Below are 115,343 nucleotides of genomic sequence, written 5' to 3'. Positions count from 1 at the left end.
GACAATAATACCGTCTCCTTATATCTTTAAGTACAGTTACACGATACACATTACAAATGCCTCATAAATTATTTATTTTCCACAAGTTATTTATTCTTCACAAGACATTAAAATTCCTTCAAAAATTATTTTTTTTTTATTAATTTCTATTAAACTTACATGAATTAATGTATAAATTGTAGAAAGCATAGTAGAAAGCATAAAAATATTTAATCTTTTTCCTTCATAAAGTGTATTTTATACTCTCCATTATAAGCTGGTATTTTTATATTATCTGACTTCTGCACATTTACTATTATTCTCCTAGTCATCATTATCTTTAAATAATTTTCATTTGATATCATATAATCATACAGTACATCTTTATTTCCTATGGCATCAATTAAAAAAGGTGATGCAATTTTCACTCCATTTACCCTTAGAAAAGGTCCACTACAATATACTTCGGAACTATCCACTATTCTATGACCATTTATAGAAATTGCTTCTGCTCCTGCATTTTTTAAATCATTTATCACCTGTATAATATCAGTATTATGAACAAGTCCCATTTGATATTCAAATACATCCAGTCCACTTTCCATTGCAGCATCATCTAAATATATGCTTATTCCCTGCCCCTCCAGAGCTACCTTCCCAAGTAATATATTATTTTCATTTAGTTCTTCATTCATAGTAGCTACAACCTGTGTTTCATCTTGTTCACTATCCATATATTTTTTAAGTTTATTGTAATTATCATTATACTGCCCTGCTAATGCCAATATTTCATTGTAAAGCTGATTTTTATAAGTATATGCATCCTGATATTCTTTTGCACTTAAAAATACTGTCTTTGTAGTTTTTTCCTTGTAAAGGCTAATATTCATAGATATAAGTACACCTATAATTATAGAAGCTATAAAAACAAAAATATTTGCTTCGGTGGCTTTCATTTACTTCACCTCATTGATGTAACTTAGTTTTTTCCAGCAACAGCCTTCTTATAATTGCAAAATTATCAAATATTCTACCACCAAAAACTATAACTGCTGCCAGATATATAGGTACTCCTAGCTTATCTCCTAAATAAGCAAGTGCTGCTGCCAGTACTGCATTGCCAAAAAAACCAGATATAAAAATATCTACTCGAAATTTTTTTGATAAATTAGCTCTTAGGGCACCAAACACTGAATCTAAACAAGCTAAAATTGCTACAGACATATAAGGGGAAAATTTATCTGGAATATTTACATTCCAAATTATACCTATAATTATTCCCAATATAAGACCAATAAAACCTATCATTTTTTATCACACCCTACTATTCTTTTACAGGTTTTGCATACTCAAATTTGTATGTTCCATTATATTTCTTTATACTTATACTATCTGACTTTTCAAACTTAACCTCACATATAGTTTTGAAATCTGTAAATACCTCTGGAAAACTCATAGCACTATAAAGCAGGTTTTTATCTCCTATGGCCTTTATTACTATTCTACTGGAAGGAGATATTTTTTCATCATTTATAAGTATATAATTGCCTGCAGTTCTTATGCCTGTCCTCAGAACAATCCTTATATCATTTATAGATATAGCTTCAGCTCCTGCAAATCTAAGTTCATTTACTAAATAAACTAAATCCTTATCAGTTATATGATCTCCAATACTATTATTTCCAAAAAGCTTACTATCCGGTGTAAGATATATTATTATACCTTCTCCTTTTACATCTACTTCTCCTGTAAGTATTCTATTATTTTCTATCTCTGCCAAAAGATTTTTTGTAGAATCACTTTTACTTGCCATAGAATCTTCATAATTCTTTATTTTATTCTCAAGTTCAGTTACTTTTGTCTCTAAAGTAGCCTTTTCTTTTTTATACTGCTCTATTTCTACTGTAATATCTGCACTATTCTCACTATTTAAATTAAAGGTATTTTCCTGTTTCATAAGTACTTTAAATTGGTAAGCAAGCATAAATCCAAGTATACCACACACCAGAGCCACACTAATTTGCGAGGTTAATTTGCGCATTTTATTTCTTCCTCCTAATTTTCAATAAAAAATACAGGATTGCTATCAAATCTTACATCTATATATCCTTTAGCGCTACTTAAATTTGCATTTAATAATATATTTACTGCTCTATTAATTTTTTTATTTATATCATCTACACTTCCCAATTTTACACACATATTATTAAAATAAACTTTAATATCTATAGGATCACTTACATTTAAATTAGTTACCGTAAAAGGCAAATTATTATTCTCAACCATACTTCCTAAAGCAGTTATGGCTTTGATTTTCCTTTGATCTTTATTTTCAACAGTTTTACCTATGTCTTTTTTATTGTAATCCATGCCTTCTAATTTCACTAAATGCATGTTATTTATGTCATTTCTTTCTTCAAGTAAAATACCTGATTTATCTATAACAAAATATGTTTTACCGCTTTCACAATAAAATATAGAGGATCTTTCTTTAATATTTATGTTTATGATATCCGGAAGTGTCCTACTTATTGTAACATCTCCTATATAAGGATTACTTAATATATTGTTATCTGCCTCACCTAAGTCAATATAAAATATATTATTTCCCTCACATATTTTAGAATCATCAATAATTTCACTACTTGAAATACTTTTATTACCATATACTTTAATATGGTGTATATTAAAGTATGGTAGTTTAAAACAAAGTATAAAAAACAATGATATAAGAAACACCATGCCTATACATGCCTTTTTTATTCTTATTTTTTTTCGTCTTTTTAAAATCAACTCATTATCTATCTTTCCCGAACCCTTTACCATACCCTACCAACTCACTTTATTATCATAAATAAAATAATAAACTTAAAATACATATACATATTAACACTTAATAAAATTAATTTCATTAAAAATATCAATTAATTTTTTATATATTTTTTATTACAAAAATATTAATTATATAACATAAATATGATCTATTGTATACATTATACAAATATAAGCATTACAAGTTTTGTAATGCTTATATTTCTAACCGTATCTACCTTGCCGTGATATATTCAAAAGTATTCCCATTGCTACCATATTGATTACAAGCGAAGATCCACCATAACTTATAAATGGTAATGGTACACCTGTTACCGGCATAGCCCCTGTTACAACTGCAATATTTATTATAGCCTGCACTGCAATAACTGAAGTTATTCCAGTAGCTAATAAAGTTCCATAGGTATCTTTGGCTTTTATTGCAACTACAATACCCCTCCATACAAGTACAATAAATAAAGCCACAATAATTGTACAACCTATAAGTCCAAGTTCTTCACCTATAATAGAAAATATAAAGTCAGTATGAGGTTCTGGTATGTAATAACATTTTTGTCTTGATCTCCCAAGGCCCATTCCCCATATGCCTCCAGATCCCAAAGCTAACAGAGATTGTATTAATTGATATCCGCTTCCTTTGGGATCCGCCCAAGGATTTAAGAAGCTGGTAAATCTGGCCATTCTATAAGGCTCAAATATTATACCGCCTATTCCTCCAAGTCCCACCAGTCCAACAACTCCAGCCATGTGAACAATTCTAGCTCCTGAAACATATAGAATTATAAGGGTAACTATCATTATTACAGCTGCTATACTTAAATTTTTTTCTGCAAACACAAGTCCTGCATAAAATGCTGAAACTAAAAGATAGGGAATCACTCCATAAGCCAGTGTTTCTATTTTTCTTCCGCCTTTAACTTCTATACTCCTGGCCATATATAAGACCACAATATATTTAGCCAATTCTGAAGGTTGAAAACCAACTGAGCCTACCTTTATCCATCTTTGAGCACCATTTACAGATTCAAAAGCAAATACCAAAAGCAAAAATATCACAGACAGTATCATAAGCAATTTTGTATATTTTTTTAATTTTATATAATTAATTTTAATTGTGAAAAACATAAGGAATGTTCCTATTATTGCCCACAGCCCTTGTTTTTTTAGAAAAAACATACTATCTCTTGTACTTTTATCAAAAAATGCCTTGTAAGAACTTGCACTATAAACCATCACTACTCCAATAGCTGTTAATAGCATTATGGTTGAAAACAACGCAAAGTCTATAGAACCCATTTTAGCATTTGATTTATCAATTTTCATAAAAATCCTCCTAAATTATTACTGTACAGGGTCCACAAAAATATGTAAAAGTCTTATATATTAAACTTTATATCATATTTCAAATTTATAAGGACAGAAATCCCAAAAGACATAATATTACTGTAACTATACAAAATATAGAAACTACTTTAGTCTCATGCCAACCTGAAAGTTCAAAATGGTGATGTATAGGAGCCATTTTAAATATTCTTTTACCTGTAAGTTTAAAAGAAACTACCTGTAATATAACAGATAATGCCTCTACTACATATATTCCTCCAATTATTATAACCAGTAGTGGAAGCTTTAGTATCATAGCTACTGCACCTACAGCGCCTCCAAGTGCCAGAGAACCTGTATCTCCCATGAAGACTTGTGCCGGAAAAGCATTATACCTTAAAAATCCTAAAAGTGCCCCTGCTAAAACAGCACAAAAAATAGATAAAGTAATATGTCCCATAGCAAAACTTACTAAAGCCAGAAAAGTCATTACTAGTAATGTAACAGATGTTGCCAGCCCATCAAGTCCATCTGTTAAATTTACTGCATTTGTAGTAGCTGCAAAATATACTATTATAAATGGAATATAAAATATCCCTAGCTCCAAAGTATCATGTCTAAATGGAATTATTACAGAAGTTCCTATATCTGAATTATTGGCAGAATACCATGCAAATATTCCAGATATAATTAATAACAATAACATTTTTTGATAAGCTCTAAGTCCTAAATTTTTTCTTCTTACTATTTTTAAAACATCATCAATGGCTCCAATTGTTCCAAAACCTATAAAAGCATATAATGCAATCATAGCCTCATCAGAGGGTTTTCTTACTATTATTGCCATGGTTATAAAAGCCGCCAATATAAATATTATTCCCCCCATAGTTGGAGTACCTGCTTTTTTAAGATGAGTTCTTGGACCGTCTTCCCTTATACTCTGACCAAATTTAAACTTATGTAGAAGTGGAATTAAAATAGGTCCCTCTAAAATAGATATAAAAAATGCTATTAATACAGAATAGATAAGTTTATACATATAATACCCTAAATAAAAAGGGTCTTCACCTCCTAATAACTGCTGCTTTTCTTTAGTGATTCTGTTATAATTTCAAACTTCATAAGTCTAGAAGCTTTTACAAGTATAGTATCTCCTGCTGTAATATTCTTCGAAATAAAATCTATGAGATCTTCATATTTATTAAAACTCATAAATTTTCCTTTTTTATTAGTTGATTGAAATCCTCTTCTAAAATCTTTTTCATATTCTCCAAAGCCTATTAAAAGATCTATATCTTTTTCTCCTGCGTATCTGCCAACTTCTTCGTGCATTTTATAAGCTTCATCACCTAACTCTCCCATAGTACCAATCACAGCTATTTTTCTACTGGATTTAAAATCTTTTAGAACATCAAGTGCAGCTTTCATAGATTCTGGATTTGCATTATAACAGTCGTTTATTATGGTAAAATTTTTTCCCCTAAGTATTTCCATTCTCATAGAAGTAAGTTCTATATTTTCAATTCCTTTTCTTATTTCATCATAATCCATATTTAAAACTCTTCCGCATGCAATAGCTAAGAGAGAATTCACTATATTATATTTTCCAGGTAGATTTATTACAAATTTTTCACCTGTTTTAAAATTATTTTCACATACTTTAAATTCAACTGACTCTTCTTCTATCACTATATCATAAGCTGAAATATCTGTATTTCCTTCTAGTCCTACTCTATTTAAAATAAATTTTTCTTCCTTTAAAGTACTCAATAAATCATTATCTGAATTCACAATTAAAATATTATCACTTGAGAAAAAATCTGTTATTTCAAGTTTTGCCTCTAATATATTCTTTCTACTGCCTAAAATTCCTATATGTGCCCTTAATACATTAGTTATTACAGCTATATCTGGTCTTGCGGCCTTAGCCATATTATGTATTTCACCTCTGCGGTTCATGCCCATTTCAAGTACTGCCACTTCATAGCTGTTATCTAACTTAAATAACATATGAGGCAGTCCTATTTGATTATTAAAATTTCCTTCTGTCTTAAATACTTTGAATTTAGCACCAATTACAGATGCAATTATATCCTTAGTAGTGGTTTTACCTACAGAACCTGTAATAGCTATTACCTTCACATTAAGTTTGCTCTTATAAAATTCTGCTAGTTTAAGTAATGCTATATTTCCGTCTTCTACCAAAACTATAGTAGTAAACTCATTTATTTCCTCTTTAATAAATCTAACTTCATCTACAATACATATAGAGGCACCTTTTTTACTGGCTGTATTTACATATTCATTTCCATTAAACTTTTCTCCTTTAAGGGCAATAAATATATCTCCTTGTTGTAATTTCCTGCTATCTGTACTTATATTTTTGTAACCGTCATATTTTCCCTTTAATATTATCTTACCTGATACGGCATTTACTATACTGTCAAAACTCATATACTCCAAAACAATATCCTCCCCTTTTCTAATGCACAATTCACAGTTTACAATTTACAATTATTAACTATCAATTGTGAATTGTGCATTATCAATTGTCAATTATCAGCTCTCCATTGTCAATTCTCCAATAATCTCTGCTACTATTTCCCTTTCGTCAAAATGTATAGTTTTGTCCTTTAAAACTTGATAATCTTCATGGCCTTTTCCTGCAATAACTACCACGTCTCCCACACTAGCCATTTCCATAGCCTTTTTTATGGCCTCTCTTCTATTTTCAATTACACTATAATTACTTTTTTCAATGCCTTCCAGTATATTTTTTATTATAGCCATAGGTTCCTCTCCTCTAGGATTATCTGAAGTTATTACTGCAAAATCTGATAATTCTGTACCTATCCTTCCCATTATAGGCCTTTTAGTGCTGTCTCTATCTCCACCGCAGCCAAATACAGTAATAAGTTTTCCTTTTGTAAATTCTCTGGCAGACTTTAATATATTTTCAAGTCCATCTGGAGTATGGGCATAATCTACTACAACTTCATATCCTAGGTTATATGATTTGGTCACTATTTCACATCTCCCTGGAACGGATAATATGGCCTCTAATCCTTTTTTTACAGTATCTAAATCTATTCCTTCAGCCAGACAAGCTCCTGCACTTCCCAGAGCATTCATTACATTATATTTTCCTGGTATATTTAAATTTATATGCCCCGTTTTTCCCCTATATGATATATTAAAATCCACTCCTCTTGAATGAATTTTTAAATTATCTGCTTTTATATCTGCTTCTTTATCTATGGCATAGGTTAATTTTGTACCACAGGCATCTTTATATACCTTTTCTCCGTATTTGTCTTCTATATTTACTACAGAATTAAAAGTGTTTTTAAAAAGTATAATTTTAGCCTTATAGTATTCTTCAAAGGTCTTATGAAAGTCCAAGTGATCCTGCGTCAAATTGGTAAATATGGCCTGGGAAAACTTCACCCCGTATACCCTATCTAAATATAATGAATGGGAAGATACCTCCATGACACAATAATCTGCGCCTTCATCTACCATTTCTCTAAATAACTTTTGAAGTTCTAAAGATTCTGGTGTAGTTCTATGAGAAGGTACCTTTTTATTTCCTATATAATTTGCTATAGTACCCACAAGTCCTACCTTATAACCTGCAGCTTCCAATATAGACTTTAGCATAAACGTAGATGTGGTTTTTCCGTTAGTACCTGTTATACCTATTACTTTCATATTTTCAGCAGGATTGTTATAATAATTTGATGCCATAAGTGCCAGTGCTTTTCTGGTATCTTCTACTTCTATTACAGTACAATCAGGAACATAATCAAGTTTTTCACTTATCACAATTACCCTAGCCCCATTTTTACAGGCACTTTTTATATATTTATGTCCGTCAGTAACATACCCTAAAATACAAACAAATACATCTCCAGTTTTAACTTTCCTTGAATCATATTGAATTTCTTCTATATCTAAATTATCATCTCCCTTGATAATTTTATATTTCACTCCCCCTAATATATTTTTTAAATTCATAATTATCATCTCCTGATTATTTTGACATACCTGAAATATATAATATTTACACATAGTATTGGCATGCAACACTTATATATCTGTAAAGGTATTGCATGCCTTAAACTAATTTCTATTGAACCTTTCCACTATTTTATTATAATTTTCTTAAAGCTGGCTGTAAAGAATAAGTTTAATCATCTTGCTTTACATTAACATTTTGATTTGTAGTACTACTTCCATCTGCATTATTACTTTTAGGTACCGAATCCCCTTTTATGGCAAGGTAGTTAAATATATCTGTAAATAACTGTTTCGCCGTAGGGGCCGCTGTCTGGGCTGCATAATAATTATACGGATCTGGTTCATCTATAGATACTAACACGGTTATTCTAGGATCACTTGAAGGAGCCATTCCTGCAAAAGATGATACATATTTTCCTGCCTGATATCCCCCAACTCCAGCTTTTTGTGCAGTACCAGTTTTTCCTGCTATGTGATAGCCTTCTACAAACGCATTTTTACCTCCGCCTTCTGAAACTACTGTCTCCAAATACCCCCTAAGCTGTGCAGCCTTGTTTGAATCTAATATTTTCTCACTGTTGCCTTTAATATCATACTGCTTATCAACCACTTCCCTGCCGCTGCTTTCGTCATAATGTTGTATTTCCTTCATAACATGGGGAGTAATTAAAGTTCCTCCATTTGCTACGGCATTAAAAGCCCTCAAATACTGAACCATAGATACGGTATTCGCCTGACCAAAGGAAATAGTGGCCAAATCTATATCACTTATATTCTCTGTTTTTTTCACTATTCCTTTAGCTTCTCCTGGTAAATCTATTCCGGTTTTTTGTCCAAAACCGAACTTTTTTATATAATCATTCAATTTTTCTTTTCCTATCTTTTTTCCCAATTCAGCAAACCCTACGTTACAGGAATTTTTCAATATATCTTGAAAAGTTTGTATACCATGACCTGAAGTATTCCAGCAGTGTATAGTTCTGTTGCCTATAGTTATGCTTCCATCACATGAAAAGGTATCATTAGGTCCCACTGAATTTGTCTCAAGAGCTGTCTGTGCAGTTACTACTTTAAATATAGAACCCGGTTCAAAAGTATCGCTTACTGCCCTGTTTCTCCATACTTTTTGCAATTCATCATAAGATTTGTTTTCTACCCATGGATCATTTGGATTATAATCCGGCTTGTTGGCCATAGCAAGTATTTCACCTGTTTTGGGATCCATAACCACTATAGAAACTGCCTTAGCCTTGTAATCATTTAGTGCCTGTTCCGCAGATTTTTCTGCAAAATGCTGAATCATTTCATCTATAGTAAGCACTATATCCTTTCCATCTACAGGTTTTGTAAATTCTGATATGGTATAAGGAAGTTCTTCACTCTTTCTATCTAACTCCGCAATCCTCCTACCAGGAGTTCCTGCCAATTCCTTATTATAATATAGTTCTACTCCAGTAAGTCCTACTCCATCTGAATTAGTATGTCCTAATACCTGTGCCAAGAAGTTATTGTTAGGATAATACCTCTTAGTATCTGCAGATACTAAGACCCCATTTAAATTTAAGCTTGTAACTTTGTCCGCTGCATCTTTCTCAATTCTTCTCTTTAAAGTTGCAGAAGCGATAGGTAGGCCTCCTGGAAGAGTTTTATTTAATATTTTAGATACCTCACTTTTTTCCATGGACAGGGCACTTGCAAGCTCCCCAGCTACTTTATCCTGGGATATATTCTTTTCCTGCATGGTACTCCTTAAAGTATTCATATCCAAGTCTACTCTATAAACATTTGCACTAACCGCTAACTCATTTCCACTCCTATCTAAAATTCTTCCCCTCTTTGCATCAATTTTTACATCACTTGTCCATTGAGCTATTGCCATAGATTTAAGTTTAGGTGAATTATATATCATAACATAACACATTCTAATTATCAATGAAAAGAAAGCCATAAATAGAAAGCTAAAGACAACTATCATTCTTTTTCTGATAATTACCCTATCTCTATATTCCCTTGTAGACAAAATTATTTACCTCCATATTAATTGCTTCAACTTATTTAAAATTCCTTTTTGTGTTTTTATTTCATCTATATCTTCCTGTGTTTTTATAGTTTGTTTATCTAAATTTACATAAGCTGCATTTGCCTGATTAGGTACTACCATGTGAAGTTTATTTATGGCACTATTTTCTATGTACTGTAAATTATTATATTTCACCAAGTCTACCTTTAAGTTTTCATTTTGCCTGTTAACTTCACTTATATTAACCTCCACAGAGTTTAATTCAGTTTGCATATCATATATTATAGAATATCTATATACTAGAATTAATCCCACTGTAAAGGCTAATCCTATATTTCTTATAACTTGCAGTTTTTTCTTTACCTTTATGTTCCTTTTTTTATCTTTTCCTGTCTTTTTATGTCTGTATTTTTTTTCTTCAGTTTCTTTATAGGGCTTGTACTCTGGCTGCAGCACTGTATTACCATTTATCATATCTTTTTCATTTATTACTATCACTTTATTCACCTCACCTAAACTTTAGAACTAAATTCTTTCAGCTACTCTTAATTTAGAACTTTTACTTCTTGGATTTGTCAATTTTTCTTCTTCTGTGGGAATTATAGGTTTTTTATTTATAATCTTTATAATAGGCTTTTTACCACACACACAAATAGGGAAATCTGGTAGACAAGTACAAGGATTTTGCATCATTTTAAATCTGGATTTTACTATTCTGTCTTCTAAAGAATGAAAAGTTATAATTGATATCTTTCCTCCTGAATTCAGTCTTACTACACTGTCTTCTACTGCCTTATCCAGTATTTTAAGTTCTCCATTTACTTCTATGCGTATAGCTTGAAATGTTCTCTTGGCCGGATGACCATCTCTTTGAAATTTTACAGGTATGGCCTTTTTTATTATATCTACTAGCTGTAATGTAGTACTTATGGCATTTTTTTCTCTTTCTCTTACTATAGATTTTGCTATTCTTGCGGAAAAATTTTCTTCGCCATAATCCCTTATAATTCTACAAAGTTCTTCTTCACTATATTCATTTACTACTTTATGGGCATGCAAATAACTGCTCCTATCCATTCTCATATCTAAGGGAGCATCTTTCATGTAACTAAATCCCCTTTCTGATTCATCCAATTGATAGGAAGAAACCCCTAAATCCATAACCACTCCATCTACAGCTTCTATTTTTAGTTCTTTTAAAATCTCTTCTATATTATAAAAGTTATCATGAATATAAGTAACATTCTTAAATTCTTTTAATCTTCTACTGGCCGAATTAATGGCAGAAATATCTCTGTCAATTCCTATTAGTCTTCCTTTTTCTGATAGTCTCTTCAGTATCTCATAAGAATGGCCGCCTCCACCCAAAGTGCAATCTACATAGATTCCATTTTGTTTGATTTCCAGACTATCTATAGTTTCCTTTAACAATACAGGCACATGTTTAAATTCCATAAAATATGTCCTCCAATTTTGCTATTTACAAACCAAATCATCTCTGCTAACATTATATACTTTTCTCTATTTTAACTATCTAAATCACTAAAAGTAAGTATTCTATATTAATGTGAAAATTCCTCTTTTTTTTACTAGTTTTTAATATTTTTTTTAAATCTATTAAAGCTACTTAATTGCTGCCATACTTTTATTGAAATAATATTCTTTGTAGAGTATAATTTTAAATGAATTTTACACTAGTTTATACTAATTTGAGAAAGGAATGTACATAGATGAAACTTGGAATTGTAGGGTTGCCAAATGTAGGAAAAAGCACTTTGTTCAATGCCATAACGAAGGCGGGAGCAGAATCTGCCAACTATCCTTTTTGTACTATAGAACCTAATGTAGGAGTGGTTAGTGTTCCAGATAAAAGACTGGATGTACTTGAGAGAATGTACAGTTCGAAAAAAAAGATACATACTGCTATTGAATTCTATGATATAGCTGGTTTGGTTAAAGGTGCCAGCAGAGGAGAGGGCCTAGGGAATAAATTTCTGTCCCATATAAGGGAAGTAGAATCCATAGTTCATGTAGTAAGATGTTTTCAAGATGAAAATATAGTCCATGTAGATGGAAGTATAGATCCTATTCGGGATATTGAGACTATAAACCTAGAACTTATATTTTCGGACATAGAAGTAATGGACAGAAGAATAGAAAGAATACACAAGCTAGCTAAGAGTGGAAATAAAGATGCAAAACTCCAACATGATATTATGTTAAAAGTGAAAAACCATTTGGAAAAGGGAATGCCAGTAAGAACTTTAGAATTGACAAAAGAGGAAAATGAGTTTGTTAAAGAGTTCTTTTTACTGACAACTAAGCCTGTACTTTATGTAGCTAACATTTCTGAAGATGATTTAATTTCTGGAAACCTAGAAAATGCGTTTGTTAAAAAAGTTGAAAAATATGCTGAAAATGAAAATTCTCAGGTGGTGGTTATCTCTGCCAAAATAGAAGAAGAACTTTCCTCTTTAGAGGAGGAAGAAAAGCTAGAAATGCTAAAGGAATATGGACTACAGGAAGCGGGACTTGATAAATTAATAAATGCAAGCTATGAATTATTGGGCCTTATGAGCTTTTTAACCGCAGGAGTTCCTGAGGTAAGAGCATGGACAATAAAACAAGGGACAAAAGCTCCAGAGGCTGCGGGTAAAATACACACTGACATACAAAAAGGTTTTATAAGGGCAGAAATTATATCTTATGACAGACTTATAGAATGTGGCTCGGAGTCAGTTGCAAAAGAAAAAGGATATTATAGACTTGAAGGTAAAGACTATATAATGCAAGATGGAGATGTAGTTCACTTTAGATTTAATGTTTAATGATCAATAATTGACAATGAACATATGTACATTGTCAATTATATTGTAACATATAGATTTATATTTTATCTGTTTGAAGAATACTTCTTAAGCTCTCTTTTAGCTATATGAATTACAGTATCATAATCTCTTTCCATAAGAACTTCCACTGCATCTCTTAAATTGGACATAGAATAAACGTGAAAATTCCCCTTTGCTATTTCATTTTCCACTTCACTTTTCAGGGCCAAACTCCTAATATTAGAATTTGGAATGAGAACTCCTTTCCCCTGCACTTTATCTACTATTTTGCATACTTTAAAGAAACCCTCTATTTTTTCATTTACTCCACCTATAGGTTGTATTTCTCCAAATTGATTTATAGATCCTGTTACTGCTATATTTTGTTTTATTCCTACTTTAGTAAGTGAAGATATAATACTTATTATCTCCGCCACAGAAGCACTATCTCCATCTATTTGTCCATATATCTGTTCAAAGCTCAAATAAAAATCTGCAGAAACTTTATCATATCCTCCAGTTAATCCTCTTATATATCCTTTGAGAATATTTATGGCTTTATTGTGAATTTTACCACTTAAATCACTTTCTTTTTGCACATCTATAATATCACCATTACCCTTTAAACAGGTACACGTTATTTTTACAGGTTTTCCAAAACTAAAATATCCCGTATTAATAATAGATAGACCATTTATCTGTCCTACTACTTTTCCTTTTACATTTATAAATATTTGTCCTTCACTATACATATCTATAATTCGTTTCTCTATTAATTCTTCCCCATAAGCTGTATTTATAATATCTTTTCCAGTTATAACTTTTCTTCCTTCTTTTGAAACCATATTGTCTGAAATCATTAGAATTCTTTCCAATTCGTAATCATTCATAAACAATTTATCTCTATCTTCAGCTTTTCTAGATAAAAATTTTGCCAGCTCCTTTACGCCTTCTTCATCTACATCATGCAATTCATTGTTTCTACATATAGAAAATATCTTCCCTAGAAAAGCTATTTTTGTGTCCTTATTGATATTTAAAAGTGCATTGTATTGTACCCTGATTTTAAATATTTTTTTAAAATCCTCATCGTAACCATATAATAAATCATAGGTATTATAATCTCCTATAAGTATTATTTTCTCGTCAAACTTTACAGGTTCTGGTTTTAGTCCACTTAAAGATAGTAATTCCAAATATCCCCTATCATAGTTTAAGTCAACTTTGCCACTTATAATGGATTTTTTAAAATAGTAATAAGCTCCCTTATTATTTAAAAGGCTGCTTACTCTAAGTATTAAACATCCGCCATTTGCCTTTAAAAAAGACCCTGGCCTAATAAGATTTACACCTGTAGTATAGGTTCCATTTATATTTTCATATTCTACACTTCCAAGTAGGTTATTTATGGTTGGATCTTCTTCAAACACTATAGGTGGTTCCTTGTTTTCACTATTATCCACCAATACATTTACAGAATATCTATAAATTATCTTTGATATATTTTCTTTATCATTTTCATAATTTATAGAATATATCTGTTTTAACTCTTCTTCTATATTACTACATACCTGGTTTAAAAATTCTAAAGCTCCATTGTCTTCTTTAAACAATTCTAAATACTCTTCTTTTAGTTTCTTTGTTTCCTTTTTATAATAACTATCTATAATAAGTTTAATTTTTTCAATTTCACCAAGTTCAATATTTTTTAACTCTTCTAGTATTTTTTCTGCGCTGCTTTTTAGTATATTTACCTTATTCCCTATATCCTCTTTTTCTCCCATACTCAATAATTCATATTCATTTTCGTTCATCATTTCTCCGTCCTGTTTTAAAGGAATAAAATTAAAGCCATCTTCAGTAACCTTTAATGCAAATCCTTCCTTTTCAGACATCTCCAAAACTTTATTTATTAATTGAGTTTTCTTCTTCTGGAGGTTTTCTAGCAGTATCTCTTTTTGTTCATCAGAAGAACCATTATAAAATTCATAGGCAAATTTAACATATTCTTTCTGTATTTTTTTTAATACGGATTTTAATTCATTACCTTTACCTGCATTTAAGAATAATGCTTTAGGCTTTCTTATATCTTTAATTACTGCATAGCATATATCTTGTATGCTCCTTTTATTTTCTATGGTACTTTTTATGAACTCCGTAATATTTTTAAGTTTCTCTGTTGAGAAATCATCTATAAGATAGATATTATATCCTTCCTTATTTATTTTTAATCCCATATTAATCTTCTCATATACTTCTTTATATTCAGGTATAAATTTAATGGTTTTGTTTAAGCCATCTTTATTATCATAAGCAAAATCAACATCATATAACTTAAAGTTATATATAACTTTCTCTTTAGACAACTCCCTATACATATCTCTTCCCCCTTTTTAACTACTTAAGTATCTGAAAATAAATAACAAATCACTGTCTAGTTTATTTATTTGAAGACGCCTTAATATAATAATATTCTTAAAAGCCTATTTAGGAACGGAAATGAAAAATAAGTATATATAAAACTAATATGGAAACTATAATTAGAATAAGCAGTTATATTTTAAAAATATACATAACTATGGTATAATATAATAAAATTTTGTCTGTTATTTCCGTTGAATATTCGGCCTTAATATAAAAATAAAGTAATAAAGGGGTTAACATTATATGAGTTTTAAAGAAAAAATTGCGCAATACTATACAAAATCTTATTTAAAAAAATATGGAGACAGACTAACTCAGGTACAGGGTACTGTAGTATCTGTCAAAATAACCAGAAAAACTATATTATGGATATTTAATAAATTGACAGTAACTCTTTTAGTAAGACCTGAAAGAAGTAAAAATATAGTAAAGTGTTCTTATATCAGAAAAAAATGGTTCAAAAAACCTGAGTTTATATCTATAAACCAGGGAAACTTGGTATTAGTTCAAGGTCTTAAAGGAAAAAGAGGAAAAGAAAACAGAGAAAGTTTAGACCTTATAAACATACGGAATATAACTGCTAAAAAGGATTTAATACCTATAGAAGGTAAAATGCCTAAAGTACAGAAAATAAAGAGATTCAAATAAAAATAGGAATTGCCAAAAACAATTCCTATTTTTATTTGAAGATGCCTTATTTAAAATATAAATATATGCCATTAATAAATGCAATTATACTTGAGAAAAATACTACTATAGCCCATTGTGAAATGCCTAAAGGTGAGGTATGAAATACTCCTTGTAAAAATGGCATATAAATTATACATAAAAGCATAGTTATGGATGTAGCAACTGCACCTAAAAGATATATGTTAGTAAATAAACTTATCTCAAACAAAGAGTGATTTTCTGATCTACATTCGAATACATGTATAAGTTGAGATATTATAAGGGTACAGAGCGCCATAGTTCTTGAAGTCTTAAGTCCAAATCTTAAATAAAGACCTATTACGAAAGCAAGCACCGTACAAACTCCAATTAACGCCCCCCTTACAATGATTTTTTCACTAAGTCCTCTGGCAAATATACTTTCATCTTTAGGCCTTGGTTTATCTTTCATTATATCTCCTTGTGGAGGATCTACTCCAAGGGCTATAGCTGGAAGTCCATCAGTGGCCAAATTTATCATTAATATTTGTATAGGAAGCAGCGGAGTATTTAAATTAAACAAAGAAGTTAAAAACATAGTTAAAACTTCCCCTAGATTGCAGGACAGCAAATATCTTATAAACTTTCTTATATTAGTATAGATTACTCTTCCCTCTTCTACAGCAGATACTATAGTTGTAAAATTATCATCTAATAGTATCATAGAAGATGCCTCTTTAGTTACATCTGTCCCTGAGATGCCCATACAAATCCCTATATCTGCTTCTTTCACAGCAGGAGCATCATTTACCCCATCTCCTGTCATAGCAACAATATTGTTTTTAGATTTAAAAGCTTTAACTATTCTTAATTTATGGCCTGGATTAACTCTTGCAAATATAGATGTATTATTTATTTTACCAGCAAGCTGCTTATCGCTCAGCTTGTCTAATTCCTCTCCTGTTATAACTTCAGATTGATCTTTACATATATTTAACTCTTTACCTATAGCAAATGCTGTATTTTTATGATCTCCTGTTATCATAACTGGCCTTATACCTGCCAGCTTACACTTCAATACTGCATCTTTTGCTTCGCTTCTAGGAGGGTCTATAATTCCAGCTACACCTATGAAGATCAAATTACTTTCAAGAGATCTATTTGCATAGACTTCTTCGTCCTTATATGCACATGCTATACACCTTAAAGCATCAAAAGACATATTTTCCACTGACTTTAAAGCTCTACTTTTTTCAACTGAAGTAAAAAGCTTTACTTCTCCCCCATGCAGTATATAATTACACTTGTTTATTACCTTTTCCGGAGCACCCTTTACATAACATGCCCTTTTTAGACCTTCCTGCATTATAACAGACATCATTTTTCTATCTGAGTCAAAGGGGATGTCATAAATTCTTTTAGCCTTATCCAAAAAATTTTTTAACACTTTACCCTCTTTAAAAAAAGCTTTTATAAGGGCTGTTTCTGTAGGATCTCCCATGAGAGCCTCTGAAATATCCTTCTTTTTCAGGTCAAAATTACAATCGTTGCAATATGTAAAGGCTTTTTTCATAAAAACATTTTCGGGTAAACTATCTTTTTCTAATTTGTGTATTTTTTTATTAAAATATAGAGCTTTCACAGTCATTCTATTTTCAGTAAGAGTACCTGTTTTATCACTGCAAATTACAGAAGTACACCCTAAAGTTTCCACTGCAGGCAGTTTTCTTATTAAAGCATTTCTCTTTAGCATCCTGGATACTCCAAGTGCAAGTGCCACTGTAACTATAGCTGCGAGTCCCTCTGGAATTGCTGCTACAGCCAGACTAACTCCCACCAGGAACATCTGATACTTGTCCTGTCCTCTCCAAATACCGGTTAAAGTTACTACAACACATATACCAATACACAGCATAACCAATACTTTTCCCAAAGATGAGAGTTTTTCTTTAAGGGGTGATTTTTCCTTTTCAATATCCTGAAGCATCCCTGCTATTTTTCCCATCTCTGTATCCATACCTGTTGCTATTACCTTTGTTTTTGCTTTTCCCTTAACTACTATGGTGCCCATATATACAGAATTATTTTTATCCAAAATGCTTTTTTCTACTCCCAGAGATTCCCCTGTTAGAATAGATTCATCCACCATAAAATTTCCCTTAGACAGTAAAATGCAATCTGCCGATACTCTATCTCCTGCTTCCAAGAGTATTACATCTCCTATGACCAATTCCCGTGCATTTATAACTCTTAATTTCCCATCCCTAATTACTTTTGATGTAGGAGAGGCCAGTTCTTTTAATGCCTCCAAAGATTTTTCCGTTTTAAATTCCTGCATAAAACCTAATACAGCATTCATAATTACAATAATAAGTATAGTTATTGCATCTGCCTTCTCTCCTATAATTCCCGATATTATAGTAGCTACTATAAGAATCCAGGTTATAAAATCATTAAACTGGGAAAGAAATATTTTTATGGGAGATATTTTCTTTTTCCTTTTTAGTACATTGGCACCATATTTTTTTAGTCTCCTCTCTGCTTCAATTTGTGTTAATCCACTTTCTAATTCTCTCTCATTTACCAATTTTATCCCTCCAGGGCATTTATTTTATATAACTAATTAAATATATGCCTTTTTCATCTCATATTATGCCAGAATATAGATTTGAAATTGATCTTTATACCATACATTGCAGCATATTATATTGTATGTAGATAATTGGTTAAACTTTTGCTATAATATTATTGTTTATATATTAATTTACAATATTACTTTTTATATTATAGATAAATATATCATTTTGTTTATTGATATTTTAGGAGGAAAAATTCATGAATGACGTTGTATACATTACGGGACATAACAATCCGGATACAGATTCTATATGTTCTTCAATAGCCTATGCAGAATTTAAAAATAAAACAGGTGCAAATGCAATTCCCATAAGATTAGGGGATATAAATAAAGAAACTCAATTTGTGCTGGATTACTTTAAAGTTAAACCCCAGCGTTTATTGACAAATATTAAAGCACAAATTTCCGATTTAGATATTGACAGTGTAAATCCTATATCGCCACAAACATCCCTTAAAACGGCCTGGTCAATGATAAGTAAAACCAACGTAAAAACTCTTCCTGTAGTGGATTCAGATGATAGATTAATAGGCATCGCATCTCAATCTAATATAACTTCTTATTATATGGACATATGGAATGCCAATATAATAGGAAAAAGCGGTACTACTCTTGAAAATATACTTGATACTCTTTCAGCCAAATGCATCAATAATTGTGATGAAAATCCTACATTTAATGGAAAAATCATAGTTGCTGCAATGCAGCCTGAAAGCATAGCTGCCATGATAGAAGAAGGGGACATAGTAATATGCGGTGATAGACTAGATGCTCAGGATGTAATATTAAATTCTAAAGCCTCACTTATGATAATAACAGGCAACCATACAGTAAGCGAGGATATAATAAAAAGAGCAGATGAACTGAAGTGTTCAATTATAGTTACTCCTTTTGATACCTTTACAACTTCCAGACTAATACCACAGAGTATTCCTGTGGGATATGTTATGAAAAAGAATGACATAATATCTTTTAAAACTTATGACTTTATAGATAATGTAAGAGAAGTCATGTTAAAGACCAGATTCAGAAGTTATCCTGTAGTAGATTCTGAAAATAGGGTTATAGGAAATATTTCCAGATATCATTTAATATCACAAAATAAGAAAAAGATAATCCTGGTAGACCATAATGAAAAAGCTCAATCTGTTCATGGTCTAGAAGATGCAGAAATACTCGAAATAATAGACCACCACAAAATAGGTGATGTCAAAACTGGTTCCCCTATATACTTTAGAAATGAACCTGTAGGTTGTACAGCAACTATAGTAGCCTCAAGATTTTTTGAAAATGGAATAAGACCTTCTGAAAAAACTGCAGGACTTCTTTGTGCTGCCATAATTTCAGATACTTTATTATTTAAATCTCCTACATCTACAGATATAGATAAAATGATTCTAAAGAGACTGTCATCTATAGCGGCTATAGACCCTGAAGATTTCGCAAAAGAAATGTTTAAGGCTGCTTCTTCTCTTGAGGGAAAAACCCCAGAGGAAATATTAAATGAAGACTTTAAGACTTTTAATATTTCCGATATTAAGGTAGGGGTTGCACAGGTTTCAATTATGGATGCCGAAGAATTTAAATGCATACGAAAAGATGTTTTAGACTCTATGGAAATAAAGTGTTCTGAGGAACAATTTGGACTTATAATACTTATGGTAACGGATATATTAAAAGAAGGTTCTGAACTAATTGCTGCTGGAACACACAAAGATATTGTTTCTAAAGCATTTGGCATAACTTTAGCGGATAGCGGTGCATATGTGCCAGGTATTTTATCAAGGAAAAAACAAGTCATACCACCACTTACCGCCGCAATGTCTTCTTAAAAACAAGATAAAAAAACCTGAAGTATTAATAAAATGGAACCTATATAATACCTTCAGGTTTTTTTATACCTATTTATATTACTAAATACATAACAGATTTATTTTTTAAAATCTAATTCCATTTTGCTCCTTTTTTCATATGTTCTCTCATTATTTGAAATAATGATCTTATTATTTTTTCTCTGCTCATCTTATCCAGCTCTATAAAAGACACACCACATATTAATTTACCCGTATCTTTATTTTCATCAACTCTAATCAGCTTTCCTTTTACATCTAGCCTGTCATTTCCAACAGGAATTGTTATAACAATTTTATTTCCGGGTTTTAACTTATCTTTTAAACTGCCCTCTACAACTATTTTCATTCCTCCTCCACTCATATCTACAGAACATGCCTTAAATACTTCTATCTGGTTATCTAAATTATTTGGACTTTTCTCTGCAGGAAGTAGTGCACATAGTATATCTAAAATCACGGGTACCCTTACAAAGTTTCTCCTTTGAAAAAGTTCTACTTTCTCTGGTTTTTTTAACACTATTATAAGTATTTGCTCTATTTTACGTCCAATAACTACCGTATGAAACTTATATATGTTTTTTCCTTCATAGTATACCCCTTCCACCCTATCTCCCTGTCGAAGGGACATATACTTATGCCTACATGTAGGCACACTTATACCTATATAATCCTTTGAAACATCCTGAATATTACTTTTATATATCTCTCCCCCATCATCTATTTCGATTCTTTTATTAACCACAAACTCAATATTACATTTCATTCTACTTCTTCTCCTTATTCAAATTGCCAAAAGCATTAAAAATTTTCTTAATAATTATATATAATTGTAACCTAACTGTTTGTACACATTTATTATATATCTGTATTATTATTTTTTACAATAGAATTTATTGATAATAAAAGACCTGAAAGTAAAAATACACTTCTCAGGTCTTTTATAATTAATCTAAAATATCTGACATATCTATAGTTCTCATCTTCACGTCACAATCTTTATTATATGGAAACATTTCTTCCTCTAAGTACTCTAAATCATCTTTTTGAACTTTTTCTTCTAAATTTTCTTCTTCTAAATTTTCTTTATTTGAATTTTCTTCCTCTAAATTTTCTTCTTCTAAATTTTCTTCTTCTTTTAGGTCATTCCTGTAATAAGGAACATTATACTCTGGTTCACCGTAGTAGCGGTATGCTGGCGGCACTGGCGGCATGTAATTTGCCGGATACATATATCCCATATATGGATTCATGTTACCTAAAATCATAGGATGCATTCTATAAAAAGCAGGTTCATACATATACTGCATGTCATCATCATACATAGGATAGTAATAGTCATCCTCCATATCATACATATCATCATTTTCATCCATATATTCATCTGGTCCCATAACTGGCCATCTGTACATTATAACTCCTCCTGAAAATATTACATCCTTATATTATATGTCTATATAACATATATGTTTACATAAAATTATTTTAGACTTATGTAATGTTTTAAAAAGAGTTCTAACCTTTTAGTTATTTTTTCATACTGTTTATAAGTCCCCACATTTCATCAGCAGTAGTAAGTCCCTTTGATGCAAGTGAGAAAGCTCTCTGTGTCAATATCATATCCGTAATTTCACTGCTTAAATCCACATTAGATTGTTCTAAATACCCCTGAAGTACGCCAGCACCTCTATTTTGATTCATTTGCACATTATTTGCCGGTTGATATAAATTATTTCCAATAGGAATCATAGAATCCTGTCCCACCGCGCTATAAATATTTATCTTTCCATATAGTACACTTTGGCCATTTACATTCATATATACCTGTCCTTGCTTATCTACTGTAAAGTTATTATCTTTAAGTAGCACTCCCGAATTAAAGAGGTTTGTACCTTCTCCTGTAAGATTTACTTCCAATCTATTCCCATTTGCATCAACTAAATATCCACCTGAATCTACATTGAAATTTCCCGACCTTTCATAAGCTTCAGTGCCATTTTGAAGGGTTACCCTAAAAAATCCTTCCCCGTCTATTGCCATATCTGTCTTTAACCCTGTTTCTTCAAGACTGCCTTGTGAGTTGTCTCTAAGCCATTCTGTGGTTCTTACTCCTGTACCATTAATTGTATTTTTTCCCTGTGCACTAACTGGATATCCCTTTCTATTCAAAGTCTCATATACCAAATCCTGAAAATCTACAACTTCTTTTTTATATCCAATAGTATTTGAATTTGCTATATTATTAGATATACTATTGAGTTTTTCTTGTTCGGCATTCATGGCACTTGCACTGTTCCATATGGCTCTAAGCATAAAAACCCTCCTTAATAAAAAATATAAGATACATTGGATTTGTCATTTAATTTTAAAACACCTTATACTTTTCCCACTTCATTTACTAATTTGTCCAAGGTTTCATCTATTGACTGTACTGCCTTCTGATTAGTTTCAAAAGTTCTCATGGTAGTTATCAAATCAGACATTACACTTACTAAGTTTACATTTGATTTTTCCAAGGATTTTTGTGTCACTACTGCATTTGTTTCCACCGCATTTTGCCCGGTGTATAAATTATCTCCCACTTTAGTAAGAGTATTATAATTATTAAAATCTACTGTATAGAACTTATATTTTTGTGTTCCGTTGATACTTATATTTCCATAGGGATCTGAAGTTATATCTCCATTTCCTACGTTTATTGTACCCAAAGCTCCCGTTTGAGTGTTCCTTCCTATAACATCATTTCCCTGATCATCTACCAATAATCCAGCTGTATTTACATGAAAATGCCCATCCCGAGTGTAAAACTCACTTCCGTCTTGTCTCCGAACTGTAAAAAATCCCTTCCCATCAATAGCGAAATCTGTAGGTACTCCAGTGGATTCTATAGTCCCTTGAGTAAACCCCGTATTAACTGAATCTATCTTACTTCCGAAACTTATAGATCCTATTACATTTTTCACATTCTTGCCATTTACTATTTTATCATAATTTTGTAAAAGCACATCATCAAATGTAGTAGTTTTTAGATTATCCTGTTTAAATCCAACAGTATTTACATTAGCTAAATTATTAGTTATTACATCCTGTTTTGCCTCTTGAACCACCATACCAGATACAGCTGTATAAAAACTTCTAATCATTTGTTCCCCTCCCCATTATCTATAACTTTCATTTCATCTGGATATTTCATCCCCATAGATCTAGCTTTATCTTCAACTTGACTTTTACTCATTTGATATTGAACTTTTACACCACCCATAACAAAGGTAGTTATTAAAATTCCTATGCCTATCCCTATTAATATCTTTCTATCACTAAAAAAATTAAAAATTATCCTTATTCTGTATATAACTCCTTTATTAATAGAACCTCCCCCTTATCAATGCCTGTTTCTTCAGATATTTCATCTATAGACATACCCTGCTTAAGCAATTCTCTTATCTTATGAATTTTAATATTATTACTATTTTCAATATGTTGATCTTTAATTTGATTTTCTGCGATCTTCACTAAAATATCTTTTTCATTATTATCATTTAAACTGACATTTTCAGTGATTTTTTTGCCCTTGCCATTATATAACATAATTCCAGTACTTTGGTCTTTTGTTCCACATTTCAAATCTTCAATTTCTTTCTGCAGTCTAAATATTGTCTCTGAAAATTCTTTTCTTACTTTACTAATTTCAAGCTTATAATCTTCCATACTACTTTGTTTTAGGTCTAATTGATATTGAAAAGTTTTTTTCTCCTTAAGCACTGCACTAAAATTTAGTGCTATAAGAAGTATCCCCGTAACAATTAATATAACTACTACAATTACACTCATAATACTTCTCCTCTTAAAGTCCCCATGATCATCCTATACAATAAAGAAATTTCAACAGATTTTAGGAATTATATGTATTTTAATTTCATCATAGCTTTCCTTAAATGCAACATTGCCCTACCGTGAAGTTGACATACTCTTGATTCAGATACATTTAAAATATGTCCTATTTCTTTTAAGGTTAATTCCTCATAATAATATAAAGTAAGTACCAAATTATCTTTTTCATTTAAAAGTTCTAAAGCTTTGGCCAAATATTCTAATTTTTCCTTTTCCTCCAGGCTCTTTTCAGGGCTAGGACTCTTAGTATCTTCTATAGTACCCATGATAGGAATATTATCCTCATCTGAAAATATCAAATCTTCTAAAGACACCATGGATATATAATTTATATGATTCTCAATTTCCATCATTTCTTTTAAAGATATTCCTAACTTATTAGATATTTCAATACTACTAGGTTCTCTTCCCAACTCTCCCTGAAGAGATTCTACTGCTGCATTATACCTATTAAGTTTATCCATAGCCCCTTTGGAAATAGGGCTATTTCTTCTTAACTCATCTATCATAGAACCTTTTATTCTTATAGAGGCATAAGTAGAAAACTTCATTCCCCTATCTTTATCAAACTTATTTATTGCATCCATTAGTCCTAACATTCCATAGCTAACTAAATCTTCATATTCAATATATTTAGTTTTTCCTATTATGACTCTAGAAGCAATATATTTTACCAGTGGAAGATACTTTTTAACTAATTCTTCTTTTATACTTAACTCATTTGCCAAAGCCATAATCTTAGTCCCCCTTCGCTCCTTTTTTATATGCTGCTTTATAATATCTTTTATCAAGTGATTCTTAGGTTCAGGTGGAGTTTGCTATAGAGAAATACTTATTCCATCTGAACCTTAGAAGAACTTATCCAGGCGCGTAGCAGTGCTTATCTCCCACTTTAAAGAAGGTGGGAGTATTAGCAATGGTAGCGTTCGGATAAAAATTATGAAAAAATATCAAAAATCTTCTTGAATAAACCTTGAATGCTAACTTTTGTTTCAGGTTCCTTAATTCCTGCCAACTTATTTGCTATAAAATTTATATCCCTTGACGCCTCTGACTGTGGATAATTTATTAAAAATGGAATTTGATTTCTAACAGCTTGTATAATCTTTCTATCATCGGATACAAAGCCTAAGTATTGAAGTTCCATATTTAAAAACTTACTTACTACACTATTAAATTTATTAAACGTCCTTTCCCCTTCTCTAGCATCTATACTTCTATTTACAATAACCTTAGCCCTGTCCTTTAGTTTAAAATGATTCACAACTTTCACCAAACTGTATGCATCTGTAAGAGATGTAGGTTCTGGTGTAGTAATTACAATAAATTCCTGGCAGCAAGTTATAAAACCTAGCACATCTCTGTTTATACCCGCTCCTGTATCCAGTACTATATAATCTAAATCATTTAATAAAGATAATTTTTCTATAAAACCCTCTCGTTGAGCTTTTGTTATTCCTTCCATTTTTAAAATTCCAGTTCCTCCTGGAAGCAATTTTACTCCAAACGGTCCTTTGATAATCACCTCTTCTACGGTTTTATCTCCAAAAATTATGTCATACACATTATATTTGGGTAAAAACCCCATAAGTACATCATCATTGCCCATACCCATATCTCCATCAAATATTAAAACTTTTTTATTCATCTTTTGCAGTGCTATAGATACATTTACTACAAAATTACTTTTTCCAACTCCCCCTTTACCAGAAGCAACTGCTATTATTACAGGTCTTGTATTATATACTGTATCTACTTTTAACTGTTTGTCTACTTGAGCTAATTTTCTCAACTGTTCAGCCTGATCTAGCATACAATATCCTCTCCCAATACAAGGTTTACTAATTCTTCAGAATTCATAATCTTTATGTCCTCTGGAACATTTTGCCCTGTGGTAACGAAGCTTATAGGTTTTTTAGCTGACTGTACTATATTCAATATAGAACCATAACTACATGTTTCATCTAATTTGGTTATTATTATATCATTGTAATTTAGCTGTTTATATCCATTTATTATTACATCTATATCCTTATTCTTAGTAGTACAGCTTATTACTAAATGTACACTGTTGGTTTCAATCTTGTCTATAAAAGCTCTCAATTCTGATATTTGCATTTCATTTCTACTGCTTCTGCCTGTGGTATCTATTAAAACAATGTCACAATTACACATACTTTCCATAGCCCGTGTTATGTCTTTCATTGAAAATACTACTTGAAAAGGTATATTCATTATATCTGCATAAGTTCTGAGCTGCTCTACTGCCCCTATCCTATATGTATCTACAGTTATAAGGCCTACCTTTTTCTTCTCAACAAGTGCAAATTTACCTGCAAGTTTGGCAATGGTAGTAGTTTTACCTACCCCTGTAGGGCCTACTAGTACAGCTGTACGTTCAAGATTTTTATCATCTACCTTTATCATACTTTTTACTACTTCTTTTAATTTTTCCTCATCTTTTCTATCGTCCTTTATTGCATTTACGCTATCTAATATTTTTCTTACTACACTACTATTAAAATCACTGTTTTCAAGCTTTATTTGTAGTTTACTTTTTCCTATATTTTTATAGGGACCATTCATCATTTCATTTAACATATACTTCATCTGCTGCATTTCTTTTATAAGGACATCATTATTTTTATTTATTATACTGTCCTCATAAAAACTTCTAGATATATTAGAATCTTTCACACTGCCTTCATTTACAGCTTTGCTATCTAAATTTGTGTCCTTCATTTTGCTGTTTACTATTTTTTTTATAGCCTCAACACTGTGCTTCATATCATCTTTATTACTATACTGCCCATTTTTATTTTCTTCTTTTTTATTGTCTACAGCTGCAGTAACTTCTAAAATTTTTCTAGAAAAGAAACCCAATATACCACCTTTTCTGATTTTTCTCTGACTTATAATTATAGCTTCATTTCCTAATTCATATCTAATCCTAGTAATGGCTTCATTCATATTATTGGCTTTATATCTTTTAATGATCATTATATTGAAATCACTCCTTCAGTCTTTATCTCCACATCATTTGGTATTTCATTTAATGATAGTATATTTACCGACGGAAATACCATTTCAATTAATCTTCTAAAAGGTGCCCTTATTTTAGGTGAAACCAGTATTACAGGTTGGTTTTCATAGAAGTAAACCGAGTCCAATACTTTTTTTATGGAATTTAATATTTTACTTGTAGTATCAGGATCTACAGATGGAAAAGAACCCTGCATAGATTTTTGAATATTACCACCTACCAAACTCTCCAATTCTTGTGATAAAGTGACCACTACCATAGCTCCATTTTCATCTATAAAAGAATTGCATATACTTCTTCCTAAAGAAAATCTTACATACTCTGTCAAAAGCTCTATATCTTTTGTGCTTCTGGAGTTATCCGCTAGAGATTCTAATATAGTTACCATATCCTTTATAGATACCCTTTCTCTTAAGAGATTCTGAAGTACTTTTTGGACCTCACCTATTGTAAGCAAATCCGGTATAAGTTCTTCTACTACAGTAGGATATTTTTCTTTTACAGAATCTACTATTATCTTAACTTCTTGTCTTCCAAGTAATTCATAAGAGTGATTCTTAATGGTTTCTGTTAAATGGGTTACCATAACAGTAGTGGGGTCTACTACTGTTAATCCTTTAATTTCTGCTTCTTCTCTTTGATCCTTATTAATCCATGCAGCGGGCAGTCCAAAAGAAGGTTCTACTGTACTTATACCCTGAATAGCAACATTGGAATTAGTAGGATCCATACATAACAGCATATTTGGAATAAGCTCTCCTCTTGCCATTACCGTACCCCTTATTTTTATAACATAATCGTTGGTCTTCAGCTGCAAATTATCTCTAATCCTAATAGGCTGTACTATTATTCCCATTTCAATGGCACACTGCCTTCTAACTGAAGTTATTCTTTGAAGCAAATCACCCCCTGAACCCTCATCTGCAAGTGGTATCAAGCCGTAACCTATTTCTACTTCCATAGGCTCTACAGATATAAGATTCATCACATTTTCTGGTTCCCTATTTTCTATTTCAGTCATCTCTTGATTTTCCATTTCAACTTGCTGTATGCTCTGTTCCTTTTCATCCTTATATAAAAGATACGCTGCTATTCCACAAGCTGCTGCCAATATAAAAAACGCCACATGTGGAAGTCCGGGTATAATTGCTAAAAAGAAAAGAACTGCCCCGGCCATTGCTATTACTTTTGGAAACCCTGTAAGCTGTTTCATAGCCAGTGTACCAAAATTCTCACTGCTTCCAGAACGTGTAACAAGTATACCAGAGGCTGTAGATATTAAAAGAGCCGGAACTTGAGTTACTAGTCCATCACCTATAGTAAGTTTAGTATAAGTCTGGGCTGATGTAGAAATATCCATTCCCTTTATTACAACCCCAATTATTATTCCTGCTATTATATTTACAACCATAATTATAAGTCCAGCTATAGCATCACCTTTTACAAATTTAGAAGCACCATCCATAGCTCCATAAAAATCCGCTTCCATCTGGAGCTTAGTTCTTCTGGCTCTGGCTCCATTTTCATCGATTAATCCTGAATTTAAATCTGCATCAATACTCATCTGTTTTCCAGGCATGGAGTCTAATGTAAATCTGGCAGAAACCTCTGATACTCTGCCAGCACCATTGGTTATTACTATAAATTGTATAATTACTATAATCAAAAATATAATTATTCCCACAATGTAATTTCCACCTACAACAAAATTTCCGAAAGAATTTATAACTTCTCCTGCATAGCCATCTTTTAATATAAGTCTTGTAGAAGATACATTAAGTGCTAATCTAAACAAAGTAGTAATCAAAAGCAAAGTAGGAAATATAGAAAATTGAAGTACCTCCGTGGTAAACATAGTTAAAAGTATAATTATTACAGATAATGTTATATTAAAAGACATAAAAACGTCCAAAACTCCCGGCGGCATAGGTATTATAATCATAAACACTATCATAATAACTACCAGAGCCATTATTATATCTACATTGTCTTTTAAACTAAATCTCCTTTTGCTTCCTTCCAAAAATATCACCTCATCTTATAAACCAAAGCCAGTATCTCTGCTACTGCTTGATACATTTCCATAGGAATCTCCTTATCAATATCCACCTCTTTGTATATAAGTCTTGCAAGAGGTGGATTTTCAATTATGGGGACATCATTATCTTTAGCCATTTTTTTTATTCTGAGAGCTACTAAATCCTGTCCCTTTGCCGAAACTACAGGTGCATTTTGATTTTCTTCATATTTAAGTGCTACAGCTACATGAGTAGGGTTTGTTACTACCACAGTAGCTTTCGGAACTTCTTGCATCATCCTTCTCATTGCCATTTCTCTTTGTTTCTGCTTTATTTTACTTTTAATCTGTGGATCTCCTTCATCCTGCTTATACTCTTCTTTAACTTCTTGCTTGGACATTTTTAAATCTTTATTATATTGAAAGATTTGAAATATGTAATCTATAATAGCTATAAATATCATTATCATAGCTACTCTAAAAAATATGTCTACCGTAAGTTTTGAAATAGCACTTGCTACACTTTCAAAATTTAAATCGCTGAGAGTCATTATATATAAATAGTTATCTTTTACAAATTTAAATCCTATTATGCCAACTACAGTTATTATAGATAGACTTTTTAGAAGTTCCATTATAGCCCTCATGGAAAACATTCTCTTAAATCCATTTATGGGATTTAGCTTTGATAAATCTGGCTTCAGTGGCTGGGAAGTTACAAGCCCTCTTGTCTGGAAAAAATTCGCAAGTATCCCCATAATAAGTATAGGAACAGCTACAGGCAAGAATATAATTGCTAATCTCCATATAGTTATAAAAGCTATTTTTTGAACACTTGCATAATCTAAAGACATAGTCAGATAATTATTTATAAATGCTATCATAGTAGATTTTACCTGAGAACCTACATATCCTCCCAAGGCAAGTATGACTAATGTAGAAGCTAAAAGTGTTAAGGCCAGGGCTATTTCTTTACTTTTTGGAATTTGTCCTTTTTTTCTGGCATCACTTTTTTTTCTGGGAGTAGCCTCTTCTGTTTTATCATCAGATGCAAATATTATAAGTAGAGGTAGTGTATTATAAAAACCCTTTATAGAATCAGGTATGGCCTGAAAAGAATTTTCCATAATCCTCAAAAATATTGGAAGTGCAAAACAGAAGGAACCCAGTCCTATTAATATTTTAATAGGAAGTCCAAGTATCATTATATTAAGCTGAGGAACGGTTCTTGCAATAAGAGACATGGTCAAATCTGCTATAAAAATTATAAGTAGTATTGGTATTGCTATTTTTAAAGCTAAGGAAAAATACATTATAAATGCTTTTATTACAACATTGATAGAGTCTTGAGCTAAGAAAAAACTACCCAGCTTTATAGCTTTATAACTGTCCATTAGAGATTTTATCAACATATGGTGTCCATCTACCGCAAGAAAAACTACCATACTAAACCAGTACATGAGGCGTTCTAAAAGAGTAGTGGAACTATTGGAATTTGGATCAAACATACTCATCATGGAAAGCCCTATCTGCAGGTCCATATAGCTTCCTGCAATTCTAAAAGCTGTAAAACACAAACTTACCAAAAAACCTAAAGTCAACCCTGCTGCAGCTTCATTTATACAGTTGTATACAAATGGTATAGTACTACTTATAGTATTTATAGTAGAATAATCTATTCCTGGCAAAAGTATATATGACATAACTAAAGTTAAGCCTACTTTTACTATACTTGGAGTTCCACTAGGAAAAAATATGGGAACCATTGTAAAAAAACAAAACATCCTCACTGTTACAAGTATTAAAGCTGTAAAATACAAAGTATCTATCAAATTTACTCCACTCCACACAACTCATTTTAGATTTTCTGCAGTTTTAACGGAAGAAAGCCATCCAAAACTTTTAACTCTTAATTATTAACTCTTAATTGTCTCCTCACTGAGTTATATTAGCTATATATGTAAAAATTCTTTCAGTAAAGCTTACTATCTGGTGAAGCATCCAGCTTCCTGTAAGGAGTCCCACCACTGCTATAGCTATCAACTTAGGTACAAAAGTAAGGGTCTGTTCCTGTATCTGGGTAGTTGCCTGAAATATACTTATTATAAGACCTACTAATATTGAAATTATTAAAATAGGTGCCGAAATTAAAAGTCCTGTTTGTATGGCATCTTTTATAATACCCATTATCATATTTTCACTCATAAAATTCACCTCATGAAAAACTCGTAATCAAAGATTTTACCAACAGGTACCATCCATCTGTCATTACAAATAAAAGCAGCTTAAATGGAAGTGATACCATTACAGGCGGAAGCATAAACATTCCCATAGACATAAGTACACTTCCCACCACCAGATCTATTATCATAAAAGGTATGTAAAGCAAAAATCCAATTTGAAACGCAGTCTTCAATTCGCTTATCATATAAGCAGGAACTACTACATAAAGTGGCGCATTATCTTTTGTAACTTTATAATTCAATTTAGCTTCATCCACAAACAATTTAAGATCTTTTTGTCTTGTCTGCCTTAACATAAATTCCCTGAGAGGTTTTGCTCCCTCCTCTATGGCCTGCTCTTGAGTTATCTTATTCTGTAGATAGGGTTGTACAGCTTGAGAATTTATTTTCCCATAAACAGGTGACATAATAAATACTGTAAGAAAAAGGGCAAGTCCAACTAATACCTGATTAGGAGGAGACTGCTGTGTTCCCATAGCAGTTCTCAAAAATCCGAAAACCACTACAATTCTTACAAAGCTTGTCATCATCATTATAAAAGATGGAAGCAGTGTAAGTATTGTAAGCATTATAAGTAAGTTTATATTATCTACATACTGCTGGGGTGTGGTAGCATTATTTGCAGAAATATTTATATTGGGTATAGGAAAATCTGTTGGTGCACCATGAACTTTGGAAGCTGTTGAGATAATAAAACACATCATTAAAACTGAAATAGTTATAATATTTTTATTAAATTTACACTTCATCTTTATCTTCCTTTTTAAACCTGAGTTTTTTAATCAAAAAATTTTCATTGGTTTTCTTTAATATATTTTTTAATCCTATTTTATTGTATAAATCCTTTAGATCCCTGTATTCATATATACTTTTTACATTTTCTATTTCTGATATTTCTGTATTACTCAACTCACATACTATTTCAATTTTACTATTAGTGGATGAAATTACATATGCCCTACTTCCAATTTTTACTACCAACAGACTGTTTTCTTTCGAAAGCTGAGTTCTCTCAATTACTTTTACATACCTACCATTTTGAATGCTTTGAAGCTTACTCCCCCCATATTTTGCAGAAACATATATTAGACAGAGTACAAAACCTAAAGATATAATTATTTTAAAAATCATCCACCATAATTGAAAATCCATATAAATTTCTCCACTTTAAACTAAATTTATAGAAATCATCTACATATTTTACTGTGTTAATATATCACTAAAATATATATTATTTATTTTCCCTTTTTCCAGCATAGGGTTTATTCTTTGAATAATTTGCATCTTTATATTGTCCATATTTTTAGAATTTATATCCGCTACCTTTTTAGTTCTTAAAATCTCTATAATTGCATCTCTTATAATTGGTGTTTTATCCGTTAACTCTGTATCTAGCTTTTTGTCATCATAACCAAGATATACATTCACTTTTAAATAATTTTTTCCGCCTTCATCTGCTAAATTTATCGTAAAATCCTTCAAATCAAAGGTTTTTGCTGAAACTACTTGCTGAAGATAGGCTGAACCTTGGCCATTCTGACCTTGGGCCTGTACTGAAGTGGAAGCATTCTTGTTAGAATCTGAATTTGTGCTTTTCAAAAATTTACTATATCCAAAATAAACTCCTATACCCACTGCTGCTACAAGAAAAAACACTATTAAAATTACCTTTAAGCCTATTCCACCTTTTTTTTTCTCCTTATTTTCCACGGTGCTTTCTCCTTTCAAAATATTATGTACGAATATTATATAAAATTGTAAATTTATTTCTTTAAAGTTATCTAAATATATATTTTTCTCTTATATTCTATAACTTTTTTAATTATTTCATCATTAGATTCCTTAACTATATATTTGTTTCCATTTATAAGGGTAATTACACTTTGTGGAGTTTCTATTAATTTCTCTATATGATCTGAATTTATAACAAATTCTTTGTCATCCAGTCCTGTAAGTTTTATCATAAAATGCCTCCTTAAAATATTTAACATCTTCAAAGCCTTTTATCAAGTGATTCTTAGGTTCAGGTGGAGTTTGCTATAGAGAAATGCTTTTCTCCATCTGAACCTTAGAAGAACTTATCCAGGTGTGTAGCAGTGCTTATCTCCCACTTTGATAGAAAAGCAGAGAACCAAAATTTTTAATTTTGTGTGAATCGCTTTCACAGAGTGCGATGGGAGTATTAGCAATGGTAGCGTTCGGATAAATTTTAACACCTCCGGGCATTGGATTCAATGTAAAATTTATAAATCAAATCACTAATATGTGTAATTTATCGCAAATTATCGAAAATATATATGCATTATTAATGAATTAATACAAACTATAATTTCAATTAAATTTTGAAAATATATTGACAATCTACAGGGTCACTTACCTACATTTATTAAGTCAATATATTTTCAAATTAAAATTTAATTATCTCTTCAAGTTTATTAAATCTTGAAGTATGTCATCATCTGTAGTTATTATCTTTCCATTTGCCTGAAAAGCTCTGCTTGCTATTATCATATCTGTAAACTGTTGGGCCAGATCCACATTTGACATTTCAAGCATTCCCTGGGACATGTCTCCATAACCTCCACTGTTATCAGCAATGGTAGTATCCCCTTTTCCGGTTCTTACTATAGGCTGACCTGAGTTTGAAGATGCAGTATACAAATTCGACCCTTGTTTTAAGAGGCCACTTTCATTTTGAAAGGACACCATAGCTATCTGTCCTAGGGCAGCTGTTGTTCCATCTGCCAGCTGTGCTGTTATGTAACCATCTGACCCCACAGAAAAAGTTTTAACTTTTACCTCCCCAGTACTTTTAGTTACAGAATCCGGAATAGATAAGGGTACCAATTGACCTGTAACTGCTGTTACAGTACCACTACCATCTGCAAAAGCTATAGTATTCTGTGAACTTTTATTATATGTTATAGTGGCGGCATTAGTGCCATCCGTTACCTGATATCCCATAACCCTATGGCCATCTGCCGTCACAAGATTACCATATTCATCCAGAGAAAAGGCTCCGTCTCTTGTGTAATAGGGAGTTACTGTATCTGTGGGTGCAGTTGCCCCACTCCCATTTAATATATTATCAGAAGTGTCAATTCCAACTCCTGTTGTAGTAGAATCTGTTCCTAATGCCCCCGTACCCACTACAAAATATCCAGTACCATCTATGGCAAAATCCAAATTTCTATTTGTAGTTTCCATACTTCCTGTGGTAAAATCTGTACTTATACCTCCTATCTTCACCCCAAGACCGCTCTGTTTTCCATTAACTCCCCCAATGCTGTTGCTGGGAGCACTTGGATCTGAAAGATTTTGGCTTATCATATCCTGAAAATTCATACTCTGCGTTTTAAATCCCGTGGTAGATGAATTGGCTATATTATTTCCGATTATATTTAATTTTTGTTGATTAGCCCTAAGTCCACTAATTCCTGAATACAATGATGGTAACATATATATTTCCCTCCAATTTTAAATTTAATAGTTTTGTTCCGCTTCAATCTCTCCACGAAACCTGGCTTCCCTAAGGTCCAGCCATTTAATAATCAATTACACTATCACCATACTATCTATATTAGTAAATACATTATCACTGCTAGAATTCTTATCCACAGCTGTAATCACAGTTCTGTTTTTTATAGAAGTAATAAATACTGTATCTTTATAAAGCAGTGCAGATTCCCTACATCCTTTATTTTCCGCCCTATTTATAGCAGAATTTATATTTTTCATATCATTTTTACTTAAATTTACATTTCTACTTTTAAGTCTTTCCGCAGCATGCTTTGATATGGTAAAACTATTTGCTTTATCCATTTCACTGTTGAAAGTATCTTTAAAAGATACTTTATTCGAAGTATTTTTTATATAATTTTGTTTATTACATACTTGAGGTAAGTCCCCGACAAAGTGCAATTTACCATTAATAATTCTATATGCCATGGATATCACACTCACTTTTTATGAATTTTCCACTTTTGAAATCTGATCAAAGTAAAAATCTTTAGTTTCACTGTCAGAAATTTTTACTTTTACAGTTATGCCATCTGTTCCCTTAGATACAGATTGAACAACTCCACTGTAATAATTTCCGCTGTCATCTGTCTGGCTTGTCTCAACTTGTTTACCTATAAGAGAAGTAGCACTTAAAAGCATAGTATCACTTGCAGTTGTATTATATGCATTAGAATCATCTACCTGAGTCAAATCATCTATATTAAAGTTCTCAGTTGTATAGGATGTACTTCCAGCAGAGTCTGTCTCTGTGCCTGTCACTACCTTAAGTTCTACATTATCTCCATCCTTCACTACACCAACTACTTTTCCTGTAATATAATTTCCTTGGGAGTCTGTATCGCTTAAAGTTACACTTTTATCTATAAGTGAATTTGCCGTACTAATCTTATTTGTACTGTTCAAATTAGTCATCTGCTGAAGACCAGAAAATTGTGCCAGCTGACTTATATATTCCGTTGAGCTTTGAGAACTGCTGTCAGTTGGATCCTGGTTGGAAAGTTCCGCAGACAATATTTTCAAAAACATATTTTCATCTATGTCCTGACCGCTTTTTACTATTTTAGTTCCATTTGCAGTAGTACTTGAATTTGTAGATGAAACAGAATAATATTTAGCACTATCATCAGAAGTATTAGTATTTACTGATGTTGACATTTTTTACCTCCTTTATAATTTCAAGCTAAGCCAATATATTTACATTATTATTGTCATAATAATTATTTTGCACTATTTCTCTATCTTCTGATATATTGTTTAAAGTTGAATTTTTATTTTGCCCACTATTATCTTTATACTGTTCTTTTCCACTTTCATCTCTGAAAAAAGTAGCATCTTCATTGTATATATTTAAAGACAATCCTTGAATTTTTATATCATTAGTTTGAATTTTATTAGATATATCCTGTAAATTGGCATTTAAAAGATTATAGGCCTCTTTGTTTGAAGCTGTTAACACTGCCTTTAATTTCCCCTCCTGCATAGTAAGATTTATAGTAATTTCCCCCAGTTCTTTAGGATTTATCTTTACGGTTAATTCTTTAACATTATTCACATCCATATATTTTAAAGTTTTTATTATGTCTGAATCGAAAGAATTCTTATTTATAACTATATCTTGTAAATTTTGTATAGAATTATCTGTGTTTAAACTTTTAAACTGAGACATGAAATTAATAGCTTTAGAAATCCTATCTCCTGTATCTCCCTCTATGATCTTTTTCAATACATCTTCTTCACTGCTGGATGTTCTACTTCCTGTGAATGATTCATTATTTCCTGCTGAAGAATTATTAGAACCCTTCTTAGAAATATTTTCACTGGATTCCTCTTTTGCTGATGTAAATAAATTAGCTGTATTTATATTCACCTGGTTAGAAGTATCCTGATTTTGTATTTTAAATCCATATAGGTTCCCAATTGACCCTTCCTGCAGCGTATTTAAGTTCAATTCTTTTGACAATGCAGCATTGACTTCACTTTTAACCTTATCAGATACATTCCCTTCCTGAGCTAACTTAGACAAAATATTACTGCTTAATTTTTCCATAAGCTTTTTATCGAATTCTTTGGATGTTCCAAATTGCTCTAAAATATCACAAAGATCATTTAAATTTTCTTTCACCACTTTTGATACTATATCTTCACTAGAAAAACCTGTATTTTGTTCTTTGTTATCTGCAGTAATATAATTTAAATTCTGCGAAATTTCACTGCTTATTTTATTGCTTATTTCATCTGTAAAATCACTGCTATTTCCCTGTAGATTCAAGTTATCATCATTTTTAAGCAGCACATTAATTAAGTACATTAAACTATTTTCACTTATACTTCCTTGAGATAACTTTTCCTCCAATTCCTTTATATCTTCATCACTAAAACCAGCTTTCTTTAAATCACCTTTCAATTTTTCACTTAACTCCACTTTCTTACTACTGCCATCTTTGTTAACGGATTTTATGTCTTTTGAAGTATCATTTGAATCTTCAGTGATTTCATCTGCTGATTTACTGTCAGACACATCTTGGACTTTCGAAGTCCTATTTTGAGAATTATCTGAAGATTTTTTCAATGTGGTATTAAAATCTTGTGAAGTATCACTGGATGATTTACTACTAGCAGAGGCTAAACCTTTAGTACTGGAATCAATACTGGCTAACTGTACACAATTTAAGCTTATCATTTATCTTTCACCTCCTTTCACTAATTATCATCTCCTTAAACTCCTAATAAATCCATAAAGGGCAAATTCATCATTCAAATTTTGTTCAATTCTATTTTGTTCCTTTTTAAAAGTGTCTATATCTTTATCCTTTAATATTTCTACAGTTTTTCTATCCATTTGCCTTTGCTTTAATTCTTCTCTTTTACTTTCTACAATTTTTTCTTTTTCTTGTAGTTCTTCAATGGTTTCATTTATATTGTAAGTTAAGTTCTTAATATAAATATGTCTTATCTTTTGTTCTATAATAGATCCACTTGAAATATTATTATACTTTTTATAGGTTTCTTCCATTTGTATAAGTTTTTCTTTTGTCTTCAAGCTTTCATTTTGAGCCTGTTGAAATTGTATCTTACTTTCTTCCTCTTTATCCACCCTCATATCAAGAAGTTTTTGAAGCCTAAACCTATATCCTTTCAAATTACCCCTCCTTGTTTAAGTAAAAACATTAATCTCAATTACCCCCTAAATTAAACATGCCGTTCAATCTACTTACACTATTGTTAAATGAGGAGTATTCATCCATTCTCTGCTTTAAATAATTTATTATACTGTCATAATAATTTATTGCCATATCAATATTAGTGTTGTTTCCCCTAATGTAAGCTCCTATATTTATTAAGTCCTCAGAATTTTTATATATAGACAGCATGTCTCTTGCAAAAGAAGCACTTTTCTTATGTGCATCTTGGGTTATTTCCGACATAAGCCTGCTTATGCTGGCCAATACATCTATGGCTGGATAATGATTTTTATTAGCCAAGGAGCGGGACAGCACTATGTGTCCATCTAGTATACCTCTAACGGCATCTGCAATAGGTTCATTTAAATCATCTCCATCTACAAGAACTGTATAAAAGGCAGTGATAGAACCTTTATCTGACATTCCTGCTCTTTCCATAAGTCTTGGAAGTTTTGCAAAAACAGAAGGAGTATATCCTTTGGTAGCAGGAGGTTCCCCAACTGCAAGGCCAATTTCTCTTTGAGCCATAGCGAATCTGGTAACTGAATCCATCATAAGTATTACTTTTTTGCCCTTATCTCTAAAATACTCTGCAATAGCTGTAGCTGTAAAAGCCCCCTTTAGCCTAACTAATGCTGGCTTATCTGAAGTAGCACATACTATAATAGATTTTTTCAATCCTTCTTCTCCCAGGTCTTTTTCTATAAAATCTCTAACTTCTCTTCCTCTTTCACCTATAAGTGCTATTACATTTACATCCGCCTCCGCATATCTGGCAATCATGCCGAGGGTTGTACTTTTTCCTACACCGCTTCCTGCAAATATACCAATTCTCTGGCCTTCTCCACAGGTTAAAAATCCATCTATAGCTCGTATTCCTGTAGAAATTACCTGCTTAATTCTCTTTCTCTTTAGTGGATCTGGCGGATCTGTATCTAATTCATATAAAACGCCAGATGAAATTGTATCTTGTTCAAGTGGATTACCAAGTCCGTCTAAAACCTTCCCGAATAACTTTTCTGAACATTTTACACTTAAAGGTCTTCTGCCAGGTACAACTCTACATCCTGGAGAAATTCCAGTAAGTTCTCCTAGCGGCATTAATATTACATCTTTTTCCTTAAATCCAACTACTTCACAAGCTATACTGCCATTATCCTCGTTATATACATTACATACCTCTCCCACAAAAGCCCTTATACCTTCCACCTCTATAGTTAATCCTATAACCTTTTTTACAACTCCTTCTTGATAGGTAAAACTAGCTACCTTTACTTTCCTGTTTAATTCATAAAAGTTTATCACTTAACCATCACCTTAAATTAAAGACATATATTATTCTACACTTTTAAATATCTCTCTTATTTTTTTCATGGCTATATCTATGGAAAAAACACTTTTGCCATTATTTTTTTCTATAACTACAGTACCTTCTTCTACAGTTTCATCCGGTATTATAAAAATATCTCCTTTAAATGGAAGCCTTTCTCTCCATATGTCAATTTCCTTTTTAAACTCATCACAATATTTCTTTCTGCTTTTTATTATAAAAGTCTCAGTATTTCTAACCTGTAAAAGTTCATTAAATACTATATTATTTAAGCTGTCATTATTCTTAATCTCTTGCTTTAAAATATTTTCTATTACATTTATTATGAATTTTTTAATTTCTTCTTCTTTTTCCTTTAAATATCTATTTTTTTCCTCTACAGAAGCTTTTAAGATTAAACTTGCTTTATTTTTTATATCTTCTCCCTCGATTCTAGCCTTTTCTATATTTTTAGCATATCCTTCCTGGTAAGCTTTTTTAAATGCCTCTTCATATCCCTTTTCGCACCCATCCTTATATCCTCTTTCACTTGCACTTTTATAAGCTTCTTCTTCAATTTTTCCGGCCTCTTCATAGGCTTTAGAAAGTATTTTTTCTCTTTTTCTCCTAGCATCTTCTATCATAGATTGTATTATTTTTTCATAACTATTGATAATTGAATTAGTTCCATTTTCTTCAATATTTTTTTCAAATATTGTAACTATATTTTTGATGCCATTTCCACTTATAATGTCACCTTTTATGATTCTATATGATGATCGCATCCTCTCCACCTCTTGCCAGAACTATTTCACCAGCTTCGTCCAATCTTCTTATAACATTTACAATTCTCTGCTGTGACTTTTCCACATCCATAAGCCTAACAGGCCCTAAAAATTCTATATCTTCTTTTAATGCAGCAGCAGCTCTTTTAGACTGATTTCTAAATATAGTCTCTGACACTTCTTCAGAACATCCTTTAAGTGCCAATGAAAGTTCTTTTGTATCAACTTCCCTAAGTACTCTTTGAATAGATACGTCGTCCAGTGTAATAATATCTTCAAACACAAACATGGATTCCTTGATTTTTTCTGCCAATTCAGCATCCTGTTTTTCCAAGCTCTCTGTAATATTTTTTTCTGTAGTCCTATCTACTTGATTCAATATATCCACAATTGTTTCCACACCACCAATTACTTTTATATCCGATTTAACTACAGAAGACAGTTTAGCATCCAGTACCTTTTCTATTTCTTTTACTACCATATGTGAGATATTACTCATTGTAGCTATTCTATACGCAACCTCAGCTTGCATATTTTCAGGAAGTGCAGACAGTATCTGCCCAGACTTATCTGACTGAAGATAACAAAGTATAAGCGCTATAGTCTGGGGATGTTCATCCGCTATTATATTTAAAAGTTGATGGGCATCTGCTTTTCTAGCTATAGAAAAAGGCCTGAATTGCTGAGTTGCTTCTATAACTTTATCCAATATTTCCAGAGCCCTCTGACTGCCAAGTGCTTTTGATAAAAGGTTCCTGGCATATTCTACTCCTCCCTCTAGCAAATAATCCTTAGCTTTATTCATTTGCATAAATTCTTGAAGTATATCCTTCTTTTGTTCTGATTTTACCGAGTTAATATTGGCTATTTCATAAGTTATCTTTTGTATCTCAGCCTCTGGCAATTTCTTCAGTATTCCTGCGGCAGCTTCCGGTCCAAGAGTTATAAACAATATGGCTGCTTTCTGTACACCAGTTAACTTTTGATTGTCTCTGGCCATTTTTATCACCTCTCATCTTCAGCTAACCATGATTTTATTATATCCGCAACCTGTTCAGGTTTATCCTTTGCATATTTTTTTATTTCTTTTTCAATATGAGTATCTTCAGTATCTTGTTCAAATTCTAAAGGCTTAAATTTAATTTTTTCATTAACCTGAGTATCTTCATCACCCACAACTACATCTATACCCTCTCTAATGTCACCTTCCAATAATTCATCTTCTTCATGTTTTCTTCTCCAAAGTACAACTCCAACTACTATGGCAATTATTACTGCCGCTATGCCCCCTATAATAGCAAATAGCCTGTTTCTGCTTGCCTGTTGTTCGGCTTTTTGCATATCCTGCATATCTTTTTTTGCGTTGTCCTGTGCAGTTGTATCAAAAGGTATTCCCTCCACACTTATAGTATCACCTCTATTACCATCATAGCCTATGGCAGAAACCGCCAGATTTCTTATAGATGTCTTTGTGGCATCATCTACATTTCCATCCAGTGCAATTGATGCTGTAAGTCGTTTTACACTACCCGGTGCTTTTACAGTTTTTTGCTCTACCGTAGGTACATCATAATTTCTAGTAACCTCGTTATGAGTTGAATTTCCATTATTTATATTATTAGTAGTTGTATTGCTCATATTGTTATCTACAGGACTACTTGCTGCATTATTTGTACTTCCTGTATTTGTATCATTTATTGTATGCTCACTTACTACAACACTTTTTTGATCATAAGTTGTAGAATCCTGCTGTACAGCATCAAAGTCTAAATCTGCATTTACTTTTACCTGAACTTTATCCTTTCCATATACAGCTTCTAACATACTTAAAAGATTTTTCTCTAAACTTTTCTCATACTCCTGTTTAAGCTGCTGCTGCTTTTCAGCAGGTATAGTACTGTCAGCACTATTACCTTCATTATCAAATAAATTTTTAGACAATAAAGTCATATTATCATCTATAACTTGTACATTTTCTTTAGGTAAATTTTTCACACTACCAGATACTAAAGAAACTAATGCTCTTACTTGGTCCTGACTTAATTGTTGTCCCGGTTTCAATTTTAAAGTTACCGATGCACTCCCGGGACTTGTATCTTTCACAAATTCAGTATCATCCGGTAATACAAGATGTACCCTGGCATTTTCTACTGCCGGAAGGGATTTTATGGTTCTTTCCAGTTCTCCCTGGAGAGCCCTTTGATAATTTATCTTAATTTCAGCATCTGTGCTTCCCAGACTGCTTTTGTCGAATAATTCAAATCCCTGACTTCCATTGGTCATCTGAACTTCTGAAAGCACTTTCATTCTATCCGCATCTACCTCATTTTCAGGTACTAAAATTGAATTACCCTGCACTTTAACATCTACTTTATCTGTCTGAAGTTGCTTATAGACTGCTGCTAAGTCACTGGAATCCATATTAGAAAACAGTACTGCATATTTTGTTTTTCCTAAGGATATTCCACCAAATATAATTGCTGCTATAACTCCAGCTGTTATAACTCCAAAAGCTATCTTTTTATTCTTACTGAGTTTTTTGAATTTATCTACCAAATTTTTAAAAATCTGTGATAGCTTGCCCATTAATTAGCACTCCTTCTAAAACTGTGTTCTGCTTAATTCCTGATATGCTTCCACAAATTTATCTCTAATTTGTACCGCAAGTTCTAATGACATTTTTGCCTTCTCAGTATCCAGCATAACATTATGTATATCACTTCTATCTCCTTCTATAAACTCTTTAGTACTATTGTTTGCTTGTACTTGTTGGGTATTTACTTCATCCAATTTATTTTTTAGTACAGAAGCAAAGTCAGATATGGAATTTTCATTCTGGCTTTTATCACTATTATCTATATTGTTATTTTGCTGCACTTTATTAAAATCAAATATACTGCTGTTAGGTACATACTCATTCATTTTCATCTATGTATTTTATCCTCCTTTATTTTCCTATGTCTAAAGCTTTGGAAAACATACTTTTTTCTGCCTCAATAGCACTTACATTTGCCTCATAAGATCTGGTAGCTGCCATCATATCTGCCATTTCATTTAATATATTTACATTGGGCATAGATACATATCCACCTGCATCTGCATCTGGATTAGTGGGATCATATACTCTTTTAAATGGCGAGGTATCTGCAACTATTCCAACGGCTTTTACTCCAAGAGGCACATCTTCATATTGACCATTTTTATTTAATTCTTTATCTAAATTTTCCTGAAATACTGCTACTTTTCTCCTGTAAGGATTGCCATCAGCTCCTCTTGTAGTTTCTGCATTGGCCATATTAGAAGCTATGGTATCCATTCTAAGTCTCTCTGCTGAAAGACCACTGGCACTTATTCTTAATGTATTGAAAGCCTGAATCATAACTATTCTCCTTATTTTTCATTTATTACATAACGCTCCATAGACAATTTACTATTAGCTTGACTTACCAGTGCATTATACATAAGAGTATTAGCCGCTTGATTTACTTCTTCAACATCTATATCCACATTATTTCCATCTTGCCTCATACTGCCGCTATTATCCGTTTTAGTTTCTATCTCACCATAATCACTGCCCAATTTAATATGCCTTTCATTATCTGTTTTAAGTTCTAAATCATACATGCTATTTTTTAAAGATTCTTCAAAAGTAACATACTTTCTCTTATATCCTGCAGTATTTATATTTGCTATGTTATCAGATATAGCTTTACTTCTTTCCGATGCAGCATCCAGTCCTTTTTCCAATAAAGTACTTACTAATTCATCATTTGACATATTCCCTACATACACTGTAATTTTCTCCTTTCCATGAAAATATTAGGCATTTTTATATATATGTATTAAATTTTTAATCTTATTTTACTTTTAATTAAAACTTCTACCTAATATACTTTATTTTAACATAATTGCATACTACAATCCACCTAAATATGCAAAAAAAAAAAAAAAAATATGCTACTTAAAAGTTATATGTCAGAACCATTATGACGACTAGAGTAAATAATTGTCTAATTATTTAGACAAATTCAATATTAGCACAAAATAAAGTATATATACTACCTATCAATACAAATTATACCACACCAATTAATAATATTAAAGTTCTTATTACACTTAATCAGTCTATATTATTTTGTAATTATTACTATGTTATAATTTTATGTCGATATAAAAATACAAGAGATACTTATTTTATAAACTTTACAAAAATAAGTATCTCTTATATTTTTACATTAAACTATTATATCACCCAATATTTTGCAATATTTTTAAAACGTCCTGAGGCAACTTATTAGCTTGTACAATCATAGCAGTGGATGCCTGTACAATTATGTCTTCTTTAGAATAATTCATCATTTCTTCTGCTATATCACAATCTCTTATACTGCTGTCTGCATCAGTCATACTATCAGTTAAAGCCTGCATATTATCATAGCTAGTTTGAAATCTGTTTTCAAGAGCACCATATTGACTTCTCAAGGAAAGTATAGTATTTAAAGAGTTATCTATAGCATTTAATGCACTGCTATTATCTCCACTTAATATATCCTTACCCCCTCCTGTTTTAATCTTATACAAATCTGAAATAACACTTTCCCCACTATTAGTTAAATCTACCTGTGGTATGTTCACACTCTCTCCTGAATTACCTCCTACTGGCATACTTAAAGTTTTATTCTGTCCTAATAATTTTAATCCATTAAATTCTGTACTATTTGCCATGGAATTTATTCCTTCTACTGTTTCGTCTATTTCATTCTGTATTATTTTTTTATCATCTTCATTAACTGATCCCCCCGCCTGTACAGTAAGCTCTCTTACTCTCTGAATCATACTTGTAATTTCCTGCAGGCCACCTTCTGCACTTTGCAGCATACTTACACCATCTTGAACATTTTTAGTAGCAGATTGAAGCCCTCCTATTTGCATTCTTATATTTTCGCTTTTTACTAATGCACTAGGATTATCTTTAGCTGTAATTACTTTATATCCACTGGATATCCTGCTGGAATTATTGCTTTGCCTGTTCAAGGCCTGTCTTTGCACTAAATTCATAATCAAGGCTGGCATATTGTAATTTAATCTCATAAGATTCACCTCCTTAAGTATATAAGATATATCAGATTAAAAGCTAATTTTAATTATGTTACTGTTAATACAAACTTAGCCCCTTTACTATACCTTTACACAGTACCTTAACAAATATATACCCCTGCATATTTTACATCTTGTTGATACTCTCAAGTAACCTCCACATTTCTAGTAACACCATCTGACATTTCCGCACTTACACTTGATACAGATTATAAAAACATTTTTTACATTTAGCCCACTGAGTTCAACAGAAGTATACGAATTTAAAATATTTTCACTACAACTATTAAAATTATTATCGGCAATACTTAGAAAATGCTTTAGAAAAAATTACCCTAATAAATTTTTTTACTATAGGACTCCATTTTCACGTAAGTTTCAAACAGTTCTCGAGCCTGTTCTTCATTAATATGTCCACTATCTAAATTTCGGTACAATATATATAAATTAGCATTCATATCTGGATCTAGTCCCTTTGTTTCTTTCATTTTTTCTTGTATTCTATCTTTAAGGGGAATATTATCTCTATTTAACTCATCTTTTAACAAATTTAATAATTTTTCTACTTCTTTTATTACAAATTTATTTGTTGTACTTACCTTTATACTTTTCAGTCCTAAAGTTAACTTATCTATACAATCCTTACTCATAAGTATTTTTTGCTTCTCCATGAAACTAACCCTCACCCTTCTTAGATAATTTTTAGCAATTTAATGAAATATATAGTTAATCTAAAAATTAAAATTAATGTTACCTTTATAGTTATATTTTATCAAGGGAATCATTATTCTGTCAATTAAACTAAAGAAATGCTTTCCTCCACCTGAACCTTAAAAAGAGTTATGTAGATGCACAACAGTGATTATCATCCTCAACTTTGAAGAAGTTAGAGGCGTTAGCTAATCGCTGCATTGAGGTAAAATGGCATAATTGAAGACACAATTACACAAGGCGAAACTTATCTAGTTCCGCCTTAATTTACATGCCTTAAACAATAATACTTAAATTATGCTAAAGCTTCCTTATTATGTTCTAAAAATTGAATTTTATGTGCCTCTACACTAGTAACGTATTTTTTTATTTCTTCTTTGACATAGCTTCTGGCACATATCCTGCCATTTATACCTATAAGTTTGCCTTTTTTTAAATATGAACACAACTTATCTGCATGATTGGTCCAATAAGAAACAGGAATAAAGTCTGCTTCTCTTTCACCTTTATCATTCATAAAATCCTTAGTAACTGCTAAAATAAAGTTTATAACACTTCTATTACCATCTTTCATTTCAACTATTTGTGCATCCTTTGTGAGCCTGCCAATAAGATTAACATTATTCAATACCTTAACCTCCAAGTAATTTTTTTATAATTATATCCCTTCTGAAAGATTTTATTCAGTAAAAGATTTTACAAGATAAAAATATTAAAATGTTTCTCCTACATACCTAAAATTTCCGTCCAATAACTATCTGGATCGGCTATAAAATAAAGTCCCATTTCTTTATTTTCATAACATATACACCCCATTTTTTTGTGGTGAGCATAAGCAGCTTTTAAATCATCTGTCCTAACAGCCATATGAATTTCATTGTCCCCAAGGTTATAAGGTTCTATTCTATCTCTAAGCCATGTAAGTTCCATCTGATATTTTCCTGTCCCATCTCCCATGAATACCAGTATAAAACTTTTATCACCTGCTTCTTTTCTTTTTATCTCTTTAAAATTAAGAGCATCTTCATAAAATCTTATACTTTTTTCTAAATTTAATACATTTATATTATTGTGGTCAAATACAAATCTCATAGTTATCACTCCTCGTATATGTTTTATTTGCTACAATTATATCTCATATCCTTACCTGTGTGAACCAGAAAATTCCACAAAACTAATATGTACATTGTTATGATATAATAATAATAATTCAAATTACATGGTAGGTGAAAATTTATGAAAAACTATAATATTAAAATTTATTATTTATATCACAGCAGCTTTGCAGTAGAAACTTTAAATCATTTTTTAATATTTGACTACTATAAAGATTCTTTAAACTCCTGCAAACACACCTTAGAAAATGGACTCATTTCTAAAGATATTATAAAAGATAAAAAAAACATCTTAGTCTTCTCCTCTCACAGCCATCCTGATCACTTCAATCCAATAATATTGAAATGGCAAGAATCAAACCCCAATATAAAGTATATATTTAGCAGTGATATACAAATCACCAATTCTAAAAAAAATTACTATAGCTTATCTCCCTATGAAAATATAAATTTAAATAACGTATATATAAAAGCTTATGGTTCTACAGATATAGGTGTGTCCTTTTTTATAAAAATTGATGGAGTGAGTATATTCCATGCTGGGGATTTAAATTTATGGTACTGGAAAGAGGATTCGAAGGAAGAACAAAAAACTGCCAAAGAAAATTTTGAAAAAGAAATAAGCACATTAAAAGATGAAACTATAGATTTTGCATTTTTCCCTTTAGATCCAAGACTTGGAGAATATTATTCTTCTGGGGGAGAATATTTTATAAATGAACTTAAGCCTAAATTTTTTATACCAATGCACTTTTGGGATAAATATTCCATCACAAAAGACTTCGCAGAACTTACGAAAAATAATTCTTCCAGATCTTTAGTTATAACACACAAGGGACAATTATTCGAATTTTAAAGTTATAAGAAAATTTGGCTAAAAGTTAAGAATTAAGAGTTAAGAATTAAAAGTTATGGATGATTTTCTTTCGCTAAAACTTCAGAAAATCTAAAATATAATTTCTTCGAAACTTTAAATTTAAAATTTTTCGCAACAAAGTAGAGAAAAATTCTCCTTCACTCTTCATTCTTAATTCTTAACTAATAACTTATATTAAATAGTTCCTGTGGAACCAAAACCCCCTTCTCCCCTTTCTGTATCCTTTAACTCCTTTACTTCCTCTACCAATACCCGCTCTACTGGTTTTACAACCATCTGAGCGATTTTCATACTTTTTTCAATTAGGAAATCTTCCTGGCCTAAATTTATCATAAGAACTTTTATCTCACCTCTATACCCTTCATCTATAGTTCCCGGTGAATTTAACAGGGTAATACCATGTTTCAGTGCAAGTCCACTTCTTGGCCTGAGCTGACCCTCTGTATTTGTTGGAAGTTGAATTTTTATACCTGTGGATACTAATTTTCTTTCCATAGGTTTTATTAAGACTTCCTCTACGGAAAACAGATCAAGACCTGCATCTCCTTCATGGGCATAGAATGGTATAATAGCTTTTTGGTTAATTCTTTTTACTAATAACTTCATAAATAAGTAACTCACCCTTTCAAATTTAAAAATGTTAATGACTCACTTCCCATCCAATTGCAAAAACTCCTGAGGCCAAACTTATCCTGCTTACTATTTTTTCTATACACATATCATTTTTTCCCATGCTCATAACTTTGGATGTTACAAATACAATTCCAGGGGTCTCAGTATTATCACTTTCCAAATTTCTGAGCACTACTTTTTCTTCAGCTACCATGTGCATTAAAAGAGTTCTTATATGAAATTCCTCGTTTTCATCACACTTTATGCTTATGGTATACAAATAATACTCTTCTTCATTTTCCGGTGATTTTATTTTATATATAGCCTTAGATATAGGGCCGGACAAACTATTGAAAATTGCTATAACCAATGCCCCTATAAAAGCATAGGTAAAATCACCTACACTTGTCAATACTCCAATTGCCGCTGTACACCATAATGTAGCTGCAGTATTTAACCCTTTTACAGTAAATCCATCTCTCATTATTACACCGCCGCCCAAAAATCCTACACCGGTAACTACCTGGGCTGCAATACGTGTTTTATCTCCTGTATCTATTAAAAAAGAAGAAAATACAAATAAACAGGAACCTACACACACTAATGCATTAGTATGAATTCCAGCTATTCTATGTCTATATTGTCTCTCAATTCCAATGACTGCGCCTAAAACAAGAGCTATGATTACTCTCAACAAAAAATCTGTTAAAGCCATTTCCACTCACCCCCATTTAGTTTTGATATATAGACTATATATTATTCAAAACTTCAATAAATATTGATTAATTTGCACCTGTAATAAACAAAATAAAAAATTGTTTGACATATAGTATATCACAAATTATAGTTAAAGTAACAAATTTCCAACATAAATATTACATTAAAATTAAAAGACATTAAAAAAATCCCCCATGAAATTTTATGGGGAATCACCTGAATTATTAGTCTGCTTCAACAGTAGTATCTGCCGCCTCTTTAACTTCTCGGGCTTCTTCACTGCTTAATTGTCTTTCTGCTATTATATCCTCTATTAACTCCTTAGTTTCCATAAGTTCTTCTAGAGACATAGATTTATAACTTTTAGATGTATTTTTACATACTTCTATTCCTTTTTCCTTTAAGAAAGAATCTACCTGTCTTTGATTCCTCCTATATATGTAATATCCTACTGTACATACTCCTACCCCCACTAATGCCCCTTTAATATGAGCGCTGTTAATTGCTTGTAACATGATTTTTTCCTCCTTAACGTTAAACTAAATAAAATTTATTTTAAATTTAAAAATTATTTACTATAATTTCGCTGCATTTTTTATTAAAATTGTCATGTCCGCCTCTATTTGTGCCCATTCCATATTTATTCATAAGTATATTACCACCACAACAAAAATTTTGCCTATCAATGAAATTGGTTAAAAATGCCCTTACAAAATTCATCTTTTTATACAATTCATCTCCATGATAAAGAGATATTTGAAAATAAATTTCATTTGTACATACATCTTTAAATTCTTTAACTTTTATAGACAATTCATCATAGCGAAAATCCAATATATGTCTGCCGAAAGTAGTTATCCAGGTAAGCGCAGATGCCCATATAAAGTTCTTCTTACCTATGGAATTCAGAAGATACATAATAGAAACCACCTCTGGATCAAATGCACCTTTTTCATTTATTTCATTGTATCCATGTTCTACTATAGCCCCTGCCGTAGTACCAAGGGCAGCCCAGTTCAATAAATCTCTTATATTCTTATTTGAATTCACCTCTAAAAACTTTATAGCTGCAGCTGCTATAATGAAGCCCACAGAATACATGGCAAGAGAAGGTATATCTCTTGTAGGTGTATTACTTACCAATTTTACTGGCACCATATCATACTGTTTAGAATAGCTAATTACCATTCTTAAAATTACTTCTTCTAATTCTATTTTTAACAAGTTATAATGTATAAGTACAGATTTAGTAACAGGATTATACTCTACTCTCTTTACTCCATCTCTTTCCTCCATTTTAAGAATAGCTTGTTTTACATCTCGCAGCGGATGAGATAACTTTAATCTTAATCTATTATTTGTTCTATATAAAATTGTTATTTTAGGTTGTTCCATCTATATACCCCTTTCCATATTATGAAAAAGCAATCTTAACGAATTAGAAACTACAAGTATGGTACTTGAATTATGGAGTACCGCACCCCAAAACACAGGAAGTACTCCTGCGGCACTCAACATAAGTCCCAAACTATTTATACTTATTACAAGACCAAAATTTTGTCTCACTATATTCATAGTTTTGTTTGATAAATCTATAACAGAAGCCAACATCATAGGATCATTTCCTTGAATACTAATATCCGATGCTTCTAAAGCTGCGTCTGTACTACTTCCCCCAAGGGCTATTCCTACATTGGCATAAGCAAGGGCAGGTGCATCATTTATACCATCTCCTACCATTACAGTTTTTGAACCCTGGGATTGAACTTTTAATACAGTTTGGACCTTATTTTCCGGAAGAAGTTCTGCTTCATAACTATCTATGCCCATTTTATCTACTACTATTTCAGCCTGCTCTTTTAAATCTCCTGTAAGAAGTATTATCTCATCTATACCTTTATGTCTTAAATTATTTATTGTTTTTCTCATGTTATCTCTCATCTTATCCTGTATTCCAATAAGTCCAATTAGTTTACTGTCAAAAGATACATATACTATACTTTCCCCACTTGATATAAGCATTTCTTCTTCACTTTGTAAGTTAGAAGTATTTATGCTATTTTCCTCCATAAAAGCTTTATTACCTACTTTTACTACTTTTCCATCTAGAGTGGTTTCATTTCCTCTACCTACATAAGTAATAATATCTCCATGTTTTGGAATTTCCATATCCAACTGAGCTGCTTTTGTGATAATGGCTTTAGCCATAGGATGACTGGAAGTTTCCTCAGCAGCCACAGCTATTTTTATTATATCTTCTTGTGCAATAGTCTTATCTGTTGGAATTATGGTAACTATTTGAGGCCTGCCTTCAGTTAATGTTCCTGTTTTATCAAATATCAATGTATCGGCTTTGGAAAGAGCTTCAATATAATTTCCGCCCTTTATAAGCACTCCATTTTTAACTGCCGTATTAACAGCTGCCGAAAAAGCAGTAGCTGTTGACAGCTTGGTTCCACAGGAATAATCTATAATAAGCATATTCAGTGCCTTAAAAACACTTTTTGTTGCCAAATATGTTAACCCTGCAAAAACAAAATTGAATGGCACTAAGTAACCAGCAAATTTATCTGCATAATCCTGTATAGCAGCCTTTTTAGAAGCCGCTTCCTCCACAAGATGTATTATCCTGGATACTACTGTATTATCACCAGCTTTTTCAGTTTCAACAGTTATATTTCCATTTTTAATCACACTTCCTGCAAATACATAACTCCCTGTCTTTTTTACACTTGGTTCAAATTCTCCAGTTATAGACGATTCATCTATAATTGCTGTTCCCGATAAAACCTTGCCATCTACACATACCTTTTCCCCTGTATGTATTGCCACAACATCTTTTTCCTTTATACTTTTTATTGAAACCTTTCTAACAGTTTTGTCCCCTAACTGTTTCCATACATACTTCTCGTTTAAATCAATCATATTTTTTATAGAGTCTCTGGTCTTTTCCATGGTGTATGCGGTTAAAAGCTCTGCTACATCTGACAATAGTATTATTGTCAGGGCTGATACATCCTTCCCCAAAAGTAAACTTGAAATAATTGAAATTATAGTTAAAGTATCTGCATTAGGCTTTAAAGAGTGTTTGAAAGAACCTATTCCAGTCCTAAAAAGAGGAGCTATTAGCCCCATACTTACTAGTGCTGGTATTGTGGTGAATTTGCTAAGCATAGATGTACCTTGCACTAAATTCCAATTTTCTTTTGTAATTAAAGAGTAACTTAAAGTTCCTACATTTACAGCTACCCTTTTTAGAATATCCTTAGCGGATTCTTCTCTTACTTCCTTTACTTTTGATATTGTATTTTCTATATCCTCTCTTTCACCTTTATATACAGTAATTGAATATCTGGAAATAATCTCTTGTAATAAATTCAAAATCTCATCCTGAGATATTAATTTTCTATCATAATATATAAGTACATTTTTAGTTACATTATTCACTTCAGCACTTTTTATATACTTCATATTGGTTAAATTTTTTTCTATTTTATGATTAAATTTATTCAAATATCCAAAAGCCCTACAATTTATCCGTACTCTACCTGGCATAGTGTGTACCACATTACATTTAAATAGAGGCATATTTTTCCTTAGTATCATCAGTATCATCTAACATCCTCCCCCGTTAAAAAGTATCAAATATTATGAACAGCATCTTTAAGCTGCTGTTCCACTGCAGCTACAACATATTCTAGATTATCCTTACCATAATTTTTAATAAGTTCAAAATTATCCATACCCACTTTTATTATCACATCTATCCATTTTAATATTTTTCTCTCATACACCTTATCTACATGGTATTCTATAAGTATAGTTCCTATAAAATGATTAAAATCAACTTTCTTTATACCTGGAAGCATGAATATGGCACTTTCTAAATACCTAGTATAATAACAATATTCTTCCGGTATATTTGAAACATTTACCAATTTTAACCTTATCCTGCCGGGCATACTATGAACAATCTTTACCTTGGTGAAATGCTTGAAAACATATTTTTTTAGATTTTTCATAAAATTCCTCCTTTATTTAATAGTAGAATAAGCCCACCATAAATAACTTATGCCACTAGGCCGTACTTGCGAATTTTTTATACATGATTTCATACCAGATATAAGCAATGCCAATGTAATTACTGAGTCAAAATCCACTACTCCATTGGTTTTATTATATACTGCTAAATTAAGGCTATTTTTTAAATTATCTATTTCCTTTTTTATTAAACTTTCCTTATTATCATCTATGCTGTGCTCAAGTCCAAGAAGCTTTATAATAATTCCTATTACAAGTACAGGTTTCATTTCTTTTATATTAAAATTTAAAAGTATTGTTCCTGTAAAAATATTTATATCTTTTATCTCAATAAATTCAATTTTGCTTAATTGAGTCATAAGAACTTCTTTTGCCTCTAAATTTTCTTTTAACACAGGTATATATAATCTTATTCTTCCAGGCATATAATGTCTTATTTCTAGAACTCCTTTAAAACTTGGTATATTAGCATATGTATTTTCATAACCCAAATTTTTACTTCCATTTTTATTTATAATCCCATCAACGGCAAAGAATGCCAAACTATATAAAATATATTTTAAAATTGCATTATTCAACATATCACCTCTTCTTTAAATTTTAACTTCACTAAAATATATTTATTGCAAGCAACAATAACGATTATCATTATCATTTATTTCTAATTATAATGTAGAATTTGTTATAATGTCAAACTATATTACATATTTTATGGATTATTTTCATTGTTATTTTCCAATATACCCTATCATTTGCCTTAAATAGACAAAAAATCTGTAAATATAGTAAATTACATTTACTTATTTACAGATACAAAACCACTGTATTAAATTTACAATACAGTGGTTTTTATGTAATATATTTTCAATTGCTTTATTTTTTATACTAAAGTTTTAATCCTATAACAGTTATATCATCTCTTTGAGGAACACTGCAAAGTTTTTCTTTGATATTATACTCAATAATGTTCCTTTGTTTCTCCATTGGCAAATGATAAATGCTTTCAATAAGTGATATAAAGCCTCGCCTGCCCATTCCGCCCTTATTTTTCTCATAATTTTGATCTAGGAATCCATCAGTAGTAAAGTAATAAACTCCACCCTTAATGTACGGAACCTCCACATTTTCATAATGCACATCCTTACCCCTGGAATATCCAACACTATATTTAGAGCCTTTTACAACCTGAGTATTCCCACTTGAGAGTACAAACATATTTAATTTAGCACCTGAAAATACCAGCCGCTTATTCTTTTTATCAATATATAATAATGCCACATCAGCCCCATCATTTATTTTAGAATCCTTTTGTTCCTGATTCAATGCATCTTTAATTCTTGCATTAATTGCCATCAGCATCTCTGCTGGCTTATCATAGCTAAACTCTCTGGAAATTGCATTTAGTATGGAGTTTACCATCATACTCATAAATGCTCCTGGTACCCCATGGCCTGTACAATCTGCTACAGCCAAAAGTGCATGATCTTCATCTCCTTTACCCCAAAACACATCTCCACCAACTGTATCCCGTGGCTCCCAAATTGAAAAACAATTTTCCTGAGGAATTCCAAGCCCTAGGCCAATATCTGGAATAATTGCATTTTGAATTATTCTAGCATACTCTATGCTTTCCATAATAGTTTGATTTTTCATTTCCAACTCACTAGTTCTTTCTTCAACCTTTTTCTCAAGGGATCGACTGTACTCCTGAATAATATCTGCCATCTTGTTAAAACTCTGACTAAGTTCCCCAATCTCATCTTCTGATATAACATTTGTTCTTACCGACATATTGTCAGAAGAAAAATCTTTTACAGTATTATTAAGTGATCTTATAGGTTTTATCATCGTGTCCATAAGCTTTATCATAATAAAGAAAGCTATGAACATTGACACCAAGAAAGCACCTCCAAAACCTAAAAGGAGCTTTTGAAGCGGTTTTTTATATTCGGATTTATTTATAACAATACCAAAATACCACCCATTTGAATCAATTCTGCTAAAATTGAAAAACTCTTCCTTTCCATTGTAATCTCTTAGCTCAATTTTATTATTTATGCCTTTTGTAAAAAGAGTGCTAACTAGTGTTTTGTAATCCTTCCAATGAATTTCATCTAAAGATCTAAATCCATTTTTAGTTGGTAAAAAAGCTAAATTAGGATGTGCAATGATTCTACCTTTATTGTCCAAAAGTACTCCGTAGCTGTTCTCAGCGACTTTAGCTTCACCCACAACTTTTACTACTTCTGTAAGATAGATATCAGCTGCAAGTACACCAATCACTTTATTATTACTTTTAAGAACTTTTGCAACTGTAATAACCAGCTTGCCAGTCATAGCATCTACATAGGGTTCAGTAAAAATCACTTTATCTGATTCACGTGCCATTTCATACCAAGCTCTTCTTGTAGCATTATAGCCACTTGGAGGAAGCCATCCCACGCCAGAAATCAGTGCTGGTGTGTTACCTTCAAATGCAATATAAAAATCAAGGACCTCATCCTTGTGTATTTTCACTTTATTTTGCAAGAGCTTCAACAAGTGAGAGGAAGTAAAATCTCCAGAAGCCTCTATATCCTGAGATAGTGAATCAATTACAGATTGATGATTATTGAACCAGTTATCTATTTCTGCTGAATTTCTAAGAACAGCCTCATGAACTCTCTTATCAGATAAATCGGAAGTTATATTATAAGATACAATATAACTAAAAATGGACACAACAAATAGTGAAATAAGACAAATAGCAAGTCCTATAAGAGTGTATTTTACTTTTATACTTTTAAACCTCAGTACCATGAATTCTCTCCTTTTTACACATTCACCCTATTTCTTCCACTTTCTTTTGCCCTGTAAAGAGCTTTATCAGCTATATACATCAGATTCTCAGGAGACGATTTTTCTCTAGGAATGGTTGCTGCAACACCTATAGATACGGTAACAATGCCATAACATTGAAAACCCTCATGCAAAATTTGTAGTTTTTCTATTTCCTCTCTGATCTTTTCAGCGATATATTTTGCTCTTCCTAAATCTGTCTCTGGCATTAGAACCACAAATTCTTCCCCGCCATATCTTGCAACAATATCCCTTGATCCATTAATATCCTTTTTAAGACATTTTGAGATAAGCTTAAGGCATTTATCTCCCTTCAGATGTCCATATGTATCATTGTAATCTTTAAATTTATCAATGTCTAACATAAGTACTGACAAAAAACATTTACCTCTAGCACAACTTTCCCACTCTCTTATCAGTAATTCATTAAAAAATCGCCTATTATATAGATTGGTGAGAAAGTCTACCTTTGAAACTTCATCTAACGAACGACATTTATCACTTAATTCGGCTCCAATTATATCTGACATTTTTATAACTCGCTTAGTTTGCTCCAAGAGATTTTTAAATTCTACTAAAAGCTCCCTATATAATACCTCATCTTTCTTCGTTTCAATAAGTCCAGTTTCCAATATCTTCTGGGCCTTTTGTAATACTTCTTCTTCTTTTCTAAAAATTGAATCCATAATATTTCATACTCCCTATTCAACTAAAATATTAAACTTTACAAATTCCACATCTTCCATAAACTCTTCCCCACACTCAATGGCTGTTTCATTTTCTTGTGCAGCTCTCCAATTGATTACAATATTTTTTCCACTACTAACTGCCTGATCTAGAAGAGTGAAAAGTGTCATATAGATCTTAGAGGTACTAGAATTAAAATAAATTATTTCAAACTCCACCTGGGTCGCTTCTCTTCCTATTTTCTCCAAATATTCTTTAATCCAGTTCATTACTGGTTCGTAAAATTTTGCTGCATTTTCTGGAAAAGACTCTCCTGAAACAATTAGCTTCCTCATTTCATAGTTAAAATTAATATGTGGTGTAGAGGCTGTTTTTTCAATTATTAAATTATTCATATTGCATTACCTCCTTGAAACCGTAACTTTTATGGTGAAAAACGAAAACTCTTCATCAAGTTGTTCAAAAGAGTATTGAAGAGGTTTCCCGGACTTTCTTGCCATTTCAATAAGTCCAAGACCTGCACCTTTGCTGCCTTCTGGAAGTTCCATTTTTCTTCGCTTTCTGTATAGGGCCTTTAATTCTTCTTTTTGAAGTCCACTAATCTCATTAATTTTATCTTGAATATTTTTCACATCTTCATTGAAAATTTTATTACCACAATACACATAAAATTGCTGGTCTTCTTGTCCAATAACTAGAACCCCTACTCTAAGTTCTTTTTCAACCTGAACATCATTTACAATTCTATCCACAGAGTAATTTAAAATATTTTGCATTTGTTCAATGAAAACGGAAAATATTGATTGCGAAACGCTCATTCTAGTTTCTTCAATTTCTAAATCTAGTCTTAATGTATGTCCTATTCCTTCAATGGTAGCCTGTGAAATTGGCCCACAATAATAAAATATAATTTTATCATTTTTAGCATTTTGATATAAGTCATGAAGATCAAAAAAATTATTTCCCATAAACAATTTTCCTCCATAAAACAATTTTTATCTCAATTTTTAATTTCCGCATTTATCCTAAAACAAATTATTTCTACAAAAAATCAACTCTAACATTTATACATTATACCATTTGTACACATTCTTTTTCAATTTTTCACACAACTAACATTGAACTAACTTATTTAAGAATCTTTAGCATTATTTTTTTCTAAATTCAGAAGTTATCTTCAATCCTTATATTATCTTTGAACACAAAACAAGGTGCGTTGGCCCAAGAATTCTATGTTCTCCACCAACGCACTAAATAATATTTTTCATTTACGGCAACCTATAGTATTTTTTCCAATGAATTCATGTCCGTTATAGGCTCTTTACATGTAAAGTTTTCACAAATATATACAGTAAGTTTTCCTCTTATAGCCATATAATTTTCAATAGACGGACATATATTTTTTAAATCTTTATTTAAATGAGAATATAAAAGTGAAATAGTAAATGGATTATATTTTCCATTCATTATATCCAGTACTTTCTTTGCTTCATTAATGTTATCCCCTACAGATATGATGACCTGCCTTGTAGGATATCTAGAAAACAATAGTGCTGTTAATGAAAAAGAACATGATATTGGAGAAGATTCTATTTCATGTGCAAAACTTTCAAATAACTGTTTAACCTTATCTTCAAATTCATAACTTGTAGTCAAATGAGATAACCTAAGCAAATTTAGTGCAGCAGCAGAATTGGCACAAGGAGTAGGTCCATCATATATTTCTTTTGGCCTAATGATTAATTGTTCGCTATCTTTTCCATAAAGAAAAAATCCTCCGTCTTTACTATCCCAAAAAAGTTTTAAGAAATCTTGGTTAAGTTCCAATGCATTTTTTAGATACTCCGGATTATAGGTTGTTTCATATAATTCTATTAATCCCCATATTAAAAATGCATAATCATCTGCATAACCTGGAAAAGAAGCTTCTCCTTCACGATATCGTGCCAGAAGACGTCCATCTTCTCTAATTAAGTTCTTATAGATAAAATCTACAGCCTTTTTTGCTGCTAAAGTATATTTACTATTGTTCAAAATTCTTCCCGATAGTGCCATAGCTGCAATCATCAACCCATTCCAGGAAGTTAAGATTTTATCGTCTTTATGTGGATGCACTCTCTTTTCTCTGTAATTAAATAATTTTTCTCTGCAATTTTTTATAAGCTGTACATCCTCCTCTAAAATAGAACTCCCTATTAGATTAGGCACATTTTTCCCCTTGAAATTACCCTGTGATGTTATATTAAAATAATGACAAAATTTACTTCCTTGCTCTTCCCCCAGTACATCCTTTATCTCTTCTATAGACCACATATAAAACTTTCCTTCTTCTCCCTCAGAGTCAGCATCTTCTGCAGAATAAAAGCCCCCTTCTTGTGAGGTCATATCTCTTAAAACATAATCAAGTATCTGCTCTGCTACCTTACAATATTTTTTATTTCCTGTAACCTGAAAAGTCTCTAAGTAAGCCATAATAAGTAAGGCATTATCATATAGCATTTTTTCAAAATGAGGTATAAGCCATTTTCTATCTACCGAATAGCGGCTAAATCCATAGCCTATATGATCATATATCCCGCCCCTTTGCATAGAGTCCAGAGTTTTTTCTACCATTTGCAGGGCGGATGCATCCTTAGTTTTATAAAAATATCTTAGAAGAAAAAGCAGATTATGAGTTGAAGGAAATTTAGGATAAGCTCCAAAGCCTCCATATGAATTATCAAAGCTGTGTTTAAATTCCAAGAAAGCTTTTTGTAAAATGTCTTTAGACAATTCCCCTGATGAATTTTCACTTAAATTATCTATTAAATTTAATATATTATCCCCTGTTTGTAGAATCTTGGTCTTGTCGTTTTTCCATACCTTTTGCACATACTCTAAAATACCTGTTAGCCCTAAAGATTCTCCTACATTACTTTTAGGAAAATATGTACCTGCAAAGAAAGGCTTTTGTTCTGGAGTCATAATTATTGTAAGAGGCCATCCTCCGCTGCCTATAAGGGACTGGCAAACTTTCATATAAATACTATCAATATCAGGTCTTTCTTCTCTATCTACTTTTATTGAAATAAAATGTTGGTTTAATATATCAGCTACTTCACTATCTTGAAAACTCTCTTTTGCCATAACATGGCACCAATGACATGTTGATTTGTGTACCCACTAAGAATACCCAATAGATAAAAATATAGGCTTATCTTCTGATTTAGCCTTATTAAATGCTTCCTCTCCCCACGGATACCAGTCAACAGGATTATTAGCGTGTTGAAGCAAATACGGAGATTTTTCATTTATCAATCTATTGGATGTACTTGTTAGGTTCATAAAACCACCTCCTCTAATTAAAAATACGTTCATATATATTCTATCCTTAAAGTGGTGTTATATGTACAATAAAAGATACACAGAACCTTTAACTTATATTAACCCCTTATAAAAAATGCCGTTAAAACCTATAAAGTAAAGGAATTATCGGCATGTTACCATGCATTATAATCTCTGTTTAATACTTGCAGCCTAGTAAATATACTTTTTTACCTGTTCTAAATTTTCATATTCTAAAATATTATCAATTATAACTTCTAATGTTGGCACATCTAATTTTTGTATACCTTGTTTTAAATCATCTGGTATTATACCAAATTTTTTAATCAAATATATCTTTAAGTGAAAATTTCAAATCATTAAAAGCAATACTTTTATATTCTTCATTTTTAGTTAGATTGGAAATAATATCATAATTCCCATCGATTAAACCATATTGTATAACCTTACCATCCTGGTGAACAATATTATACTCCTTAACACCAAACTTTTCATATACCAAAGGTTTTACAAATAAATCATTACTTGCTGTGGTTTTTGATAGCACCTCAAAAATAATGGCTGGAATGGAAATGTATTTTTCTCCTTTTGTTTTACCATTACACATAACAAAAACATCTGGTTGATATTCATATTTTGAGTTTTGATTTTCAAATATAATTGGTATTTGTTCCGATTGTACTTTACATTTAGTACCCTTAAAGAATTTTTTTAACTCAAATACAAGATTATTGACTATATCATTATGCTTAATACTTGTTGGAGACATATTAAAAATTGTACCGTTATGATATTCAAGTTTGTCATCACTTTCTGATTGCAATTTTAAAAATAACTCATAATCTTCATGAGGGTTTGTTATATTCATACATACTCCTCCTTATTATCAAATGCCTCGTATGTAATCTTTAAAATTAAAATGAGATAATAAAGCACATAGATTATATTCCTGTGCTTTACTATAATTTAGCTTAGATTTATTGTTAATATGTACATAAAAAATAATTTACACTGTATAATCTAATATTCAAATACACCCATATTTTCGCATAAATGAATTGTAAGCTTCTTATCTTTTAATATTTTTTTATAGGAACATAAAAATTCATTTAATTCTGGATCCTGAAGATTTATCTTTTCAGTACTTTCCAAAATGACCTTTTCTTCATTCATGAATATGGATAGATTATTTACAGAATTATTTATGGTATATGTAGTCATCACAGTATTTCCTATGCCTGTTTTATATTTTTCCTGAAAACTTAAGGTTTTTCTAATAGTTTCATAATCAGCTCCTTTTTCTAAAGATGGTATATCAATTCCCATGCTCTTCATCTGTTTTTCTATATCCTCTATATTAAACCCATATCTTTTCATAAGTTCCTTTTGGATATTAAACAGCTTTTCATGAGATATATTATTCTTTTCCATATACTTTTGAATTTTTTCAGAAAAATCTGCCATAGTAAGCTTGCCTTGAGACATATCATAACTAAGTCCATATACATAATCTTCAAATTTCTCCACATCTTTTTCTCTAGCCCTATTTTTAATATCATTAAAATCTACAATTCTATCGTCCATAAAACTCCCTCCTTAGAATATAATTTAAGTCTATGCTATAACAGCCTTCAATACTATAATACTATATATTACACTAAATTTCCTCTTTATACTGTAGATATTAGTATTTTAAATAATAAAATTAATAATTTCAATTAACATCATATTTAACTACTTTAAATCATATATTTTTTCCAAGTATCAATGTTAATAATAATTATACTTATAATTAAGGAGATGATTTGAGTTTGGAATCCACTATTATCTTAATAGCAATATTAACTGCTTCTGTTCTTGGAAAGGCTAACTCCGTGGCACTAGCTACCTGTTTTCTTCTGATTTTAAAACTTTTGAATGTAGATAAATTTGTATTTCCCTATGTACAAGAAAATGGATTGTTTTGGGGGGTAGTAATACTTATTGCTTCTATTTTAATACCCATTGCCAGTGGAAATGTAACATATACAAATATTAAGGGTGTTTTTACCTCATGGCTTGGATTATTTGCCCTTCTGGTTTCTCTTTTTACTACTTATTTAAGTGGACTTGGCATGCAGTATTTAACTGTTCAGGGTCACAGTGAAATTATGCCGGCCTTAATTTTAGGAGCAGTAATTGCTGCTGCTTTCTTGGGAGGTGTTCCTGTAGGTCCTATGATAACATCAGGATTAATTGCCCTAGGCCTAAAACTATTTCATAAAATAGGCTCTTAAATACACCTAATTTATTATTTAAATCTGTAATATTTTATGAAAAATACAAAAACAATTACTTGTATTATAAAATTCAAAGGATTATACTTTTATATATAGATATATAGAAAACGTTATAATGAACGTATAGACTTAATTGCTGTAAACTTAAAATAAATAATTAAAAAGGATGTGTTTTATATGACAAAGAGAAAAATTCTAGTACCTTTAGATGGAACTGATCGAAGCATGCATTCTCTTGATTGGCTAAAAAAATTATTTGAAAAAGATGAAGTACAAATAACCCTTATGAATGTTGTAGAAATGTTTATGGCAAAAGATACCATTATAAAAGATAAGATGTATAGAGCAGAGCAGTCAAGCCATAACGTTTTAAGTAAGGCAGAAAAAGAGCTTGAAGGCTATGAAGTTGAAAAATATTTTACCTTTGGTTATGCAGATGATAAAATTCTGAAAAAAGCAGAACAGGATAAATTCGACATGATAGTTATGACAAGATCTACAAAGACAGCCCTAGACAGGATGATTGGATCTGTAACCAGTAAAATTATAAAAAATTCAAAGACTTTGGTTGCCATTATTCCAGAATAGGTTTCATATAAACTATAATCTTGTTTATATAACACAGTTATATAGCCAAATAATAATATTAACTAAATGTTTTTAACCAAATAATATTTGTTATAAAATTAACTTGTAATTTTGTAACATTATTGCAAAACATATAAAAAACATAACATGCAGAAATCATCACGTAATATATTATTTTAGGAAGGATGTGTTTTACATGACAAAGAAAAAAATTTTAGTGCCATTGGATGGAACTGACCGAAGTATGCATTCTCTGAGCTGGTTGAAAAAATTATTTAAAGAAGACAAGGTTACAGTAACACTTATGACCATTAAAGAAATAGTTATAGCAAATGATATAGCTATAACAAATTCCGTTATAGAACAAGCACAAAAAGATATGGACAGCATATTAAATAAGGCTGAAGAACAACTTAAAGGCTATGAAATTGAAAAATACAGTGACTTTGGCTCTGCCCCTGATAAAATATTATTAAAAGCGAAACTAGACAATCATGATATAATAATTATGACTAAATCTAATAAAAAAGGCTTAGCTAGAATGATAGGCTCTGTAACTAACAAGGTTTTAAAAAATGCCAATACATTAGTTATAGTTGTTCCAGAATAAAAATATGTACATGCAATTAGGGTCATAATACTTTGAAAATATTATGACCCTTAACATACCCAAAAGTAAAATTATCTAGCAGGATTATGCATTATTTAATCTCCTCAATTTAAACTTTCCAACCTGTTCCCTCATAAGTTCTGCCTGGCTTGAAAGTTCTTCACTGGCAGCTGCACTTTCTTCAGAGGTAGCAGAGTTCTGCTGTACAACTTCAGATACCTGCATTATTCCTCCTTTAATTTCTTCAAGACCTGCAGCCTGTTCACTAGAAGCAGCCGCTATTTCCCTTACAATATTATCTATATCCATAATTCCTTTTACAATTTTATCAAAGGCTTCTGATGTCTCACCTACAATTTTAGTACCCCTTTCTGACTTTTTAATTGAATTTTCTATTAAAGAAGTAGTTTCTTTTGCAGCATCTGCGGACTTTGCAGCTAAATTTCTTACTTCTTCCGCAACTACCGCAAAACCCTTGCCATACTGACCTGCCCTTGCAGCTTCTACAGCAGCATTTAAAGCTAAAATATTTGTCTGAAAGGCAATCTCATCTATAACTTTTATGATTTTATATATATTACCAGATGCCGTACTTATTTCATCCATACTTTGAAGCATTTCCTTCATATGTAAACTTCCTTCATCTGCACTAACTTTAACATGTTCTGTAAGTTTATTTGCTGCATTTGAGTTATCTGCATTAAATTTTGTATTTGAAGAAATTTCTTCTAAAGAAGCTGTAAGCTGTTCTATTGAACTGGCCTGCTCAGAAGCCCCCTGAGAGAGAGATATACTGGAATCAGATACCTGTCTAGAGCCGGTAGCTACTTGATCTGCTGCAAAGCTAATACTTGTCATAACTTCATTTAAGTTGTCTGCCATATTTTTAAAACTATTTTCAAGTACCCCTATTTCATCTTTTGAATCAACATTAATACAGACATCAAGGTCTCCCTGTGCAATTTTATTAGCAGACTCCATAATTTGTTTAATAGGTTTACTTACAGATGAAGAAATAAATACTCCAAGCAGCACTGAAACCAATACTCCCACACACATCAAAGCAGTAACTAATTCTTTCACTGTTCTGGCAATTTCATTGTTACTTTCAGAGAAATTCTTTGCATTACTTACCTTAAGAGTTGCAATTGATTTTAAAGCATTTTCCATATTGCTCTGTGGTGTTTTAAGGTCATTATAAATCAAATTTAGAGCCTCTTCATTTTTACCATTTTTGCACATATCAATAATTTTACTAGATAATTTCATGTAGTTGACCTTGGCTTCCTTAAGTTCTCCGACTTTTTGTTTTCCTAAATCCGTTATAAGGGTTTTTGAGAATTCTTCCAGCTCATTGTCAAAGTTATCACTATTTATATTTACCATATCTGCATACTTAGCAATATCATTTTGATTCTTTGATAAAACTACATCTCTTAGAGCAGTTCCTATATTACTATAAGAACTCCTAATTGTAACCAGCTGTTCTAACGGTTCCGTCATTTTTTCATACAATTGATTATCCAGCGCATTCATCTTACTTATACCATTCATCCCAAATAGGCTGATAATAACTGTAATCATTACAATCACACCAAAACCTATAAATAATCTAATCCCTATTTTAAAATTATTAAACCACTTCACAACTTCCACCCCTTCAGTATCAAATAGTATCTACTAAACCATCTCTTTCTTCATCATCTAATAACTTATTACAATCTAAAAGCAACCTTATGCTATTTTGCAGCTTTCCTATGCCTTTTATAAACCTATTTTTCCCCTTTCCTATTTCTGGAGGATCTACAATTTCTGAATCAGGTATATCTATTACTTCCGATACACCATCAACAATTAAACCTATGGAAATACTATCAATTTGTATTATTACAATACATGTCCTATCATTATATTCCCTGTATTCCTCTCCAAATCTCAGCCTTACATCCATTACGGGTATAATTTTACCTCTCAAATTTATTATTCCTCTAATATATTCAGGCAGTTCTGGCACTTTACTTATGGACTGAATTCCTATTATCTCAATGACATATTCAATTTCTATACCATAAAATTCATTTGCCAGTATAAATATAAGGTACTTATCCTTTTGTGTATCTTCTTCCTGTTTGATACAAACCTCACTTATAAACTCACTCATATTTACAAATCCTTTCACTATAAATTATTTCATCCGATCGCTACCATTGCTAACACCCCCATCGCACTCTATGAAAGCGATTCACACAAAATTAAAAATTTTGGTTCTCTGCTTTTCTATCAAAGTGGGGAATAAGCACTGCTACGCGCCTGGATAAGTTCTTCTCCTAAAGGATAACGTATTCTAAGTGCTAAAGACACTAAGAATACTGTTAATAAGGTTCATTTGGAGAGAGTCATCCCTATAAGCAAACTCCATCTGAACCTAAGAATCACTTGATAAACAATATTTCTTAGTATCATTACACCCACTGGCTATAGCTGCCAGTTCTCCTATGTTAAGTATTAAACTAATACTTCCATCTCCAAGCACTGTACAGCCGGATATGCCCTTTATATTCTTCATTTTTTTTATATAGTTAGGCAAAGGTTTCACTACCACTTGCTGCTGACCTAATAATCCATCTGCAAATATACATATAGACTTATGTTCATGTTTCACCATGACTATTATTCCATCTGTCAATTTCTTAACATTTGTTCTAAGGTTGTACAAATTATGTATACGAACTACAGGATAGCACTGTCCCCTCACCATTATCATTTCTTCTCTCTCAATATGAAAAATTTCGGTATGTTTAGGTCTAAAAAATTCAGTTATAGCCGTAACAGGTATGGTATAGTGAGAATTTCCTACTTTTATATTTATCCCATCTATAATAGCAAGGGTACTAGGTATCTTTATAGTTACAACAGTTTTTTCATTATGTATGCTGTGAACTGTCACCGTTCCTCCAATATCTTTAATATTTTTCATTACCACATCCATACCCACACCACGTCCACTGAATTCTGTTACATTTTCCTTTACAGAAAATCCCGGAATAAATATTAAATCATAGATTTCCTTATCACTCATCTCATGTTCAGTTTTTTTTATCAGCCCCCTCTCACGAGCCTTTCTTAAAATCTTTTCTTTATTAAACCCTGCCCCATCGTCTTCTACAGTTACAACAACATAGTTATCCTGGTTTTTGGCTTCTAAAACAATTGTTCCAATTTCATTTTTCCCTAGGGCTTTCCTGCACTCTATGGACTCTATTCCATGATCAATAGAATTACGCACCAGGTGCATGAGGGGATCTGAAATGTGTTCAATTATATTTTTATCTACTTCTGTATCCTCTCCAATCAATTTTAATTTAACTTTTTTATTTAATTTTTTATTCATATCGTGTACTATACGGTTCATTTTACGAAAAACTCCATACATAGGAAGCATCCTTACAGACATTACCGTATCTTGAATCTCAGCTGAAATCTTACGAAGTTGTCTTGCAGATTTTCGAAAATTATCAAGCTTTAATCCATTTAAGTCTGGATTTTCAGTGACCATAGCTTCTGCAATAACCATTTCTTCTACTAAATCCATAAGCTTATCAAGTTTATCCACCTTTACACTTATAAAATCTTGCCCAGTTGATTTATCTGAGATGTTATTTTGTTTACTTACATGTTCATTTGAAACAACACCATTGTTTAAGGTGTTATTTTCCTTTAGTTTAGAAGCGGGATAAATCTCTTTATCCACTTCTATTTGTGTAAGTTCAAATCTCCTTAAAAAAACTGTATGCTTTAAAATTTCCTCAACTTCTTCATAAGATTTATTACACTTTATGAATATTTCAAAACCTTCATTACGTATTAAATTACAAGTGCTGTCATCCTCCATTATATTCTCAGGCCTATAATAAACTTCTTCTGAAAATTCCCTAAAAGTATCTACAACCGTATAAGCTCTTAAATTTTCCATTTCACAATTATCCTGAAAAAATATTGTAGCTTTGTAGGAAAAATTACTCAAGTTAACATTAGATTTATTCATTCCTTGGCTGTACGAAGCTTCACTTTCTTCACAAGGATAACACTTTTTTAATTTTTCAAGAAATCTTTTATTTTCATTTATCATATGGTCACATCTGCCATCAACTTTGCCTCCAATTCTTATTTTCTCAAGTTCTCCCTTTACAAAGTCTACACATTTTAATATTAAATCAGATAACACTTTATAATCCAAATTTTTAGGCTTAGTTTCCCTGATAAAATATAATAAATCTTCTACAGAATGGGCAAGCATTGAAATATAATTATAGGACATCATGGCTGAAGATCCCTTAACTGTATGTACAATACGAAAAATCTCATCAATAACTTCCTGACAACAGCAATTTAAATTTTCATTATCTAATATTAAAGTTTCAAGTTTATCAATGAACCCAGATGTTTCAAATATGTATAATTCAACCATAGGATCATTGGAATATTTATTTGACATAATTAATTACCTCATTACATTAATATCTAAACAAACATTATCTTATTAAGTGTTTCAACTAATTGTTCTTCTTTAAACGGTTTCACAATAAATGACTTAGCACCATTTAATACAGCTTTTTTTACCATAGTTTCTTGTCCCATGGCAGTTACCATGACAATTCTAGCATTATTATCATATTTTTTAATTTCTTTAAGTGCTTCAATACCATCCATATCACGCATGGTAATATCCATGGTCACAATATCAGGACTATATTGCTTATACTTTAAAACCGCAGCCATTCCATTTTCAGCTTCTCCAACAACTTCAAAACCATTTCTTTCAAGCATGACCTTTAAGGACACCCTCATAAAAGATGCATCATCCACAATAAGTACTTTTGACATAAAAATCCTCCTTATGTTATATTTAGATATTTAATTTCGTGTAAAAACTTATTTTTATAAAAAAATAAATTATATTATAAAAATAGATTAAACATAATATTATGTTCTACATTTATTACATTTTTCCTCTATTTTTATAAACTTTTATATGAATTTAACTGTAATTACAAAAAAAATTGAATTCTATTGTAAAATTATTGATTTTTTGCAAAAAAAACAAGAGTCTTATTAAAGACTCCTTTACTGTTTTTATAGGCAATAATCATCTTACAACCTTCTAAATTTTTCAGGTTTATATCCATGCTTTCCACTTAAAACATCATCAATGAGGCTAATTAACTTTTCCTTATCTTGAGATAAGGTTCCACTTAATGCAACATAATTTGATGCGTGGTTGCTTCTAAAGATACAATTAGTTGCATCAATATTTTTAATAAGTTCTCTGGTTTCCAGCATAATTTCTTCTGGATTTAAAAGTTTGAACTTTCCACTATTAATATCTTCATACATTTGGGTTCCAGGTTCAACCATAAGAGTTAAAAGCCCTACATAGTCTGGATTTATAGCAGTTATAACCCTAGCAGATTCTCTGGCATTTTCTTCTATTTTATCTTTTCCCCCTATACCTGAAATGAATGTAACAGAAAGTTTGATGCCACTTGTTTTAATCTTTTGTCCTGCTTCTATTATTTCCTTAGAAGTAACACCTTTTTTTATTTCCTTTAGTATTACATCACTTCCACTTTCTATTCCCATATAGAATATTCCCATACCTATATCTTTTAATTTTTTAAGTTCATCAGGAGATTTTCTTAAAATATCTGATGGAGTAGCATAGGCAGACACTCTTTTACATTCTGGAAATAATTCTTTTATTTTAAGCAATATCTGTGTCAATTTTTCCATTGGCAATACAAGTGAATCTCCATCTGCTAAAAATATGCGCTCTACATGTCCATACATTTGTCTGGCTTCATATAAATCTCCGTATATCTCTTCTAAACTTTTTATTCTGAATCTTTTAGCTTTATACATGTTACAAAAAGTACACTTGTTATGTGCACATCCCACACTAACCTGAATTATCAAACTATAAGCTTCACTAGGCGGTCTGTATACAATACCTTCATATTTCATATAATGCATAACTCCTTTCTAAACTTTACCTTTAATCTAATTATATCTTTAATTACTTAAGGACTCAAATTTTACTTTATATCTAGGACTTATAAACTTTCTTTGAATTTATGGAGTAAGAATAATTATAGCCCCCGCTTCCATTATCCACTGCCGTAATATATACCTCTGCAATTATAGTATATCCTTGAGAACCATAATTACCTGTGGAGTTAATGGTAAATTCTTTTGGATTTGATTCAGTATCAATATCAATAATTTTAGCAGTATAAACTTCCATATTATCTCCATAAAGTCCGTGGGCATTATAATGGTTAGTTATTGATTCATTAAGAGATACGCTGCAATTTTTATCAATAATATCATTTATAAAATCATAAATACCCGTTTCAGCACTGTAATAAGCTCTGGTATTATTGAAAGTATCAGAAGCCACTCTATTACTTTTAACGCTGGTATCTACCATAAATGCAGCTAACATAAAAACTACCATCATTATAATAATTACTATTACCAGGGCAGAACCTTTTTTTTTCATAAAAACTCCCCCACTCCCATCTATGCAGTACAATAAATAATAAAAATCCAATCTATCTATTTATATTAACAGCTGTGGAACTCGTAATTTGTATATCTCCCTCTGAAGCTGAAACTGTAATTAAAATTAACTCACTTTCATTATTGTTTGAATCCCCTTGGCTTATTCTAACTGAATCTATGTTAAGACACTTATCAATATTAGCATTACTTTGTACATCATTTAAATTCAAGGTTTTGCTTGATTTATTATAATCTATATCATGGGTTAAATCATTGGAATCTAAATCAATTATAACTTTATTACCTGACATCACTTCAGTTTCAGTAGGTATAGTTATATTGGTAAAACTATAATTTCTAATTTCATCAGTAATCATACTTAAAGCTTTATTTACATTATACTGAATATCTATATTATTGTTAAAACTAAATGACTGTCTTATCTGAGAAAAAAAAGTCTGATAAAGATACACTGAAAATATAGTAAAAATAGCCAGAGCTATCATCAATTCAACTAAAGTAAATCCTTTCTTTTTCATAATTCCACCTTAATTTTTTAAAAAATGTGACGTTAATACTACTTCATTATTTGCATCAGAAACATTCTCACGTACTCTCACAGTTATTTGCAACAGATTTGGAAAACCAGAAACAGCTTCATATTGTACCACCACATAATATCCATCAATTGGCTCATAATCATTATTAGCATAGTTACCCACACTAGTTGTAGTAGTCTTAAATTTTTCCAGAAGTTTTTGTGCTTCCATCATCATATTTTGTTGCTGAACCTGAGTATTCATATTTTTATTTGATGTAATATTAAGTCTCACTATAAAAGCAGACAATATTAGAAATATAGCAATAGCCATCATAATTTCTATATAAGTAAAACCTTTGTTTTTCATTTAAATTACCTGCCTTTAAATCTATTTACCATTGCTAAAAATTTTTTAGTATTTATTCTAAAGAATGATAAATAACTTGGAATATTTATCATTCTTATGATTTTATCAAAATTTAATTAAGGTATTGGTTACATAAGGTATTAATTTCATTTTTAATACTTGACGTATACTGAGTACTATTCAACTGTGTCATAATGAAACTTGAACTTGGTTTTATATTAGCATTTTTAGTAATTATGGCAGAATTATTAAAGCTTAAATCAATATAATTCAAATTTATGGTACCTGTACAATAAATTATAAAATTATTAAAAGCATTATTTCCTATATTCCAATCTAGTGTGCAATCTCCATTTATTATTAAAAACTTGTAAATATTTGAATTAATATTTAATGGCTCCAATGCTTGTTTTAGTCCATTAGTATCTGAGCCATTAACTATACAAAAAGCTAAATCTGAATAAGTAGTATTATTATAACCATTGCTGTAACTATTACTTTTAAAGGTCTTTATCTGTTTAGTAGTAGTTATCTCACTAATAGGTGTACTAGGTGCAGCCGCTTCCGGTGCAGTAGGCTGCTGTGCCGGCACCGCCACGTAGCCTGGAGTTAATGTTCCCCCATTCTGATCATGAGAAAAACTATTCACATGGGTACTTAATCCTGATGTATTTATATTTGCATGGCCATAACTAAAAATATTTGCTTGTATATAAGTATCTCCTAAAGTTACATTTCTTAAAATACTAACAGTATTCGCTGCTTTAAGATACGTTTTACTATTTATATTTACACTTTGACTGTTATTGCCAAAATCTAAATTATTTCCTGCAATCATTGTTACTGGACTCGCTGAATTTACTCCATAATAAAATTGTGTATCTTGCCCAGATTCAAGATATGCAGAACTACTATTATCCAAACTTAAATTACCACTAGTATTAGTAAAATAATTCCCCCCACTGGCTACTGCAGAAAATTTACTATTTACCAAATTAGCATTACTGGAAAAATTTATATCTTTATTACTTTGTATTTGAACACTTCCATTATCAAATTGTGCATTAATGCCGGCATTGTCAAAAGTAACACTGTTAGTACCTAAAATGGATATATTACTGTAGGTTTGTAAATTACTCTTAAATTTTATATCATATGCCTGAAAGTTGGCTTTGCCATTAACTTTCATTGTATTATTATTACCAACTCCGGTATTAACACTATTTCCCGAACCAGTACCCAATATATTAAGATCTCCATTAATATTAGTATTTTGCTGGAAAGTAATTTGCTGACCCTGCAAGTATGCAGACCCTGTGATATCCATATTGGTGCTTCCATTTCCTAAATTAACTTGACTACCACTATCTCCAAATACATTAAGACAATTAGCTCCAAAAAAATCCGCTATAGTATTTCCCGAAGTACCTCCACCGCTATCTCCACCGCCTCCAGAAGATTCTCCACTGCCGGAAGGTACAGGAGGAAACTTAATAATATATGGAGGATTAATTATCTGGCCACTGTCATCTAAACCATACAGTACATAGCCTGTACTATAAATGACCACTACCACATTTCCCTCAAAGCCTGTTCCTTTAGGCAAATCACCACTGTTGATTATATCAGCATTACTTGAAGGCAAAGCAGTGGCACAGTAATATACCTGCACTGAGGAAGTTATAGAAGAAGTATTACTAGACACATTCCCTTGAGGACATACAGCAGAACTACTGTTAAAGGGATTTATCAATGCATTGCTGCCAAAAAACTTTGAAGTCATATCCGCTCCCACTATATTTGCAATAGTAGTAAGAGTTTGAGCTGAATCTTGGTTTTGGATCATAAGCGTCTGATAGGCACTACCATCTTTTCCGGACCTATTTTCAAGATAAGTTCTAACCACCAATACATTGGCAGCTACACTTTTGTTCTTTGACTGCAGCTTAATTGCCCCCACTTTTGGCACTAAAATCATTGAAAGTATACCTATAACTGCTATAACTATCATAATTTCTATTAATGTAAAACCTTTTTTTCTATTCATGCCTACACTTCCCTATATCCAATATTCTATGCTCTATTTAAACATATCAGAAATACTGTTAAAACCTTCTTTTTGGCTGTCATAAAATACATAATCCCCTGGTACATTTATCTGACTATTTCCCTCATCTTGTATGTACTCATAAAAAATAATTTCTGAAAAGAGTTCATCAGATATCTGGGCCACGCCTGTATCTGTCTGATTACCATTGGTAGTATTGGTGTTATTTCCAGGAACCTGATTTCCCATATCTAATCCATTATTAGAACCTTCTGATGCGGTGCTGCTCTGAGAGGAAATAGTGATACTCTTCACATTAAGCTTTCTCTTAGTAATAGTTCCTAATCCCTTTACGAAATTTTCTACATTGCTCTTATTTCCCATTACTTTTAAATCTATTGAGAGAGTATAAAACTTTCCATTATTTTGATTATTTTGTACAGTTGTGCTGCTGTTTGTGTTGGTATTACTGGTATTAGTATTACTGGTACTATTAGAAGTTTTATTATTATTATTGCTGTTGTTATTTAATAATTCAAAAGAAATGCTCTGTCCTGTGATTCCAGATAGCTTACATCCATTATAAAAATCATATATAAGCTGGGGGGTATCTACTTTAACAGGAGCTATACTGTCAAAATCTGCAGTTTCCTGTTTAAGTTTCTCTATTTCCTTCTGTTTAGTATAAATAGATTGTTGTTTTAATTTAATATCACTTAATTCTTTTTTTCGAGTAATATACTTATTTTTAGCCTGCGCTGCACTATTCAATTGAGCTTTTATAAAATAATTATAACTGGCATAGTTGACTCCTAAAAATAACAATGCTATTAAAATCATTAAATCTCTTTTATTTTTTTCCACTTATACTCACGCCTTTATATGAATCTATTATCTTTAGATTAAGTGTAATTTCCTTTACATCATCATTAAGCTCTATCTGGGAAAGCTCAACAGGTTCAAATATATTCATCTTGTTTAAGGCCACCACAACCCTGGCACCATCTATGGTGCTGTTATTTATATTAAATGTAACATTTACATTATTTTTGTCTATGGTAATACTTTTTACTGATACTTCTTCAGGAAGTCCTTGTCTTAGAGTGTCCAATACACCTATGTAATCGAACTCATCATTGTTTATTTTCTGCATATTATTGATTTTTTCTTCATACTCTTTTTTCTCCCGTTCCAGTCTATCTATGTCATTTTGCACATTGCTGAGGGCAGCTATTTGTGAATCTATGCCTGATGTATCATACCTTGATAAATTTACCTTACTGTATATAAATACTCCGCCGGCTATAATCAGTGTTATAAACATACATATTATTATTTCCACTGCAATCAACTTATTGGCAGATGCTTTTTTCTTATCCTTTCTGTATAATCTATCCACAAAATCTATATTTTTATTGTAAATATTTTTTACTGGTATGAAATATCCCAGTACATCTGCATATATATTTCCGTCTACAGGACTATTCTTAATTAGCTTTGACATTTTAGTGTCCAGCCCCATTATGGGTTCCATAGAAGTCTGACTGCTAATAAGCTCATATAAATCAGGACTGTTATAAAACTCCCCTAGTATATATATTTTTTCAATTTTATTTCCAAAGTGTCTTGTGGAATAAAAATTCAAAAAGTACTCAAGATTTTCTAATATGTCACTAAAATCTTTTTCATCTTTCTGATAATTTTCGCTGGAAATATGGGAATAAAGAAATATTTTTTCTTTGTCCAATATAGTTAAGGTAGTTTTTCCACTGTTTGCATCTATAACAGCTATACTATTATCATTTTGATCTAAAAATAAATTTGATATATAATCGGGATATATTCCTATAGACATGGGAATTAATCCACAACATTTTATAAATTCCAATATTTTTTTCAACTTTATCCTGGGCACAACCGCCAGCATAACAGCCATTTTACCCTTTTTATATTCCTTATCTAAAGATATTATTTCATAGTCATAACTGTATTCATTCATACTAACAGTAAAATATTCTTCTATATTATTTTCTATAAAGTTTCTCAGATCTTTTTTATTCATTATAGGAACGTCTATAATCCTTGTTACAATATTATCCCAATTCAGGATTATTCCTATGTTTCTATTTCTAACTTTAAACTTTTCTCTAACACTTTTAATTTTATTTAAATTATATTCATCAGCATAGGGCTGTCCTCCAGAAATAATTTCACTTCTCTCTTCTATTCTTGCTACTTTCTTTATTTTTATTTTATTTATTCCTTTTGATACAACAGCTACATCCGCATAATTTTCTTTAAAACTGAATAGAATTTTGGAAGACATTTAATTACCTCCATTATTTTTATTTCATTCCTTGGGTAATCTGCATTACAGGCAGTGCCATACCAAGTATCGCCACACCCACAACTAACCCTATAACTAAGGTTAAAATAGGCTCTACCAGAGACGTAAGTCTTGCAATGCCTATCTGTACTTTTTCATCATATATATCAGCCAGTTTAAACATCATTTCATCAAGCCTTCCTGTTTCTTCACCTACTTTTATCATCTGTGCCACCAGTGGTTCAAAGATTTTTTCATTTTCAATAGAATCTGCAAATTTGGTACCACCCATAAGTTCTTTTTCGACATTTTCTATTTTTTGCAATATGAACTCATTCCCTACTATGAGTTTTACATTTTCCATTATAGTTATAATGGGAACTGCAGATTTTAGAAATATTCCCATACTTCTGGTAAATCTAGAAGTAATTACATCTACCTTTACTGTACCCAAAATAGGAATTTTTAAAATTACCTTACCAAAAAAATATGCAGCCTTTGGAATAGTATTTATATACTTAATAATAATTATTAAAAAAATTATACTTGCAATTATGTATAAATAATTATTATTAAAAAAATTCATAATACCTAGTACAACTATAGTTATAGCCGGAAGCTTTACACCTGTGAATAAATCTTTTATTTCAGGAAATACAAAGAAATTAAAAAAGAGCATCATACTTACTGCGACAGCTAAGATCAATGCAGGATATAGAGAAGCACTTTTGATTTTATTATTTATACTGGCTTCACTTTTGTAGAAACTTTCCATGTTATAAAGTATAGTATCCACATTTCCGCTAATTTCCCCGGTCATAACCATGTCAATTAGTAATTTAGGGAACTTTCCACAAGATTCCATTGATTCAGCTAAATTATTTCCTCTTTTTATACCTTCAACCATCCTTAAAATTACTTTTTTCATAGTTTTATTCTTGGTTTGTTGTTCTATTATTTCAAGTCCCGTTAAGAGATTTACTCCGGAATTTAAAATCATAGCAGTTTGTCCACAAAAGTTAGCTAAAATTTCCTCATTAAACTTTTTATTAAAGAATCCAAACTGAGATAAATCAAACTTTTCTTTTACATATATTATTTTTAAACCTCTGCTTTTTAGGTTGTCAATTACTATGTCAACATTCTCTTCTTCCATTTCCTCTTTTATTATTTCGAATTCATCATTCCAAGCTTTACATATAAATTTTTTCATAATTTTATTCCCTGAAACTCCTCTATAATATTAAAAATATTAGAAATATCAAACAAGATCTCCATAAGTAACCTTTAACATTTCATCAACAGTAGTTGTTCCCTTTAAAACCTTATTCATACATGATTCTCTTAAGGTGTTCATACCCTTTTCCAGAGCCATTTTTTTAATGTCACTTTCAGTGGAATTTATGTCTATAAGATTTTTAATGTCTTTATCTATTTCAAGTATTTCAAATATACCTATTCTTCCCTTATACCCTGTATCATTGCACAAGCTGCATCCCCTGCCCTTTTTTAGCTTAACAGGATTATCAATACCCAGCAGTCTCATTTCCCTTTCATCACTTACATACTCTTCACCGCAATTTGGACATACTTTTCTGACCAGCCTTTGAGCCACTACACCTGCCAGTGTAGAGGATATTAAAAAAGGCTTTATATCCATATCCAAAAGTCTCCCTATAGTGCCCACTGCATTATTTGTATGAATAGTTGACAGTACCATATGACCTGTCAGTGCCGCCCTTATAGATATTTCTGCAGTTTCATTGTCCCGTATTTCCCCTACAAGTATTATATCCGGATCCTGCCTGAGTATACTTCTTAAACCGCTGGCAAAATCAAATCCTATTTTATTATTTACCTGCATTTGATTAATACCTTTTAAATTATACTCTACAGGATCTTCTATGGTTATTATATTTTTAGACACATCATTTAATACATTCAGCATAGAATATAGGGTTGTTGTTTTACCGCTTCCAGTGGGCCCTGATACCAGTATTATACCATATGGATTAGAAATCATCCTCATTATTTTTGTCAATCCATTATGTTCCACGCCAATTTTTTCAAGTTCTATGGAAAAATTGTTCCTATCTAGTAATCTCATCACAATTTTTTCCCCTAAAACTGTTGGAACTGTGGAAGTTCTGATGGCTATATCCTTTTCCTTAACTTTAAAATTAATTTTGCCATCCTGGGGTATTCTGTTTTCTGCTATATTAAGGCCAGCCATTATCTTTATTCTGCTGGTTACAGGAGAAAGCATGTCTATATCCGTTCTCATAATCTCTCGAAGACCACCATCTACCCTAAATCTCACTCTCATTTCCTTTTCATCCGGTTCTATATGGATATCCGAAGCATTGTATAAAGTGGCATTTTCGATTATGGTATTTAAAAATTTTATAATTGGTGCAGAAGCTTCATCTATTATTTCCTCTTCTGTTTCCATCTTTCTGCCTGAAAAGTTCTTTTTGTAGTTTTGTGCTGCTTCCTGTGCCTTGCTTTTTCCATAGTATTTTTCAATATTATCAAGTATACTGCTTTTCAATGCTATGGCAGTTTTAACATTATACCCTGTTGCTATTTTTATATCTTCAATGGCAAAATAATTTAAAGGATCACTCATAGCTACGAGTAAAAAACCATTCATAATATCTATAGGAATAGCTTCATATTTCTTTGCAATACTTACTGGTATAATATCTATAATATCCTGCCTTACATTAATATTATCTAAATTTATTAAAGGTATTCCCAGCTGCTGTTTTATGGCATGTACTATCTGCTCATTAGTAATAAAGCCCTTACTTACAAGTATTTCACCAAGCTTTTCACCTGTGTCTTTCTGTAAAATAAGGGCTCTTTGTAGTATTTTTTCCGTTATAACTCCTGCATCTACTAGGATTTCTCCCAAACGTTTTTTTACTTTTGACATGAATCTACTCCTTTCTATTCAATAAAACTGTATCACAATTATATAAAGAACATGGAAAATCATGTTCTTTATACTTTTTCCTATTGGACTATAAATGCTTGTGTTGCACTTTCACCACTGTCTATTCCTACTACCCCATAACCATTACTATACACAACCACAATAACTTCACCCTTTTTGCCAGTAAACGACGATCCTGCGTCAGCTTTCACATTTGCTTCAGTAGTAGCACTACTAATAGACGAATCAGTAGTAGGTGCAGATATAATTTCATATGCATAACCTATACCAGCTCCACTTATATTAGTAAATGGATTAATCAATTTGTCAGTTGAACTACTACCTGTGTTAAAAGCACCAGCAAATGCCGATGTTAAATCTGCAGTAGTTAAATAAGCATTTATTCCGCTAGTATTAGTAACTTTCGTTTCCAAATATGCTCTTACGGTATTTACATTGGTAATTACCCCTGCATTTTTAGAATTGTTCTTAAATATTTGTGATTTAGGTATCAATACCACAGCCAGTATAGCAATAATAGCAAGAACTATCATAAGTTCAATAAGCGTGAAACCTTTTTTCTTTTTTATCATTTCCATAAAACTCCATCCTTTCTTCATTAAAATTAAACAGCAGATTTTCTGTGTAGATTCAAGCATGGCAAGTTGTTAATTATGTATTTTTCCATCACCTCCTAATAAAACATCTTTTAATATCTAAAATAAGTACCAATTTAAAATACTTTGTCCAAAAAACACTGTAACCACAGAAGCTATAACAATAAATGGACCAAAGGGAATATAATCTTTTTTTGACTTCTTCCCTGACAAAATAAGTGCTACCCCTACCACCGCTCCTATAACAAGGGCTAAAAATATCATCAATACTGTATACTTAAGTCCTAAAAACAAACCACATACCAGTGAAATCTCTGCATCTCCCCAGCCCATACCTCCTTTTGTTATAAGGATAATTAATGTTAAAAGTCCTCCTCCTAACATACCTCCATAAATATAGGTTTTTATAGGCAGTCCCATGTAAAGATATATTCCTAAAAATATTATGCCTGCAATAATACCTGTTCCTGTAGTCTTAAAATAGACATCTGTAGTATCAAAATCTATCATTCCCACCACAATCATAATACTTATAAATACTATATATTTTATAAGATTTACCCCTATTCCAAACTTAATATAAGTAAGCAAATACAACAAACCTGTTATAAATTCCAACATAGGATACCTTAAGGATATTTTTTTTTCACAATGTCTACATTTTCCCCTTAAAATTATGTAACTTATTACAGGAATTAAATCATAAGCTTTAATTTCCTTATTGCAATTTGTACAATGGGAGGGTGGATAAACAACAGATTCACCTTTTGGTATTCTGTATATGCACACATTCAAAAAACTTCCCATTATAGTTCCCAAAATAAAAATAACAACACCATAATAAATAACCATAATTTACTCTCCATTTTTTAAAAAACAAAACCCTGTATTCATAAAAATTATTTATGAATACAGGGCCGGTTGCATCACTAACTCCAACACACACAAGGATGCCCAGATTAAAGTGTGTATTTCATCGCTTCCCTATCATTTGTTTAATCCTACCATAAAATTTTCTTAATTTCAACAAGTTTTAGTTAATAAATTGTTTACAAATTATTCAAAATATTTAATTCAAAATATACCTGGAAATCTAAAATTATGGTTGCAAAATATGACATTTTATTATACAGTATTTTTATAATATTTATTTAAATCTACTCAAATTTCTACAGGTAAACTTCAATTAATTTCTATAAAATAACTTACATTAATTACTTGAAAACAACCTCAATTTCTATTATATTAACTAATTAAAAAATTATTTTTAACACTTTAATCCTAAATTTAATTTAAACTTAACATTTAATATACTAACCTTTAGATTTTATAAACCAGGAGGTTACTATGAGGATTTATGATAAAAACAGGGAACAAATGTATACAAGGGCTTTAAATGGAGCCAACATAGTACTTTGGGAATGGAATTTAAAAAAGTACCATATGTTTTTTTCTGAAAATTTTGTTCATATGACAGGATACAGTGTAGAATATTTTAAAAGCTTATTTGATTTTATGGAGAAAACTGTTGTTGAAGAAGATAAGCTCAGCGCCAAAAATGATTTAACTTTTTTTATTAAGGGCAATACAGTAAGCTATAGAAGTGAATTTAGAATTTTAACTAAGGAAAATCATATTAAATCATTACTTGTTAAAGGTGCGGCTACTAAAAATTCTGACCATAAAATGTTCTTATTATCCGGCTCAATAAGTGATATTACAGAAGAGAAAAGGCTGGAGGACTATATTAATCATTCTGCCTATTATGATTCTTTAACAGGACTTCCTAATAGAATCTTATTTAAAAATACCCTTAAAACAGCCTTAAGCAATTATGAAAATGGTGCACTAATATTTATAGATATTGATGATTTTAAATTAATTAACGACACTTTTGGTCATGACTACGGAGATCTATTATTGGTAATTTTCTCACAGCTAGTGACCATGTGTATAAAAGATTCTGGAACCCTATACCGCCTGGGAGGCGATGAATTTATAATACTCATCAATAAGTTTACTTCCTATAAAGAATTAAAAAAACTTTGTATTAAAATAATCAATTATCTTAAAGAACCTTTTGAAGTTAAAGAAAAACAAATATATATAACTGCAAGCATGGGTATTACTATATTTCCAAATGACAGTAATGATGTAACAGAATTGTATAAATATGCAGATCTGGCCATATTTCAATCAAAAATCAATGGTAAAAACACTGTTACTTTTTTTCAGCGAGAATTGTTTCATTCATATTGCAGAAAACTCGTTATTGAACAGGAGCTTAAAACCGCAGTTGAAAATGATGAATTCTATATACTCTATCAGCCACAAATAGATGCTACAAAAAATAAAGTAATAGGATTTGAATCCCTGTTAAGGTGGCAAAACAGTAGACTTGGATCTGTTTCCCCTGCGGAATTCATACCAATATCAGAAAGCACAGGAAGTATTGTAGAAATAGGTGAATGGGTTTTAAATTCAGTATGCAAGGTAATTCGCCAATTACAATTGAAGAATTATGAATTTAAAACCATATCAGTAAATATTTCTCCTATTCAGTTGAAAAAAAGTGATTTTGTGAGCAAACTCATCAGTATATATGAGAAAAACAAGATTTCACCTTCCTTACTTGAAATTGAGATAACAGAAGGTACACTGATAGATTTATTTACCTGTAAAATTAAAGCTCTAAACCAACTCTTAGAAAAAGGAGTTAAGGTTGCCATAGATGATTTTGGTACGGGATATTCTTCCTTAAACTATTTAACTACTCTGCCAGTTAATACATTAAAAATTGATAAATCCTTTATTGATAACATTGAAAGTAAGAAGAATAAAGCTGTAATAAAATCTATTATAAGCTTATGCAAATCATTGGATTATAAAATTATTGCAGAAGGAGTAGAAACAAAAAAACAGCTAGATTCACTTCTTGGCATAGGCTGTAATATAATCCAGGGATATTACTTCAGTAAACCTTTGTCTTTAAATGAGATTGAAAACATTTTGATGAAAAAAAATAAATTTGGAGGAGTGTAAATTTGGATAATTTAATGAACAACGATAATACAAAAAATAAGATTACTATTAAAAAGGAACAAGAATTAAAAGAAAAATATGAAGAGCTTTCCACTATATATGAAGAACTGGCTGCTGCAGAAGAAGAATTAAGAAGCAACTATATGGAATTAGAAAAAGCCAAGATAGAAGCAGAAAATGCTAGAGTGGAGGCGGAAAATGCAAATAAGGCCAAAAGCCAATTCCTGGCTAACATGAGTCATGAAATCAGAACTCCACTAAATGGTATCATAGGAGCCATTGACTTACTTGAGCTAATGGAATTAAAGGAAGATGCAAAAATGCATTTAGAAATATTAAAAGATTCATCAAAGCATCTATTGGATATAATAAATAATATTTTGGATATATCTAAAATAGAATCAGGAAAAATTGAACTTTATATGAAGGTTTTCAACTTAAAAAATATGATTGATGTTTTTATAAAAGAGCTTTCATTTGCCTGTGCAAATAAAAATCTGGAATTCACCTATTTCATAGATCCTCTACTCCCTTTTGAAATAATCGGAGATCAGATAAAATTAAAACAAGTGCTCATAAATCTATTCAATAATGCTCTTAAGTTTACAAATAAGGGCAGTATAATTTTTAAAGTTAAAAAGGTATCTCAGATAAACGAAAAAGTGATTCTTAAGTTTTCTATAAAAGATACAGGTATTGGAATAAAAGAAGAAGTTAAGGAGCAAATTTTCAAAAAATTCTTTCAACAAGATGTATCATATAACAAATATTATGCCGGTACAGGTCTTGGACTTTCAATATCAAAGGAACTTGTAAAGATTATGAATGGTGATATATGGTTTGAAAGTAAAGACAATGAGGGAAGTACATTTAATTTCACAGCAGAATTCCTACTGGATTTCAATAAAACCTTAAGTGAAGCTAATATTAATTTAGAAAATACAAAATACTCGGAAGTTGCATGTAAAACTATCTTAATAGTGGAAGACAATGAAATAAATATGAAAATAGCATGTAGTATATTAAAAAAATTGGGATATAATTTTTTATGGGCATATACTGGAAAACAAGCATTGGAAATTTTAAGAAGCAAACATGTAGATTTGATACTTATGGACATACAAATGCCTGAATTAAATGGACTTGAAACTACAAAGATAATTAGAAAGAACGAAATCTATAAAAAAGATCACTTACCTATAATTGCAATGACTGCATATGCTATGCTTGGGGATAGAGAAATGTGTATTGAAGAAGGTATGGATGACTACATTTCAAAACCTTTTGATATATATATAATGAAAAATATTTTAGAAAAGTTCTTATAGTTTTAAAAAAAATTCATATAAATAGTTTCGTGAGCATCTGTAAATTTTTACAAAGCATAAAACTGTTTAATTAAAATAAAAAGCAGTAATTTACATTACAGCTTTTTATACATACATATAAATTATAAATACCATTTATTTAGTCTCTATACCCTCACCTTTTACAGTTCTGTTTCTGCCTTTTCGCTTTGCTTCATATAAGTTCTTATCTACTTTAATCAAGATATTTTCAACATCCAATTTTTCATCTTCAATAGAATATAGTCCGAAACTTGAAGTTATTCGAACATTTGTATCACCATATTCAAATATAGTATCACTTATTGTTTTTCTTATTTTTTCAGCAACATTATATGCATTTTCCAATTCCGTATTATTTAATACAATGAGAAATTCATCTCCTCCATACCTTCCAACCCAATCTGAGCCTTTTCTAATTGAATTTTTAATAAGATTAGCAAAATCTTTTATTATTCTATCTCCAACAACATGTCCATATTTATCATTTATATTTTTTAAGTGATCTATATCCGTCATAATTACAGACAAGGGATGTCCATGTATAATACTATTATTTACATCTATCGGCAGCCTTTCATTAATATATCTCCTATTGTAAATACCTGTAAGACCATCAGTTACAGTGTTTTCAATTTCACTGAGCTTTCTTTCAGTTACATCAGTCACAAGTACTGCAAATTGACCTAGTTTAGGGCTATAGGCATAAATATTAAAATATTTATTGAATTCTTTAGAATAGTTTTCAAAATTAAGTGGTTGTCCAGACAATGCAACTCTGCCATAGTTTTCAATCCAGTACTTTTCAGTCTCTGGAAGAACTTCAAGTACTGTTTTGCCAATATAATCTTCAGCCTTAATATTTAAAATTTTTTGAAAGCTATCATTCATATCCAGAAATCTGTAGTCTACTGGTACATTATTATCATCAACTATTATTTGGTGCAGGGCAACCCCCTGACTCATGGATGAATATAATGTCCTATATTTTTCTTCATTTTCATTTAATCTTTCTATTAACTTTTGCTTTTCAGTAATATCCCTTGCTATTGAGGATGCCCCTATTATATTATTGTCAATATCGTATATGGGAGAAACAGTAATTGACACTGCTACAGCCTCTCCGTTACTCTTTTTCATATATATCTCATGATTTTGTATTTTAATTCCATCATTCACTCTATTCAAAGTTTCTTTAATACGCTCATAATCATTATCAAAATAAATTACAGATATGTGTTTACCTATAATTTCATTTTTTGTATATCCATAAAGTTTTTCTGCACCTTTATTCCAACTTTTTATAATACCATCTGTACTCTTGCCTATAATAGCATCATCAGAGGACTCAACTATGGAAGATAAATTTTTCATCTCTTCTTCAATTCTTCTTCTATTTACTATATTTCTAATTATGCTTGCAACATATTTATAATTATCTATATCTATAACAAAAGACTTTACTTCAGCCGGAAAATAAGAACCATCTTTTCTATAATGTATAGTTTCAAATTCTATGCTTCCTGCTTTGGCCTCATCAAATTGTTTAAAAATAAAATCCTTATTTTTGGAATTTCTCAAGTCAAAAACATCTAGTGATTTAAACTCATCATAGGTATAACCATATTCTTTCACAGCTTCTTTATTAGCATTTAATATTTTTCCGTTTTCATCCAACATAAATATGATATCTTTTGCATTATCAATAACCTCCTGACATAATCTCTGTTTCTTATTGTCAATAAATTTTGAAGAATTCTCAACTATGGTAAGCTGAATGTATTCATCCATAAACCTGGAAGCTATAATCAAATAATACTTTTTACTATGAGGAATATACTTGAAAAATTTCTGTGGTTTATTTTGAGAAACAACTTTGGAAATACATCTTTCTAAAATCTCATCTAAATTCAACTTTAAATATTCGTCATTATATTCCCAATAATATTCTCCCAATTCCAATTGCATATCACTGCTAAAGCGGCTATTTGCATATATAGGAATGTAGTCATAATTTCTTTTTTGTACCATATTAGATTCATATATGGCAATTGCAATATTCATATCATAAAAACTGGAAAAAACACCACAAATATTATTATTCAAAATATTTCACTCCTTTTCTTCAAATTTCTTATATATTAAGAATACTATACCTTATTATTGAAAGAAATACATAATATAAATATTCTTAAAAATATAAAAGAGTGCATTCGCTTTATCCTCTTCAATATAACCACAATTGTAATTTGAAACAAACTTTACGTTGACAGGACATTATAAATATGATATTTTAATGAAGTAATAGAATTGAGTTTAAGCGAATCGTATAACCGGCGGCAGTGGATTTAACCACAGGGAGTACGATTTTTAGAAGCCGACCGCCTGGGCAATCAAAAAGTCCAGGTGGTCTTTTTGATTAATATGAAAATAAATTAAGACAAATTTTTATCCGAATTACACTATGTAAATTTATCTGAATTATCAAAATATTAATGAAAAGAGGAGCTTTTATGAAAAAACAATGGAATAATTTTAATTTTGGAAATTGGACAACAAATATTGACGTGAGAAATTTTATACAAAAAAATTATAATGCTTACACCGGAGATGAAAGCTTTTTAACATCCCCTACAGAAAAGACCAAAAAAGTATGGGAAAAAGCTGAAAAACTTATTTTAGAGGAAATCAAAAAAGGTGGAGTTTTAGATGTGGATACAAACACAGTATCCGGAATTGATAGTTTTAAACCAGGATATATAGACAGAGAAAACGAAGTTATTGTAGGATTTCAGACAGATGCACCACTTAAGAGAATGGTAAACCCTTTTGGTGGAATAATGATGGCTAAAGAAGCTCTCACTGATTATGGTTATAAAATCAATGAGGATATGAACAATATATTTACAAAATACAGGAAGACTCACAATGAAGGTGTATTTGATGCATATACAGAAGAAATGAGAGCTGCAAGACACGTAGGGCTTTTAACAGGACTTCCAGATGCTTATGGTAGAGGAAGAATAATAGGTGATTTTAGAAGAGTAGCCCTTTATGGAATAGATTATTTAATTGAACAAAAGAAAAAAGATCTAAAAACCCTTAAAAGTCCTAATATGCTGGAAGATATGCTAAGGCAGAGAGAAGAAGTGGCAGAACAAATAAAAGCTCTTAATAAAATGAAGAACATGGCAAAAAGTTATGGAATAGATATTTCAAATCCAGCTCAAAATGCAAAGGAAGCTGTGCAGTTTACTTACCTTGGTTATCTTGCAGGAATAAAAGAAAATAATGGTGCGGCAATGTCTCTTGGAAGAGTTTCTACATTTTTGGATATTTATATTGAAAGAGATTTAAAGAAAGGCATCATAACCGAACAGGAAGCCCAGGAACTTATAGACCAGTTTGTAATCAAACTAAGGCTTGAAAGACATTTAAGAACTCCAGACTACAATGAACTGTTTGCAGGAGATCCTAACTGGGTAACTGAATGTATAGGCGGTATGACAATAGATGGCAGAACACTGGTTACTAAAAACTCTTATAGGTTTTTAAACACACTTACAAATTTAGGGCCTGCCCCAGAACCGAATATAACAATACTTTGGTCACAAAACTTGCCGGAACCATTTAAAAAATACTGCAGCAGAATGTCCATTGAAACAGATGCACTTCAATATGAAAATGACGACGTTATGAGACCTATCTATGGAGATGATTATGCCATAGCCTGCTGTGTATCTGCCATGGCCTTAGGAAAGGAAATGCAATTTTTCGGTGCTAGGTGTAACATTGGAAAATCTCTTTTATATGCTGTGAACAGCGGAATAGATGAAAAAACTTTTGAAAAGATAGTACCTCACATAGAAAAAATTGATGATGAAATTCTAGACTATGAAAAAGTCAAGAAAAATTATTTTAAAGTACTTGAATATATAGCAAAATTATATGTAAATACCCTTAATACAATTCACTATATGCATGATAAATATGCCTATGAAGCAGGACTTATGGCGCTTCATGACACTGAAGTCCATAGATTTCTAGCTTGCGGTATAGCAGGACTTTCAGTAGCTGCAGATTCATTAAGTGCTATAAAATATGCAAAGGTGAAACCAATAAGAAATGAAGATGGAATAGCAGTGGATTTTAAAACAGAAGGAGATTTTCCAAAGTACGGCAATGACGACGACAGAGTAGACGACATAGCAGTTGAAATTGTAAATAAATTTATAAAAGAACTTAGAAAAACCAACACTTATAGAGACGCAGAGCATACACTTTCCGTACTTACTATAACTTCAAATGTAATGTATGGTAAAAAGACAGGAGCTACCCCTGATGGAAGAAAGGCAGGAGAGCCTTTTGCACCAGGTGCTAATCCAATGCACGGAAGGGATAAAGAAGGTGCCCTGGCATCCTTAAATTCAGTGGCAAAAATACCATACCGCTCCGTGTGCCAGGATGGTATTTCAAATACATTCTCCATTATACCGGATGCCCTGGGAAAAGACTTAAATACAAGAACAACTAACCTTGTTTCTATTTTAGATGGATATTTCTCACAAGGGGCACACCATCTAAATGTAAATGTAATGAACCGTGAAACACTGTTAGATGCACTTGAAAATCCTGAAAAATACCCAACTTTGACTATAAGGGTTTCAGGATACGCAGTGCACTTTATAAAACTTACAAGGCAGCAGCAAGAGGAGGTAATCAAAAGAACCTTCCACGAAAGAGTTTAAAGGTGATTTTATGGGAAGAATTCATTCTATAGAAACTATGGGATTGGTAGATGGTCCTGGAATACGGGTAGTTGTATTTTTTCAGGGCTGCAGACTAAGATGTGCTTTTTGCCATAATCCAGATACCTGGACATTCAATCAGGGTATAGAAATGGAACCTAGCGAACTTCTACAAAAAATATTGAGATTTAAGGCGTATTTTGAAAAATCCGGAGGCGGGGTTACCTGCTCTGGCGGAGAACCCCTTATGCAGCCTGAATTTTTAATACAATTTTTAAAGTTATGTAAAGAAAATGGTATAAATACAGCTGTTGATACTTCAGGTTTTGGAAAGGGAAATTATGAAGAGATTTTAAAATATACAGACACCCTACTCCTTGACATAAAACACATAGATAAAGAGGGTTATAAAGATTTAACCGGAGGCCATATAGAAGAGTTTTATAGCTTTTTAGAAGCCCTTAATAAATCCTCTTCACGAATATGGATAAGACATGTAATGGTACCTGGAATTACTGACAGTTATGGAGCTATGGATAAAATAATAGATGTAATAATCCGTCATATTTCTTTAGATAAAATAGATAATTTTGAAATTCTTCCATATCACACACTGGGAGTAAATAAATATACTAAATTGAAAATACCCTATAAATTAAATAATGTGAGTAGTATGGATAAAAAGCAGGCAAAAGTATTTGAAGATTATGTTCTTAAACAGTTAAGAGTTAAGAATTAAGAGTTAAGGAGAGTTTTTCTCCACTCTATTACAAAAAACTTCAAAAGAAAAATCCCATTAAAGCTGTGCTTTAATGGGATTTTTCTTGGATTTTCTGAAGTTTCACTAAAGAAAATCATCCTTAACTATTCACTATTAACCCTTAACTATTAATTTTTAAAGTCTTCTATACTTATAACATTGTCTATTCTAATCACTGATTTTAAATTCACAAGTTCCTTGGTTGAATTACTAATATCTGCTTCAATAGTCTTATGTGTAAATAATACTATTGTTACCTCTCCTTTTGAATTTTCTTCACCTTTTTGTATCACAGAACGGAGACTTACGTTGTATTTTCCTAAAGTTGTGGTTATTTCCCCCAGCACTCCTGATTGATCTATTACAGTAATTCTAATATAAAATTTACTTTTGCTTTCACCTATACTCCGTATTTCTCTATGCCATAAGTCATTTTGTGCTATGTGACTATAATTTGCTACGTCCACATTACTTCTCAGTATAGCAACAATGTCACTTACTACAGCGCTTCCTGTAGGCAGGCTCCCTGCTCCCCTTCCATAAAACATCAAATCTCCCACTGCATTACCTTTTATAAATATGGCGTTAAAAGAATCATAAACATTTGCAAGTGGATGTTCCTTAGGGATCATTGTAGGCTGTACTTTAAGTTCAAGTTTTCCCTTATTTTCTTTTGCAATGGCCAGCAGCTTAATTACCATGTCAAATTTCTTAGCATATTTCATATCTATAGATTTAATCTTTGTAATACCTTCCCTATATACACTATTTACATCAACTTTTGTTCCAAAAGCTAAAGATGAAAGTATGGCTAATTTATATTGGGCATCAAATCCTTCAATATCCGAGGTAGGATCCGCTTCAGCATATCCCATATCCTGGGCCTGCTTTAAAGCCACATCAAAATCTAATCTTTCAAGCTGCATTTTACTTAAAATATAATTTGTTGTGCCATTTACTATACCATAGAATTCTTCAATCTTGTTGGCAGTCAAACTTTCCTCTATTCCCTTTATTATTGGAATACCGCCTGCCACACTTGCCTCATAGTTAAATACCACACCTTTATTATGAGCTTTTTCAAAAAGTTCATCTCCCTCAGTTGCAATAAGCATTTTATTTGCAGTTACTATATGCTTCTTTTTATCCATACATTTAAGCATATACCCTTTTGCAGGTTCTATACCTCCCATAACTTCAATTACAATTTTAATTGAGTCATCTTGCAATATATCATTAAAATCTGTAGTTATAATTTCATCTGGAACTTCTACATCTCTTTTCTTATCTTTATCCCTTACAAGAATTTTTGCTACTTCTACATCATATCCTGATCTTTTCATTATTTCTTTCTTATTAGAGTTTAAAATCATCCAAACTCCTGTGCCCACATTTCCTAGTCCCATTAACGCTATTCTTACTTTTTTCATCTTTATTTCACCTTCCTGTATTTAATATCTATCCTCCCAAAAATTACATGCTTAATTTTAAAAAATTAAAACTCAAGCCATTAGTTCATATATCTTTTTATGCTATTAATTTCCTCCCACTCAAGTCCTGTTATTTTTATTACCGTCAGTAAATCCATTCCCATTCTTATAAGATTTTTTGCTTCTTGTATATTCATTTCTATTTCTTCTTCCATATCTTCTCTTATTATATAATCAATTATCCTCTCTAAATTATATACCATAATACCTCCTGCTATACTTTTCACTATAATTTCTCACTTAATTATACCAAAATTATTTAAATTTTAACAATAACATTTTAGATATATAAAAAGAAATAAAATATACTGGTAGCAGCAGCCTTTAGATAAATTCATCTTATGTATAATTTTTCAAATTTTATAAGTTTTAGGATATAATTGCAGCTTATGTGTTGTTCACATGCAAAAGTTATGATATAATTGTTCTAAAATTTAACAATCCATAAACAACCATTTAAAATACTTAAAAATTTCTTAATAAAGGAGGAGTTATATTGCTTTATTTCTTTGTTGGATTAGTACTAGGAGTTATATTATGTTTAACAGCCTCTATGTATAAAAAAACTAAAGATAAACTAACAATTGAAGAATTTTTAAACAAATTATTAAATGATGATTATTATTTTAGAATAAACTCAAAAAGTAAATCACCCTATTTAAATTCAATTAATTCACTCAGAAAAAAATTACTTAAAACTAATTTTAAATTCCAAGTATTATTTAGCAAAATTTATTCCATATCCCATGATTTATCCTCAACAATTGAACATACTTCCTCATCCACAGAACTGCTGCAGGGAGAAGCTAAAAATCTGTCAGAAACAAGTAACATAAGCTATGATAAAGTAAACAACACACTTAACACTATAAGAGACATATCTTCTTTGTTTGAAAATATAAAAAATACTTCTGAAAATATTTCTATAACTTCAGATAAATCACAGAAAATTATTATGAATGGTTTAAAAGATATACTAGGCATAGTCAGTACAATTGAAGAAATCAAATTATCTACAGATAAAACCATGAAAAATATTAAAGAATTAAAACAAATTTCAATGGAGATATCTTCTATATTAAATACAGTGAATGATATAGCAGCCCAGACTCATATGTTATCCTTAAATGCTTCTATTGAAGCTGCACGTGCAGGTGAATACGGCAAAGGGTTTAGTGTAGTGGCACATGAAATATCAAACCTTGCAGAAAACAGTAAAAATTCCGTTTCCGAAATATCAAAACTCATTCAAAAAATTGAAAAACAGATTGAAATAGTTATAGAAACTTCTATTCCTAATGAAAAAAATGTTGAAAAAAGTGTAGCTTATTCACAAAACATAGAAAACATTTTAAATGAAATAAAAAAATCTGTAGTAGCTATTTTAAGTTCTGTAAATGAAATACTCAACTTTACAGATAAAGAATATGAGTCTATAAAAACTATAAACTCTCAATGTAATGAAGTCCAGGAAAGCTTCCAAGTTATAAATTCAAATGTAAAAAATATGTATGGTTCTGTTGAAACCCAAAATGAAAGCATAAAAGAATTAAAAGAAATGCAAAAATTTCTCATTGACACCTCTTCGTCCCTGGATTCTTTCTGTGAAAAGATTGAAAATGACTTAACTAAGTTGAACACAGATAAAGTAAAATCAATGTGCAGTGAAACAATCAGCTTAATGAAAAAAGATTTACTGTCACAGCATAAGCTGGCTTCTCTAGATGAGATTACCCATAAAAATTTACTATGTAAATTTTTAGACAAGTACCCTTATATAGAAGCAATTTGGACAAATAATACTAGTGGTAAGTTTATTTATTCGAATCCTCCAAATGGAATAGCAAATGCCAGCATGCGTCAATGGTTTAAAGAAAGTATAAAAGGTAATGATTACATTTCAGATGTATATATATCATCTATCACTTCAAATCCTTGTGTTACTGTATCAATGCCTATTTTGAATTCAAATAGCACAATAATAGGTGTTATGGGTATTGATTTAAAAATAGATATATAATAAAAATTTTATTTCTTTACAAAACATACTGTAAGTTTTTAGTTTCTTCAAAACTTGAGTTTTTCTACATATTGATGTTATAATAAAAAAACATTAATAGGCTATTAAGGTATGTGAAAATACCTAAGCTTAATAATTACTTTAAGGGGGAAAACAAATTGAATAAAAGAACCTTGTATGTTATTATGACGTTAGCATTAGTAATAATAACTTGTGGAAGTGTTTTGGCTGCACCAAATTCCACATCAGATGAGCTAACTCAAACTCAAAATAACAAAAAGGAACTACAGTCAAAGGTAAATAGTTTAAATGAACAAATTGATGGAGTAATCAAAAATATTGAAGATAACAAAAAAGCTATGAATAAAATTGCTGGAGACATAAAAAAAACTCAGGTTAAATTAGAAAATGCAAAAAATAATTCCAAGATTCAAGATAATTTGTTCAAAAGTAGAATAAAGGCTATGTACATAAATGGTACTGATGCATATCTTGAAGTACTTTTGTCCTCAGAAAGCTTCAGTGACTTTCTCTCCCGAATGGATACAATTACTAAAGTAATGCAATTCGATAAGGGGATTATTGCTAAGCTGAAAAAAGATGAAGAAACTATAGAAAATCAAAAACAAGCTTTAAATTATGAAAACAACAAATTACAAACTTTAAGAAAAACTAATGAAATAACTTTATCTAAACTAAATGATAATATACAACAGCAAAAAGAACTTTTAGCTAAAGCAGCTGAAAAAGAACAGCAGTTAAAAGAACAGCAGTTAATAGAGTCTGCCGCTTTATATCGTCAAGTTTCTCTAGCCTATAATAACAGTAGTAATTTAGATGGACAAACTCTATCCCGGGGTGGAAGGCCAGTTTCATTTTCTCAGGTATTAAGTGTAAGTGCCACAGCCTATTGTGATCAGGGTATTACAGCATCTGGTGCCGTAACTGTGAGAAATCCAAATAGTTATAGTACCATAGCAGTAGATCCTAGAGTTATACCCATGGGTTCTAGAGTTTATGTAGATGGATACGGATATGCCATTGCACAAGACATAGGCGGAGCTATTATAGGTAATAGAATAGATGTATTCTTTCCTTCAGAGGGAGAAGCACAGAACTGGGGACGAAGAGCCATAAATGTATATATACTTAATTAAATTATTTTACCTCCATAATTAAATGGAGGTTCTTTTATGCGGTAAAAGCAATGGATTGTTAAACTTTAATTATTATATTATACTTTAACACTGTACAAATGATAACTTAATATAAATTTAATATATGAATATTATATAAAGTTTGTTGCTAATCCTTGAAATTTATTCATTATAAATATATAATTTAGTCTATAAATTGTTATATTTATGAAGCATTTAGCAGCTAAAATGTTTAATGCTTAAATATTTTAGCTGCATAATAGATTCGCGAAGGAGGTAGCTTTAATGGATTGTAATAAAAATAAATTGCTTGTTATTAAAGACATTAAAAAAAATTTATATGATTTTTTTTTACTTACTAAATCCGTAATGAATAATTCCATACATGAAGAGAACCTTCCTATTGCTCAATTATTTTTTTTATACCAACTTAAAGAACATGGTCCCTATAAGGTCAGTGAATTAGCAAAAGAACTTGGAATAACTCCTGCTGCTGTTACAAATTTAAGTAATAAGTTTGTAAATAACGGATTTATATACAGATACCGACCAGAATCCAATAGACGAGTTGTTATGCTTTGTCTAACTGATAAGGGAGACAATTTTATAGAAGAATTAAATGAAATAAGATTTAAATTTTTAGAGCAAGTACTTTCTACTTTAAATGAAGATGATTTAAAAAATATAGTTTCCAGCTTTTCAAAACTAAATTATGCTTTTGAAAACTATAAAAATGAAAACTATTAAATCTATAATTTAAGGAGGGTGAAAAATGAATTTAACCGAACTATCTGTACGAAAGCCAGCTGCAATAACCATGGTCATATTATTTTTGCTGGGCCTTGGGGTATTTGGGTATACTCACCTGGGAGCAGATCTTATGCCATCTATGAATATACCTGTAATTTCTATATCCACTACATATTCTGGTGCCAGTGCTGAGGATATAAAGAAAGATATCGTAAAACCTATTGAAGATTCCGTAGCTGGTATAAGCGGTATTGACACCTTACAATCTACAGCAAACGAAGGGTATGGACAAACTACCATAATCTTTAAAAGCGATGTGAATATGAACACAGCTTTTTTAGATGTACAAAAAGCTGTAGATACTGCGCAGTCTAAACTTCCTAAAAACGCAGACAAGCCTGTTCTATTTAAAATGGATACAAATGCCATGCCTGTTTTGATGTTATCCGTATCTGGAGACATATCCCGTGACGAATTATATAATGAATCAAATAATATAACTGATTCACTTAAAAAGGTTGAGGGAGTGGGCAATGTATCTCTCCTTGGAGCGCAAAAAAAACAACTTATGATAAAACTAGATAAAGCAGCTATAGAATTTTATGGAGTAAATACAAGCACCTTAGTTTCCAAATTACAATCAGATAATATTAGCTTTCCTGCAGGTCAAATAAAACAAGAAAACCTAAATGAAACTGTAAGAATTATGAGTCAGCTTGAAAATATAGATGAAATAAAAAATTTATCAATACCTACTTCAGCTGGAGGTACTGTTCGTTTATCTGATATAGCTGACGTAAACTTAGGATATCCTGACCAAAATGAATATATGAGAATAAACGGTAAAGATACCATAGGCATAAATATACAAAAACAAAGTGATGCAAATGTAATTGAAACTGTAAATAATATAAATGCAGAACTTGAAAAAGTTAAAAAACAGCTTCCAAAAGGAGTAACTTTAATAACTGCATATGACAGTACCAAATTTATAACTTCATCTCTTTCTGAGATAAAACGTACTCTAGTAGAAGGTATAATAACTACTGCTCTGGTACTATTTATATTTTTGAGAAGCTGGAAATCTTCATTAATAGTACTTGTAGCCATACCTACTTCTCTTATTGCCACTTTTTTTATGATGTATGTTATGGGATTTACACTAAATATGATGTCTTTAATGGGTTTATCCCTTTGCGTAGGAATACTTGTAGATGATTCCATTGTTGTACTTGATAATATAAAACAGCATCTTGCCATGAAAAAACATCCGCACCAGGCGGCCATAGATGGACGTAATGAAATAGGACTGGCAGCCATTGCCATAACACTCTGTGACGTGGTAGTATTTGCTCCTGTTGCCTTTATATCAGGTATGGCAGGACAGTTCTTTAAAGAATTTGGATTGACTATAGCTTTTGCAGCATTATTTTCCCTATTTGTTTCCTTTACCATTACTCCTATGCTGGCATCTAGAGTATTTAAAGGAAGTGACAATAACCATAAAAAAACTTCCAGCAGATTTACTAAAATTAAAAATACAAAATTACATAAAATATTTAGTTCCCTTTCAAACTCCCTTGATAATGTAACAGTAGTATATAAGAAAGCTCTTATATGGTCATTAGATCATAGAAAAAGAGTGTTAATTATCGGCATAGCCGCATTAATAGGCAGTATTTTCTTAATACCAGCAGGTGCTATAGGAACAGAACTTATTCCTGTTACAGACCAAAGCTCTTTTAATATAAATATGACTTTTGATTCGGGAGCAACCTTAAATCAAATGGATAAAGGTGTTAAACAAGTGGAGAACTATTTACATGGAATTAAAGAAATAAAAACTTATTATGCTATGGTGGGCTCCAGCGGCAACAGTATAGATTCTAATACTTCTAATACTGCAAGTATATATGTAGAACTTTACCCTAAAAATGAGAGAAAATTATCTCAATCTGAAGTAGCTAAAAAGATTCGAAGCTGGGGAAATGCATCTTTGGCTGGAATAGATTTTTCTGTAGTTGAATCTGATGTAAGCAGCGGCAGCAGTAAACCCATATCAATTCAAATATTAGGTAATGATTCTGATACCATAAATGAAATATCTAATAAAGTAGAGGATACAATAAAAGCAATTCCCGGCATTACAGATGTGGATAATTCTACCAAGGTAAGCCAAAGTGAATTAAAAATTCAAATAGACAGGTTAGCCGCAACCCAATACGGTATATCAGTATCAGATCTATCTTCAGTATTAAGAACTGCAATTCAGGGTTCATCTGGAGGGGTGTATACTACAAAGGGAGATGATTATGATATAACAGTAAAATTTGATGATGAATATGTAAAAACTCCTGCAGATATAGAATCTATAAAAATAATCAATCAATCAGGTAAATCTGTATCTATAGGCGAAGTAGCAAATATAGTAAGATCCGATAGTCCTAAATCTATATCAAGACAGGCTAGACAGGATGTAGCTACTGTTTCTGCAAATATTCAAGGAAAACCATTAGGAACTGTAAGTAAAGATATAACGGAAAAATTGAAATCACTTTCTGTTCCTGAAGGCTATCAGATCAAATTTGGCGGAAATCAGGAAAGTATGTCAACTAGTTTTACTTCCCTGATAGAAGTATTAATTATTTCCTTAATACTTGTTTATATGATATTAGTTGTACTTTACGAGTCCTTTTTAACACCATTTATCAGAATGATATCTCTGCCTTGTGCACTAATAGGTGCAATTCTGATACTTGCAATTACTGGTAAAACTTTAAACATGATGTCTCTAATAGGACTTATTATGCTTGACGGATTAGCCTCTAAAAATGGTACTCTTTTAATTGACTATACAAATACACTTATGAAACGGGGAAAAAATTTAAAAGAAGCTTTAATTGAATCTGGTGAAAGAAGACTTAGACCTATTATAATGACCTCTGCCACTATGATTGTAGGAATGCTTCCCTCTGCCCTGTCTCTAGGGGAAGGTAGTGAAATGAAATCCAGTATGGCCCTTGTGGTTATAGGAGGAATGATAGCTTCTACCATTCTTACTCCTATAATATTACCTATTGTGTATACATTATTAGATGATTTTAAAAATTATATACTTAAAAAAATAAAGAAACATCCAGAAATTCAGGAGGTGTGATTATGAAGAATATTATTTTAAAACTAAAAAAACATAAAGGGAAAATAATATTACTTGTACTGGCAGTTTTAATTATATTTAGTATAGCCCATAATATAATTAAAAATAAAAAGACAGAAGCTAAAAATTCTATTAAAAATGTAAAAGTGATAAAAGCAGAACTTACTTCTCTATCTACAACCGTAAATTATTCTGGAAAACTAACTGCCAATGAAGAAGTTTCAGTGTCTCCTAAATCATCAGGAAAAGTTAAAACTTTGAATGTACAAGTAGGTAGTACAGTAAAAAGTGGTGATATACTATTTACCCTTGATTCAGATGCTCTGCAGGCTCAACTTCAACAACAACAGGCAAGTATAGCTTCTGCCAATGCTGGTTTAAATTCTGCCAATGCTAGTTTAGATAAAACTAAAAGTTCAGGAGTTGATCAGCAAGTCGTACAAGCTCAACAGGCAGTAGACAGCGCTCAAATAAGCTATAATGATGCAAAAACTAATTACGACAGGACAGCCTCATTATACTCTGCAGGAGCTGTCTCACAACAGGAGCTAGATACGGCTAAAACAAAATTAGATACTGCATCTGTTGCCCTGTCTTCCGCCCAGCAAAATTTAAGCTTAATTCAGGGAAAAGTTGGCCCTGAATCCGTTGAAGTGGCAAAAGCCCAAGTAACTCAGGCAGAAGCCCAAGTAACCCAGGCAGAAGCTGGACTTAAATCAATACAAACTCAAATTAACGATACCATAATTAATTCTCCTATTTCTGGAATTGTATCTACAGTAAACATACATCCAGGAGAAATTTCTCCAGCTGCAACAGCATCCATAACTATAATAGATTCAAGTTCACTTATAGCAGAAACAGATGTACCTGGAACCATGCTTTCAAAGATTCAGACAGGTCAGTCTGTACCTATAGTTATTCCTTCTTTATCCAATAAAAAAGTAACTGGTTCTATAGAAACTATAAGTCCTGATACAAATAGTACAACCCAAGAATATTTAATTAAAATAAAAATAGATAATTCTGAAGGTGATTTAAAATCAGGAATGTTCGCTAAAATATCATTACCTGATGAGAACAAGAACAATGTAATTACTGTACCAAATGAAGCCATAAAAGTAGAAAATGGAGTTTCTTATTTATATGCGGTAGAAAAGAATAAAATAAAGAAAATATCTGTAACTACGGGGCTTTCAAATGATAAAATCACCGAAATAATATCTTCAAGAATAAATGCAGGAGCCAGTATAGTACCTGAAGGTCAGACCTTTTTAAACGATGGTGATAAAGTTAAAATTATTAAATGATTTCTACTTAAATAATAAAGCACGTGAATTTTTTTAAAAATTCATGTGCTTTGTTTCTTTTAAATTAATGTCACAAATTGACCTTCCATCATATTATAAATTATAAGTAAAGTAAGGAGCTGAGTATATTGAGCAGACACCATCGCAGAAAGCATTCTAGAAGACGCCATAGTGAACAAGATTCATTAAAAAATTTACTTATTGATAACAGCAGCAATTCTCTTATTGAATCAAACCCCTCATCTGATCAATCCTCTGAAGAATGCAGCCACATTGAGTCTATTAGTTTCATAGATAATTTAAAAAGATATATAGGAGAAATAGTAACTATATCTACACCCGGTGCAGATTTCTGCCAGTGCAATTCCATTGGAACACTAATAGAAGTAAATAATTATTTTATAAGACTTGCCATTAAACCAGATGGACTTCCAATTTATACATCAGAAAATACTTACAGTGATGATTTAAATATTAATAACCAACTTTCCTTGCCTACTAATGACTATAATTTAAATTGCACCAATAATGATACAGGTGCTCTAGTGGATATACCTATTGATAAAATCACTGCATTTACCCACAGTGGTATTTAAAAATTCTGCTGGCATACTATAATTTTCTATGCCAGCAAATCTTTTCTCCATGGTTCAGCTTTTTAATCCCTTTAATACAGCTAATTTTGCCATATTAAATATGGAATTTCCTTCTCTTACTATAACTATATCCTCTTTTATATACTTTTTATCTTCACTTAATGTAAATAATGAAGCTGTATTTTTCTTGAAAGAATTATTCATCAAATTTTTAAGTATACATTTAGTTTCATCTTTAGCATGGAGGTTTTCACATAATCTTTCTATAGTATAATCAACTCTTGTAATATATTTATCTTTTAACAATTTCTTTTTCTTTACCTTGTTTAATACTAAAATTGATATCTTTAAAATATCACCTCTTACATTAAACTCTACTGTATTATAACTTTGACATATAAAACTTACCGCTTTATTTAACTGATTTGTATATATATCTATATTTTCTTTTCCTATAATAAAAGCAAGCATAACCATAGCTGTAGTTTCTATTTTATCCTCTATACTGCTATCTTCATAATCCACGAAAGCTCCATCTGCAAATTGATTTTTAGCAATTATTCTAAGAAGTTTTTCTCTAGGATATTTCTTATCTAAACATCTATTGTCACTAAGATTTATTTCCATATCATCCTCATATGTAAAACTTCTATATAAAAATCCTGCTGCTGTATTCCCATCTATTTTATCACCTAAAGTATTTTCTCTTACTTTTATAGGAATTATATTTCTAAGTTGAATACCTAGTACTGGCTCTTCCCTCAGTTCCATTAATATAAATGTTGTTTCACGACTTATAAGTCCATTATCTTTAGAGAGCTCTATTATTTTTTTTCTCATACTTTCCCTTATCTGTCCCCTTTGTGCTCTCATGTTTATTTCTAAGGATTTCATTCTTTTTCTAGTCCATATTTTTTTTAATAAATTAGCATTTTCTTCTGTATTAAAATTATCTATATCCACTTCTTGCATATATTCTTTTCCATCAACATTCCCTTTTAAGGTTATCTGCCCTCCTACCTCCCCCAGTACATTTGCAAATATCGAAAAAGGTTCTCTATCATACATATACTCTATAGTTCTAGGATAGGAATTTTTAACCTTAAGTTTACCCCAGTCAATTTCTATATCATCAACTTGAGGATTTTGTATTCTATTGAATTGCCTTAAGACTATATCTTCAATTCTCTCACCTATATCTATAAATTCTGCTTTTCCATAGCTTTCATGAGCTAATTTATTTAAAAAATAGTTATTAGCGGATGAATCTATTCCAAAAGTAAATATTCTATTATTTCCTATATTTTCCCTTACATAGGAAAGTATACTTTCTTCTTCATCTACTAAATCATCAGTAAATAGAAGTATTGTATTTTCATCTCCTTCTTTTTCCAGGCTATATTTTATCGCTGCAAATATATCTGCATCTTCCTCTATATCTAAATTATCTATCCATTTAGAAGCTTCTCTTAAAGAATTCTCATTAAATTCTATCATACCATTTTGGGAAAAATCCATTAATTTCACACCTATGGCTATTATGTCAAAGGTATCTCCTTCAGATAGATTTCTTATACAAAGTTGGAGTGCATTTTTTGCCTGCTCTAATTTTTCACCTTTCATAGTATCTGAGATATCAATTAAAAATATATAATTTTCCTTAATTTCTTCCTCATAAGGATCAAGTTTTGGAATCATTCTTATATAGACTATTCCTTTTTCCTCATTATTCTCTTTATATTCATATATCATTCCATCTGCTTCTAGGGTTTCTCTTTCTGTTATAAATAATGTAAACTCTTTATCTATTAAGTAATAATCTTCCTCCAAGGTTATTTTAGCTACTGTATCTCCTTCCCTCTCCACTTTTATTTTGTGATAAGGGCATCTAAAATCAACTCTACTTAATGATTCAACTATTATATTTACCTTAAATTCAAAATCTTCTTCCTTAACTTTTTTTATTCCAAATTTGTTAACTAAATTATTTTTCAGTTCTCCAATTTTAGATTTACTTTTTATTATTTTAGGTTCTGAAATTGCCGGTATTGTAAGTTTAAAAGTACTATCTTTATAGTCCAGCTCATCTATGTAAGAAAGCTTTATCTTCACCGTCTCTCCAGAAATTATTTTACCTATGCTTATTTTAAAGAAATGAGGGCTAAATTCTTCCAGTGAAAAGATACTATCTCCACGAATTCTTGCATTCTCATAAACCTGAAGTGCCTTATCTTTTTCTTCCACTATGGCTTTTAAAGTTCTTCCTCCTATTTCTGCCTCGAATCCCGATATTACAGCTGTAACTGGAATAGGAAAAATATAAACTCCTTCTATATCTTCATTGCTACAGTTTTGATAAATCTGATTTATAAATATTTCTCCATATCCTGCACATAAATTACCTGTAATATTTACTTTTTTTAATAATATTCCATCATCAATTCCCCTATTTGTTTTAATATAAGGTAACATACAACTCGCCTCCTTTTCAATTTATCTTAAGGTATCTGAAAATCATAACAAGTCAAAAATGTTTTGGATATTTCTTATTATACCATATTTAATTTCATTTATTTTTACATAAATATGTAAATTTAAATTTTCTTCAGATATATGCAAATATATTGCAAAAACCACATTTAAAAGGCACTCCATTCTTCTTTCTTAATAGTTAAAATCAAGAAGATTTATGGAATGCCCTTTAAAGGTTAAAGTATGTTGTTATTTACTATTTATCCAGGACATCATGGCCCTAAGTTTCTTTCCTACTACTTCAATAGGATGATTCTGCTCTTTTTTCCTCTTTGCAATAAATGAAGGTCTTCCTGTCTCGTTTTCAAGTATCCAGTTTTTCGCAAAAGTACCGTCCTGAATTTCAGTTAATGCTTTTTTCATTTCTTTTCTTGTATCCTCATTTATTATTCTCTTACCTATAGTATAATCTCCATATTCAGCAGTATCGCTTATAGAGTATCTCATATAGCTTAATCCGCCTTCATTCATTAAATCAACAATCAGTTTCATTTCATGCATACACTCAAAATATGCATTCTCTGGAGCATATCCTGCTTCAACTAAAGTTTCAAATCCTGCTTTTATTAGTTCAGAAACTCCTCCACAAAGTACTACCTGTTCTCCAAATAAATCCGTTTCTGTCTCATCTTTAAAAGTAGTTTCAAGTACTCCTCCTCTTGTACCTCCAATTCCTTTAGCATAAGCCAGTGCATAGTCCTTAGCTTTTCCACTACGGTCTTGATATACTGCATATAGGCAAGGAACTCCTTTTCCTTCAGTATACTGTCTTCTCACAATGTGTCCAGGTCCTTTAGGTGCAACCATAATTACGTCCACATTTTCAGGTGGTGTTATCTGATTGAAATGTATATTAAATCCGTGGGCAAACATAAGCACTTTTCCCTCTGTTAGATTATCCTTCACACTGTCAATATAAAGCTTTTTTTGTTTTTCATCTGGAATCAGGGTCATAACTAAATCGGCTTTCTTCACAGCCTCTGCAGCTTCCAATACTTCAAAACCATTTTGTTCAGCCTTTTTCCATGACTTACTGCCTTTATATAGACCAATTACTACATTAATTCCACTGTCTTTCAAATTTTGTGCATGAGCATGCCCTTGGCTTCCATAACCCAAAACTGCCACTGTTTTGTCCCTCAATAAATCTAAATTTGCATCTTCATCATAATAAATTTTTAAGTTTTCCATTATTACTTCCTCCTATATATTGTTTACTAGACAATTTATTATTTCTTAAAAAATAGCATAAAAAAAAGACCTTCTGCCTGGGGCGAAAGTCTGTCGCGGTACCACCCAAATTTCTTACTCATATTTCATAACGGTTCCTACCGGCACAGCTTACTATTATTTCAGCCTGCAACTCCAGGGGGGAGTTTCAACATGTAACATTTATGGATTCTCAGCATCAACCACTCTCTTTAAAATGTTTACCACATTTACTTAATCCCTGTCTCAGTTTTTAACACTATTTTTACAGTTTACTACACTTTTCATTTTATGTCAATATTCCAATATAACACTGAAAAATTTATTTTTTTTAATTTTACCATCTATAATATTAACTGTCAATAATTCCTCCTCCAATCAAGATATTTTCTTTATAAAATACTACAGACTGTCCCTTTGTGATTGCCCTTTGCTTTTCAGTAAACCTCACTTCCACCTTTCCTTCATCTATCTCACTTATTATTGCACTTGCAGGCTTAGCGGAATATCTTATCTTGGCCTGAACCTCCATTGGTGAAGTTAACTTTTCAAAAGGAAGAAAATTTACATCCTTTGCAATCAAATCTGTTTTAAATATATCCTCTTCACTTCCTAATACAACCTCGTTAGTATGGGGCTTTATATCTATAACATACATAGGCACCCCAAATGCTATACCTAGTCCCTTTCTCTGACCTATGGTATAGTAAACTATTCCCCGATGTTTTCCCAGTATATTTCCCTGTTTATCTACAAAGTTTCCTTCTTGTACTTTATTTTTCATGGCTCTCTTTATATAAGCTCCATGGTCATTATCTGGAATAAAACATATTTCTTCACTGTCTCTTTTAGAGTGGACCGTTAGTCCTATTTCTTTTGCTATTTCCCTTATTTCCTCTTTTCTATAAACTCCACAGGGCATTAAAATATGTGCCAGCTGAAATTGTGTAAGATTATACAGTGCATAAGTTTGATCTTTTTTATGATCTTTTGATTTTTTAAGTGTATATCTGCCATTAATTTTTTCTACAGTAGCATAATGTCCTGTAGCTACATAATCTGCTCCCAAATCCATTGACTTTTTTAACAACTCATCAAATTTTATATATTTGTTACAGGCTATACAGGGGTTGGGAGTTCTTCCCTCCATGTACTCACACATAAAATAATCTATTACATTGGCTTTAAACACATCTCTAAAATTCATGACATAATGGGGGATATCCAAATGATATGCTACCATTTTAGCATCATCTACAGCACTTAAGGAGCAGCATCCGCCTTCCATGTCCTCATAATAATCATCCTCCTGCCAAACCTGCATTGTTACACCAATAACTTCATATCCTTGTTTTTTTAAAAGATATGCTGCCACAGAACTATCTACTCCGCCGCTCATACCTACTACTACTTTTTTTGTCATTTTTATCACCTATTCTAATTTAAAATTTTCTAGAATTCCACTTTGCATTATTCGCCCTTAATGTAGATACTGTATCTTCTATAACATCTATTACATAATTCACTTCATCTTCTGTAGTTCCAGCTCCCAAAGTAAGACGAATTGAAGCTTTTGCCCTACTCTCAGGAAGTCCTATGGCCGTAAGTACATGAGATGGCTCCATGGCCCCTGCAGAACATGCACTTCCTGCAGATACACATATACCCTTGCTATCTAAGGCCATAACTAAAATTTCTCCATCTATGGAGTGAAAAGTTACATTTACATTCCCTGGAAGTCTATTGCTTTTATGTCCGTTTAACACAGTATCAGGTATTTTTAAGAGTCCATCTATAAGCTTATCCCTAAGACAAATTAGCCTTTTATTTTCACTACTCATATTTTTAACTGCGATTTCAAGTGCTTTTCCCATTCCAACAATACCCGCAATATTCTCTGTCCCAGCCCGTCTACCTCTTTCTTGAGAACCTCCATGAATTAAACTATCTATTTTAACTCCTTTTTTTATATACAGAACGCCTATACCCTTGGGCCCATAAAATTTATGAGATGACATGGATAAAAGATCTATATTCATATCTTTAACATCGATAGAAACATTGCCTACTGCTTGAACTGCATCTGTATGTAATAAAACTCCTCTCTTTTTACATAAAGCCCCTATTTCTTTTATAGGCTCTATGGTACCTATTTCATTATTGGCAAACATTATAGATACAAGCAGAGTGTCTTCCTTTATAGATTCTTTAAGCTTTTGCATATTCACTATTCCAAATTTATCTACAGGAAGGTAGGTAACCTGAAAGCCTTGTTTTTCCATGTACTTACAGGTATTTATTACTGCATGATGCTCAATACCGGTAGTTATTATACGTTTGCCTTTTTCTTCATTTGCAAATGCTACTCCTTTTATGGCCCAATTATCCGCCTCTGAACCTCCACTTGTGAAAAATATTTCATCCCTATTTGCATTTATGGCGGCTGCTATTTTTTCCCTAGCTCTAGTTATAGCCATTTTTGTATTCCTAGATATATGATAAACGGAAGAAGGATTACCAAAATACTCACTAAAATATAATTTCATTTCCTCTGTAACTTGTGGTTTTACAAAAGTTGTAGCTGCATAGTCCATATAAATTTCTCTACTCATTATTACATCACTCCTATATAGGCATCTTCAGATACCTAATTCTAAACTTGATTATAATAATTTTATTTTTAAATATAATTTTTGTCAACACAAGGTATTTTCGACTTAATTTTATTGCATAAAATCATTCCTTTATGATATTATAATTGTTATTATAAGGAAAGGAATTTAAATTACATGGATTTGAAAATTAAAATTAATATATATGGAAATAAGAATACTGCTCTACCTGTAACTCACTGCTGCAGCAATAAACATAGGTCTAATACTGACAAAAGCAAAACAAATTGTAATAGTTGTTCAAGGTGCAAAAACAACTGCGGCTCCTGTACTCCTTCGTCAAATGCTGACAATAATACGGACTTTATAAAAACGGACCAGTTATATGAAAACTTAAAAAAATTTCTCAGTGCAAGTGATGTATCAAGAAACATAGATATTAACTTTATAGACCTAGCAAAAACAGATTTATTAGATGAGGAAGGTGTTAAAGTGAGCCATGTTATACATAGAGGATTCAATCCACCCATAACCGTAATTGATGGAATAATACGATACTATGCAGGTATATCTAATATTCTAGTTTATAAGGATGTAAAAGAATTACTTGAATAACTAAGTGATAGAAATAAAAACAAGGCCTTTGGCCTTGTTTTACTCTATAAACTCTGATATAGCTGCACCTGGTGGAACCATAGGATGTACCTTTACCTTGGTGTCAACAACACATTCTATAATAACGGGTTCATTTAAACTTAAAGCTTCCTTTAAACATTCCTCTACTTCACTATTGGATTTTATTTTAAATGTCTTTATTCCATAAGCTGCTCCCAACTTCATAAAGTCTACCTCAGGACCAAATTCTGTGTGTGAAAATCTTCTATCATAGAACATATCCTGCCACTGGTGAACCATCCCTAAAGCATGATTATTTAAAAGCAACTGAACTATTGGTAACCTATACCTGGATATAGTAACTAACTCAGTGGAATTCATTTTAAAGCTTCCGTCTCCTGCTACATTTATTACTTTCTTGCCTGGATTGCCCATAATAGCACCTATAGAAGCACCAAGCCCGTATCCCATAGTTCCAAGTCCCCCTGAAGATACAAAAGTTCTCGGTTTTAAATATTTAAAATACTGTGCAGCCCACATCTGGTGCTGTCCTACTTCTGTAGTTACTATACAATCTCCATTAGTAATCTTATAAAGTGTTTCCATTATAAACTTAGGACTTAATTCACATTTATCTTTAAAAGGATCTTTTTCTTTCTCCTTCCACTGTTTTATTCTATCCATCCAGCCAGTACGCTCTGATTTATTCAACTTTTTATTTAGCTTTTGAAGTATATCCTTAATATCCCCTGTTACTGGCATATCCACATTTACAATCTTTCCAAACTCTTTTGGATCTATATCTATGTGAATGATTTTTGCATTTGGTGCAAAAGAAGATACTTTACTTGTAACTCTATCACTAAAACGGGCTCCTACAGCCATAAGTAAATCGGAATTACTTACCGCAAGATTGGAACATGGAGTACCATGCATTCCCACCATACCCATATAGTATTCATTATCTCCTGGAAAAGCACCTAGTCCCATGAGAGAACAGGTAACCGGTGAATCTATCTTTTGAATAAATTCCATAAGTTCCTCTTGTGCTCCAGATATAACTACTCCCCCTCCACAATATACTACAGGTCTTTCACTATTATTTATCATATCTACTACTTTATCTAAATCATTTTCATAGGACGTTTCCTTTGAACTTAAGTCCCCACATGAGCTGTTTTCCTGCGGCTCATAATCAATGTCTGCTGTCTGCATATCTTTAGGTATATCTACAACTACAGGACCAGGTCTTCCGCTAGCCGCTACCTTAAAAGCTTCTCTTACTATATTAGGTAAATTCTCTGGTTTGTCTACAATATAATTTTTCTTAGTTATAGAATCTGTAATACTTTTAGTATTTACTTCCTGAAAAGAATTCTTTCCTAAAAGATTTAAAGGTACTTGCCCTGTAAACACTACTATAGGAATGGAATCTGCGTAGGCTGTAGCAATTCCTGTTATTGTATTAGTTGTTCCCGGACCTGAAGTTACAATTGCTACCCCAACTTTTCCCGTTGATCTTGCATATCCATCTGCTGCATGAGTAGCCCCTTGCTCATGGGCAGTCAATATATGCTTTATTTCTTTTGTACTATACAATGCATCATAGATAGGTATTACGGTTCCTCCTGGATAGCCAAATATGGTATCCACACCTTGTTCTATCATACATTTTAATAATACTTCTGCTCCTTTCATCTTCATAATAATATCCCCCTTTAATTTATATATCTCTTCTAAATTTATAATTATTTACTATTTATCCAGGACATCATGGCCCTAAGTTTCTTTCCTACTACTTCAATAGGATGATTCTGCTCTTTTTTCCTCTTTGCAACAAATGAAGGTCTTCCTGTCTGATTTTCAAGTATCCAGTTTTTAGCAAAAGTACCGTCTTGAATTTCAGTCAATACTTTTTTCATTTCTCTTCTTGTATCATCAGTTATTATTCTCTTGCCTATACTGTAATCTCCATATTCAGCAGTATCGCTTATAGAGTATCTCATATAGCTTAATCCACCTTCATTCATTAAATCAACAATTAACTTCATTTCATGCATGCACTCAAAATATGCATTTTCAGGAGCGTATCCTGCCTCAACCAAAGTTTCAAATCCTGCTTTTATAAGCTCAGATACTCCTCCACAAAGTACTACCTGTTCTCCAAATAAATCTGTTTCTGTCTCATCTTTAAATGTAGTTTCAAGTACTCCTCCCCTTGTGCCGCCAATTCCTCTGGCATAAGCCAGTGCATAGTCCTTAGCTTTTCCACTATAGTCCTGATATACTGCATACAGGCAAGGAACCCCTTTTCCTTCAGCATATTCTCTCCTTACAATGTGTCCAGGACCTTTAGGTGCAACCATAATCACGTCCACATTTTTCGGTGGTGCTATCTGATTGAAATGTATATTAAATCCATGGGCAAACATAAGCACTTTTCCCTCTGTTAAATTATCCTTCACACTGTCAATATAAAGCTGCTTTTGTTTTTCATCTGGAATAAGGGTCATAATAAAATCAGCTTTTTTAACAGCATCTGCAGCTTCCATTACTTCAAAGCCATTTTGTTCAGCCTTTTTCCATGATTTACTGCCTTTATACAGACCGATTACCACATTAATTCCACTGTCTTTCAAATTTTGTGCATGAGCATGCCCTTGGCTTCCATAACCCAAAACTGCCACTGTTTTGTCTCTCAATAAATCTAAATTTGCATCTTCATCATAATAAATTTTTAAACTTCCCATTACATTTCCTCCCAAATAGTATTATCTTTTATACATTAAACGCATTTTCATTAGACTCACTTATTATGAAAAATTCAAAATAAAATATACAAAAATTATTAAGTCTTGCATATAACTTACAAAATATATATTTTACTAATAAACTCTACCTTAAAAATATGCATATAAAAAGGACCAAACACTCTTCCCCCTATGGGGCGAGAAGTTTGATCCGCGGTACCACCCAAATTTTTTACTTAATCTCATTAACGGCTTTGCCGGCAAAACTTACTGTAAGTTCAGTTTAACAACTCCAGGGTGATTTTCAATAGTATCCAATTTGTGAGCTTTCACCTAATCCCACTCTCTTTAAAATCTTTCACTATCTACTCTTCCCTATCACAGTTTTTATATTTTAAATTAACTAAAATAATTATAGAAATTTCTATTTGAACAAAGTTAATTAATATTTAGTATATGTGACGATAATAATACCTTACGTTTCAAATGTCAATACTTTTTTTAAATTTTAGAATTAAAAATTTTTTATTCACTCATTTTTTACAATATATTGAAAATTTAAAAATATATCATATATTTAATATATGCAATTTCATGTATAAAATTGCATATAAAAAAATAGGTATATGAATATCATACCTATTTTTTTATTATATTAAATATTAATATTGCTGAATTATTTAACTAAACAGCATCTCCACTATTGGAATCTTCAATAGTACTATTTTTATATCCATATGCAAAATAAAGTACTAGACCAATAACAAGCCATACTAAAAATCTCAATAAAGTTACATGTTGAAGATTATATATTAAAAAGAGACAAGCTGCAATAGAAAGAATAGGCGTAACAGGAGAAAACGGAACTTTAAATGCTCTTGGCCTGTCTGGTTCCTTCTTTCTTAAAACTATAACTGAAGCAGATACTATAACAAATGCTGCTAATGTACCTATATTAGTAAGTTCTGAAACTACTGCAATTGGAGTAAATCCAGCTATAATCATAGTTATAATACCAACAAGCAGCGTACTTCTTACAGGTGTATGGAATCTTTCATCAACATGCCCAAATACCTTTGGAAGAAGTCCATCTCTTGACATTGCAAATAATACACGAGTCTGCCCAAACAACATAACAAGTAAAACTGAAGTTAAACCACAAATTGCACCTACTGATACTAAAGCAGAACCCCAATTTATTCCTACCTGTTGAAGTGCAAAAGCTACCGGAGCTGCTGTTTCTTTAAATTTCAAATATGGAACCATACCTGTTAAAATAGCTGATACTACAATATATAATACCGTACAAATAATTAATGAAGCTATAATACCTCTTGGTAAATCCTTTTGAGGATTTTTAACTTCCTCTGCAGCAGTAGAAACAGCATCAAATCCTATGTAAGCAAAGAATATTATGGATGCACCCGAAAAAACACCTTTCCAGCCATAAGGCATAAATGGATGCCAGTTTGCAGGTTTCACATGACCTACTCCCAGGATTATGAACAAAAGTACTACCGCCAATTTAATTCCAACTATTACATTATTAGTTGTAGCGCTTTGTTTTACACCGATTACAAGTATAGCTGTTATAACTACAAGTATTAACACTGCCGGTAAATTTATTACTCCACCTTCAAAAGGTGCTTTTGTAATAGCTTTTGGAAGCTGTATACCTAAATCTAGAAGAATATTGGTAAAATACCCGCTCCACCCAATTGCCACTGTACCAACAGCAAAAGCATATTCAAGAATTAAATCCCAGCCTATAATCCAAGCCCAGAATTCTCCTAATGCAGCATAACCATAAGTATATGCACTTCCAGCTACAGGAACCATAGCTGCAATTTCTGCATAACATAACGCTGCAAAACCACAAGCAATACCTGCTAGTATAAAAGAAATTACAAGTGCAGGACCAGAATAATTGGCTGCTGCCAATCCAGTTAACACAAATATACCTGTACCTATAATTGCTCCAATACCTAACATGGTAAGCTCAAATGAACCCAATACTTTTTGTAAGGACTCTTTACCTGAAGCCTCTGTCAAAAGACTTTCAATAGGTTTTGTCCTAAAAATATTTTTCATACATCATTGCCTCCTTAACATTAAAATAAATATAAAGTAATATTACTTTTACATAATGAATACCCTAATTATAATACCACCATTTTTCATACAATTCAATATGATTTTAAGAAATTTTATTATCTTTTTTAATATTTTTATCACTATATAAACTTCATATTTTAATTTCTTAAAGAATTGTCAAATTTACATAATTGTAATTATTTACTTTAATTTTGATATAAAAGAAATATTTAATATATAAAGATTACAAAAATCATAATAAGTATAAAATAATTTATTCATATATATTTATTCTTAACACAAAAAATATAATATTATTAATTTTAAAAATATTCACTATATTAAGATATATGGAACATTTCATTACATCTAATATAATGATAGCATAAAGACCATGCTAAACTTTTTGCGAAATTTAGCACGGTCATTTATTCATTAATTAAATGCCATTCAATTTTGCCTTTTACATTTATACAAAAACTTTACTCATCAAGATCCTTTAAAATAAAAGTTTTATATTTTAGCCACCGTAAGCTTCTTTAAATACTGCAATTAAGTCTTCCTTAGTAGGAACTCTTGGATTATTAGGTGTACATCTGTCTGCAAGTGCAATTTCTCCCATAAAGTCTACCTTAGCCATAAAGTCTTCTCTGCTTACTCCAGCTTCACTTATGTTCATAGGAGTATTAGTTTCTTTTTTAAGTACATTTACTGCACATATAAGACTTGTTACTCCTTCTTTTACTGTAGATGCAGGTAATCCTAAAAATTCAGCTACTTCTCTGTATCTTTTTGCTGCTCTTGTTTCTATTCCACTTTCTAAGTTTGCATTATATTTTATAACATAAGGCATAACTATAGCGTTTGCTCTACCATGTGGTACATGGAAAGTTGCCCCTAGTATGTGAGCCAAACTATGGTTAATTCCAAGTCCTGCATTTGTAAATGCCATACCTGCCATACAGGATGCATTGTGCAATTTTTCTCTTGCTTCCATGTCTCCGCCATCCGCATATGCTTTTAATAAATACTGGAATACTGTCTTTATAGCTTTTTCTGCAAATGCATCAGTGAAGTCTGAAGCAATAGTTGAAACATAAGCTTCTACTCCGTGAGTTATAACGTCTATTGCAGTATCTGCTGTTATTCTGCTAGGTACTGTCTTAACAAAATCTGCATCTAATATTGCTACATCTGGTATTAATGCCTGATCAATTAAAGCTACTTTTTTCACTCCTGTTGTGATTATTGAGAAAGCTGTAACTTCTGAGCCTGTACCACTTGTAGTTGGAATTGCTATAAATAATGGTTTTGTATATCCTGAAGCATCGCCTTTGCTCTTCAATATTTTTAAACAAAAAGCCATTATACTCTTTGTTGCATCAATGGAGGAACCTCCGCCTAATGCTATTAAAGCATCCGGTTTGAAAGCTATCATACGGCCTACTCCGTCTGCAACTATACTAACTGGTGGATCTGGAACTATTTCTGCAAATATTTCATATTCTACATTAATTCTTGTGAATATATCTGTTATCTTATTTACAGCTCCTGATTTAACCATAAAAGGATCTGTTACTATAAGAGCTTTTTTTCCAGCCAAATTATTTAAATAATCTATGGAACCTTCATTCTGACATATGATAAGTCCCTCATTTTGTTCTTTTAAATTATTAAGGTATTCTACTGAACCTTCATCAAAGAATACAGTAGGTTTAATGCTAAATGTACTCATAAAAACCCTTCTTTCCTAACATTTAGTTATATTTTTATTTACTTTTCTATCCAGCCCTTCCGTGCCAGTACTTTTTTATCTATAACATTAATATATTCTTATATATTAAAGATTTAATTTAGACATTATAGCCTTTACTATAGCCTGTACATCTTCATTATCTTCTGGTTCTACTGGTGCACTTGATGAAGTTGCTCCTACTTCACCATAAGCTTCCTTAAATACTGCAACTAAGTCTTCCTTAGTAGGAACTCTTGGATTGTTAGGTGTACATCTGTCTTGAAGAGCAATTCCTCCCATAAAATCTACCTTAGCCAAGAAATCTTCTCTACTTACTCCAGCTTCACTTATGTTCATAGGAGTATTAGTTTCTTTCTTAAGTTCATTTACTGCATTTATAAGACTTGTTACTCCTTCTTTTACTGTTGAAGCAGGTAATCCCAAAAATTCTGCTACTTCTCTATATCTTTTTGCTGCTCTTGTTTCTACTCCACTTTCTAAGTTTGCATTATATTTTATAACATAAGGCATAACTATTGCGTTTGCTCTACCATGTGGTACATGGAAAGTTGCCCCTAGTATGTGAGCCAAACTGTGGTTAATTCCAAGTCCTGCATTTGTAAATGCCATACCTGCCATACAGGATGCATTGTGCAATTTTTCTCTTGCTTCCATGTCTCCGCCATTTGCATATGCTTTTAATAAATACTGGAATACTGTCTTTATAGCTTTTTCTGCAAATGCATCAGTGAAGTCTGAAGCAATAGTTGAAACATAAGCTTCTACTCCATGAGTTATAACGTCTATTGCAGTATCTGCTGTTATTCTGCTAGGTACTGTCTTAACAAAGTCTGCATCTAATATTGCTACATCTGGTATTAATGCTTGGTCAATTAAAGCTACTTTTTTCACTCCTGTTGTAATTATTGAGAAAGCTGTAACTTCTGAACCTGTACCACTTGTAGTTGGTACTGCTATAAATAATGGTTTTGCATATCCTGAAGTATCGCCTTTGTTCTTTAATATCTTTAAACAAAATGCCATTATACTCTTTGTTGCGTCAATTGAAGAACCTCCGCCTAGTGCTATTAAAGCATCTGGCCTGAAAGCCATCATACGTCCTACTCCGTCTGCAACTATACTAACTGGTGGATCTGGAACTATTTCCGCAAATATTTCATATTCTACATTAATTCTCTTGAATATATCTGTTATCTTATTTACAGCTCCTGATTTAACCATGAAAGGATCTGTTACTATAAGAGCTTTTTTTCCTGCCAAATTATTAAGGTAATCTATGGAACCTGAATCACAACATATGATAAGTCCCTCATTTTGTTCTTTTAAATTATTAAGATATTCTACTGAACCTTCATCAAAGCATACAGTAGGTTTAATGCTAAATGTACTCATTAAAAACCCCTCTTTCCTAACTATTCAGTTATATTTTATTTATTTTTCTATTCAGCCGTGCCGTGCTAGTACTTTCTTATCTATAACCCCATAATATTTCTTATATATTAAAGATTTAATTTAGCCATTATAGCTTTTACTATAGCCTGTACATCTTCATTATCTTCTGGTTCTGCTGGTGCACTTGATGAAGCTGCTCCTACTCCAAATGTTGCTCTTACGTCATCTACTGTTATAGTTCCATAAGCTACTTTTCTTATATTGTATAAGTTTTCTGGTCCTACGTTATCTGAAGTTGCACTTCCACCTACTGCTCCGCAACCTAATGTAAGTGATGGTATAAGATTTGTAGTTCCGCCTATACCTCCAAGTGATCCTGGTGAATTTACAAGTATTCTTGATACTGGTTTCTTTAATGCAAATTCTCTTATGATCTCTTCGTTAGTTGAGTGAATTATTAATGTATGTCCCTTTCCTTGGTTTTTAAGAAGAGCAAGAGATTTTTCACATGCTTCATGCCAGTCTTCTACTGTATAGAATGCAAGTACTGGAGCTAATTT

104 protein-coding genes, 2 pseudogenes, 2 riboswitches and 2 other annotated features (1 of these 110 running past the window's edge) are annotated in these 115,343 nt (G+C 31.3%); of the genes and pseudogenes, 18 read left to right on the top strand and 88 right to left on the bottom strand.

Features of this window, described 5'->3' with window-relative positions:
- The 12 genes from ACJDU8_RS08080 to rsmH all read right to left on the bottom strand — a co-directional run.
- Positions 1 to 5, bottom strand: partial view of a YggS family pyridoxal phosphate-dependent enzyme gene (locus ACJDU8_RS08080; RefSeq protein WP_406791646.1) — the beginning only. It extends 664 nt beyond the left edge of the window; the window shows 5 of its 669 coding nt (coding positions 1–5); its start codon is at positions 3 to 5; its stop codon lies beyond the left edge, outside the window.
- Positions 6 to 209: 204 nt separating this feature from the next.
- Positions 210 to 935, bottom strand: a complete 726-nt coding sequence (locus ACJDU8_RS08075; protein WP_406791645.1) for a DUF881 domain-containing protein — start codon at positions 933 to 935, stop codon at positions 210 to 212.
- Between the two features lie 10 nt (positions 936 to 945).
- On the bottom strand, positions 946 to 1,287 hold the full coding sequence (locus ACJDU8_RS08070) for a small basic family protein (RefSeq protein WP_406791644.1): 342 nt from the start codon (positions 1,285 to 1,287) through the stop codon (positions 946 to 948).
- 16 nt (positions 1,288 to 1,303) lie between these two features.
- Complete coding sequence (locus ACJDU8_RS08065) at positions 1,304 to 2,020, bottom strand: DUF881 domain-containing protein (RefSeq protein WP_406791643.1); 717 nt, start codon at positions 2,018 to 2,020, stop codon at positions 1,304 to 1,306.
- A 14-nt stretch (positions 2,021 to 2,034) separates the two neighbouring features.
- Complete coding sequence (locus ACJDU8_RS08060; RefSeq protein WP_406791642.1) at positions 2,035 to 2,805, bottom strand: cell division protein FtsQ/DivIB; 771 nt, start codon at positions 2,803 to 2,805, stop codon at positions 2,035 to 2,037.
- Positions 2,806 to 3,015: 210 nt separating this feature from the next.
- A complete protein-coding gene (gene spoVE, locus ACJDU8_RS08055; protein ID WP_406791641.1) occupies positions 3,016 to 4,134 on the bottom strand; it encodes a stage V sporulation protein E in 1,119 nt (372 codons plus the stop codon).
- Positions 4,135 to 4,219: 85 nt separating this feature from the next.
- Positions 4,220 to 5,173 (bottom strand): phospho-N-acetylmuramoyl-pentapeptide-transferase, encoded by a 954-nt coding sequence (mraY, locus tag ACJDU8_RS08050; RefSeq protein ID WP_406791640.1) that lies wholly within the window; start codon positions 5,171 to 5,173, stop codon positions 4,220 to 4,222.
- Between the two features lie 32 nt (positions 5,174 to 5,205).
- Entirely contained in the window at positions 5,206 to 6,597 is a 1,392-nt protein-coding gene (locus ACJDU8_RS08045; protein WP_406791639.1) for a UDP-N-acetylmuramoyl-tripeptide--D-alanyl-D-alanine ligase, read from the bottom strand.
- 96 nt (positions 6,598 to 6,693) lie between these two features.
- Complete coding sequence (locus ACJDU8_RS08040) at positions 6,694 to 8,151, bottom strand: UDP-N-acetylmuramoyl-L-alanyl-D-glutamate--2,6-diaminopimelate ligase (protein WP_406791638.1); 1,458 nt, start codon at positions 8,149 to 8,151, stop codon at positions 6,694 to 6,696.
- Positions 8,152 to 8,323: 172 nt separating this feature from the next.
- Entirely contained in the window at positions 8,324 to 10,174 is a 1,851-nt protein-coding gene (locus ACJDU8_RS08035; RefSeq protein ID WP_406791637.1) for a stage V sporulation protein D, read from the bottom strand.
- A gap of 6 nt (positions 10,175 to 10,180) precedes the next feature.
- Positions 10,181 to 10,672 (bottom strand): hypothetical protein, encoded by a 492-nt coding sequence (locus tag ACJDU8_RS08030; RefSeq protein WP_406791636.1) that lies wholly within the window; start codon positions 10,670 to 10,672, stop codon positions 10,181 to 10,183.
- A 27-nt stretch (positions 10,673 to 10,699) separates the two neighbouring features.
- Positions 10,700 to 11,629 (bottom strand): 16S rRNA (cytosine(1402)-N(4))-methyltransferase RsmH, encoded by a 930-nt coding sequence (gene rsmH / locus ACJDU8_RS08025; RefSeq protein WP_406791635.1) that lies wholly within the window; start codon positions 11,627 to 11,629, stop codon positions 10,700 to 10,702.
- A gap of 275 nt (positions 11,630 to 11,904) precedes the next feature.
- Between rsmH and ychF the strand changes: the two genes are divergently transcribed.
- Positions 11,905 to 13,002 (top strand): redox-regulated ATPase YchF, encoded by a 1,098-nt coding sequence (gene ychF / locus ACJDU8_RS08020; RefSeq protein ID WP_406791634.1) that lies wholly within the window; start codon positions 11,905 to 11,907, stop codon positions 13,000 to 13,002.
- Between the two features lie 65 nt (positions 13,003 to 13,067).
- Here ychF and ACJDU8_RS08015 read toward each other — a convergent pair whose 3' ends face one another.
- Positions 13,068 to 15,380, bottom strand: a complete 2,313-nt coding sequence (locus ACJDU8_RS08015) for an AAA family ATPase (RefSeq protein ID WP_406791633.1) — start codon at positions 15,378 to 15,380, stop codon at positions 13,068 to 13,070.
- A 289-nt stretch (positions 15,381 to 15,669) separates the two neighbouring features.
- Here ACJDU8_RS08015 and ACJDU8_RS08010 point away from each other — a divergent pair, with 289 nt between their 5' ends.
- Positions 15,670 to 16,074 (top strand): hypothetical protein, encoded by a 405-nt coding sequence (locus ACJDU8_RS08010; protein WP_406791632.1) that lies wholly within the window; start codon positions 15,670 to 15,672, stop codon positions 16,072 to 16,074.
- A 46-nt stretch (positions 16,075 to 16,120) separates the two neighbouring features.
- Here the strand turns inward: ACJDU8_RS08010 and ACJDU8_RS08005 are convergent, their stop codons facing one another.
- Complete coding sequence (locus ACJDU8_RS08005) at positions 16,121 to 18,661, bottom strand: calcium-translocating P-type ATPase, PMCA-type (RefSeq protein WP_406791631.1); 2,541 nt, start codon at positions 18,659 to 18,661, stop codon at positions 16,121 to 16,123.
- Between the two features lie 248 nt (positions 18,662 to 18,909).
- Between ACJDU8_RS08005 and ACJDU8_RS08000 the strand changes: the two genes are divergently transcribed.
- On the top strand, positions 18,910 to 20,544 hold the full coding sequence (locus tag ACJDU8_RS08000; protein ID WP_406791630.1) for a putative manganese-dependent inorganic diphosphatase: 1,635 nt from the start codon (positions 18,910 to 18,912) through the stop codon (positions 20,542 to 20,544).
- Positions 20,545 to 20,656: 112 nt separating this feature from the next.
- On the opposite strand, the gene ACJDU8_RS07995 is transcribed toward ACJDU8_RS08000, so the two are convergent.
- From ACJDU8_RS07995 to ACJDU8_RS07845, 31 genes are all read right to left on the bottom strand, one after another.
- Positions 20,657 to 21,328: a flagellar brake protein gene (locus ACJDU8_RS07995; RefSeq protein ID WP_406791629.1), complete on the bottom strand. Its 672-nt coding sequence runs from the start codon at positions 21,326 to 21,328 to the stop codon at positions 20,657 to 20,659.
- 181 nt (positions 21,329 to 21,509) lie between these two features.
- The gene (locus tag ACJDU8_RS07990) at positions 21,510 to 21,974 is read right to left on the bottom strand and encodes a hypothetical protein (RefSeq protein WP_406791628.1); all 465 of its coding nucleotides are present in this window, start codon (positions 21,972 to 21,974) and stop codon (positions 21,510 to 21,512) included.
- Between the two features lie 115 nt (positions 21,975 to 22,089).
- Positions 22,090 to 22,875 (bottom strand): flagellar basal-body rod protein FlgG, encoded by a 786-nt coding sequence (locus ACJDU8_RS07985; protein ID WP_406791627.1) that lies wholly within the window; start codon positions 22,873 to 22,875, stop codon positions 22,090 to 22,092.
- A 62-nt stretch (positions 22,876 to 22,937) separates the two neighbouring features.
- Positions 22,938 to 23,705 carry a flagellar basal-body rod protein FlgG gene (locus ACJDU8_RS07980; RefSeq protein ID WP_406791626.1) on the bottom strand — a complete coding sequence of 256 codons (768 nt, stop codon included), beginning with the start codon at positions 23,703 to 23,705 and terminating at the stop codon, positions 22,938 to 22,940.
- A 196-nt stretch (positions 23,706 to 23,901) separates the two neighbouring features.
- The gene (locus tag ACJDU8_RS07975) at positions 23,902 to 24,393 is read right to left on the bottom strand and encodes a hypothetical protein (RefSeq protein ID WP_406791625.1); all 492 of its coding nucleotides are present in this window, start codon (positions 24,391 to 24,393) and stop codon (positions 23,902 to 23,904) included.
- A 68-nt stretch (positions 24,394 to 24,461) separates the two neighbouring features.
- Entirely contained in the window at positions 24,462 to 25,187 is a 726-nt protein-coding gene (locus ACJDU8_RS07970) for a FliA/WhiG family RNA polymerase sigma factor (protein WP_406791624.1), read from the bottom strand.
- 203 nt (positions 25,188 to 25,390) lie between these two features.
- A complete protein-coding gene (locus ACJDU8_RS07965) occupies positions 25,391 to 26,266 on the bottom strand; it encodes a MinD/ParA family protein (RefSeq protein ID WP_406791623.1) in 876 nt (291 codons plus the stop codon).
- Positions 26,260 to 27,453 (bottom strand): flagellar biosynthesis GTPase FlhF, encoded by a 1,194-nt coding sequence (gene flhF, locus ACJDU8_RS07960; protein WP_406791622.1) that lies wholly within the window; start codon positions 27,451 to 27,453, stop codon positions 26,260 to 26,262. The genes ACJDU8_RS07965 and flhF overlap by 7 nt, the downstream gene beginning before the upstream one ends.
- Positions 27,453 to 29,519 carry a flagellar biosynthesis protein FlhA gene (gene flhA, locus ACJDU8_RS07955; RefSeq protein WP_406791621.1) on the bottom strand — a complete coding sequence of 689 codons (2,067 nt, stop codon included), beginning with the start codon at positions 29,517 to 29,519 and terminating at the stop codon, positions 27,453 to 27,455. Before flhA ends, flhF begins: the two co-directional genes overlap by 1 nt.
- Positions 29,520 to 29,524: 5 nt before the next feature.
- Complete coding sequence (locus tag ACJDU8_RS07950) at positions 29,525 to 31,345, bottom strand: fused FliR family export protein/FlhB family type III secretion system protein (protein ID WP_406791620.1); 1,821 nt, start codon at positions 31,343 to 31,345, stop codon at positions 29,525 to 29,527.
- A 103-nt stretch (positions 31,346 to 31,448) separates the two neighbouring features.
- Positions 31,449 to 31,718, bottom strand: coding sequence for a flagellar biosynthesis protein FliQ (gene fliQ, locus ACJDU8_RS07945; RefSeq protein ID WP_406791619.1), 270 nt, complete (start codon positions 31,716 to 31,718; stop codon positions 31,449 to 31,451).
- A 10-nt stretch (positions 31,719 to 31,728) separates the two neighbouring features.
- A complete protein-coding gene (fliP, locus tag ACJDU8_RS07940) occupies positions 31,729 to 32,460 on the bottom strand; it encodes a flagellar type III secretion system pore protein FliP (protein ID WP_406791656.1) in 732 nt (243 codons plus the stop codon).
- Between the two features lie 34 nt (positions 32,461 to 32,494).
- Positions 32,495 to 32,908, bottom strand: coding sequence for a flagellar biosynthetic protein FliO (locus ACJDU8_RS07935; protein ID WP_406791618.1), 414 nt, complete (start codon positions 32,906 to 32,908; stop codon positions 32,495 to 32,497).
- Positions 32,909 to 32,956: 48 nt separating this feature from the next.
- Complete coding sequence (locus ACJDU8_RS07930; protein WP_406791617.1) at positions 32,957 to 33,466, bottom strand: flagellar basal body-associated FliL family protein; 510 nt, start codon at positions 33,464 to 33,466, stop codon at positions 32,957 to 32,959.
- 71 nt (positions 33,467 to 33,537) lie between these two features.
- A complete protein-coding gene (locus ACJDU8_RS07925; protein WP_406791616.1) occupies positions 33,538 to 33,720 on the bottom strand; it encodes a flagellar FlbD family protein in 183 nt (60 codons plus the stop codon).
- 454 nt (positions 33,721 to 34,174) lie between these two features.
- Positions 34,175 to 35,215 carry a flagellar hook-basal body protein gene (locus tag ACJDU8_RS07920; protein WP_406791615.1) on the bottom strand — a complete coding sequence of 347 codons (1,041 nt, stop codon included), beginning with the start codon at positions 35,213 to 35,215 and terminating at the stop codon, positions 34,175 to 34,177.
- 96 nt (positions 35,216 to 35,311) lie between these two features.
- The gene (locus ACJDU8_RS07915; protein WP_406791614.1) at positions 35,312 to 35,704 is read right to left on the bottom strand and encodes a TIGR02530 family flagellar biosynthesis protein; all 393 of its coding nucleotides are present in this window, start codon (positions 35,702 to 35,704) and stop codon (positions 35,312 to 35,314) included.
- Between the two features lie 18 nt (positions 35,705 to 35,722).
- The gene (locus ACJDU8_RS07910; protein ID WP_406791613.1) at positions 35,723 to 36,433 is read right to left on the bottom strand and encodes a flagellar hook capping FlgD N-terminal domain-containing protein; all 711 of its coding nucleotides are present in this window, start codon (positions 36,431 to 36,433) and stop codon (positions 35,723 to 35,725) included.
- Positions 36,434 to 36,458: 25 nt separating this feature from the next.
- Positions 36,459 to 37,958, bottom strand: coding sequence for a flagellar hook-length control protein FliK (locus tag ACJDU8_RS07905; protein ID WP_406791612.1), 1,500 nt, complete (start codon positions 37,956 to 37,958; stop codon positions 36,459 to 36,461).
- A gap of 27 nt (positions 37,959 to 37,985) precedes the next feature.
- Positions 37,986 to 38,417: a flagellar export protein FliJ gene (gene fliJ, locus ACJDU8_RS07900; RefSeq protein WP_406791611.1), complete on the bottom strand. Its 432-nt coding sequence runs from the start codon at positions 38,415 to 38,417 to the stop codon at positions 37,986 to 37,988.
- Positions 38,418 to 38,451: 34 nt separating this feature from the next.
- Positions 38,452 to 39,765 carry a flagellar protein export ATPase FliI gene (gene fliI, locus ACJDU8_RS07895; protein WP_406791610.1) on the bottom strand — a complete coding sequence of 438 codons (1,314 nt, stop codon included), beginning with the start codon at positions 39,763 to 39,765 and terminating at the stop codon, positions 38,452 to 38,454.
- Positions 39,766 to 39,795: 30 nt separating this feature from the next.
- A complete protein-coding gene (locus tag ACJDU8_RS07890; protein WP_406791609.1) occupies positions 39,796 to 40,554 on the bottom strand; it encodes a flagellar assembly protein FliH in 759 nt (252 codons plus the stop codon).
- The gene (gene fliG, locus ACJDU8_RS07885) at positions 40,538 to 41,554 is read right to left on the bottom strand and encodes a flagellar motor switch protein FliG (protein WP_406791608.1); all 1,017 of its coding nucleotides are present in this window, start codon (positions 41,552 to 41,554) and stop codon (positions 40,538 to 40,540) included. Before fliG ends, ACJDU8_RS07890 begins: the two co-directional genes overlap by 17 nt.
- 5 nt (positions 41,555 to 41,559) lie before the next feature.
- Positions 41,560 to 43,140 carry a flagellar basal-body MS-ring/collar protein FliF gene (gene fliF / locus ACJDU8_RS07880; RefSeq protein ID WP_406791607.1) on the bottom strand — a complete coding sequence of 527 codons (1,581 nt, stop codon included), beginning with the start codon at positions 43,138 to 43,140 and terminating at the stop codon, positions 41,560 to 41,562.
- A 15-nt stretch (positions 43,141 to 43,155) separates the two neighbouring features.
- Positions 43,156 to 43,482 (bottom strand): flagellar hook-basal body complex protein FliE, encoded by a 327-nt coding sequence (fliE, locus tag ACJDU8_RS07875; RefSeq protein WP_406791606.1) that lies wholly within the window; start codon positions 43,480 to 43,482, stop codon positions 43,156 to 43,158.
- 19 nt (positions 43,483 to 43,501) lie between these two features.
- Entirely contained in the window at positions 43,502 to 43,933 is a 432-nt protein-coding gene (flgC, locus tag ACJDU8_RS07870) for a flagellar basal body rod protein FlgC (RefSeq protein WP_406791605.1), read from the bottom strand.
- Between the two features lie 11 nt (positions 43,934 to 43,944).
- Positions 43,945 to 44,346 (bottom strand): flagellar basal body rod protein FlgB, encoded by a 402-nt coding sequence (gene flgB / locus ACJDU8_RS07865; protein ID WP_406791604.1) that lies wholly within the window; start codon positions 44,344 to 44,346, stop codon positions 43,945 to 43,947.
- Positions 44,347 to 44,802: 456 nt separating this feature from the next.
- Positions 44,803 to 45,645 carry a flagellin gene (locus ACJDU8_RS07860; RefSeq protein ID WP_406791603.1) on the bottom strand — a complete coding sequence of 281 codons (843 nt, stop codon included), beginning with the start codon at positions 45,643 to 45,645 and terminating at the stop codon, positions 44,803 to 44,805.
- Between the two features lie 341 nt (positions 45,646 to 45,986).
- The gene (locus ACJDU8_RS07855; RefSeq protein WP_406791602.1) at positions 45,987 to 46,322 is read right to left on the bottom strand and encodes a hypothetical protein; all 336 of its coding nucleotides are present in this window, start codon (positions 46,320 to 46,322) and stop codon (positions 45,987 to 45,989) included.
- A gap of 335 nt (positions 46,323 to 46,657) precedes the next feature.
- The gene (locus ACJDU8_RS07850) at positions 46,658 to 46,990 is read right to left on the bottom strand and encodes a single-stranded DNA-binding protein (protein WP_406791601.1); all 333 of its coding nucleotides are present in this window, start codon (positions 46,988 to 46,990) and stop codon (positions 46,658 to 46,660) included.
- Positions 46,991 to 47,088: 98 nt separating this feature from the next.
- On the bottom strand, positions 47,089 to 47,454 hold the full coding sequence (locus ACJDU8_RS07845; RefSeq protein WP_406791600.1) for a VOC family protein: 366 nt from the start codon (positions 47,452 to 47,454) through the stop codon (positions 47,089 to 47,091).
- A 144-nt stretch (positions 47,455 to 47,598) separates the two neighbouring features.
- Between ACJDU8_RS07845 and ACJDU8_RS07840 the strand changes: the two genes are divergently transcribed.
- Positions 47,599 to 48,333 carry an MBL fold metallo-hydrolase gene (locus ACJDU8_RS07840; protein ID WP_406791599.1) on the top strand — a complete coding sequence of 245 codons (735 nt, stop codon included), beginning with the start codon at positions 47,599 to 47,601 and terminating at the stop codon, positions 48,331 to 48,333.
- 195 nt (positions 48,334 to 48,528) lie between these two features.
- Here the strand turns inward: ACJDU8_RS07840 and dut are convergent, their stop codons facing one another.
- The 15 genes and pseudogenes from dut to ACJDU8_RS07765 all read right to left on the bottom strand — a co-directional run bounded on the left by dut (position 48,529) and on the right by ACJDU8_RS07765 (position 62,157).
- Entirely contained in the window at positions 48,529 to 48,960 is a 432-nt protein-coding gene (gene dut, locus ACJDU8_RS07835; RefSeq protein ID WP_406791598.1) for a dUTP diphosphatase, read from the bottom strand.
- 34 nt (positions 48,961 to 48,994) lie between these two features.
- Complete coding sequence (locus tag ACJDU8_RS07830; RefSeq protein ID WP_406791597.1) at positions 48,995 to 49,681, bottom strand: MgtC/SapB family protein; 687 nt, start codon at positions 49,679 to 49,681, stop codon at positions 48,995 to 48,997.
- Between the two features lie 226 nt (positions 49,682 to 49,907).
- Entirely contained in the window at positions 49,908 to 50,198 is a 291-nt protein-coding gene (locus tag ACJDU8_RS07825) for a hypothetical protein (protein ID WP_406791596.1), read from the bottom strand.
- A gap of 46 nt (positions 50,199 to 50,244) precedes the next feature.
- Positions 50,245 to 51,078 carry a hypothetical protein gene (locus ACJDU8_RS07820; RefSeq protein ID WP_406791595.1) on the bottom strand — a complete coding sequence of 278 codons (834 nt, stop codon included), beginning with the start codon at positions 51,076 to 51,078 and terminating at the stop codon, positions 50,245 to 50,247.
- On the bottom strand, positions 51,079 to 53,298 hold the full coding sequence (locus ACJDU8_RS07815) for a heavy metal translocating P-type ATPase (protein WP_406791594.1): 2,220 nt from the start codon (positions 53,296 to 53,298) through the stop codon (positions 51,079 to 51,081).
- Positions 53,299 to 53,324: 26 nt separating this feature from the next.
- Entirely contained in the window at positions 53,325 to 53,705 is a 381-nt protein-coding gene (locus ACJDU8_RS07810) for an HMA2 domain-containing protein (protein WP_406791593.1), read from the bottom strand.
- A gap of 12 nt (positions 53,706 to 53,717) precedes the next feature.
- The gene (locus ACJDU8_RS07805; protein WP_406791592.1) at positions 53,718 to 54,305 is read right to left on the bottom strand and encodes an HMA2 domain-containing protein; all 588 of its coding nucleotides are present in this window, start codon (positions 54,303 to 54,305) and stop codon (positions 53,718 to 53,720) included.
- 304 nt (positions 54,306 to 54,609) lie between these two features.
- Entirely contained in the window at positions 54,610 to 56,523 is a 1,914-nt protein-coding gene (locus ACJDU8_RS07800; RefSeq protein ID WP_406791591.1) for a SpoIIE family protein phosphatase, read from the bottom strand.
- 14 nt (positions 56,524 to 56,537) lie between these two features.
- Entirely contained in the window at positions 56,538 to 57,248 is a 711-nt protein-coding gene (locus ACJDU8_RS07795) for a GGDEF domain-containing protein (RefSeq protein ID WP_406791590.1), read from the bottom strand.
- 15 nt (positions 57,249 to 57,263) lie between these two features.
- Positions 57,264 to 57,644 (bottom strand): DUF1987 domain-containing protein, encoded by a 381-nt coding sequence (locus tag ACJDU8_RS07790; RefSeq protein WP_406791589.1) that lies wholly within the window; start codon positions 57,642 to 57,644, stop codon positions 57,264 to 57,266.
- A 6-nt stretch (positions 57,645 to 57,650) separates the two neighbouring features.
- Positions 57,651 to 58,217 (bottom strand): SiaB family protein kinase, encoded by a 567-nt coding sequence (locus ACJDU8_RS07785; RefSeq protein WP_406791588.1) that lies wholly within the window; start codon positions 58,215 to 58,217, stop codon positions 57,651 to 57,653.
- 310 nt (positions 58,218 to 58,527) lie between these two features.
- Positions 58,528 to 60,573, bottom strand: a pseudogene (locus tag ACJDU8_RS07780) (thioredoxin domain-containing protein).
- 192 nt (positions 60,574 to 60,765) lie between these two features.
- A complete protein-coding gene (locus tag ACJDU8_RS07775) occupies positions 60,766 to 60,903 on the bottom strand; it encodes a DUF4351 domain-containing protein (RefSeq protein WP_406791587.1) in 138 nt (45 codons plus the stop codon).
- Complete coding sequence (locus tag ACJDU8_RS07770) at positions 60,896 to 61,441, bottom strand: Uma2 family endonuclease (protein WP_406791586.1); 546 nt, start codon at positions 61,439 to 61,441, stop codon at positions 60,896 to 60,898. Before ACJDU8_RS07770 ends, ACJDU8_RS07775 begins: the two co-directional genes overlap by 8 nt.
- A gap of 152 nt (positions 61,442 to 61,593) precedes the next feature.
- Positions 61,594 to 62,157, bottom strand: a complete 564-nt coding sequence (locus tag ACJDU8_RS07765; RefSeq protein ID WP_406791585.1) for a DUF3867 domain-containing protein — start codon at positions 62,155 to 62,157, stop codon at positions 61,594 to 61,596.
- Positions 62,158 to 62,384: 227 nt separating this feature from the next.
- Here ACJDU8_RS07765 and ACJDU8_RS07760 point away from each other — a divergent pair, with 227 nt between their 5' ends.
- The 3 genes from ACJDU8_RS07760 (at position 62,385) to ACJDU8_RS07750 (ending at position 64,050) form a co-directional block, all read left to right on the top strand.
- The gene (locus ACJDU8_RS07760) at positions 62,385 to 62,849 is read left to right on the top strand and encodes a DUF441 domain-containing protein (protein WP_406791584.1); all 465 of its coding nucleotides are present in this window, start codon (positions 62,385 to 62,387) and stop codon (positions 62,847 to 62,849) included.
- A gap of 180 nt (positions 62,850 to 63,029) precedes the next feature.
- Positions 63,030 to 63,440 (top strand): universal stress protein, encoded by a 411-nt coding sequence (locus tag ACJDU8_RS07755; RefSeq protein WP_406791583.1) that lies wholly within the window; start codon positions 63,030 to 63,032, stop codon positions 63,438 to 63,440.
- Positions 63,441 to 63,636: 196 nt separating this feature from the next.
- Positions 63,637 to 64,050, top strand: coding sequence for a universal stress protein (locus tag ACJDU8_RS07750; protein WP_406791582.1), 414 nt, complete (start codon positions 63,637 to 63,639; stop codon positions 64,048 to 64,050).
- An 84-nt stretch (positions 64,051 to 64,134) separates the two neighbouring features.
- Here the strand turns inward: ACJDU8_RS07750 and ACJDU8_RS07745 are convergent, their stop codons facing one another.
- The 15 genes from ACJDU8_RS07745 to ACJDU8_RS07675 form a co-directional block, all read right to left on the bottom strand.
- Positions 64,135 to 65,697: a methyl-accepting chemotaxis protein gene (locus ACJDU8_RS07745; protein WP_406791581.1), complete on the bottom strand. Its 1,563-nt coding sequence runs from the start codon at positions 65,695 to 65,697 to the stop codon at positions 64,135 to 64,137.
- Between the two features lie 19 nt (positions 65,698 to 65,716).
- Positions 65,717 to 66,211 carry a chemotaxis protein CheW gene (locus tag ACJDU8_RS07740; protein ID WP_406791580.1) on the bottom strand — a complete coding sequence of 165 codons (495 nt, stop codon included), beginning with the start codon at positions 66,209 to 66,211 and terminating at the stop codon, positions 65,717 to 65,719.
- A 264-nt stretch (positions 66,212 to 66,475) separates the two neighbouring features.
- Positions 66,476 to 68,545: a chemotaxis protein CheW gene (locus tag ACJDU8_RS07735; RefSeq protein WP_406791579.1), complete on the bottom strand. Its 2,070-nt coding sequence runs from the start codon at positions 68,543 to 68,545 to the stop codon at positions 66,476 to 66,478.
- Positions 68,546 to 68,571: 26 nt separating this feature from the next.
- Entirely contained in the window at positions 68,572 to 68,934 is a 363-nt protein-coding gene (locus ACJDU8_RS07730; protein WP_406791578.1) for a response regulator, read from the bottom strand.
- A gap of 267 nt (positions 68,935 to 69,201) precedes the next feature.
- On the bottom strand, positions 69,202 to 70,071 hold the full coding sequence (locus ACJDU8_RS07725; protein WP_406791577.1) for a radical SAM protein: 870 nt from the start codon (positions 70,069 to 70,071) through the stop codon (positions 69,202 to 69,204).
- An 82-nt stretch (positions 70,072 to 70,153) separates the two neighbouring features.
- The gene (locus ACJDU8_RS07720; protein WP_406791576.1) at positions 70,154 to 70,609 is read right to left on the bottom strand and encodes a PilX N-terminal domain-containing pilus assembly protein; all 456 of its coding nucleotides are present in this window, start codon (positions 70,607 to 70,609) and stop codon (positions 70,154 to 70,156) included.
- 52 nt (positions 70,610 to 70,661) lie between these two features.
- Positions 70,662 to 71,150: a PulJ/GspJ family protein gene (locus ACJDU8_RS07715; RefSeq protein WP_406791575.1), complete on the bottom strand. Its 489-nt coding sequence runs from the start codon at positions 71,148 to 71,150 to the stop codon at positions 70,662 to 70,664.
- 9 nt (positions 71,151 to 71,159) lie between these two features.
- Positions 71,160 to 71,519: a type II secretion system protein gene (locus ACJDU8_RS07710; protein WP_406791574.1), complete on the bottom strand. Its 360-nt coding sequence runs from the start codon at positions 71,517 to 71,519 to the stop codon at positions 71,160 to 71,162.
- 112 nt (positions 71,520 to 71,631) lie between these two features.
- On the bottom strand, positions 71,632 to 73,566 hold the full coding sequence (locus ACJDU8_RS07705; RefSeq protein WP_406791573.1) for a type II secretion system protein: 1,935 nt from the start codon (positions 73,564 to 73,566) through the stop codon (positions 71,632 to 71,634).
- 33 nt (positions 73,567 to 73,599) lie between these two features.
- Positions 73,600 to 74,430, bottom strand: coding sequence for a hypothetical protein (locus tag ACJDU8_RS07700; protein ID WP_406791572.1), 831 nt, complete (start codon positions 74,428 to 74,430; stop codon positions 73,600 to 73,602).
- Complete coding sequence (pilM, locus tag ACJDU8_RS07695; RefSeq protein ID WP_406791571.1) at positions 74,417 to 75,892, bottom strand: pilus assembly protein PilM; 1,476 nt, start codon at positions 75,890 to 75,892, stop codon at positions 74,417 to 74,419. The genes ACJDU8_RS07700 and pilM overlap by 14 nt, the downstream gene beginning before the upstream one ends.
- A 19-nt stretch (positions 75,893 to 75,911) precedes the next feature.
- Complete coding sequence (locus ACJDU8_RS07690; RefSeq protein WP_406791570.1) at positions 75,912 to 77,105, bottom strand: type II secretion system F family protein; 1,194 nt, start codon at positions 77,103 to 77,105, stop codon at positions 75,912 to 75,914.
- A 48-nt stretch (positions 77,106 to 77,153) separates the two neighbouring features.
- Positions 77,154 to 78,830 carry a GspE/PulE family protein gene (locus ACJDU8_RS07685; RefSeq protein WP_406791569.1) on the bottom strand — a complete coding sequence of 559 codons (1,677 nt, stop codon included), beginning with the start codon at positions 78,828 to 78,830 and terminating at the stop codon, positions 77,154 to 77,156.
- 80 nt (positions 78,831 to 78,910) lie between these two features.
- Positions 78,911 to 79,429 (bottom strand): prepilin-type N-terminal cleavage/methylation domain-containing protein, encoded by a 519-nt coding sequence (locus ACJDU8_RS07680; protein WP_406791568.1) that lies wholly within the window; start codon positions 79,427 to 79,429, stop codon positions 78,911 to 78,913.
- 117 nt (positions 79,430 to 79,546) lie between these two features.
- Positions 79,547 to 80,299 (bottom strand): prepilin peptidase, encoded by a 753-nt coding sequence (locus tag ACJDU8_RS07675; RefSeq protein ID WP_406791567.1) that lies wholly within the window; start codon positions 80,297 to 80,299, stop codon positions 79,547 to 79,549.
- 54 nt (positions 80,300 to 80,353) lie between these two features.
- A riboswitch (cyclic di-GMP riboswitch) is annotated at positions 80,354 to 80,440 on the bottom strand.
- Between the two features lie 354 nt (positions 80,441 to 80,794).
- On the opposite strand from ACJDU8_RS07675, the gene ACJDU8_RS07670 reads away from it, so the two are divergent.
- Together ACJDU8_RS07670 and ACJDU8_RS07665 are read left to right on the top strand one after the other, a co-directional pair.
- Positions 80,795 to 82,489, top strand: a complete 1,695-nt coding sequence (locus ACJDU8_RS07670; protein WP_406791566.1) for a sensor domain-containing protein — start codon at positions 80,795 to 80,797, stop codon at positions 82,487 to 82,489.
- Between the two features lie 2 nt (positions 82,490 to 82,491).
- Positions 82,492 to 83,817: a response regulator gene (locus tag ACJDU8_RS07665; RefSeq protein WP_406791565.1), complete on the top strand. Its 1,326-nt coding sequence runs from the start codon at positions 82,492 to 82,494 to the stop codon at positions 83,815 to 83,817.
- Positions 83,818 to 83,952: 135 nt separating this feature from the next.
- On the opposite strand, the gene ACJDU8_RS07660 is transcribed toward ACJDU8_RS07665, so the two are convergent.
- Positions 83,953 to 85,941, bottom strand: coding sequence for a sensor domain-containing diguanylate cyclase (locus ACJDU8_RS07660; protein ID WP_406791564.1), 1,989 nt, complete (start codon positions 85,939 to 85,941; stop codon positions 83,953 to 83,955).
- Between the two features lie 213 nt (positions 85,942 to 86,154).
- A riboswitch (ZMP/ZTP riboswitch) is annotated at positions 86,155 to 86,233 on the top strand.
- A 115-nt stretch (positions 86,234 to 86,348) separates the two neighbouring features.
- On the opposite strand from ACJDU8_RS07660, the gene pflB reads away from it, so the two are divergent.
- On the top strand, positions 86,349 to 88,583 hold the full coding sequence (pflB, locus tag ACJDU8_RS07655) for a formate C-acetyltransferase (protein WP_406791563.1): 2,235 nt from the start codon (positions 86,349 to 86,351) through the stop codon (positions 88,581 to 88,583).
- Between the two features lie 10 nt (positions 88,584 to 88,593).
- Entirely contained in the window at positions 88,594 to 89,322 is a 729-nt protein-coding gene (pflA, locus tag ACJDU8_RS07650) for a pyruvate formate-lyase-activating protein (protein ID WP_406791562.1), read from the top strand.
- A 149-nt stretch (positions 89,323 to 89,471) separates the two neighbouring features.
- Here the strand turns inward: pflA and ACJDU8_RS07645 are convergent, their stop codons facing one another.
- Positions 89,472 to 90,773: a homoserine dehydrogenase gene (locus ACJDU8_RS07645; protein ID WP_406791561.1), complete on the bottom strand. Its 1,302-nt coding sequence runs from the start codon at positions 90,771 to 90,773 to the stop codon at positions 89,472 to 89,474.
- 80 nt (positions 90,774 to 90,853) lie between these two features.
- Positions 90,854 to 91,036, bottom strand: coding sequence for a hypothetical protein (locus ACJDU8_RS07640; RefSeq protein ID WP_406791560.1), 183 nt, complete (start codon positions 91,034 to 91,036; stop codon positions 90,854 to 90,856).
- 293 nt (positions 91,037 to 91,329) lie between these two features.
- Here ACJDU8_RS07640 and ACJDU8_RS07635 point away from each other — a divergent pair, with 293 nt between their 5' ends.
- The 6 genes from ACJDU8_RS07635 (at position 91,330) to ACJDU8_RS07610 (ending at position 99,823) form a co-directional block, all read left to right on the top strand.
- Positions 91,330 to 92,853 carry a methyl-accepting chemotaxis protein gene (locus ACJDU8_RS07635; RefSeq protein ID WP_406791559.1) on the top strand — a complete coding sequence of 508 codons (1,524 nt, stop codon included), beginning with the start codon at positions 91,330 to 91,332 and terminating at the stop codon, positions 92,851 to 92,853.
- A gap of 158 nt (positions 92,854 to 93,011) precedes the next feature.
- Complete coding sequence (locus tag ACJDU8_RS07630) at positions 93,012 to 94,010, top strand: 3D domain-containing protein (RefSeq protein WP_406791558.1); 999 nt, start codon at positions 93,012 to 93,014, stop codon at positions 94,008 to 94,010.
- A gap of 285 nt (positions 94,011 to 94,295) precedes the next feature.
- Entirely contained in the window at positions 94,296 to 94,757 is a 462-nt protein-coding gene (locus ACJDU8_RS07625; RefSeq protein WP_406791557.1) for a MarR family transcriptional regulator, read from the top strand.
- 25 nt (positions 94,758 to 94,782) lie between these two features.
- Positions 94,783 to 97,917, top strand: coding sequence for an efflux RND transporter permease subunit (locus tag ACJDU8_RS07620; protein ID WP_406791556.1), 3,135 nt, complete (start codon positions 94,783 to 94,785; stop codon positions 97,915 to 97,917).
- A 2-nt stretch (positions 97,918 to 97,919) separates the two neighbouring features.
- Positions 97,920 to 99,227: an efflux RND transporter periplasmic adaptor subunit gene (locus ACJDU8_RS07615; protein ID WP_406791555.1), complete on the top strand. Its 1,308-nt coding sequence runs from the start codon at positions 97,920 to 97,922 to the stop codon at positions 99,225 to 99,227.
- Positions 99,228 to 99,355: 128 nt separating this feature from the next.
- On the top strand, positions 99,356 to 99,823 hold the full coding sequence (locus tag ACJDU8_RS07610; protein ID WP_406791554.1) for a hypothetical protein: 468 nt from the start codon (positions 99,356 to 99,358) through the stop codon (positions 99,821 to 99,823).
- A gap of 54 nt (positions 99,824 to 99,877) precedes the next feature.
- Here the strand turns inward: ACJDU8_RS07610 and ACJDU8_RS07605 are convergent, their stop codons facing one another.
- From ACJDU8_RS07605 to nifS, 4 genes are all read right to left on the bottom strand, one after another.
- Positions 99,878 to 102,295 carry a VIT and vWA domain-containing protein gene (locus ACJDU8_RS07605; RefSeq protein ID WP_406791553.1) on the bottom strand — a complete coding sequence of 806 codons (2,418 nt, stop codon included), beginning with the start codon at positions 102,293 to 102,295 and terminating at the stop codon, positions 99,878 to 99,880.
- 249 nt (positions 102,296 to 102,544) lie between these two features.
- Complete coding sequence (gene ilvC / locus ACJDU8_RS07600) at positions 102,545 to 103,546, bottom strand: ketol-acid reductoisomerase (protein ID WP_406791552.1); 1,002 nt, start codon at positions 103,544 to 103,546, stop codon at positions 102,545 to 102,547.
- Positions 103,547 to 103,621: 75 nt separating this feature from the next.
- Positions 103,622 to 103,821: a binding site (T-box leader), on the bottom strand.
- Between the two features lie 95 nt (positions 103,822 to 103,916).
- The gene (gene mnmA / locus ACJDU8_RS07595; RefSeq protein WP_406791551.1) at positions 103,917 to 104,987 is read right to left on the bottom strand and encodes a tRNA 2-thiouridine(34) synthase MnmA; all 1,071 of its coding nucleotides are present in this window, start codon (positions 104,985 to 104,987) and stop codon (positions 103,917 to 103,919) included.
- A 19-nt stretch (positions 104,988 to 105,006) separates the two neighbouring features.
- Positions 105,007 to 106,176: a cysteine desulfurase NifS gene (nifS, locus tag ACJDU8_RS07590; RefSeq protein WP_406791550.1), complete on the bottom strand. Its 1,170-nt coding sequence runs from the start codon at positions 106,174 to 106,176 to the stop codon at positions 105,007 to 105,009.
- A 177-nt stretch (positions 106,177 to 106,353) separates the two neighbouring features.
- On the opposite strand from nifS, the gene ACJDU8_RS07585 reads away from it, so the two are divergent.
- Positions 106,354 to 106,791 (top strand): hypothetical protein, encoded by a 438-nt coding sequence (locus tag ACJDU8_RS07585; protein WP_406791549.1) that lies wholly within the window; start codon positions 106,354 to 106,356, stop codon positions 106,789 to 106,791.
- A gap of 39 nt (positions 106,792 to 106,830) precedes the next feature.
- Here ACJDU8_RS07585 and ilvB read toward each other — a convergent pair whose 3' ends face one another.
- From ilvB to ACJDU8_RS07555, 6 genes and pseudogenes are all read right to left on the bottom strand, one after another.
- A complete protein-coding gene (gene ilvB / locus ACJDU8_RS07580; RefSeq protein WP_406791548.1) occupies positions 106,831 to 108,495 on the bottom strand; it encodes a biosynthetic-type acetolactate synthase large subunit in 1,665 nt (554 codons plus the stop codon).
- 44 nt (positions 108,496 to 108,539) lie between these two features.
- A complete protein-coding gene (gene ilvC / locus ACJDU8_RS07575) occupies positions 108,540 to 109,541 on the bottom strand; it encodes a ketol-acid reductoisomerase (RefSeq protein ID WP_406791547.1) in 1,002 nt (333 codons plus the stop codon).
- A gap of 190 nt (positions 109,542 to 109,731) precedes the next feature.
- Positions 109,732 to 109,932: a binding site (T-box leader), on the bottom strand.
- A 293-nt stretch (positions 109,933 to 110,225) separates the two neighbouring features.
- A complete protein-coding gene (gene bcaP, locus ACJDU8_RS07570; RefSeq protein WP_406791546.1) occupies positions 110,226 to 111,632 on the bottom strand; it encodes a branched-chain amino acid transporter BcaP in 1,407 nt (468 codons plus the stop codon).
- 523 nt (positions 111,633 to 112,155) lie between these two features.
- Positions 112,156 to 113,370: a 1-propanol dehydrogenase PduQ gene (locus ACJDU8_RS07565; protein ID WP_406791545.1), complete on the bottom strand. Its 1,215-nt coding sequence runs from the start codon at positions 113,368 to 113,370 to the stop codon at positions 112,156 to 112,158.
- A 105-nt stretch (positions 113,371 to 113,475) separates the two neighbouring features.
- Entirely contained in the window at positions 113,476 to 114,783 is a 1,308-nt protein-coding gene (locus ACJDU8_RS07560; protein ID WP_406791544.1) for a 1-propanol dehydrogenase PduQ, read from the bottom strand.
- Positions 114,784 to 114,890: 107 nt separating this feature from the next.
- Positions 114,891 to 115,343 (bottom strand): annotated as a pseudogene (locus ACJDU8_RS07555) (acetaldehyde dehydrogenase); the annotation flags it as partial.

This window comes from Candidatus Clostridium eludens, assembly GCF_045310515.1.
GTDB lineage: Bacteria > Bacillota > Clostridia > Clostridiales > Clostridiaceae > Clostridium_B > Clostridium_B eludens.
This window is presented reverse-complemented; position numbering and strand designations above follow the sequence as displayed.

What these genes read in the sequence shown, in the direction of transcription:
- ACJDU8_RS08075 (WP_406791645.1), bottom strand. Translation starts at nt 935, where the DNA reads ATGAAAGCCACCGAAGCAAATATTTTTGTTTTTATAGCTTCTATAATT.
- ACJDU8_RS08070 (WP_406791644.1), bottom strand. Translation starts at nt 1,287, where the DNA reads ATGATAGGTTTTATTGGTCTTATATTGGGAATAATTATAGGTATAATT.
- ACJDU8_RS08065 (WP_406791643.1), bottom strand. Translation starts at nt 2,020, where the DNA reads ATGCGCAAATTAACCTCGCAAATTAGTGTGGCTCTGGTGTGTGGTATA.
- ACJDU8_RS08060 (WP_406791642.1), bottom strand. Translation starts at nt 2,805, where the DNA reads ATGGTAAAGGGTTCGGGAAAGATAGATAATGAGTTGATTTTAAAAAGA.
- spoVE (WP_406791641.1), bottom strand. Translation starts at nt 4,134, where the DNA reads ATGAAAATTGATAAATCAAATGCTAAAATGGGTTCTATAGACTTTGCG.
- mraY (WP_406791640.1), bottom strand. Translation starts at nt 5,173, where the DNA reads ATGTATAAACTTATCTATTCTGTATTAATAGCATTTTTTATATCTATT.
- ACJDU8_RS08040 (WP_406791638.1), bottom strand. Translation starts at nt 8,151, where the DNA reads ATGAATTTAAAAAATATATTAGGGGGAGTGAAATATAAAATTATCAAG.
- rsmH (WP_406791635.1), bottom strand. Translation starts at nt 11,629, where the DNA reads ATGGAATTTAAACATGTGCCTGTATTGTTAAAGGAAACTATAGATAGT.
- ychF (WP_406791634.1), top strand. Translation starts at nt 11,905, where the DNA reads ATGAAACTTGGAATTGTAGGGTTGCCAAATGTAGGAAAAAGCACTTTG.
- ACJDU8_RS08015 (WP_406791633.1), bottom strand. Translation starts at nt 15,380, where the DNA reads ATGTATAGGGAGTTGTCTAAAGAGAAAGTTATATATAACTTTAAGTTA.
- ACJDU8_RS08010 (WP_406791632.1), top strand. Translation starts at nt 15,670, where the DNA reads ATGAGTTTTAAAGAAAAAATTGCGCAATACTATACAAAATCTTATTTA.
- ACJDU8_RS08000 (WP_406791630.1), top strand. Translation starts at nt 18,910, where the DNA reads ATGAATGACGTTGTATACATTACGGGACATAACAATCCGGATACAGAT.
- ACJDU8_RS07995 (WP_406791629.1), bottom strand. Translation starts at nt 21,328, where the DNA reads ATGAAATGTAATATTGAGTTTGTGGTTAATAAAAGAATCGAAATAGAT.
- ACJDU8_RS07990 (WP_406791628.1), bottom strand. Translation starts at nt 21,974, where the DNA reads ATGTACAGATGGCCAGTTATGGGACCAGATGAATATATGGATGAAAAT.
- ACJDU8_RS07985 (WP_406791627.1), bottom strand. Translation starts at nt 22,875, where the DNA reads ATGCTTAGAGCCATATGGAACAGTGCAAGTGCCATGAATGCCGAACAA.
- ACJDU8_RS07980 (WP_406791626.1), bottom strand. Translation starts at nt 23,705, where the DNA reads ATGATTAGAAGTTTTTATACAGCTGTATCTGGTATGGTGGTTCAAGAG.
- ACJDU8_RS07975 (WP_406791625.1), bottom strand. Translation starts at nt 24,393, where the DNA reads ATGAGTGTAATTGTAGTAGTTATATTAATTGTTACGGGGATACTTCTT.
- ACJDU8_RS07970 (WP_406791624.1), bottom strand. Translation starts at nt 25,187, where the DNA reads ATGGCTTTGGCAAATGAGTTAAGTATAAAAGAAGAATTAGTTAAAAAG.
- ACJDU8_RS07965 (WP_406791623.1), bottom strand. Translation starts at nt 26,266, where the DNA reads ATGCTAGATCAGGCTGAACAGTTGAGAAAATTAGCTCAAGTAGACAAA.
- flhF (WP_406791622.1), bottom strand. Translation starts at nt 27,453, where the DNA reads ATGATCATTAAAAGATATAAAGCCAATAATATGAATGAAGCCATTACT.
- fliQ (WP_406791619.1), bottom strand. Translation starts at nt 31,718, where the DNA reads ATGAGTGAAAATATGATAATGGGTATTATAAAAGATGCCATACAAACA.
- fliP (WP_406791656.1), bottom strand. Translation starts at nt 32,460, where the DNA reads ATGATGTGTTTTATTATCTCAACAGCTTCCAAAGTTCATGGTGCACCA.
- ACJDU8_RS07935 (WP_406791618.1), bottom strand. Translation starts at nt 32,908, where the DNA reads ATGGATTTTCAATTATGGTGGATGATTTTTAAAATAATTATATCTTTA.
- ACJDU8_RS07925 (WP_406791616.1), bottom strand. Translation starts at nt 33,720, where the DNA reads ATGATAAAACTTACAGGACTGGATGACAAAGAATTTGTTATAAATTCA.
- ACJDU8_RS07920 (WP_406791615.1), bottom strand. Translation starts at nt 35,215, where the DNA reads ATGTTACCATCATTGTATTCAGGAATTAGTGGACTTAGGGCTAATCAA.
- ACJDU8_RS07915 (WP_406791614.1), bottom strand. Translation starts at nt 35,704, where the DNA reads ATGGCATATAGAATTATTAATGGTAAATTGCACTTTGTCGGGGACTTA.
- ACJDU8_RS07910 (WP_406791613.1), bottom strand. Translation starts at nt 36,433, where the DNA reads ATGTCAACATCAGTAAATACTAATACTTCTGATGATAGTGCTAAATAT.
- ACJDU8_RS07905 (WP_406791612.1), bottom strand. Translation starts at nt 37,958, where the DNA reads ATGATAAGCTTAAATTGTGTACAGTTAGCCAGTATTGATTCCAGTACT.
- ACJDU8_RS07890 (WP_406791609.1), bottom strand. Translation starts at nt 40,554, where the DNA reads ATGCGATCATCATATAGAATCATAAAAGGTGACATTATAAGTGGAAAT.
- fliG (WP_406791608.1), bottom strand. Translation starts at nt 41,554, where the DNA reads ATGGCCAGAGACAATCAAAAGTTAACTGGTGTACAGAAAGCAGCCATA.
- fliF (WP_406791607.1), bottom strand. Translation starts at nt 43,140, where the DNA reads ATGGGCAAGCTATCACAGATTTTTAAAAATTTGGTAGATAAATTCAAA.
- fliE (WP_406791606.1), bottom strand. Translation starts at nt 43,482, where the DNA reads ATGAAAATGAATGAGTATGTACCTAACAGCAGTATATTTGATTTTAAT.
- flgC (WP_406791605.1), bottom strand. Translation starts at nt 43,933, where the DNA reads ATGATTCAGGCTTTCAATACATTAAGAATAAGTGCCAGTGGTCTTTCA.
- ACJDU8_RS07860 (WP_406791603.1), bottom strand. Translation starts at nt 45,645, where the DNA reads ATGAGATTAAATTACAATATGCCAGCCTTGATTATGAATTTAGTGCAA.
- ACJDU8_RS07855 (WP_406791602.1), bottom strand. Translation starts at nt 46,322, where the DNA reads ATGGAGAAGCAAAAAATACTTATGAGTAAGGATTGTATAGATAAGTTA.
- ACJDU8_RS07845 (WP_406791600.1), bottom strand. Translation starts at nt 47,454, where the DNA reads ATGAGATTTGTATTTGACCACAATAATATAAATGTATTAAATTTAGAA.
- ACJDU8_RS07840 (WP_406791599.1), top strand. Translation starts at nt 47,599, where the DNA reads ATGAAAAACTATAATATTAAAATTTATTATTTATATCACAGCAGCTTT.
- dut (WP_406791598.1), bottom strand. Translation starts at nt 48,960, where the DNA reads ATGAAGTTATTAGTAAAAAGAATTAACCAAAAAGCTATTATACCATTC.
- ACJDU8_RS07830 (WP_406791597.1), bottom strand. Translation starts at nt 49,681, where the DNA reads ATGGCTTTAACAGATTTTTTGTTGAGAGTAATCATAGCTCTTGTTTTA.
- ACJDU8_RS07825 (WP_406791596.1), bottom strand. Translation starts at nt 50,198, where the DNA reads ATGTTACAAGCAATTAACAGCGCTCATATTAAAGGGGCATTAGTGGGG.
- ACJDU8_RS07820 (WP_406791595.1), bottom strand. Translation starts at nt 51,078, where the DNA reads ATGGAACAACCTAAAATAACAATTTTATATAGAACAAATAATAGATTA.
- ACJDU8_RS07815 (WP_406791594.1), bottom strand. Translation starts at nt 53,298, where the DNA reads ATGATACTGATGATACTAAGGAAAAATATGCCTCTATTTAAATGTAAT.
- ACJDU8_RS07810 (WP_406791593.1), bottom strand. Translation starts at nt 53,705, where the DNA reads ATGAAAAATCTAAAAAAATATGTTTTCAAGCATTTCACCAAGGTAAAG.
- ACJDU8_RS07805 (WP_406791592.1), bottom strand. Translation starts at nt 54,305, where the DNA reads ATGTTGAATAATGCAATTTTAAAATATATTTTATATAGTTTGGCATTC.
- ACJDU8_RS07800 (WP_406791591.1), bottom strand. Translation starts at nt 56,523, where the DNA reads ATGGTACTGAGGTTTAAAAGTATAAAAGTAAAATACACTCTTATAGGA.
- ACJDU8_RS07795 (WP_406791590.1), bottom strand. Translation starts at nt 57,248, where the DNA reads ATGGATTCAATTTTTAGAAAAGAAGAAGAAGTATTACAAAAGGCCCAG.
- ACJDU8_RS07790 (WP_406791589.1), bottom strand. Translation starts at nt 57,644, where the DNA reads ATGAATAATTTAATAATTGAAAAAACAGCCTCTACACCACATATTAAT.
- ACJDU8_RS07785 (WP_406791588.1), bottom strand. Translation starts at nt 58,217, where the DNA reads ATGGGAAATAATTTTTTTGATCTTCATGACTTATATCAAAATGCTAAA.
- ACJDU8_RS07770 (WP_406791586.1), bottom strand. Translation starts at nt 61,441, where the DNA reads ATGAATATAACAAACCCTCATGAAGATTATGAGTTATTTTTAAAATTG.
- ACJDU8_RS07765 (WP_406791585.1), bottom strand. Translation starts at nt 62,157, where the DNA reads ATGGACGATAGAATTGTAGATTTTAATGATATTAAAAATAGGGCTAGA.
- ACJDU8_RS07755 (WP_406791583.1), top strand. Translation starts at nt 63,030, where the DNA reads ATGACAAAGAGAAAAATTCTAGTACCTTTAGATGGAACTGATCGAAGC.
- ACJDU8_RS07750 (WP_406791582.1), top strand. Translation starts at nt 63,637, where the DNA reads ATGACAAAGAAAAAAATTTTAGTGCCATTGGATGGAACTGACCGAAGT.
- ACJDU8_RS07740 (WP_406791580.1), bottom strand. Translation starts at nt 66,211, where the DNA reads ATGAGTGAGTTTATAAGTGAGGTTTGTATCAAACAGGAAGAAGATACA.
- ACJDU8_RS07735 (WP_406791579.1), bottom strand. Translation starts at nt 68,545, where the DNA reads ATGTCAAATAAATATTCCAATGATCCTATGGTTGAATTATACATATTT.
- ACJDU8_RS07730 (WP_406791578.1), bottom strand. Translation starts at nt 68,934, where the DNA reads ATGTCAAAAGTACTTATTGTGGATGATGCATCTTTTATGAGGGTGTCC.
- ACJDU8_RS07725 (WP_406791577.1), bottom strand. Translation starts at nt 70,071, where the DNA reads ATGAAATATGAAGGTATTGTATACAGACCGCCTAGTGAAGCTTATAGT.
- ACJDU8_RS07720 (WP_406791576.1), bottom strand. Translation starts at nt 70,609, where the DNA reads ATGAAAAAAAAAGGTTCTGCCCTGGTAATAGTAATTATTATAATGATG.
- ACJDU8_RS07715 (WP_406791575.1), bottom strand. Translation starts at nt 71,150, where the DNA reads ATGAAAAAGAAAGGATTTACTTTAGTTGAATTGATGATAGCTCTGGCT.
- ACJDU8_RS07710 (WP_406791574.1), bottom strand. Translation starts at nt 71,519, where the DNA reads ATGAAAAACAAAGGTTTTACTTATATAGAAATTATGATGGCTATTGCT.
- ACJDU8_RS07705 (WP_406791573.1), bottom strand. Translation starts at nt 73,566, where the DNA reads ATGAATAGAAAAAAAGGTTTTACATTAATAGAAATTATGATAGTTATA.
- pilM (WP_406791571.1), bottom strand. Translation starts at nt 75,892, where the DNA reads ATGTCTTCCAAAATTCTATTCAGTTTTAAAGAAAATTATGCGGATGTA.
- ACJDU8_RS07690 (WP_406791570.1), bottom strand. Translation starts at nt 77,105, where the DNA reads ATGAAAAAATTTATATGTAAAGCTTGGAATGATGAATTCGAAATAATA.
- ACJDU8_RS07685 (WP_406791569.1), bottom strand. Translation starts at nt 78,830, where the DNA reads ATGTCAAAAGTAAAAAAACGTTTGGGAGAAATCCTAGTAGATGCAGGA.
- ACJDU8_RS07680 (WP_406791568.1), bottom strand. Translation starts at nt 79,429, where the DNA reads ATGGAAATGATAAAAAAGAAAAAAGGTTTCACGCTTATTGAACTTATG.
- ACJDU8_RS07675 (WP_406791567.1), bottom strand. Translation starts at nt 80,299, where the DNA reads ATGGTTATTTATTATGGTGTTGTTATTTTTATTTTGGGAACTATAATG.
- ACJDU8_RS07670 (WP_406791566.1), top strand. Translation starts at nt 80,795, where the DNA reads ATGAGGATTTATGATAAAAACAGGGAACAAATGTATACAAGGGCTTTA.
- pflB (WP_406791563.1), top strand. Translation starts at nt 86,349, where the DNA reads ATGAAAAAACAATGGAATAATTTTAATTTTGGAAATTGGACAACAAAT.
- pflA (WP_406791562.1), top strand. Translation starts at nt 88,594, where the DNA reads ATGGGAAGAATTCATTCTATAGAAACTATGGGATTGGTAGATGGTCCT.
- ACJDU8_RS07645 (WP_406791561.1), bottom strand. Translation starts at nt 90,773, where the DNA reads ATGAAAAAAGTAAGAATAGCGTTAATGGGACTAGGAAATGTGGGCACA.
- ACJDU8_RS07640 (WP_406791560.1), bottom strand. Translation starts at nt 91,036, where the DNA reads ATGGTATATAATTTAGAGAGGATAATTGATTATATAATAAGAGAAGAT.
- ACJDU8_RS07625 (WP_406791557.1), top strand. Translation starts at nt 94,296, where the DNA reads ATGGATTGTAATAAAAATAAATTGCTTGTTATTAAAGACATTAAAAAA.
- ACJDU8_RS07620 (WP_406791556.1), top strand. Translation starts at nt 94,783, where the DNA reads ATGAATTTAACCGAACTATCTGTACGAAAGCCAGCTGCAATAACCATG.
- ACJDU8_RS07615 (WP_406791555.1), top strand. Translation starts at nt 97,920, where the DNA reads ATGAAGAATATTATTTTAAAACTAAAAAAACATAAAGGGAAAATAATA.
- ACJDU8_RS07605 (WP_406791553.1), bottom strand. Translation starts at nt 102,295, where the DNA reads ATGTTACCTTATATTAAAACAAATAGGGGAATTGATGATGGAATATTA.
- ilvC (WP_406791552.1), bottom strand. Translation starts at nt 103,546, where the DNA reads ATGGAAAACTTAAAAATTTATTATGATGAAGATGCAAATTTAGATTTA.
- mnmA (WP_406791551.1), bottom strand. Translation starts at nt 104,987, where the DNA reads ATGACAAAAAAAGTAGTAGTAGGTATGAGCGGCGGAGTAGATAGTTCT.
- nifS (WP_406791550.1), bottom strand. Translation starts at nt 106,176, where the DNA reads ATGAGTAGAGAAATTTATATGGACTATGCAGCTACAACTTTTGTAAAA.
- ACJDU8_RS07585 (WP_406791549.1), top strand. Translation starts at nt 106,354, where the DNA reads ATGGATTTGAAAATTAAAATTAATATATATGGAAATAAGAATACTGCT.
- ilvB (WP_406791548.1), bottom strand. Translation starts at nt 108,495, where the DNA reads ATGAAGATGAAAGGAGCAGAAGTATTATTAAAATGTATGATAGAACAA.
- ilvC (WP_406791547.1), bottom strand. Translation starts at nt 109,541, where the DNA reads ATGGGAAGTTTAAAAATTTATTATGATGAAGATGCAAATTTAGATTTA.
- bcaP (WP_406791546.1), bottom strand. Translation starts at nt 111,632, where the DNA reads ATGAAAAATATTTTTAGGACAAAACCTATTGAAAGTCTTTTGACAGAG.
- ACJDU8_RS07565 (WP_406791545.1), bottom strand. Translation starts at nt 113,370, where the DNA reads ATGAGTACATTTAGCATTAAACCTACTGTATTCTTTGATGAAGGTTCA.
- ACJDU8_RS07560 (WP_406791544.1), bottom strand. Translation starts at nt 114,783, where the DNA reads ATGAGTACATTTAGCATTAAACCTACTGTATGCTTTGATGAAGGTTCA.